Consider the following 115,343-nt stretch of genomic DNA (forward strand, 5'->3'; position numbering starts at 1 on the left):
GCACTGCTAGATAACTTTTTCCAATTCAAAAATTTGAAATTAGCTACGGTAGGAACAGCCTTGACGCTTTCGGATGCCTCGTAGACTGAGGCAAGCTTGGTTAAATAGCTATTTACCCCTGTTTTCACTTGCTTTTTTCAGTTATGAGTATACAAAATTATACCGTTTGCTCTGTGTTGTGTTGATTTTTTGTATGATTCTTTACAAGAAATTTTCCAAGCTGATATGAAACACAAGCTTCTGTAGGGGGAATAATAACCAATGTAAAGCGATAGGATTACTATTTGATTTTTGAACAAAATTAGGTATTGTAGGGTGTGTTAGAACGAAGTTCGTAACGCACCATTATCAAGGGTTTGGTGCCGTACTCTCCGTGCTAACACAACGCCAGTTGCTTCACTTGGGGAAACCCCTCTGAGCGGCTGGCTCCCCTACATATCTTTTCATAAATCAAACCGGATTCCTATATATAGTAATTGCAACAAATAGGACTCCTATAGTATGAGCTACTGTACCAATATTGATTGCCTGCGTCCGCAAAATTCTGACATCTCTCGTTTTTGTAATAGTTGTGGTCAGGAATTGTTACTCAAGCAGCGATATCGCCCACTCGCTCTCATTGGACGTGGTGGCTTTGGGAGAACATTTTTAGCTATTGATGAACATCTTCCATCTCAACCCAAATGTGCAATCAAACAGCTATGTTTTCAAGAGGAAAATACTGAGGTTTGGCACAAAGCAGTCAAACTATTTCACCAAGAAGCCCTCCGTCTCAATGAACTAGAATACTCTCAAATACCCAAATTACTAGCGCACTTTGAACAAAATAAAAAGTTTTATATCGTCGAGGAATTAGTAGATGGACAAACACTCGCCCAGGAATTAAAACAACAAGGCGTTTTGAAAGAACCGCAAATTTGGGAGATATTAAAAAGTTTATTGATCACACTGCAATTTATCCATTCCCGACAAGTAATTCACCGAGATATTAAACCGGAAAATATTATGCGCCGTTCGATTCGAGGTGATCTGGTTTTAATAGATTTTGGAGTTGCTAAATTAGCCACTAATACGAGGCAACTTCGTACAGGCACAATAATAGGTAGTCCAGAATATATTGCTCCCGAACAATTGCGAGGAAAGGCATTACCAGCCAGCGATCTTTACAGCTTGGGTGTAACATGTATTTACTTACTCACCGATGTTTCTCCATTTGATTTGTTCGATATTGCTAACGATCGCTGGGTATGGCAGGAATATTTACCAGCAGACAATACTGTTAGCATTCGCCTCTGTGAAATCTTAGATAAACTTTTAAAAAATGCCGTTTCGCAACGCTTCCAATCTGCAACAGAAGCGTTGCAGATACTGGAACAACAACCAAAGAAATTGCTAAATATTTCTAATTATCAGACGTTAACTACTATTGATTATACGCATTTGCATAATTTATTAGCAAAAGGAAAATGGCAATTAGCAGATCGAGAAACTTGGGAACTGATGTGTCAGGCACTAGCAAAGCCTAGAGGTAGCTATATACTTAGTAGTAATATTGATAAATTTACCTGTGAAGATTTACAGACCATTGACCATTTATGGGTGAATTACAGTCATGGACGCTTTGGTTTTAGCGTGCAAACACTTATTTACAAAAACGTGGATGGAGACTATGGAATTTTTTGTAATCAAGTTGGTTGGCATGTATACAATTATAATTATGCCAACTCGGAATTCAATTTTAGTCTCAAAGCACCAATCGGTCATTTACCCTCACGCATTTGGATTGGTGGTTCTCAACCGTGGCGATACCCCAATGCTTTAGCTATAAAACTAGCAGCCTGTGATATTAGTTAGTTTTGTTGAATAGACACATCTTATTTTTGGTCTTGCTTTCTTGTTTGCTATAAATGTTGTGGTTCTTCTATTTTCTCTGATTTTTTAAGCTATTGTTGATCAACTTTTTCAGTATTACCTGCTTTTACCCAACCTTCTTGTTCGCTACCTTCCAAACGGATCTTTTGCCAAGCTTTATCCTCGCTTTCTTCTAAAACAATAATTTTTTGATTAAAACCAACCCCACCAATACGTTCAGCTTCTTGATTTGGTTGCGATCGCAAACTTAACCCTTGAGCCCAACTAACACGCCCTCGATAAGCTCCCGATGGTAATGGTTTTGGTGATGGGGTAGCCTTTGGTGATTCTGTGGGAGTGGAGGTTGCAGAAGATTGAGCCTGAGTCCCAGTCTTAAGGCTGGGTTTACCTCTTCCAGGCTCAGTTCCTTTTGGAGCTTGGGCTTTCACCGAGGGACTATCGTTGGAAAAAACAGGTTTGGCAGGGGGTATGCCGGTGCGATTCATGAAATAGAGTGCAACTGCAACGCCGCCACCTACTAACACAGCGATCGCTAATAAAAACCCAAGTATAAATTTTGTGAAGCCAGACAACATAATTAAAACCTGATCGCCAGTGGTCAATAGTCAATAGTCAATAGTAATTCAAGATTAACTGTTGACTATTGACTAGCAATAATTAACTAACTCATTATTGTAGCTGCCGTTGAATGCGTTTACGGAGTGCGCCGGAGGCGATCGCTTAAAGGATTGTGTTTCGATGCTAAACGCGCTCTCCCCGCAGCAGCCCATTCTTGGAGTTGCTGAATTTGCTCTACAGCAGTTCGCGCCAAGGGGATGATCTGACTGGCTGCTTCTAAAATGTCGTCGGTAGCAAAGTCGCGGTTTTGGCTAAATCCAATATGCATCGCTTCAATTAAAGTTTGCTCAATCTCTGCCCCAGAAAAATCGGGCGTTTCGTATGCTAGCCTGTCTATGTCATAACTTTTCAAGTTATGGGGGCGCAATCGGGATAAATGAACATCATAAATTGCTTTTCTCTCTTCTTGGGTGGGCAAACCCACAAAGAAAATTTCATCAAATCGCCCCTTACGGAGCATTTCCGGCGGTAAGGCTTGGATGTCGTTGGCGGTGGCGACGACAAAAACGGGTGAGCTTTTTTCGGCTAGCCAGTTAATAAATGTGCCAAACACACGGCTGGCTGTTCCGGCATCACCTTTGCTACCAACTCCGGCAAAGGCTTTATCTATTTCATCAATCCACAAAATACAGGGAGCGAGGGCTTCAGCTACTTGGATCATTTGGCGAGTCCGAGATTCTGATTCACCCACCAAACCACCAAATAACCTGCCGACATCCAGACGTAGCAAAGGTAAATGCCAGTGATGAGCGATCGCTTTTGCCGTTAAGGATTTACCAGTTCCCTGAATACCCACCAACATTAAACCACGGGGGTGCGGTAATCCGTACTGTCGCGCCTTATCTGTAAAGGAGCCTCCCCGACGAATCAGCCAGTCTTTGAGGTTATCCAGTCCGCCAATATCAGAAATTTGCTCAGTGGCGGGGTAGAAGTCCAGGATTTGGGTTTGGCGGATAGTTTGACGCTTTTCTTCCAAAACAAGATCCACGTCTTCTGGTTGCAATTCACCGTGGGTAGCGATCGCTTTTGCCAAAACTCGGCGAATCCGTTCCATCGAAAGTCCTTGACAAGAGCGCACCAAGTCATCTAAAACTTTGCCAGAAAGGGAGTTACTAGTGCTTTGTAGTAAGCGTTCCACCTCAGTTTTAATTTCTGGGGCGGCGGGTAAAGGAAACTCGACAACAGTCAAAACTTCGGTTAAGTCGTCAGGGATGGCGATGCGTGGTGACAATAATACAATATTTTTTGGTTGCGACTTGAGGAGTCTCGACAGGTTGCGGAGTTTGCGAGCGATCGCTACATCATCTAAAAAGCGATGATAATCTCGTAGAATCAATACTGCTGGTGCCGAAGCGGGTAATTTTTCGATAAATTCTAAAGCTTGCAACGGGTTACGCCGCCCAAACCCAGCATCATTGGGGTTTCCCTGATAGCCATCGACAAAATCCCAAGTATACACTGGGCGATTACCCTGGTTGGTTGCTTCTTCCCGGATAGCTGCTTCTACCCGCTCCTCTTCGTATGTGGGAATATAAATTAAAGGGTAGCGGGCGCGTAGCAGCAGTTTAAACTCTTCACGGAAGTTCATATATAGCTGTGGTTATTAGTTATTCTCTCATTGTTCAGGTTTGTATCGCGTCTAACAAGTCTATTGCCATCTGAGAGGATGGTTGAAAAGTATTAGGGGAATAGAATAGAGCCTCCGGCACGCTGACGCGAACCCTACTACACAAACTCTCGTCTTCCTCCGTGGACTAACGAAAAATTAAGGTTTTTATAATACACTTAGAGCTAAACACTTTGATCAGGCTATCTAATGGACAGAACCACACTTATTACTAGCATTATTGAGAAGCGTAAACCCCTTGCTCAGAGGATTGAACTGGTAGAGGGTAAGTTGAAAACTCTTTCTACAGCCTTGCATCAAGTGGAGGACTACCGGAATCACCTTTTAAAGCAAGTTGATGAGCCGAATGTTATTGGGAGACTGGAAGAAATTAATTTTTCTAACATTCAGTTGACTATTGCCTCTGAGTTAGAAGCCTTAACTAAGCTGAAAAACCGTTTTTCTCGCAATACTCTTAATATAGGTGTCGTGGGACGTGCTAGACAAGGAAAAAGCCGTCTCTTGCAAAGTTTAACCAGATTAAGTGCAGCCGAAATTCCTGATGGCGATCGCCAACATTGTACAGGGGTTCGGAGTACAATTCACCATAACCCGAATGTGGATACTTATGGAGAGGTGTGGTTTCATACGGAGCGATCGTTTTTAGATGAAGTGATTACTCCTTACTATGAAAAACTTCGTTTAGGCGTAAAACCGATTACTTTAGAAGAATTTGCCAATAAACCTTTACCACCATTACCTCAAGATATCCCTGGTTATGCAGCACCTGGGGCAATGTATGAACATTTAAAGCGATATCATACTCACCTCAATCAATATCGTCATCTCTTCAAAGAAACTTCACCTCGAATTATTCAGAAAAATGAGATTCGAGAATATGTTTCTCAAGATACTCTTGATGGCCAACGAATTTTATTTAACTATTTAGCGGTTAAAGAAGTAAAAATTACCTGCAAATTCCCGAATGTTGATATTGGGAAAATTGCTTTAGTGGATATGCCAGGTTTAGGAGATACGGGACTTGGAGATGAAGAAAGGTTAATTCAAGCATTAGGAAAAGATATTGATTTTGTTTTATTTGTAAGAATGCCTAAATCAGTTGGAGATTATTGGGCAGATGTAGATGTTAAATTATATGATACGGCTCGTTCAGCCTTAGCAGATTTGCCAGTTAACTTATGGTCATTTGTGGTAATTAATAGAACTAATGCCGAGTCAAATAATGGTGATAATTTGAGAAACTGCCAAGATTTATTAGATACAGTAAAAGAAAAACATATTAGTGTAAATAAGTCTTTGATTGCTAACTGTAGTAATGACACAGAAGCAGATCAACTTTTAGATCAAGTTTTGGATTATTTAACTAATAATTTGACTGTTCTGGACAAACAATACACTTCTACTTGTCAAGAACGCTTATTAGAAATTCATCAAGCCGTAAATGCTGAATTAAACAAAGCCAAAATTGTCTTTAATCAAAATGCAGAAGACGATTCTCAAGAAACTGAAGAACTCTTTAGCGAGTTATTCGGAGATAGTGATAATGGTTGGTGGAAAGATGTTGCATTAGGACTTCAAGGACTTAGGACACAGCTTTGGTATCTGCGTCAGACTCCCAATGAAGAGTTACATAATGGTGTCATTGCTGCTATTGAAAATTGTGAACGAGATAAGGGTATTTTATCCTCCGAAAATGCCCTAGAAGAGATTAATAATCGAATTATGATTAGTAGTGCATTCAGAACTTATCCTGATTATCAAGATGATCTGAGAGTATTTATCTCTCATCGTTTCTTATCTTTAGATGAAAACCTCAAGCGGACAGTGGAGTTAGTTAAAAATCAGGTTGTTGATGTGTTAAAAGAAAAAGGTCGTTTAGGTATCATCAGCAATAGTGAAGGTTCTGAGTTTTTTACTGAAATCTCTGAACTCATACCGGAGCGTTTTGCAAAGCTAAAAACAGGATTTATAATCATAGCAGGTTTCCAATTATCATATCGTGGGTTAATTCTTCCTCGGATTCGCCAACACTTAGATGGACTTACTAATATTAGTGCTGTGACGGGTCAATCAGGAGGAATTTCGGAACAACAAGATAAAACACTTGCTGTTTCTAAAGATACAACTGCTGAAGATATTTTAACGGCTCTGGAAATTGACTATGATAAAGCAATTAATACTATTAAGCCAGCCATAGAGGAATTATTGTGTGAACCCAATGAAGCAGCTCATGCAATGGTAGAGGAATTTATTGATAACATCATTCGTCAAAAAGACATTCAAAAAGAATGGAAAAATTTTCTCAGGGGACTTCGCCCAAAGATATGGTCAGACATTTTTGGAAAAAAAGAAAGAGATAGAGAGATGAGAAAACAATGGCTGGAATCAGTTAATCAAGTTACTCTAGTTAATCAACTTGAATCTTTTAATTTAGCTCAATAGTAGTAAGGAGAAATTATGACAGATGGAAATGAAGAATTAAAAATCATTATGGTTGCTCTCAGAGGAATGGGTAAAACCAGTCTTTTAGCAGCCATGCACGAAGAATTTCACAAAACTTTCGACAGAGCTAATCTCCAAACTTGGGTAGATGATAACAATACATTACGCGCCATACAAGAATGTAAGTCTGTCTTGAAAAATATAGATGCAAAATTAGAAAATCAAGTTACTCCTACGCAGCCTAAAGACAACCCTTGGAATGACCAAGGTTTTAGCTTTGAGCTTGGTAGTAGTGGAAAAAAGTTTATGAAATTGAGGTTTACTGATCCCTCTGGCGAATACTTTAATCCAAATGCGACAGATGAACAAAGACAATATGTTAAACGGCAGTTAAATGAATGTGATGCTGTAGTAATTCCTATTGATGCTACCGCACTCATGCAGAAAAAGACGGGAAAGGTAAATAATGCGGAAATCGGGACATGGCATGAAGAAAAAAATAGTTCTCAGCGCATTACTCAACTATTAAAAGATGCTTATAGTAATGTAACATCGCCTAGACTAGTGATTTTAGCTCCTGTCAAGTGCGAAACCTATACTAAAACACCTAGAGATGCAGAGAGGTTACTATACCATATCAAAATCGGATATAGTGAATTGCTCGATTTTTTCAAATCAGATTCTTTAATTGATAAGGTAGCTGTAGTAATAACTCCAGTTCAAACTATTGGAAATGTAGTTTTTAGTTATGCCAAGACTGATAACGATGGGTATACTAAGTTTTACTACCATAAAACTCCTATTAATGCTCCCTACGAACCTAAAGATGGCGATCAACCTCTCCGATATATTTTATTGTTTCTGATTAATGTTTTCTTAGAAAAGAAAAAAGAAATTCTTAAAAAAGAAGAACAGAAGTTTGAAACACTTACAAGTGAGCTTAGTAGGGATAAAAGTAAGCTAGAGAATGCAAAAAGAGAATTTGATGAAAAAGAAAAGCTCTTAAATGAACGAAATAATACGTGGTGGCTAGCTAGAGCTATATTCAATATTTTTGATGATAGAGAATCACCGTACTATACAGCAAAAGGGCAAGTTGACCAAAAACAAGTTGATTTTCAAGAAACCCAATCAAATGTTGAATCAACTTCGCTCAAAGTTCAGGCAACTCAAGAAGAAATTAATGCATTCAACAATGCATTATATAAATTTGCGATCGGCTGTAAAAATAATGATGGTTTTGCGGTTGTTCAAGGACATAAATGGTTCAATTTTCCCCAGTCTATTTTCTAGTGAGTAACAAGGATGGTTGAGTTATGAATAACTTTGAAATTTATGTTAAAACTTCAGCACTAGGCCAGACAGGTATTCACTGGCGTAGTATCAAGAGTGAAGAACATCAGCCTGTAGAAGTTCCTGGTTTGATACTACGTCAAGTTATAGGAGAAGAAAATGGTCAAAGAGCTATTGTTAACGATTTAATTAATGAAGTTAAGCCTTCCCTACTTATATTAAGAGATAAGGAAAAACTTTTATTAGAAATTACAGGAATTGAATCAGCCCAACGCTCTATTAGGCTGGGGCGAAAAGTTTTTAATTCTATAGTTTGGATAGCTGATGATATAGAAGAGAATGAAGTAGTCTTACGAAAGATTGCTTATAGTACAATCCAGAATATTTTACAGAAAGATTTATCATTAAGTGAAATGATTGAGAAATCAGTAGAATTCTATGGGCTAGAAGAATTTCGAGTCAATCTAAAAGAAGTCAACGAATATATCGAGCATATTGAACCAGTTTATAGCAATAAATTTAGTGAAATAGAATCCTCTCAACAATATCAAATAGAAAGTAAATCCTCTGAAAACTTAGAGAAATTGGCAGAAGAACTCCGAAATTATCCTCTACCTAAAAAATGGGTGAATTGGGACGGAGAAACAAAAAACGATGGCGTTTTAATTGTTGTGACAGAAAATTTAGAAAAAAGAACTATTCTGCACGAAGCTAGTGTCTGGAGAGGTTTTGCAACTAATGTACAAAAACCTGCAAAAGAAGTAGTTGAATCACTGGAAAAAAAAACGGAAGTATTACCCTCACTGGCGACACTCCCGCCAGAACAAACTCAAACACCCCATCAGCCAATTCCAACTCTTTGGCGCCTAATCATAATGTTGCTAGTGGGAGTAATAGTGATATTGTTCATAATTCTTGGATTTCCATCCCCGGCGCAAGCTCCACATCAACCGGTGAAGAATCAGCAAATCCATTACAAATAGTTAAGTCTATAGGAAATTTTATTGAAAATGTGTTTTACTCATTGTTCACAGAAGAAAATATAACATCTTTAATGTCTCAATTAGATGATGAACAAAATAGGAATTTATTTTATATTATCAATTTCTTAAACTTATATTACTCATCTGATACTGCTTATTCTGAAAAAGATTGCCGAGACCTTATGAGTTTATATGGAGAGCTAATTCAAAAAATAAAACCTAAAGGCGAATACTACAAACGCGAGGTTAAGGAACAGTTTCAAAAGAGTCATCAAGGATTAGATTCTAAAGATAGCCACAAAATTCCTAATCATACTGAGATTATTAATAAATTTAAGGTTTTAAATAGTCATGAACAACAAAATTTGAAGTATCTTTCTTGGTATCTTTTACATTGCAAAATTATTAACTTAGATATAGACAATCCAAACCGGACTTATCCTATTTGGCAGCTTTACTCTCAGTTAATTAAGGATATTAAATCTTTGCCTATTAATGAATAGATTTAGTATTAGATTACTTCACTTTACGATCGCATCTTACAAGCCTCATATATTTGCCACCCATGCTGTCTCTGTCAAGTTAATATTCCCGAAAGCGATCGCACGGGCGGGAAATCACAGAATTTGAGCCATCAGCAATAAGCTATAAGCCCGGAAGTTGCTTTTTCAGTGCTTCCAGAGAAGCCCAACGGTTATCAACTGGAGTTTCAGGACTATCAGAACTATCATCAATAATTACAGGAATACCTGGACAATTGCGATCGCACAGTTGTCGTTGAGGTACTGCCAAGCACATCTGCTCATACAGCCATTCGTTGGGATAAAAATAACCATCGGGCGGTAGGGTTTCAAGCAATTCTTCCATAATGACTTCCCTTTCTAAAGGCAAGTCATTTAGCTGATTTACAGTTTCGTCTAACCAGATGATTTCTTTCGTATCCAGCCCTAAACGTCGATTGTATTGCTGCAAACATCGGTTGCAAGTACAAGTAATAATTGTTTCTGCCTGACTAGACACTTCCAAGTAATTGCCATGATGCTGCACGCGCACATGGCCACGAACTGGTGTTAACGTTTCCAGACCAGGCAGAAATTCGTTAACTTCAACTTCCTCTGTCCGCTCCGGGGCTTGAGTTAGCTGCGGAATATAAATTGCGTCCATAGGATTTGTGAGACATCCTCACTAAAATTTATCTTCTTTATCAGTGATTGTACTGATTTTGACTCTTTATTTTATCTCTTATGAATAAGAGAAATTTTGAAATTATATGGTTATGAGTTTTCAATTAACTCCTAACTACAGACGCGATTAATCGCGTCTCTACTCTTAACTCTCAACTCCTTCCAACGAAACTGGACGCACAACCAGATGACGATGCGGCTCTTTACCGCGACTAAAGGTTTCCAAATCTCCAAATTCCTTCAAGAAGGTATGGACTTGACGCCGTTCAGCAGAACTGAGGGATTTGATTTCCACTTCTCTATCAGAAAAGCGCACTTCATCAGCTGCTGCTTGTGCTAATGTGCGAATTTCGGCTTCTCTTTTGACCCGGTAGCCATTCAACTCAATGGTGTAAGAGGCTTGTTCCTCCGGCGGTTGGCTCAGGTTTAAAACCGAATTTGCTAGATACTGAATCGCATCTAACACAGAACCATCGGCACCAATTAATATCTGGATTTGTTCTGAGGTAAAGTTGGTTTGGTCAATGGTCAACCAGTAGTTATCTGGTTCGGTGGAATCGCCTTCTTGAGATTGGGCAGTTTCTAAATGACCCTGAATCTCAGTAGGTATCCCAGTGAGTTCGAGCAGTGTTTTTAACCACTCCTGACCTCGCTGCATCGGAATGTTGCTCATGATCCCCCTGCCGCCTTTTTCTTACCACTTTTTGGTTCAAATGGCAATGCCTTTTGTTCTGTGACTGCTGCTTCTTTCTCCTGAGTTTCTACGATTTTTTGCAGTTCTTCTGATAGAGGTTCGCGGGAGAGAAGATAAGTTTGTGCGGTTTGGAAAATATTACCAATCACCATATACATCAGCACCCCAGCTGGTAAGGGGAAGAACAAAAACATCCCAGAAAAGATGACTGGCGTGATTTTGTTAACTGTATCCTGCTGCGGATTGCCACCACTGGAATTTTGCCCAGAAAGCATTTGGCTAACATAAAGGCTGATCCCAAAAAAGACAATCATGGCGACAATATCCCAGTGGATTGTACCATCTGGATCATTTGCGCCAACCCTGCCTAAGGCATCAATGAATAAAAAGCCTTTGTCTGCTGCTAGTCCAGGAATTGTTCCTTGAATGGTAACTTCTCCGGGCTGCAAGGCTTGGACATTGCCCTGAGCATCAATTTTTATCCGATCTTCCCCTTTGGTGACTTTCCAATCAGGAACCAGCTTATTTTCTGGGTGTTCTGCTAAGAGTACCTGAAATGGTTTCCCCTCAACGGTCTGATATTGTATCTTGGTTTGTTCTCCCACCGCTAGTTTGTTACCACTGGGAAGGATTGCAGCTACTTTAACGTGTTCCCCATCCGCAACGTAAATATTTTGAGGAGCAGTCGCAAATGCTTGCGGTTGAATTTGTTCGATTTGTTCTGCGGGAAAGATTTGCAGGTTAACGCTGTAGTTCGCACTTGCAAAAGGCGAACCCCGCAAAGTGGCGAACAGCGCGAATAAGACTGGCATTTGCACTAGTAATGGAAAACAACCTGCTAAAGGGTTGCCAAATTCTTTTTGAACATTGACCATTTCCTCGTTCTGCTTTTGCTGATCATCCTTATAGCGCTCTTTGATTGCTGCCATCCGCTTTTGCATCAGAGGTTGTACAATTCGCATTTTCCGCATGTTGCGAATTGAGCCAGCACTCAGGGGATAGAGCGCAAAGCGGACTATCAGTGTCAAAGCAACGATCGCTAATCCGTAGCTAGGCACAATACCATAGAAAAAATCTATGATTGGCAGCATCACGTTGTTCGAGAGAAAGCTGATACCAAAATCCATTATTCTGAATTCAACCTGAGTTACTGTAAACTGAATCTAATTTATCTAAATCATAATTTGTCGGCGACTATCTTTCGCTACGGATAGCCGCACATTTAAATGGGGCATTGGGCATTGGGCATGGGGCATTGGTTCTTCTCCCCCTACTTCCCGTACTCCCATCACTTGTTGGCAGCAGCGCTATATTCGGGATTTTTCGCTGCAATTCTTTCGTTGATGTAGTCATAGACTTCCCGAAACTTGGGAATTGCACGCAATTCGAGACGACTGCCGTTTTTCAGGGTTAGCACCATATCTCCCCACAAGCCAATGCCACGGGGGACTGTGACAACTTTGACGATTTCTGAGTAAATTATGTCAGTGCGATCGCGCCCTTGCCAACCTCCGATCACAGTAATTCGGCGATCGGTGATGCGGAAACGCAGCCAGAATGCCCTGACAATTGCCCCGACTGTTAATGGTATCCCGACTATGGTTAGCCCAATCAGCAGGTTGATAATTAAATCCCCAAGATGGGGGCCACCTTCATAATAAACATCTTCACGAATTCCCATCGAACACCTCAGCTTGTGCCAATAACTGCTCTAATTCTTGCAGAAATTGTGGGCTTACGCACTTAGATTCTGCTGCTGTGGGTTTGACAATGACCACTAGCCGCCATCCTTGTGATAATTTGGGCAGTAAGTTATGTAAAGCAGCAGTAATTTGCCGTTTGATTCGGTTGCGAACCACTGCCCTTTTGCTGACTTTTGTGCTTATGGAAATGCCAATCCGCGTGCTGGCAAGATGTGCTGAGTCAGTTGCTTGTGTAGTCTGGGTGGCAGTGTTCAAAGAAGGTTTTGTTGAACATAAAGGTTTTAAGGCTCTCAATGTTAAATAAGAGCCATGACACCGAATTCCTTCCCGGAAAACTGCCTGGAAATCCTTGCGGGATTTTAGCCGATTTGCTTTGGGCAAAGCCACAGATGCTCTTTTAGCTTGATATGCCCTAAACGCTCAGGCGGTGACGTCCCTTTCTTCTCCTAGCGCTAATGACGTTTCTGCCGTCTGGTGTCCGCATTCTGGCGCGAAAACCAGAGGTTCTTTTTCTCTTACGGCTAGTGCCGCCCAGTGTTCTTTTCATACAGTTCTCCTCTTAGGTGATTTTTATAAAAACTCACAATCTGCAATTTTATCACTTTACTAGTGAATTGGGAATTGGGAATTGGGCATGGGGAATTAGGCATTGGGCATTGGGCATTGGGCACAAGAGGCAGGGCGCAAGGAGGAGAATTAAAAATTACCTCTTTCCCCTCTGCTCCCAGCTAAGAGCTCCCCTGCCTCATCTTTCCCACTCCCCACTCTTAATTGATGCTCAAAATCCATGTTCCCATGTAGCGTAGTAGTGGCACATCGCCAGGGGAGAGAACTTGACAGTTGAAATAATAAACTCCGCCAAAGGCTGGGTTTTGTACGTTAGATAAGACTAACTCAACTGGGCTACCTGCTGGCACCGGCTCTTGAGGAAAAATATTAATCAGCTTAGCTTCTTTGTCCCACTTCACCTCAGAAAGCGGAACTCCTTTCCCTTTGACTCGAACTTCAATTTTTTTCGGGTCAAAAGTTCCTTTGTAATAATCAGGGTAGGTAATGGCAAATTGACCAACTGCCAATTTCATTCTTTTGGCTGGAATCCTCAATATGTATCGATCCCAACCATTAGCTTGTCCACCAAAATCTAACCTAAAGGGCAACTGATTCTCGCCTTTGACGCCACTAAACAGTGTCAATCCAGGTAAGCTTTGTGCCCAAGTCAGGGCTGGTAATCCAGTAACCAAAAAGCCAGTCACGGCTAAAGCAGAAAGTAAACGTCGCATAATTGGGCTTCCTCTACCAAAATGTAAATCTGTGATCTAAAATAACTTGTGTGTTAGTATTCTTTAACTAAACTTTACTACTCACTTCCTAACAATGGACGTTAAATTGCAATAAAAAGTGCCATCTCAGTGAACTTTGGGCGACAGTGGAATTACTTAGTAGTTATTTTAACATACAGGAATCCGGTTTGATTTCTGAAAAGATGCGTAGGGGAGCCAGTCGTGTGGGCGGGTTTCCCGACTTGAGCGAACTGGCGTTGTGTTAACAAGGAGAGTACGGCACCAAACCCTTGATAATGGTGCGTTACGAACTTCGTTCTAATACTACATACCTAATTTTGTTCAAAAATCAAATAGGAGTCCTATATACTCAATTTACTTCATTACCCTTGTAGAGTCCTGATTTGATTACTAAGTTGGTCAAATTTGAACTAGATAGAAACACAGTTAGGATTGGATTGTGTTTCCAAATATGTATAAGTGTATCTAAATTTGATAATTTTGTGATAAAAATTGAGGCGTACGATCAGCGATCGCTAGTTAACTTGCGCTAAATTGATTAAAATAAATTTGAATCAAAGTCGTAATCCTTAAAATTTAATTTGGAAATTATAAAACTTTCAAAATTTGGTCAATATTACTCTATAAGAAAGGAATACGAAAATTTCTCAATCCCGAAAACAAGTTGAAGATAAAGATGCAAAATTTGGGAATCATCAATTTAGGATGTGCAATACGTAACTCTGTTTGCAAGTATCTGAAAATATGACCTCTGCGAGGGGCAAAGTCAGGCTTTGCCTGGACAACCAAGAGTGGGAGAGGAAAGATTCAAGATTCAATCTACTAGTAAAAGTCATGGCTGATGTTCCTGCCTAAGTACTATGAGTGCGGAATACTCCTCATTTGGGCAATCGCTTACTTGGCAGAGATTAGGTATTTATCTTCAGGAGATTTCATGAGAATAGCAGTTGCTAAAGAGATTGAAGTTTGTGAACGTCGTGTGGCATTAATTCCTGATGCCGTTGCCCGATTGGTAAAACAAGGTTTGGAAGTCTGGGTAGAAACAGGTGCAGGAGAGGGAGCTTTTTTCGGCGATTCTGACTATGAAGCAGCAGGAGCCACAATAATCAGCGATACTGCCAAACTATGGGGCGAAGCTGATATTCTGCTGAAAGTCAGCCCACCGCAAGAACGAGAAGATGGACGCTCAGAAATTGAATTACTCCGGGAAGGGGCTGTATTAGTCAGCTTCCTCAATCCTTTGGGAAATCCCGTCGTGGCGCAGCAACTGGCAAATCGGCAAGTTACAGCTTTGAGTATGGAGATGATTCCCCGTACCACCAGGGCGCAAAGTATGGATGCTTTGTCCTCGCAAGCTTCATTAGCAGGTTACAAGGCAGTATTAATTGCCGCAGCAGCATTACCGAAATATTTCCCGATGTTAACCACAGCCGCAGGTACGATCGCTCCAGCCAAAGTATTTATTATGGGTGCTGGTGTAGCTGGATTGCAAGCGATCGCCACCGCCAGACGTTTGGGTGCAGTGGTAGAAGCCTTTGATATCCGTCCCGCCGTTAAAGAAGAGGTGCAAAGCTTAGGGGCAAAATTCGTTGAAGTCAAATTAGAGGAAGAAACCGTTGCCGCAGGTGGTTACGCCAAGGAAATTTCTGAGGCTAGCAAACAACGTACTCAAGAAGTTGTCGCCGAACACGTCAAAAATTCTGATGTAGTGATTACTACCGCCCAAGTTCCTGGGAGACAAGCACCACGGCTTGTTACAGAAGAAATGGTAGCACAAATGAAACCAGGTTCAGTGATTGTAGATTTGGCTGCTGACCAGGGTGGTAACTGCGCCTGCACCGAACCCGGTAAAGATATTGTGTGGAACGGCGTGACAATTATCGGCCCCATCAATCTCCCATCATCGATGCCAATTCACGCTAGCCAATTGTATGCCAAGAACGTAACTTCGCTGATGCAACTGCTAATTAAAGACAAAGCTTTGCAGGTTGACTTTAGCGACGACATCGTTGATGCAGCTTGCGTTACCCACGCTGGTGAAATTCGCAATCAACGAGTGCGGGATGCACTACAAGCTTTGAATACTCAACAATCGGCGGTTAGTTAGGTACTGGGGGATGAGGGAGATGAGGGAGATGAACCATGCCCAATGCCCAATGCCCAATGCCCAATGCCCAATGCCCAATGCCCAATGCCCAATGCCCAATGCCCAATGCCGATTTACATTAAGGAGTTTTGATTTCATGACAGAGGCATTACTTGCTGCTTTGTTTGTATTTGTTTTGGCATCTTTTATCGGCTTTGAAGTCATCAACAAAATACCACCGACTCTACACACGCCCTTAATGTCAGGCTCAAACGCGATTTCTGGGATTGCGGTACTTGGAGCAATAGTTGCTGCTGGTGCGAGAGACACGAATGTGTCAGTAATTCTCGGTTTGATTGCTGTGGTATTGGCAACAATCAACGTTGTGGGTGGCTTTTTAGTGACAGACAGAATGTTGCAAATGTTCAAGAAGAAGGAGATTAAGGCGTGAGCGACTTTTTACCAACTGGCATTCAGCTGACGTACTTAGTCGCTGCATCGTTATTCATTCTGGGCTTGAAAAAGCTGGGATCACCTGCTACAGCGAGGAACGGTAATCTCGTAGCGGCTGTAGGGATGCTGCTGGCGATCGCAGCGACAATGCTGGATCAACATGTGTTGAACTACGAGATGATATTGTTGGGCTTGGCGATTGGATCGGCAATTGGTGCGATCGTTGCCTACAAAGTCCAAATGACGGAAATGCCCCAAATGGTGGGTTTACTCAACGGTTTGGGCGGTGCAGCTTCTGCACTAGTAGCCGTTGCCGAATTCTGGCGGTTATTAGATAGTTCTCAGCCGATACCCCTAGATGTGAACATTTCCATACTATTGGATGTGTTAATCGGTGGTATTACCTTCACAGGTAGTTTTTTAGCCTTTGCCAAATTGCAAGGTTTAATTAGCGGTTCCCCGATTACGTTTCCATTCCAGCAACCATTTAACCTCTTGCTTCTGGGTGCTTATATAGTAGGTAGTGTCTACTTAATCATCACACCAGATAGCTTACCTATATTCTTGGGAGTGGTTGGAGTTTCTTTAGTGTTGGGCGTGATGTTCGTCATCCCCATTGGTGGCGGCGATATGCCAGTGGTAATCTCGCTGTTGAACTCGTTGTCAGGTGTGGCGGCGGCGGCGGCGGGGTTCGTGGTGATGAACAATATGTTAATCATCGCTGGGGCTTTGGTAGGAGCATCTGGCTTAATCCTCACCGAGATTATGTGTAAGGCGATGAACCGCTCTTTATTTAGTGTGCTGTTCAGCGCTTTTGGGACAGGTTCTACTTCTGGTGGTGCTGCTGCTAGTGGTGGTGCAACTGATCAAACCGTCCGCAGCATCGATGCTGAAGAAGGGGCGATGATGTTGGGTTATGCCCGTTCTGTGGTAATTGTGCCTGGCTATGGTATGGCAGTTGCCCAAGCGCAACATAGCGTCCGGGAATTGTCAGATCAGTTAGAAAAAATGGGCGTTGATGTCAAATATGCGATTCACCCCGTTGCTGGGAGAATGCCGGGGCACATGAATGTGTTGCTGGCTGAGGCAAATGTGCCTTATACGCAGTTGTACGATATGGATGATATTAATCCCCAGTTTGAGCAAGCAGATGTGGCTTTAGTAATTGGGGCAAATGATGTGGTAAATCCGGCGGCGCGGAGTGATAAAAATAGCCCGATTTATGGTATGCCGATTTTGGAAGTAGATCGGGCGAAGCAGACAATTGTGATTAAGCGCGGGATGAGTACGGGTTTTGCCGGTGTAGATAATGAGTTGTTCTACAAGGATAAAACGACGATGCTTTTTGGTGGCGCTAAGGATATGGTAGCGAAGTTGGTTTCTGAAGTGAAGCAACTTTAACGAACCGCAGAGGGCGCAGAAAGTAGAGACGTGAAATTTCGCGTCTCTATTTTTTTAAGTATGTCAAGCTATCCCACTTTTCTACTGTTGGCTTATACAACCAATAATCCAGCTTGACATCATCAACAAGCCCTCTAAGTTCAGGATCAGGCCAAATGTGAAGCCGATCCTCACATCCAACTTCTCTTGCGGCTGTTTCAATGTCATTCCATTGCCTTTTAAAGTATTCCGCCCATGACTTTTTATGCCTTATGGAATCCGTAAAATCCAAGCCTGCCGCTATCATACGTTTTCCATTACTTCCGCGAGCATTTATAGGCTCCCAAAATATAACTTCTGGATTGATACACATTATTTTTTCCAAATGTCTTTTGAAATCATCTAAAGTCATATTCGGAGGAGTAGGAGCAACTGCAACATACATCCTACACCCAGCTTTATGACCTGCCAGCATTGCTTTATAACGTTCTGAAGGAGGAGGAGCTTGAGGTTCAATCTGGCGACTGAGTTCATCATTGAGGTATGGTAAACTCATGCCAACGATCACGTTGGTACGATTAAGAATATCAATATCATTTACCCATAAGAGACCACGAGTCAGAATTCGGACTTTTTTGTTATGTCTCGATAAAGCCTCAACAACACCCCGCGTAACATTTGCAGTCTGTTTAGTTTGATAAGGATCAGTACCAGAACAGACTAATACTACACCTTTTCCTGCTGGTGTTTCACGCCAAGACCTTTTACGACTAAGGATTTTTTCTAGTTGCTCAGGTATCTCTTCTCGAACAAATAAATACTGTCCCCAATCCATTTGAGGATCGCTTACTCCTTTTGAATGCAATTGTGCTTGCTTTGTCCTAATTGCAGGCGTAGAAGGTACATAACAGAATGTACATCCATGCAAACACCCTGATGCTACATTAACCACATAGTCACATAGCCCTTTTTTGTTAAGAGCGCTCTGTTGCAGAGGATTAACAATTTTTTCAACGCCTTTAATAATAGACATAGCACACACTTTTATTTATATAGTTTATTATTAGTATTAGAAATCCTCACATCCTTAGTTTAGTTATTTAAGAGATGATAAAAAATATCTTAAAAAATTGAAAGCTGTTTATATTTAGTTAATTTGATTATATCACTTTTTCGTAAATCAACTTTACGCTCTTTTACTATTTCACCTTTTCTCCAAATCTCTATTTCTTTTTCATTTCTAAGTAGATTTATATAAATTTTATAATGCTCTTTACTAGCTGGGTTACGTTCCATAGTTTGATGACAAAGCTCACGGAAAATAATTCCGTCTTGATTATTGCGTATAATATTACCCAGATGAGTATCCAATTTCTCTAAACAGAATTCCTCACTATTTTTGGTAATATCAAATTTCAATTCCAGTTGGTTTTCTTCATAAAAATCTGCTGTTCTGAATCCATGTCCATATAATTCAAAATAATATTGATAATCTAAGTTATTTTCTTGCCAAAAACTTTCTTTCATTACTTCTAAAGCCCTAATGTTTTGAGAAAGATGCATGAGATAATATAAAACGCTAACATTACCTCTAGGAATCATTGAAAAAGTAAATACATATTCAGCCTTACCTTTATCTCTAAATAACCTCATGGATTCATTTCTAAGAGAACACTTACCTCCTGTTGTCTCAAAACTATTGAAATTATCAAATTTATAGTATTCTTCTGCCTCTAGCATTCTGTTAAATGTATCTTTTTCTTTTCCAGACTTACCAATAACAAATCTTTTTATAAAATCAATCATATATGTGTATAGTATTTCCGATCCTCTTAAATCATTAATTTTCCTAATACTTTGCATAGAAACATCAGTCCATCCAAAGGGATCTAGAAAAAAGAACGAATGTCCTTTGCGAATATCGATTTTGAATATAATTTCATTTACCAAGTTCTCAAATTCGCCACATATAAATTCACATTCTTCTACTAACTTTCCAACTTCGCCTTTAAATTCATGCGGTTGCCCATTAACTAACTCGCCTAGACCAGCTTTTGGCATGGAATAATTTTTAAGACAAGCTAAATGTTCTCGATTATTATCTATAAAAATAAATTTAACATTTAAATCATACTGGCGTTTTGATTTTTTATAGCCTGCGCGAATAGCTTCTATAATTCTAATAGGTGAGCCTTGCCACTCTGTTTTATTATCCTGGTCATAATACATACCACCTCCACAAAATCCATCAACAAAAGTAAACGTTCTTTCTCCATATCTACCTTTGCCATAAAGTGTGTAAATAAGATTTTCAAGATATGTTTCAATAATTTGATGTTTGGCTTTGGTATGAGGATTTATATCAGGAATATGGCTTCCATCAGCACTCCAAGTTGCTTGTGATTCGCTCATGTTGATTGTCTCCACAGTAATATTCAATACTAATCTAAAATAAGTAGATTGAAAAGCGATCACACACGCCAAGTTCTCTAAAAAGAGCGATCGCCTGAAAAATCTCCACAGTGCGTAGGCAAAGCCCGCCGCAGGCATCGCTCCTCTTCTTCCTCTATGTCGCGCCTCTGCGGTTCGTTAAAAAAGCGATCGCCAAAACTCCACAGTGCGATCGCTCTATTCTTCCTCTGTGGTTTGTTAAAAAGGGCGATCGCATAACCTACTTCATTATAAATACGTTTTCCCTGGACTCATCTTGAAGTATTGCATTCCTAGATTTGCTGTAAGTGCGATATCTTGGGATTAATTAAGCGTCTAAACCTGACAATGCCAAAGAAAATCAGGGAACTTAAACAAATGCTGGCAAGAGCAAATTTTACAGAAATCCCAGGTAAAGGAAGTCATACAAACTGGATACATCCTTTATATGCGGGAAAACTCACGGTTTCTGGTAAAGACAGTTCAGACGCAAAACGTTATCAAGAGAAAGACGTTCAACAAGCAATTCAAGAAGTAGAAGAAAAACAGCGAGAGAATCAAGAAGATGAGCAAATTTAAATATCAAATGCTAATTCAATGGTCTGATGAAGACAACTGCTTTTTAGTCGGATTTCCCGATTTCCCTGGACAGCCTTTTCGGACGCATGGCGATACTTATGAGGAAGCTGTTGCAAATGGTACTGAAGCATTGGAGTCACTGATAATGGCTTATGAAGCCACTGGGGAAGCACTTCCAAAACCGACTGTTTGTAAGGTGGCTTAAATGGGTAGTGCGTTGATAAAGTGACTGGCTTGTTTTGTAGCGCCTAACCTAACTTTATCATCAAGGCGATCGCCAAATCTCCACAGTGCGTAGGCGTTGGCGTAGCCTCTCCAAGAGTTGCCCACACAATAGCCGCGCTCAGTGACCACCACAGGTATCGCTAAGATATTGGGTGATAAATATTTAAGTGGGTAACTGAACAAACTGACCTGAACAAAACAGCAGTAACTCAAGCCAAACAAAGCTTTAAGGATGCAGAATCTGATTAGATTCAAAGCTATGGAATGCAAAAGATATGAAGACCAGTTGTGCAAGGAATTAAAATTTCATGAAGATGACTCAGTAATTAAAGATGTGATGAAGGTTACTAAGTAATGCTTGAGTATTCAGGGTCTATGTGATTTCATGGAAATAAGAAATAAGAAATACGTCACACAAGTATCGCTGACTGAATGAACGTGCAATATGAATTAGCTAGCTGCAAAATTTAATACCACTTATTGGAGACTATTTAATGGTCTGCTTATTTATGCCGTGCTGTACCAGTTTTTAGGTAAATAATTTTAGCAGTTTTCCTGGTATGTAAGTACTTTCTAAGCTATAGCACATAGATAACAGGAAAAAGTGTGGGCAAGAGAGCCTTTATTCAGATCAACATTGCTTGCTATTCTCAATATCTTCAGCAAAAAGATAGATGTATATTTTACCAAAATAACACAATTAAACTGTGTGATTGAATATTAATAAAAACCCATACTTTCTTTCAATTACTTAGATATCTGCTCCCTTCTAGACTTGTAAATAGCAACTATATCTTGACAGGAAAGACTAAAGGTATTGTGTGGTTTTGCGAGATTCAAATTGGATGTTTATGAGTTTAATGTAATTAAGATTATGTCCACTGCAAACTTGTCTATTCTCTCGATTGATGGTCTGTTAGAACGTCTTCAAAGTCGCTCAAAGCTTCATGCTGGTTATCCTTATAATCTAGCATTTGATTCTCACCGTGTATTACCGCTTTTAAAATACACACTTAATAATTTAGGTGATGCATACGTAGAAGGTAATTATGGAATCAATACCAAAGATTTTGAGCGAGAAATAATTAGTTTTTTTGCAGATATTTATCATCTCGAAAAAGATGATGCTTGGGGATATGTAACATCCTGTGGTACTGAAGGAAACCTTTATGGTATTTTGATGGGGCGTGAGTTATATCCAGATGGAATTCTTTATGGTTCAGCTGATTGTCACTATTCAGTGGTAAAAGCTGCAAGGATGTTTCGCATACCATTTGTAGAAATAAAAAGTCAGATTCATGGGGAAATAGATTATTCATCGTTGCATGAAGCTCTCGATAAGAATAGGGATAAACCTGCAATTATTAATGTAAATGTGGGAACTACAATTACAGGGGCAGTGGACGATATTAGTAAAGTAGTAGCAATACTTTCTGAACTAAATATAAGTCAGTTTCATATTCATGTAGATGGAGCTTTAGGAGGAATGCTAATTCCTTATATGGAAGAAGCTACTCCTCTAGATTTCTCTCGATATCCAATTGGTTCTATAGCAGTTAGTGGTCATAAATTTATCGGTTCTCCAATCCCTTGTGGAGTAGTGCTAGCACGGAAAGAAAAAGTGCAATCCTTTGATATTGAATATCTTGGCTCAACGGATACAACAATTACAGGCAGTAGGAATGGATTAACACCAGTCATTCTCTGGGATGCTATTAAACAGCGAAAACATCTCTTTAAAGAGGAAGTATTAAACTGTCGGAGGTTAGCAGAATATTTCTGGAATAAAATTGCTGAATCAAGAAAGTTTGCACTGATTAATCCTTTCTCGACTACGGTTGTATTTGAGCGTCCAGAGAAGTTCATTGAGAAACGATGGCAACTAGCTTGTTATGGCAAAATTGCTCATATTGTAGTTATGCAGAATCATAATCAAGCAACATTAGAACAGCTTTTAGAAGAGATAGGTGTGATGAATACATAGAGGGTGTTTGAAAAGTCGATAGGGTTTGAGATGCGCTAACCCTGTGAGTTTTTATCCCCTCAACACTTACTAATCAATTCCATAATTTTCTCAAACTGAAAATCATGAGCGAAATTCTTGATAAAATTTCGCAGTGCAGCATTTTCAGAAGGGATTTGCTCAATCAATTCCAAAATCAGGTCATCACTGCATTGGGCTGCGGCAGTGTACACCTGTTTCATCCATTCAGGCGACATTTCAGATAATAGAGTCACTAAATCCGTAAGCGTCAACATTGATTCTATTTCCTGTTGCCTTGCATCTGCTATCTGATAGCTTTCTTCTTGATAAATATATTCAACTCCTAAATATTCGCTCAATTTCTCTAGTAATTGTTCCTCGCGGAAGGGCTTGTTAATATAATCATCACAACCCGCTTTGATCATTGCCTCTCGCTGTTCCTCAAAGGCATTAGCAGTTAAGGCGATGATAATGGTGTTGCGATTTGGAATTAAGGTTTCTTCTCTAGCTTTAATAACTTTTGTGGCTTCATAGCCGTCCATAATCGGCATCCGCATATCCATTAAAATTAGGTGTGGTTGCCATGTCTGCCAAAGTGCGATCGCTTCAGTGCCATTTGTTGCTTCCTGGACTGCAAAACCAATAGATGTCAGAATTTTGATTAGCACTAAACGGCTGTCTGTGGAGTCATCAACCACCAAAATGCGGTATTCGCTTTGCTCAGGCGCTAAACTCAGAACTTGCTGTCTAATTTGCTTGATCTGGATTTCGCTAGCTGCGGCTAGATCAATTTGAATATCAAAAGCAAATTTACTTCCCTCGCCAATAATGCTGGAGACGCTAATATTTCCCCCCATTAGTTGTACGTATTTGCGGCTAATTGCTAAACCTAGTCCTGTTCCCTGTTGCGATTTCCTTCCGGTTTCAGTTTGCCCAAAAGCTTCAAACAACAAGTCAATTTCTTCTGAGGCAATACCACAACCAGTGTCTTGTACCTCGAAGAAGAGATGAGGAGGATGAGGTAAAATTTTCTCCTCCATCTCCCCCATGCCTACTCGTAGCATCACTCTCCCAGTATCGGTAAATTTGATTGCATTTCCCAAGAGGTTAAGCAAGACTTGACGCAGTTTACTTTCGTCAGCTTGAACGTATTGGGGGAGGTAAGATTTATATTCAAAGACCAATTCTAATCCTTTGGAGGTGGCGCGGAAGCGCAACATCTCTTCGAGGTTTTCCAAGAGGCGAATTAAGTCAAAACTGTTGAGATTTAATGTTATTCTGCCAGCTTCGATTTTAGACATTTCCAAAATGTCATTAATTAAGTTAAGGAGATGTTCGCCAGCACGATTGATGATTGTTAGATTTTGCTGATGTTCTGTAGATAAAGCACGATCATGGCTCATCACTTGGGTAAAACCGAGGATAGCGTTGAGTGGGGTACGTAATTCGTGGCTCATGTTGGCCAGGAATTCGCTTTTGGCGCGGTTGGCAGCATCAGCAATGATCACAGCTTCTTGCAATGCTTGTGACTGCGTTTGGGTTTGCGCCAGCAATTGTGCCTGCCCAAAAGCAACACCCAACTGATTGCCAATTTGAACTACGATGTTGACTTCTTCTGCTTTCCATTGACGGGGAGTGGAATTTTGATAACTCGCTAGTAATCCCCAAAGCTGACTACCATATAAGATGGGGACAATAATGTAGGCTTTAGCCTGAAAGCGCTCTAAGAAATTGACATAAAAAGGATGAAACCCAGCCTTGTAAATGTCTGGGACACAGAGGAAACTTGCATCTGGGGTTGCTTGCACATCAGGATCTTGCACCTGGTTATCCGCGCTAGCCAAAATTTTTGCTAGGCAATGGCCGTCTTGGAAGACACCTTGTGTGAGATTGGGATCATTGTTGTGTTCTTCAATCAGAGAAATCCAACCATTACCTACCGACTCGGAGACAAATTCGCCACTCCACTGGGGATTGAAACGATAAACAACAACTCGATCGCAATTGAGTACTTGCCGTAATTCTTGGGTTGTAGCCGCAAATATCGTCTCTAAATCTAGTGTTTGGCGCATCCTTTGAATTACTTGGGCGATCGCTCTTTCCCGTTCTGCACTCTCACGCAAAGCTTCTTCTGCTAATTTTCTCTCGGTAATATCTGTAATTGTACCGATGTAACCTTTGATTTCTCCATCATCTCCAAATTCTGGCAAAGCTTGAGCAATTACCCAGACGACTGTACTATCAGTATGCAAGAAACGATGTTCGGACTTATACATTATTTTAGCCTCTCTTGCTTGATTCCATACCAAGAATAGCTGCTCGCGGTCGTCTGGATGTACGGCATTTACCCAAGCTGTTCCCAGAGACTCTTCTAAACTGCATCCAGTAATCTCACTCCAGCGTTGATTAAAATATAAAACATTACCATTTATATCTGCGTGAAATATACAAGCTGGTGAGGCTTCTGCTAGAAGTTGATATCGCTGTTGACCTGACTGCAAAGCTAATTCTGCTAATTTGCGATCGTTAATGTCTGCCCAATAACCAACGCATTCTATAGGGTAATCAGCTTCGTCACGGATTAACCTCATCTTTTCGTAAAACCAGTGATAAGTTCCGTCAGCGTGTAACCACCGATATTCGTAGGAGATGTACTCGTGTTCAACAAGCTCGTTAAATTTTTCTGAGATCAGTTCAATATCTTGGGGGTGGACGTGCTGGAGCCAGAAACTGGAATCTTCGATAAATTCCCGCGCTTCGTAGCCCACCATTGCTTTAATGTTCTCACTGATAAAGGTAGTGCTAAAATCTTCTGATGTTTTGCTGCTATAAATAACTACTGGGCTAGAGGTGAGCAGATATTGTAAGCGTTCGTTGGCTAAACGCAATTCTTGTTCAACACGTTTGCGTTCGCGTAGCGCGGCTTGCCGTTCGCGCAGCGCTGCTTGCAGTTCGCTAATTTCTACAAAAACAGTGCCTATACCAGAGGGGCGATCGTCTTCACCAGGGATCGGAAAATAAGAAGCGAGGAAGTGGCGGATAATATCTGGTTGTTTAATTGATGCGGCGCTTAATTCTTGATTGAGAATGGGTTGACCAGTCAACAGAACCTGTTGATAGATTGGTTCCATTAAAGGGGCGATGTGGGGTAAGACTTCATAGATCGTTTTACCAATATGATCTTTCTGAGGTAGTCCATTAATCTCGGCTAGCAGTTGGTTGATTTGCACAAACCGCAGCTGATTATCTACAATGTTCATGCCGACGGGAGCGCTGCTAAAAAAGGCATTCAGGCGAGCTTCTCTGAGTGCTAATTCTTGTTCTAGAGTTTTGCGCTCAATTAACCCACCTAACTGAGCAGCAACAGCACTTACTAGCAAAAGCAAACGTCTATCTACCAATACTGAGCTACGTTTAAAAAACACTAAAACAGCTAATACTTGGTTTCCAGCCAGTATGGGAACACCAAAACTAGCTTTTAATCCTACTTTGGCAGCTTGTGGCGAGCGCAAAAAAACTGGCTCTGTAACTTCGGAAACATCTTCTATCCATTCTGGTTCCTGGCTTTGCCAAACTCTTCCTGGTAGTCCCAATCCCAGAGCAAATTTCACAGTTTGGCTTTGGCGGCAGAATTCTGCTAAACTGCTCTCTTCACCGTACCAACTCAGACTGTGTTCTAAAACAGTACCCTCTTCATTAGGTATCCATGCTTCACCAAAATCCCAGCCAATGGTGTGACAAATTAAGCGCAAGACCACTGCTAAAGCGCTATTGACATCACTGGCGCGGGCGATCGCTTGGGTTGTCAACAGTAGCAAACGGCTTTCATTTTCTGCCTGCTTACGTTCAGTAATGTCTTTCGCTGTGCCCAGTACGTACCATTGTCCATCAATCTCGATCATTTCCGCACTAAATAGTGTCGTCCTAATTTCTCCGGTGGAAGTGCAGACATCAACCTCATAGTTGCGGATGGCTTTAATTTGTCGCAGCGTGTGGGCGAGGAAATTATATTCTTCTGGATTTGCCCAAATATTCAATTCTTCATCGGTGCGATCGATCACCTGAGAACGAGAATAACCAAAAAACCGACAAAAGCTGTCGTTAACTTCGATGTAGCGTTTGTTGCGAACAGTAATTAAGGCAATTGGATCAGGAGATGACCGAAAAGCTGATGCTAACTTTTCTTCAGAAGCCCGTCGCGCTGCTTCGGCGCGTTGGCGTTCTTTTGCCTCCAACACCAAGGATGTTAAATTGCCCAGAGAGCGAGCAAAATTTTGGTCTTCTAGCGTCCAATGATGAGTAACTCCCACTGCCTCCATACATAAAACTCCTACGGTCTTGCCCTCCAGCCTAATGGGTGTATCGAGTATAGAAGTAATGTTTAATCTTGAGTAAAATGCAGAAAATTCTCTAGTTCTGGGATCGCTATGGGCATCATCTGCGGCGATTAGTTGGTCTTGGTGCAAAGCTGTAAAATAAGCTGGATAGTCTGCCTCTGCTAAGAAAAGTCCTTCGCTATGTTGATTACGCCTGGCCTCAAATAGGTCAAAACACTCGATTTTCGTGCCTGTTTCGTCATACAGCCAGATACTGGTTCGTTCCACCCCAATATTTTTCACAGATGTTTCTGTGATTTTACTCAAAGCTGCTTTCACATCACCCTGATAAAGCGTCTGATTTTGTGCCAGTTGGGTTAGCACTAGGTTATGCTTGCGGAGCTTAATCGCGCTTTCTTGGAGTAATTTTTCTACTCCGCGACGCTGCGTAATATTACTAACAGTACCTGTCATACCTATAACCAGACCCTCTTCGTTGCGTAAGGCGATCGCATTAAACATTAGATAAAGTAAAGTACCATCTTTAGCGACACAGGTAGTTTCATGCTGAAAGATCGGCTTTCCCTGAAAAACACGCTCAAAGGCTACTTTATCTTGAGCAACTTGTATCGGCCAGATGAAATCAGTCAAGGTACGCCCGATCATTTCCTGGGGTTCGTAGCCATAAATCTGCTTGACTGCCGGGTTGACAAAGGTAATTAGTCCATCAATATCCACCGACCAGATCATATCCTGGGATGTCTCCACAAGGTGGCGATATTGACTTTCACTCTTCTTCAAGGCGGCTTCGACTAAAAGGCGTTCGCCCTTGCCGTTGGCTGTGCCATTGCTTTGGTAAACTTCTCTACAAGAGGCTGCCTCAAGACTAACAGGAATTTCTTTGAAAATCTCTTCTAATTGTTTGTTCCGAATATTTAACTCAATCGCAACCCGTTGACGCTCTTTAATCTCCTCTTGCAGTTGGGCATTTTGTTCTTTTAACTGTTTTTTCAGCCTTTGGAGAGTGAGTTGATTTTGGACGCGTAATAAAACTTCTTTAGTTTGGAATGGTTGAGTAATATAGTCAATATCGCCTAAATCAAAAACATTTACTTCTTCAGATAATTCATCTAAAACACCGAAAAAAATGATCGGAATCTCTTGAGTTTTCTGGTTAGCTTTCAAATGTTGACAAACTTCATAACCATCCATCTCTGACATGAGAACGTCTAGCAAAATCAGATCAGGGGGAAAAGCCAGTGCCGTATTGATTGCCAATTGTCCAGAAATGGCACTTTGCACCTGATAAGCTTGGTGTTGAAGGATGTCTGATAAAAAATGTAAATTCTCTAGATTATCATCAACTAATAAAATTTTTATTTTTTGAGCATTCATATCAGTTATTAAGTTACAGGAATAAATTATTAAATCAAACTGAACATGAAATGATAAAGCAAAACTCTGTTACAAGATTGTAAATAAAATTATCCTCTTTTACCACCAAACTTCAGCGCCAGCTGTAGGGGGAAGTTGCAGATGAAGCAAGACAACTAGGTAAATTAGTTATGATTTCTGTATGACATCTCAAGAGCAGCCGCTCCCCTATTAGGGCTACGGTGTACACACAAGTCTTTCTCAATGCAATTTACAGTTAAGTCTCATAGCCCCTGAGATACCTCACCCTGGTTTTACTACGTAAAACCTGTCCCTCTCCTTAGTAAGGAGAGGGATTAAAGATAGGACAGGGTGAGGTTTTAGTAGACTTTTGGATAATCGGATATAGCGTTTCCCGACCTAGTGAGCTACACCTGTAAGGGCACGGCACTGCCCATTGGTGTCAACTTAAGCGTAAACCCTTTTAAAACCTCGTTTCCAGCAAGAAGGCTGGAAATGCGCCTCCTGGCGGCTCTGCCGCTTTTCTAGAGGGTCCGCCTCTAGAACGGCATTCCCAGTCGGAGACTCTTAACGAGACAAAGTATAAAAGCTTGTTCTAGACTAGCTTTCACGTTAAGTTGACACCAATGGGCACTGCCGTGCCCTTACACTAGCCGATATAATGTTGTACCGCATCTGAATGGGAACCCCTATAACTTGTGTATACACCTAGCCTCGCTTGCGGGGTGGGGTTCTTCGCTAGACAACAAAGCGTTGTGAACCAAGAGACTTGTGTTGTGAACCAACAGACTTGTGTTGTGAACTAACAGACTTGTGTTGTGAACTAACAGACTTGTGTTGTGAACCAACAGACTTGTGTTGTGAACCAATAGACTTGTGTTGTGAACCAACAGACTTGTGTTGTGAACCAACAGACTTGTGTTGTGAACCAACAAACTTGTGTTGTGAACTAAAGCAGGTTGCAAGTAAATAAAGTACACAATGAACAAAACCAAAGCATTTTCAGGCTCCGCCTGGGAAGGAGGAAAGCCTCATCAAGCTAGGTTTTTAGGTTTGATCAAAACCCCAGCTAAACTCATCGGCTGGGGTTTTTATTACTTTTTTTTACTCACCATTGTTGAGCTAAATTCCGGCAGAGGGTGCTATTCCTCTTGCACATCAACCCAGATACTACCTTCTTCCACACGAATCGGAAATATTGGTAGTGCCTTTGGTTGTGAAACCAAGGAGAGTAATTTACCTACACCAGGTGGCCAGGAACACCAGTCTTGTACTTCACCAGTCCGCAGGTCAAAAGCACTGTGATGGAAGGAACAAACAATTGTTCCACTTTCAGTGATTTTCCCACTTTTCAGTGGTAATTTCATGTGAGGACAGGTGTTATCTACAGCATAAAGCTGATTTTCGTGATTCAAAACCAGAATTTTCCGATTACCAACTTTCACCACTTCTCGCGCACCTGGGGAAAGTGCTTCGACTGCAAGAACTTTAGTCCAACTCATTAGGTTCTCCTCTCCTAATATATCTGCTTTCAGTTTCCCGCAATTGTGACCCGTGCGATCGCCTTTCAGTTGTGGCGAGTCGGGAAGGATAAAGTCAGTAGATCGCAAACTTTTCCCGAAAGAGCGGCCGCTGGACAGAGGCGAAAACTATAAAATATTACATAAAAGCAACTTTATACACTGAAAAAACTGATTTCTGGGTAAACTAAAGAGAGCGCTTCCTGTCCTAGCATCATCAGGATTGTGGCTGATAACAAACAATTTTGAGCGATATAAAAAATGATTAAGACAAGTTACGAATTTGACCAGTCTATCCTCCCCGCAGGATCTTCATTAAAGACTAATATTCTGCTACGTTTTCGGGTTGACATAGCTGAATCTCCCCGACGTCACCTTAACCTTTCTCTTGTAATTGACCGTTCCGGCTCTATGGCAGGCGCTCCCTTGCATCATGCACTCAAAGCCGCTGAGTCTGTCGTAGATCAACTTGAGCCAGATGACATTCTCTCAGTAGTTGTTTACGACGATGAAGTGGACAGCGTTGTGCCACCCCAGGCTGTAACTAACAAGGCCGCACTAAAAAATTCTATCCGCAAGGTTAGAGCCGGTGGGATTACCAACTTATCGGGGGGATGGCTCAAAGGCTGTGAACATGTGAAGACGCGACTTGATCCGCAAAAAATAAATCGTGTTCTCCTGCTTACCGATGGTCACGCCAATATGGGCATTCAAGACCCCAAAATACTCACAGCGACATCGGGGCAAAAAGCTGAGGAAGGCATTATCACAACTACGTTAGGTTTTGCTCAGGGTTTCAATGAAGACCTGCTGATTGGTATGGCAAGAGCCGCCACGGGCAACTTCTACTTCATTCAAAGTATCGACGAAGCAACGGAAGTGTTTAGTATTGAGCTAGACAGTCTCAGAGCAGTAGTGGGACAGAACCTCAAGGTGACACTTGAGTTAGCTGACGGTATCAGCCTTGTTGATACCTTAAGTCTTGCTAAAGTTAGCCAGAATGACGCTTCTCAAGCTGTCCTCACCTTGGGAGAGCTTTACGAGGGCGAAGACAAACTTCTCGGTTTGAGTTTGGTGATATCAAGCGCTCAAATTGGGGAGTTACCTGTGATGAAACTGCATTACAGCGCCGATGTTGTGCAAGATGACGTTATTCAAAATGTGTCAGGCACAGTAGATATCGTCGCCAAAGTGGGCACCGTTGAGGAAGCAGCTTTTGCCTCTACCAGCCAGATCATTCTGGAACTGAGTCGCCTGACGATCGCTAAGGCCAAAGAAACTGGACTCAATCTAGCTGAACATGGCAAGCATCAGGAAGCTGAAGAAACCCTCCGGGCGCTTGTGAAAGATTTGCGGGATAAAGGGTTGAGCGAGAATTTTGAAATTGCTGAAGAGATTGATCAGCTTGAGTATTTTGCAGGTCGGATCGCCCAAAAAGCTCTAGGCAATGCCGGACGTAAAGAGATGCGGGATCAATCTTACCAGACAATGACGCGCAATCGCAGCGATCTGGTGGGTCGAGGTGTCACTGCTGGCGATGAAGTGTACGCGATACCGATTGTCAATGAAGTCGGTTCGGGTGTTGAATTGTATTGTGTTCGTGAAGGGGGTAAACTGCGGGTCAAAGTCATATCCGAAGGCTACGATTCAACCAAGAACATCCAGTTTCCTCGGGCGATTCGTGCCGAGGGGGCACGCTATGTTGTTGAAGGACTGGAACTCTCAAGCGATGGCTTCGCCAACGCCAAGGGCGAACGCACTTTCTACCGTGTAGGTGGTAAAATTACCCGTCTTACTCAACCTGGTGAAGCAGATATCTTCGTTGCCCCTAGACAATCGAATCTAACTAACACAGGCAAAGCTTCCAAAGGCCCTGCTAGTGCCGCCGATCTGACCACAACTGACAGTGTAGGGGACAGCATTTTAGTTCAGTGTGTCAAAGATGGCAGCAAGCTGCGTGCTAGGGTAGTTTCAGACGGATATGAACCGGATTGGAATATGCGCTTTCCGCGATCGGTGCGCGAGGAAGGAATGCTTTATCTCGTTGATGAAGTCAAAACAGCACCTGATGGCAAGTCCTATATTGCCTGTGGTGAAATTAAGCGATTTGTGCAACCCACTTCTAGCAATTGAGTAGCCCTTTCAATCCTAATTACGCCTCGATCGCAGGGTTATAATCATCTGGGTTATTAAAACCTGCAATCCAGGCGGCTGCCTGATGGCAATTTCGCATCTCAGGGGGAACGCGCAGGATGTGAATATGTCCTGTGGATGGACAGGTAACTTTCAAGACCATAAGCGGCTCGTCATCCTCAAAAGGAATGTAGACTAGTTGACGTTCTCCCCCAGAGTCTCGATCGCGATCGCGGATCAACCCTCCCGCTTGCTGCAAAAATGTCTCGTATCCCAGACGTTCAATCAGCACACGCCGTAACTCAACATTTTCTATATTCAGGATATCCGGCCCAGTTATGGACTGGGATTCAAAGGCAATCTTATCCGTCACCTGCACGCCTCGCCAGCGCAAGAGAAAACCATGCCCCGCAGATAAACTGGTAATCCCACTTCCGGCCAACTCGATCCAATAAGTAACGTAGAGTCCTTGCGGAAGAGTAGTCAGGTTTACACAGTCGCTAATATCAATACTTTCACAGGTGAGATTTTCAGGTAGATTGTAAAGATCCAACGCACCGCTTAAATCCAGATGACCCAAAACGCGCATACGATCCCAGGCGCGATGCTCAAGGATAAGTTTTCGAGCAAGTTCAGCCGATACAGGCTCGTGGCTTTCGTTTGGGCGCTGCAAAACTTGTTTATTCGGCACACGTCCTTTCGACATGATCTTCAGCATTAGTCCATCACCTCCACGTAAGTATCAGGGCGATATTCACGTTGTCTCCAGACGCGGTAAAGACCTTGGGGTAATTCAATCGCCCGATGTTCTTCATGAACTAAAGTCGCACTTGCTTCTTTAACTTCAACAAAAAGATCACTACCATGTACCCACAACTGAACAGCATTGGATTGCTGAATGCGATGGCTGTGTCCTGTGATTTCACCATGAGCCAGAGTAGCACCTACACGTTTTTGAGTACCGACAGGTAAGTTAGCAATACGTCTGATTAGAACGTCGCCATGTCTGTACAGAACACTAGCTTGGTTAGCTTGGGAGTTATTACTGTCGTTAAACATCTTGTGATCATCCAATACTTAGTAGTTAATATAACCTAAATTCCCCGGTTCATATAGTGTTCGTCTAATTTACCCATCTGGCGCGACCTTCCAGCAAGGTTGATCGCCTTGGGTGTTCTCCAGTTCATGTCAAGACTTAATTTTTGCCAAGAATTTTTTCTATTTCAGGAGTTGATGGTACAATTATACTACTCATGCAGAATTCAATGCTCATTTAGTCAAGCGAAGGTGGCGAGTAGCATATTTAATGCTGTTCAAAGCGATCGCTTGGCTTTTATGTTAAGAATAACTAAAAGTAAGAGTGGATGTAAGAAATTTATTCAGACATTATTAAAAAATGCAAACAATTAAACATATCTAGATATTAATTGGCACTACATAGAAAAACCCCCTGTTTTTCAATCAGCACTTTTTGCAGTCAGGAGTAATTATAATGAACAGCTGCGTTTTGATGGCGGAAATTATTAACGAGCCGCAACTCCGGTATACAGCCGATAATCTGGGAGTCACGGAAATGCTGGTGCAGTTTCCCAATTCCTTGAAACCAGAAGATCCGCCAGCCACCCTGAAAGTTGTCGGCTGGGGGAATTTAGCGACAGAAATTCAGCAAAACTACCACCAAGGCGATCGCGTCATGTTGGTAGGACGTTTAAGCATGAATACTGTTCCGATGGAAGGTTTTAAAGAAAAACGCGCTGAATTGACGGTGCAACAAATTCAACCTGTTGGAGGTAGTTTTAATACTGATCCATTGCCTTCAGCAACCGTAACTCCATCATTCACTGAAACTTCTCCACGACAACCATCTTCAGCATCTCGTCCTCCAGAGAAAGACGTTAACAGTTATGAGTCACCACGTCCAGCGCCTACCCCGGCGACAAATCCTGTTGGCGTTACTCCCCAAGCGACAAGTTACGAACCCGTACCCCAACCCACAAATTATGAGCGAACCACTTATCCAGCAGTGAAACAGGAAGAACCAGATCCAGATGATATTCCCTTCTAAAGTTGGTAGTTGAACGTGTATTCAATTTGCTCACCGTTGCCTGCCATATATTTTAAAATAGCTTAACCTGGTGGGGCTGCTTCTTCAAAGGGACGGATAATCGCAGGAGCTGGTGTAACTTCTGGTTTAAAGATTCCCTGCAATGCTTGTTTCAATGTTTGTGCCATAACAATCCGGTTTTCGTAAGCCACGACTACCCGCACCAAAGTTGGTAGGCTATTCTGTGTGGCTTCTAGATAGATTGGCTCGACATACAGCAGCGATTGCTCAATGGGAATTACTAGTAGATTGCCTTGAATGGCTCTCGATCCCTGGCGATTCCACAGAGAAATTTGCTGGGAAATTACTGGGTCTTGGTTAATCCGCGCCTCGATTTGCTCTGGCCCGTAAACCAGGCGTTCCTTAGGAAAGACATATAAAACCAGCCTACCGTAGTTGTTGCCATCCGATCGCGCCGCTAACCAAGCGATTAAATTAGTCCGTTGTTTGGGAGTATAGGGTAGAAGCAGAATAAATTCTTCTCGACGAGAGGCTGCGCCAACAAAGGTTACGGTGGGTAGACTAGTAATCAAATAATACGGCTCTACCGGACGGGGTTCACTGCCATAGATTTCGTTGGGGATTTGCCACTGGTCTTCCCGGTTGTAAAATACTTGAGGATCAGTCATGTGGTAGGTCATCAATCGCTCAGATTGAATTTTAAAAAAGTCCACCGGATAACGGGTATGACTGCGGAGATTTACTGGCATTGTACTGAGCGGTTTGAACATGTTGGGAAATATCGCTGACCAAGTGGCAATTATCGGATCGTTTGGATCGGCAATATAAAACTTAACAGTGCCGTGATAAGCATCAATCACCACTTTGATAGAATTGCGAATGTAGTTGATACCATCGCTACCAGTGTCTGAGTAAGGATAGCGATCGCTCGTCGTGTAGGCATCAACAATCCAGTAAAGATAACTGGGATTACTTGAGAAATTTTGATTAGCAGCAGCTACTAAATAGGGGTCGCTGTCAAATTTAAGGAAAGGTGCGATCGCTTGAATTCTTTGCTTGACATTTCGCCGAAGTAGGACTTTTGTCTCTGGCAAAAAGTCCCGCGTCAGTACCATCTGCCAATCTTTCAAATACATCGCAAATAACCAGCGTCGCCATGCTGAACCGATTTCAACGCCACCCAGACCATCGTAAGAGTTATAAACATTGTCACTACCACTAGGGTAATCTAACTCTCTAACTCTTGTGCCAGTCATCACATAAGTATTAGTAATTTCACCGTAATAAATTCGGGGTTGCCCAATGGGAATGCTTTCACGAATCGCTTTATTGGAAGTTGTGAGGGCGCTACTATCACCGCTAATATCTTTGACAAAATATTCTGGTAGCCCACCCGGCCCAACTGTATTAACTGGACTAACAGTAAACCCGAAACCGTGGGTATAAATAAGGCGGCGGTTAACCCATGTTTGAGCTTCCTGTGGTACGGCACTGTAATCTAATTCTCGTGCGGCAATCAGTACCTGTCGCCGTTCTGTTGATTCAACTGGTTCGTGGTTAGGTTCTGCTGGCTTTTGCGGCGCAGATAGTTGGCGTGAAGTTATATCTGTTTTGAGAGTGTAGCGGTCAATATCGGCATCGGGGAACCGATAGTAAGGCCGAATTTGTTGCAGTTGACGGTTAGTTTCTAATAGTGGTCGCTGATCCCACAGGCGAATATTCCGAATTGTCAAGTCATTATTTTGAATATTAGCTTCAGTCAATGTTCCTTGCGGGTTGAAGGTTCTAGCATCGATCGCCTCTAAATCGAATGCTTGGCGAGTCAAGGCGATAGTACGCTGAATGTAGGGTTGCTCTCGTTGTAACTCATTCGGTTGGACAATTAAATATTGCACCACAGTAGGTAGAACAACGTTAGCTGTTGCAACCAGTACTAGATAAATTCCTAACCCGTAAAAAAACAATCGGCGATGCTGAGATTTGGGTTTCCAGAAAAATGTTCGCCAAAGTAGGTAGAAGGCGATCGCTACTGCCAGGATGCACAAGACGGTATAAGCTGGCAACTGGGTTGTCACATCCGTATAGCTGGCACCATAACTTACTCCACGGGTAGAATACACGAGTTCATAGCGACTTTGCCAATAACTTAAAGCTACTACCAGCATCAACAAGCCACCCATACCGAATAAATGACGTTGCTGCTGGGGCGAAAAACCAGGGAAAATCCCCTGACTCAAACTGTCCCCTGACAGCATATAAGTGAGAGTAACGGCGACGAAGCCATACAAACATAATCCCATCAGCCAGAGTTCTAGCAGTTCCCAAAAGGGTAAGGAAAATACGTAAAAGCTGATATCTTGACCAAATAAAGGCTCAGTGCTGTTGAAAAGGGTGGGGTGGAAATATTGCAGCACCTTTGGCCAGTGGCAAAAGAGGATGAATGCAAAAATCGGACTTAACAAAACTGCGATCGCAGTTAGTAAAAATTGGGGATAGATTAAGATGGCGATCGCTACTCCCACAATTAAACCGAGATACCAGACTTGAGAGACAATTTGCCTTAAGAGTTGCCAGATTGTCTCTGGTCGGAATAAGGTGGGAATGGGTAGACTAGCGTTATTAACTGGAGAATGCCAGTATAAAAGAGCAATTTGACCATAGTGAGCCAGCATCAACCCAATCAACAAGCTCAGTACCAGGGTTAGGGGTAATAACCAGCGCAATCTCAATGGTTGAAAGCGTTGTGGCGCAAGTGTCCGGGTTTCGTTGCGTCTTAGATAATCAGGAGTGAGAAAATTTGTTAATTTACTGCTGAGTTCTGCTGACTCAATCTTTAGAGACTGGGGATATTTTAGCCGTTGTGCGAGAGCTAGGTTTAGGAGTAGATAGGCAGCAGTTATCCCAGCCACCACTACCCACAAAACACCACGAGTCACTAGCCTTAGCAGAAATACTTGGAGATAGCCGACTTCCTGAAACCAAAAAATCTCTGCTCCCAGGCGGGAACCCAGATCCAAGAGTAGCCACAGCCCCAAGAATACAATTAATAGTCTAAAGCCCCATTTCCAATACATTGATATCATTTCTCGACACAGGCAACAGTTGGATAACTTCTCCAGTATTTATCTTAGGATATTCACGCGAAAGTCGATTGTACACTTGTAGTAAAGACTTTTTTTCAGGATAATAATCAGGATAACTTAATGCTAATTCGTAGAAGTCAGTAAGAGCTTGTTGAATTTTACAACCTAAAAATTGTTTAACAAAACTATGTTTTCCAGTAATAACAAGGAAATCTAGCTTAGTACAAATAATGACCCAATCAGGCTCTCCAGAATACAGTGTAAACCAGAAAAGTCCACACTTCCAATTAAATTCTTCAATTGCTTCAGCCGTTGCTGGAAATACAAATGCGGGAGGGAATGGTTCTACAGGCTCAAATCCTATTGCGATAATTTCTTGATTTCTATTCTCCAATACTGCTTGCAATAGTTTGATTTCATCTTCTTCAGAAAAATGATCTCCACTTTCAGTTGCTATTGCAATCCAATCAGCCTGCTTAATAATGTTAAGTTTACTAGGGTCGACAGTACTTCCAGAACCCATTACAACTTTATTTAGTTTTTCCCTAAGTTTAGTTACTTCTTCAGGATTGAACACTGGCTGCAAAAATTTCCATTCTTCACTCATAATTTGCCTTGAGGTGATGATGGCTTATATCTGAAAGCTCTAAATATGTTTTTTATTCAGGCATAACATTCTCTCACAATCAAATGATTGTCAACGATTAAAAAGCTAGGAATCAATCAACACCAACTTACGAACCTCAGAATTTTGTCCCTGAGAGCGACGTGATGAGGCAGCTGTTAGCAAAAACTTCCAAGACTGAGGAGAAAGTATAGACAAATCTATCATTGAAAGAAAACTCTTGAGATTTTTTTGCTTCAGTGCTACTAAAATCCAATGCAGTTTTAGGTAATTTTTTATATCCTGAAAGATGGGAATCTTTGAGCGATGTTGGTCTTTTACCAAGGCGTAAATTTTCTCCTTCATCAAAATATTTGTAGCTAACCGGCGAGACAAAGAAAACTTTTGATTATAAGCACCAGGCCAGATAGTCCGGTAAGCAAGACACTGGTTGCAGAAAATAGCATCACCAAACTGAGCAATCCGAATCCAAGAATCGATGTCATCACAGTTAGCATCAAGTGTGGAGTCCCAACCACCAGTTTGGAGGAAAGTATCACGTCTGCAAGCTACTTGGACAGGCGTGCCAAAAGGTACAAGCTCTAACAGCATACCGTAGTGAATATCGGCTTGTGGGATATAAAAAGCTAAACCAGGGCCAACTTCGGGGGTGCGAGAGAGTTCAACTTCATTGCCATCTACCTGAGCCGCCACACAAGAGCAGATTACAGCATCGGGACGAAGTGCGATCGCCTTCGCCATCTCTTCTATGCAGTTGGGCGCTAAATAGTCGTCATCATCTAAAAACTTAATCCAGTCGCCGCTAGCTTTGGCAACTCCAGCATTTACCGTTGCTGCATGACCAAGGTTGACTTCGTTACGATGGTAAACAAGCTTGTCCCCTAAGCTTTTGAGATATGTTTGGGTGTCATCAGATGAACAGTCGTCGGCAACAACCACCTCGCACTCGATTGTTTGGTTACGAGCCGAGTCAATTGCTCTTTGCAGCAAGTTCAAGCGATTATAGGTACTGATGACGACGCTAAATTTCATAAATTTTACCCCTGTGGTACAGCATTCTGCAATATAGCTTTGATATCTAGGCTGTTGTATCAGTAAAATTATCAATCCTAACAAGTAGACTGAAATAGGATTATCGATTTATGATTGATGATTGTGAGTTTTTTTTAAGTAGACAGAAAGACTATGAATGCTCAAGAGATTATCCGCTCGATTGAAGCGGAACAGATAAAATCGAATCTGCCCGACATTTATGTGGGCGACACCGTAAAAGTGGGAGTGAAAATCAAGGAAGGCGAAAAATACCGCGTACAACCTTACGAGGGAGTAGTGATTGCCATGCGGAATGGTGGCATCAACGAAACTATTACAGTTCGTAAGGTTTTTCAAGGCGTGGGCGTCGAGCGGGTATTTCTGTTGCATTCTCCCCGGATTGACAGCATTAAAGTATTACGTCGCGGTAAAGTCCGCCGTGCTAAACTGTATTATCTCCGCGATCGCGTAGGTAAGGCAACCCGGATTAAGCAACGGTTTGACCGCCCTTTGTGATTCGTCCTTCAAAATTATGGGAGAAGCATCAAGCGGCATCTGCCGCTAACTTGTTTTCCTGACAAAATTGAGGTATGATAAAAAATGGATATTGCGTTAAACTGAAATTTAGTTCAGCGCAATCACTAAATCCAAAACAGCTTGTGCGCTCTTAGTTCAGTTGGTAGAACGCAGGTCTCCAAAACCTGATGTCGGGGGTTCAAGTCCTCCAGGGCGCGCTGAAAAGCAAAAAAAAGCCCGAAATAATTACGCAGCTGCTAATATAGCAGTTAGCGCTAATAATTTCGGGTAAACTTATTGTGTTTGCAGTTGTTTTGCTTTCAGGAAGTGAAATAGAGTCGAAACTGTAAACCTGGATGACCGGATTTTAGATTTTGGATTTTGGTGAAGCAGTGTAGTATTGGGCGTTTCCCCATGAGCAACTGCTGTTAGCGACATAGGAGCGTCACCCGTACCCGCAGCGTCTCCCCTTGGGAGACGGGATTGAGAAGAAATTTAAAATCGGCAAACTAAAATCTAAAATTAAGCGCCTTTGCCTTAAGGCATAGGATAAATCTAAAATCCAAAATCCAAAATTGAGTACAAACCGGGGGATAAACGGCCGTGGCCAAAAAAAGTGAAGCAGAATTGCCAGAAAACACAAATGGGTTTAGCTTGGGCAACTTCATACAGGGAACCAGAGAAGAACTTGAGAAAGTAGTCTGGCCCAGTCGGAAACAGATAGTGAGCGAATCCGCAGCTGTGTTGTTAATGGTGGCACTGTCCGCATCTTTGATATACTTGGTTGATGGATTGTTTGGTTGGGCAGCAAAACAGGTGTTCTGATGACTTTTGCAACAAACGAACCTCGCAACTCAACGTTGCAGTCCGAGGAAACAGCAGAAACAGCAGAAGCAGCGTCAAAAGAAACACGCTGGTATGCGGTGCAAGTAGCCTCAGGCTGTGAAAAGCGTGTAAAGACTAATTTAGAGCAACGCATTCAAACTTTTGATGTAGCTGACAAAATTGTTCAGGTAGAAATTCCGCAGACACCAGCGGTGAAAATCCGCAAAGATGGCAGTCGCCAGCATACAGAAGAAAAAGTTTTCCCTGGCTATGTGCTGGTGCGGATGATGATGGATGATGATACCTGGCAGGTTGTACGAAACACCTCCCATGTAATTAACTTTGTCGGTTCAGAACAAAAACGTGGTAGTAGTAAGGGTCGAGGTCATGTCCACCCCATACCACTGAGTTCTTCAGAAGTCGAACGCATATTCAAACAAACCAGTGAACAGGAGCCGGTTCTCAAAATTGACATGGCTACTGGTGATAAGATAATGGTGCTTTCTGGTCCATTTAAAGACTTTGAAGGCGAGGTGATTGAAGTTTCTCCAGAACGGAATAAGCTTAAAGCCTTGCTCTCAATTTTCGGTAGGGATACACCAGTAGAATTGGAATTTAATCAGGTAGAGAAACAGAGCTAAATACAAATGGCGAAGAAAATAGTAGCGGTCATTAAGCTAGCCCTGAATGCTGGAAAAGCCAACCCAGCACCGCCAGTGGGACCCGCATTGGGTCAACACGGTGTCAACATCATGATGTTCTGCAAAGAGTACAATGCCAAAACAGCAGATCAAGCTGGAATGGTGATACCTGTAGAAATTTCGGTTTTTGAAGACCGGAGTTTTACGTTTGTACTCAAGACGCCACCAGCATCAGTGCTGATTCGGAAGGCGGCGAAAATTGAAAAAGGCTCGAATGAACCCAACAAAAAGAAAGTTGGGTCAATTAGCAAAGCACAATTGCAAGAAATAGCCCAAACGAAACTCCCGGATCTCAATGCCAACGACATAGACGCGGCAATGAAGATTGTGGCAGGAACGGCTAAGAATATGGGTGTAACAGTCACGGATTAGTCATTGGTCATTAGCAAATGACAAAGGACTCATAACTAAAAATTATTGGGGGAGAAGCGAAACTTCGGAATTACCCCAGGAGAAAAAAAATGTCAAAAATATCGCGTCGTTTGCAGACACTGCAAGCAAAAGTAGAAGATAAGGACTATCACCCCCTAGAGGCTTTAGCTCTTCTCAAAGACACAGCGACAGCTAAATTTGCCGAAGCGGCTGAAGCACATATCCGGCTGGGAATTGACCCCAAGTATACAGACCAACAGTTGCGGACAACGGTAGCACTGCCCAAAGGTACAGGACAAATCGTTCGGGTGGCGGTGATAGCCAGAGGCGAAAAGGTAAACGAAGCAAGCAACGCTGGTGCTGATATAGTCGGATCAGAAGAACTGATTGACGAAATCCAGAAAGGTAGAATGGATTTTGACAAGCTGATAGCTACACCCGATGTGATGCCACAGGTGGCAAGGCTGGGTAAGTTGCTTGGTCCGCGTGGTTTGATGCCATCGCCCAAGGGTGGAACCGTGACATTTGATTTAGCAGGTGCGATCGCAGAATTCAAAGCTGGTAAATTAGAATTCCGAGCCGATCGAACTGGCATTGTTCATGTTATGTTTGGTAAGGCAACTTTCTCACCTGAAGATTTGTTAGTCAACCTGAAGGCATTGCAGGAAACGATTGACCGTAACCGTCCTTCAGGAGCTAAAGGTCGTTATTGGCGCACATTTTATGTAGCTGCCACAATGGGGCCATCGATTAAAGTTGATATCAGCGCCCTACGAGATTTAAAACTGAGCGAAGTAGGTTAATTTTTAGTCATTAGTGATTAGTCATTTGTAAAGGCAAAGGACAAAGGACATATGACTAATGACAAAATTAAATAGGCAAAGCCGGAGACAGCAGGTGCTAATAGCTTAATATCCTGCCGAGGTTAAAACTCTAATTGTCAAAATTATCACTCATAAAGGTGTGATAACTATGGTATCAGGAGTCTTAATACTCAACCCCGGCTAAGTTAGCTGGGGTTTGTTGTTTGGGTTTAGTTTAGAAAAAACGCACAAGTAGGGCAATCACCGATTGTTTTAAGGAGGTGAGATTGGAATGGGTAGAACACTAGAAAATAAAAAAGAGATAGTAGCTGACCTCAAAGTAACTTTGAGTGAGTCAACTCTGGCACTGGTAATTGACTATCAGGGGCTAACGGTTTCTGAAATCACAGACTTACGGCGGCGGCTGCGTCCCAGTGGCACTGTTTGTAAGGTGACGAAAAACACCCTAATGGGCATTGCCATTAAAGATGATGAAAAATGGCAGCCACTGTCGGAATTGCTCAATGGTGCTTCCGCCTTTTTGCTGGTAAAAGAAGATTTTTCATCGGCAATTAAGGCATACCAAGAATTCCAAAAAGTCACCAAGAAGACAGAACTTCGCGGTGGTGTCCTGGAAGGTCGCCTACTCAAAGAACCTGATGTCAAGATACTGGGAGACTTGCCATCTAAGGAACAACTCATAGCCCAAATTGCTGGAGCTATCAACGCCTTGGCTACCAAGATTGCTGTGGGTATCAACGAAGTTCCTGGTTCACTGGCTCGTGCTTTCCAGGCTGTGGCCGACCAAGAGCAAGCTGGTGCTAGCACTGAAAGCGCTGCTGTACAAGATACCAGTACCGAAAGCACTGCTGTACAAGATAGCAGCACCGAAAGCACTGCTGTACAAGATAGCAGCACCGAAAGCACTGCTGTACAAGATAGCAGCCCAGAAAATGCTGCTGAATAGACTTCGCGGTTCATCAGTCAAAAGTCAAAAGTCTATAGTTAAAGACCAATGACCAATGACAAATAAATAATCAAAATTACAGGAGTTATATCAATGTCTACTGCAACCGATCAAATTTTAGAACAACTAAAAACCCTCTCTTTGCTGGAAGCTTCTGAGTTAGTCAAGCAAATTGAAGAAGCTTTTGGCGTGAGTGCAGCTGCACCCGTTGGCGGTATGATGATGATGGGTGGTCCTGGTGTTGGTGCTCCTCCTGACGAAGTTGTTGAGCAAACCGAGTTTGAAGTGATTCTCGAATCAGTCCCAGCTGATAAGAAGATTGCTGTGCTGAAGATTGTCCGGGAATTGACCGGTTTGGGTCTGAAAGAAGCGAAAGACTTGGTGGAAGCTGCGCCCAAGGCAGTTAAAGAAGGTATTGCTAAGGATGCTGCTGAAGATGCTAAGAAGCGCATCGAAGAAGCTGGCGGTAAGGTGACTGTTAAGTAGTCACAATTCTATTACTAGTTTTTTATTAAGGAGTCTGAGTCAGGCTCCTTTTTTTATTACGATTTTTGTAAATGATTATCGGTTAAGGGTGTATCGCAGATTTCCCCAAAAGCGGATGCATCAAGTTGCTATTTACCTGTAACCCACCACATCCGATATTAGTCCAGCAAACAGCTTTTGTTTTAGAAAATACCCGTCATGAATTTGGAGTTATTCGTCTTTGGGAGCAACCCAGCGAGATATTTTTAAATAATACAATCAACTGAGTTAAGGCTGATGTCGAGGGAATTAAACCCCACCTAAAACCCAAGCAAAGCCTGTCTATGCAGGCTTTGCTTGGGTAGCCCCAGACTAAATATCTGTGGGCGCTTTCATATTTTTGCAAGACATTGAATCACTAATTTCAATCAACGTCTTTGACTGTCCTGTTTACTGCGTTGCCTGCATCCTCAGCTGTGCGCTGAACATTTTTACCAGCATCCTCAGCCCCACGCTGAACATTTTTTGTCACGTCTTCAGCAGCATTCTGGGTATTACCCTTGATATTTTCAATTCCTCGCTGAGTTCCCTTAACAAGACCTTCCCGAACTTCATCAGCTGAACTACCAATATCTTCACCCAGGTTCTTCACTCTTTCACCAAGGGATGTCCCTTGCTGAAAATTCCGGCCATATTGCTCTCGGCTGTCAATTCCCTTCTGCTCAATATTTTTTTGAGCATTTTTTACTAGCGCCTCAGCTTTGTCATTGGCTGCCTTCTCATCTTTTGCTCTAGGATCTACATCACTAAAGTTATTCATCCCACCAGCAGGAGAAGAGAGAGGATAATCTTTGGTGGGATCATATCGCTTGACATTAGGTGCTTGAGAACCTGGCTGTGGTGGTTGTGTTGCTACTCCTGGAGCACCACAAGCCTGGGTCATAAATAGAAACATTCCTGCTAAAAAAACAGTTAAAACTTTCAAGGGACGAATGTTTTTCAGCCAATTCATTGCTTTTTTCATACTTCTCACTCCTTCGATTTCTGTGACTAAGTTAAACTTCAACCAAGATGGCATTTGGAATTAATTTTGCATTCCAAGCATATCAGACAAAATAAGGGTTCTATCTGCCTACTGCTGGATTTTTTTGTAATTCAGGTCTGGCACCTGCTTCATCTGCCTTGTTTTTCAAAAAACCGGAAGCTTCTTCAACAGCCTCTTTTACAGTCTCAAGACGATCTTTAACCCGATCTCCCACATTTGGTTCATTCTGAATTAAACCACCTGGCTCAGGTTGTTGGAAGTCTTTATCTGTGCAAGTTATTGTGCTTATTTTGGTTCGCTCACTTTCCATAACCTCTATTAAGGATATGAATAATAAAATTAACTTTACCTCTAGCGCAGGCCACATTTTAATTAGTAATAATAGAATATTTTTATCTAACTATAGAGAGATATAAAATAAAGTAATATAGTGGTCGTAAAAAGAACTACATTAACCTGTTTAATACTTCAAAAGCTTTGAATATATAGCTGATATACCATAAGCTTTGAGGTATTCAGCCCTTGTTGCTCTAACCGTTAAATTACTAAATTCATGAAGCAATTTTTACGCTGGATAATTTTGGGGGGGACGCTGTTTTTTTTAGGGAAAGCTCTGAAGGATAATTGGATTGAAGTGACTGCTATCCACATTGATGGGGTAGGATGGGCAATTATAGCGATCGCTACAGGCGTCACTTTACTAGCACATACTTGGGCAGGCTGGATCTGGACTTGGATTCTGCAAGAGTTAAATCAACCTGTATCATCTACCCAGTTTATCCAAGTTTACCTAAAAACGAACATAGCCAAGTATTTACCAGGTAATATCTGGCATCACTACGGGCGAATTGTCGCCGCCAAAAATGCCAATGTCTCTGCTGGTGCAGCCACTTTAAGCGTTTTACTGGAACCGTTACTCATGCTAGCGGCGGCTTTAATCATCATTGTCCTATGCAGTAGCCAATTTGCAGCAGCTAATACTACTCTTGTTCTGCAAATACTACAATTGCTGAGTTTAGCTGTAGTCCTTTGTGCGATTCATCCCTGGTTTTTAAACCCAGTTATTCGTTTTTTGTACAGATTGAAAGCAAAAAAGTCTGCTGTCACCACTGAGTCAACTGTTCCCTTCAGTCTTAAAAGCTACCCTTTACGACCTTTGTTAGGAGAATTGGGCTTTATGGGACTACGCGCCACTGGGTTTATATTAACTATGTTTGCGCTGGGTTCGTTGAATCTGAATCAAATTCCTTTGTTGTTAGGGGCTTTTAGTTGCGCTTGGTTGTTAGGGTTTGTCATTCCGGGTGCGCCTGGTGGGTTAGGTGTGTTTGAAGCGACTGCGTATGAGCTTTTACGACACCACTTTCCATCTGCCTTAGTATTTAGTGCGATCGCTCTATATCGACTCATTAGTATTCTAGCTGAAACTGCGGGTGCTGCTCTGGCTTGCTTAGATGAACGCCTTGCTAAATCCTAAATCAGGCGACACTCATTTTTGTCTATCTACCTTCATCTGTGAAAACACACGATAACCATCCAGATTTAACTGCGGATTACTGCTTTGGGTTTCTTCCATCTTAATCAAGTTATATTCTACGTTTTCCGCATATATTGCAAACGTGATATTAAAAATCTCCATAAAATTGATTACCCACTTACACTCCTCTTGAGGATATTTTTCGTAATAACGAATCAGATGAGCAATTCTAGTTTCTAAATGCCTACGGGAATTTCTACAAATCAAAATAGTCTTTAGCAGTATAATCACCAATGTTAGAGAGTGACCTGGGGTAAGCAATAATATAAATAATGACGAAGGTTCTTTCCCATTCTCTGTTGTCAAACAATCAATCACTCGATTACAGGTTCTTAAGAACAATTCTTTAGTGATAATTTCTTGACTATAATCTTTCTTCCATAATGATAAATTCTCTGCAAACTGTCGCCGTAAACTCTCGACTAATTTTTGATTATCTACAGAAAAAAATAGATATTTTTCTATACTGATTTTAAATTGTTCAAGAGTTTGCTCTTGAGTTTGCTTTACAAATATATTGGCAATATTCTCATGGCTAAATATACCTTTTTTTAAAACAATTGCTTTTATTAAATGCAGAACATTATCTCCCAAAATACTGGGATTTGTGTAGCGTGTTGTGCTTGAGACGGCAGATTGAGAACGAGCAATATACATTGCTAATTCAAACTTAAATTTGTCTTTCATCTGTCTAGAAAGCTTTCTGGCAGCCTCTTGTTGGTCTCTGGAATTATTCTCATTAACAGATTGATCAACTAATAAATAAGAAGTGTAGCGATTAGCCCAATGACCTTTAGTTAATTCCTCATGTTTACCAGCAAATAATTTTAATTCTTGGTAGTCTTTGCTGTTTATGAAATTCCCTAGCCAGCTTTTACAGTTAATTATGGCTGGAAAATTATTGTTATTTACTTTTAGGTTCGCATTAGCAAATAAATTAACTAATTCTTGGATATATTTGTTTTTTCTATTGGTTGTCCAATTGTTTATTATTATATAAGTACAACGCTTAAGTGTATTACAGAACTCCTGTTCGTTATCATTTAAAAAAAGGCTGTATATTACAGGTATAGAATGGGAATCCTCTGAATCAAGACCGTCTATAAATAAAGCTTTGAACTCCCGTAAAACTTCATCTGGTGACAGTTTTTTGACAATTTCCACAAAGAAGCTATAAAACTCTTCTTGTGCAATTTGCACATTTTGCGGTCTAGATTGAGACGTAACCAAATGCGGATATTTCTGACTAATTGATAAACTATTAGCGGTCATTCCAGTTCTCAGGACAAAAAGACTTCCTGTTCATATTATTACTAGTTTAACCTTGGTGAACAGTAGCATCAATCTATTCTTCAGAGATTCAGTAATCTTTTTACACAAATTTGATAAACTCGGACTATAAATAAAGTCTTAAACATAAATTGTTTAAGACTTCATCAAATACTCCAGTAAAATTATTTACTTTTAAGGGAGTCAATATGCGACCAAATTAGGGTTATGTTCAGCGCTTGAAAGGGTCATTTTGCGTAATACATATTATGATTAATTTGTACAGTGCGTAAGTCATAATTATTAACCCTTTCAAGGTGGGTAAAAATTTTGGTTAAGAAATTTGACAAGCGCAATGTCAAAGCGATCGCACTTAGCATTGATAGCGTTGAATCCCACAACGTCTGGGTAGGAGACATCGAAGAAACTCAAAGCACCACCCTTAACTACCCAATTTTGGCGGATGCGGATCGCAAGGTTTCTGACCTTTACGACATGATCCACCCCAATGCTAATGCGGCTGTTTTAGCTGGGATGCGATCGCAAATCAAACAATCCAAGCCTACCAAAAAATTCTGGCAAATAAATGAATTTAATCCAACGCAGACAATAGCAGTTTTTGCCAAATAGGGGCTATAACTGCTTTGACAACGATATCCGCAATCACAAAAGCAATCCCAATTAACATATAAGTTTTAGGAAAGGGAGATTTAGGAACTTCGCCTCTGATGCGAGTTATTAGATTTAATCCTAATGCAGCTAAAGCTACCCCAGTGGGGATAAACCCGATTATCCGCAAAAGTGACCAAGGATACCACCCTAAAATGGCTGCTAAACCTTGGTTTAGCACTAACTTTCACCAATTCTGCAACATAAAAATTCATGTAGTTCAGCATCCAAGTGCCAAATATCAATGCCACACTACTTAAGGTGACAACGCAGAGAATACAAAAAATCCCGTACTGCAATAAATGCGCTGATAAAAATAAACTGAGTGAACCTTCTGAATCTTCTCCCGTGCGAATCCAGTGCAACATTCTAAAGAAAAATTTGTAGGGAAAACATAATAATTTAGGTCATATATGTGTATTTTAGTCAATAGATTTTACCTCTCTCACGTCCCTTATCTGAGAGTGTTGACAACCTAAAATTTTCTTTAAAACCGCTAAACTCCGATTGGGAAATGGGGTTTTATGCCATGATGGGATACTAGAATATATATGCCTTTCTAACTACAGGTAATCTCACATGGCTCTCCGTCTAGGTGACACAGTACCCAACTTTACGCAAGCCTCAACACACGGCGACATCGATTTTTACCAATGGGCAGGTGACAGCTGGGTTGTGCTGTTCTCTCACCCTGCTGATTTTACACCTGTTTGTACAACAGAACTCGGCACAGTTGCCAAGCTCAAACCAGAATTTGACAAGCGCAATGTCAAAGCGATCGCACTTAGTGTTGATAACGTTGAATCCCACAAAGGCTGGGTGGGAGACATTGAAGAAACTCAAAGCACCACCCTCAACTACCCAATTTTGGCAGATGCCGATCGCAAAGTTTCTGACCTTTACGACATGATCCACCCAAATGCTAATGCGGCTGTGACAGTGCGATCGGTTTTCGTGATTGACCCCAACAAGAAACTCCGTCTCACTTTCACATATCCCCCCAGCACGGGACGCAATTTTGATGAACTTTTGCGGGTGATTGATTCTCTGCAATTGACTGATAACTACAGCGTGGCGACACCAGCTGACTGGAAAGATGGAGAGGATGTTGTAATTGTCCCCTCACTGAAAGATCCAGAAGTACTCAAAGAGAAATTCCCCAAAGGCTACAAGGAAGTTAAACCCTATCTGCGGTTAACTCCTCAGCCTAACAAGTAAATCTGAAAATGATTTCGGATAAAAAAGCAAAGGCGCAAAGTTATAATTTTGCGTCTTTGTCTTTTGTTTGTCTTTTTGCCTGAGAATATAGTCAGTGAGCTAGGCATCTGAAGCTGGAGGAAATCCCGATGTTCTCATCTCCTTTGGTTTTGCAAATTCCGTCATCAATGCAAATGACAGACGAACAATTTTTTGAGTTTTGTCAGGTGAATCGTGACTTACGCATTGAGCGCAATAAATTTGGAGAATTGGTAATTATGCCTCCTACTGATTCAGAGACAGGAAACCGAGAAGGTAACATCTCAGGACAGTTATGGGTTTGGTCGGAACAAGATAGTACAGGTATAACTTTTAGTTCTAGTACCGGATTTAAGTTATCAACAGGTGCAGAACGCTCTCCAGATGCTTCCTGGATTAAACTAGAACGCTGGAATGCTCTGTCAGCAGAACAACAGAAAAGATTTGCACCCATTTGTCCAGATTTTGTAGTCGAACTCAAATCCCCTAGCGACAACCTCCAAACTTTGAAAGAAAAAATGGAGGAATATATGAATGAGCCGGGAATACAGTTAGGCTGGTTAATTGACCGTAAGCAGCGTAAAGTCTATATTTCTCGTCCTGGATTGTCAGAAGAGTGTTTAGATAATCCTGCTAGTATTAGCGGCGAGTTGGTATTGCCTGGGTTTATTTTGAATATGAGTAAAGTTTGGTAAGAAAATTTTATTTAAATTTAGGTTGGTGACGATACAGCAACTTAAATTGGGAAATTCGCGTGACATCAAAGGGTAATTGAATGGTAAAAGTGCTACCTTTACCTAACTGAATTTGCACGTTTAAACTACCTTGGTGTCCCTCTCAAGGAATTAACGAAGCCCAGGCTGAGATTTTGCGATCGCATCTAGCAACCTTTGCAGAGGATTGGGATAGCCCGGAAATGAGTATTTATGACAACTATGACGCAGCCAAAACAAACCTTTAAGCTATTATTGCTTATTGACAAATAAACCATAACTTTAAGTTGTCACGAATACCCAGAGACTTAGGTTTACTGGTTGTACCAGGCTTTTCGCCACTGCTGCATTTGTTTAATCTCAGTATTTTGTGCTTTGATAATTTCTTGGGCTAATTGCTTAATTTCAGGGTGCTTAGACTTACTTAAGGTATCTTGCGCCATTGTTACAGCCCCTTCATGGTGAGGAATCATCGCATTGATAAAGCGCAGATCAAATTCAGCATCAGCTGCACCTAAGTTCTGACTCATCATCATAGTTTTCATTTGGTCAGACGACATCTCCATGTTATGACCCATTTGACTGTTATAAGCCATTGGTTTATCTCCCGCCTTGGGATACCAAGCTTGTCGCCACTGCTTCATCTGAGTGATTTCTTGGTTTTGCGATTTGATGATATTGTCTGCTAGTTTTTTGATTTCAGGACGTTTTGATTTCTGCTGCGCTTCTTTAGCCATTTCCACAGCCCCTTGATGGTGCGGTATCATAGCATCGATAAACCGTAAATCAAAGTTAGCATCGGCTGGGCCTAAATCCATTCCCATGCCGTGATTCATGCTACTACCGTGGTTGATCTGTTGCTTGTCGTTAGCATTGGTAGCAGTTGCATTCGGCGCTTGGCTTTCGTTCTGGGAAGCAGTATTGGTACAGGCTGTAATTAATCCACCGCCAGAGGCGATCGCACTAAAGGTTAACGCCAAAAAGCCATTCCTCAAAGATAGCAGTTGCATAAGTCTCACCTAACAGTTTCCTAATTCTATATTTACTTCTTAGCTTTGCAACCAGAAATGAAATTAGGATGAAATTTAAAGATACCGGACTTTTTTGAGAAGTCAGGTATATTGTTTTTCATTTTTCGTTTTTCATTTCTCACTCAAAATTGCGTAAGCTTCATTAAGTAAGTGCATTTTCTCTTGTGCTTGTTTTTGCAGTTGCGGCTTACCAACAAACAAATCTGGATGCCATTGTTTTACTAAAGTTCGATAAGCCTGCTTTACCTCAGCCAAAGAAGCATTTGCTTGCAATCTTAAAATCCTGTAAGCGTGAGTAATCTTATCTTTTTCAGTCTGGGTTTTTGGTTGATTGGGCGCTTTGTTACTTTGAGTTGCATTTTGCTGTTTGCCAGTTTGAGAACCAGGCGATGTCTGACGACAAGCATTAGGGCTACGCATCTCTGCTTTCATTTGCGCTATTTCCTCATTGAGTTCCCAATCACGAAATTTAGCCTCCACCTCTTCTGGACGTGGAAAAACAGATTTTAGCCTGATCTCACTATTCTTAGCAGTATTTTCCTGTTGTTGCTTGACACCAGGATCTTTTTGCGAATAAGTTTGAACTCTCTTTGGTTGTGGCGAATATTTTCTATTAGTATTCGTGTATTTTGGTAATTCTTGATAAATTTGATGATTTGAGAGTATTTTGACTTTTTCTAATTCTCGTAGCAACTGATTAAAAGCGTTTTGTAATTGCTGCAAATTTTCCCGTCTATTAGTAATTTCTAGTGGTTCTTGACTAAATTCAAAGCAAATTACTTTTTCGGATTTCTGCTCATATTCAGCCAAAATTGCTAACCCTTGACTGCTGAAGCCAGATAAATAATCTTCAACTGCACTAATACAAAGTTTAGCAACTTCCTGATGATAAGATTCCTTTGCTAATTGTTCGTCTTGTGTCTGGATATTCTTGTTTAACAAATAAGAAATACTTCCGACGACAGCAGCACCCACCGGGCCGCCTAACAACCAACCAATACCACCACCAACAGCGATGGAACCAGGTTCACTCAAATCATCAGTATTACTTGGCTTTGAGGGTAGTATTACTTGTGGTTCGCTAGGAAAGGGAATTAATAAATCTTGCGATCGTTCTTCTTGGAAAAATTCGTAAGCTTGAGAAAGCCATTTCACCGCCGCAAATTGTAACTGAGTCAGGTCTTTTTTAAGAGTATTTGTTTGCCAAGCTTTAAAGTTATTTTCTGCCAATGCAACTGCCGCACCAGCTTGATATTTTGTGAGTAGCTTGGGTAATGCTAGCCAATCACGTAATTCTCCCACGCTAGTACCAAAACCTTTATAAATTAAGTTGGCTGCTTTTTGTTTAATTTCAATTTTAGTATTTTGTTTATCATCAAAGGATTTTATTTCAATAGCAATCGGGTCAATTTTAGCTTTTAATGAGTGTTGGATTTGAGAAGCGATCGCTTGCACTCTTGGCAAACGCACACTACTACGATTTGGTTGCAAAATCCCCACAATATTTTGCAAAGCTGTTTCAAAAGCCGCTAACCCGCTACTATTGGCAGCAGCAACATCGCCTTTTAATCTGGCTCTTAAGGCAGGTAAAGCATCAACGCGATATAAATTACTAAAACCTGGAGGCAATTCGGCTCGAAAGCTTTCTGCAACAAACACCAGACGATTTTGGACTTGTTTTTGCTCGTCGGGTTCAAGTAAATTAAGAAAATTGGCAACAAATATAACTGTTTTAATACCGCGATCTAATAGCCAATCTCGTAAGTTTTCCCGTTCACCTAAAGTCATTAACTTACGTGCATCTAATAATTGGATAACTAAATCTGCACTTAAGAGTTGTTCTCGGACTAAATTATCTTGTTCATCTCTATCATTTGTTCCCGGTAAATCGAGCAATTCTACACCTGTTTCTAAGAACGGATGCGGACAAAAAACTTCCACAGATGCTACATCTTTTCGCATCTGCCTATTGCCATCAAGAATTGCAAATTGCTGTAAAACTTCTGTGCCACTGCGGGAGATTTCTGTACCATCTACCAACATGATGCGAGTTCGCACATCAGAGCCATACTTGACAGTAATTGCCGCACCTGTGGTAGGAATTAAATCAATTGGTAAGGTGCGATTTCCTAGAATGGCATTTAATAGGGTAGATTTGCCATGATTAAAGGGGCCAAATACCGCAATGCGAAAGCTAGGATTAACCAGATGATTGCAAATGGTAATTATATCTTGATGCAGTTGCGATTTGCATTCTAAATTCAGTAACGCAGATGCAGATTTCAGACAATCTGCTAAATCCCTATAACTTTCATATTGTTGTTCCATATTTCCTCGTTCCCAGCTTCTAGCTGGGAATGCAGATCATTGAGGCTCCGCCTCACATTATTAAGTAGGTAGGCATAATTAACATACAATAAAATCCTAGTTTTTAGTGAGGTATTTATTGCTCATAGCAAAATTTATCAGGACTAAAGTCCTTACTACAAACTTTAATTTATTTGCGTTTAGCTACTTATGGTTATGGGAGGCAGCAGCCCTCGCAGTATGCATTCCCAGTTGGAGACTGGGAACGATATCAATGAGATTTATTAGCTATAATAAGCTAATAAATTGCTATATGCCGCCTCAATTTTTTGCACCTGAGCTATTACATCTTCCTGTAAGGTTTTTAAACGTTTGAACTCACTCTCACGATTAATTTCGCGGGTTTCTTTCTGTTTCAGCAGATTATCTAATTCAGATTTACGAGATACAATATCATCGTTAATCCGCTTACTTACTTCTCTTTCGTAAGAGTCAAAACACTCTTTCACGGCATTGTATACAACCTGAGATTGCTCATGTGCTACTTGGGGTAGATGTTTAACTAACTCTTTTTTAGCAGTTTTAACTAACTCTCTACGCGCTTGATCTGCTTGCAAAAATCCTACTCCCAAACCTAGTAGCGCAAACCCAATTGGCCCAAGAAAAATACCTGTAACTGCTGTAATTATCCCGCCAACACCAATTACAGTGAAGTAGTTTAACAAGATATTTTTCCAATCAAATCCAGCGCCTGCGAGTGCGAAACCAGCAAGATTTCCCTTAGATAGTGATAACAATCCCATTGCCCATTTTGCCCAGCCGGGAGAGTTATCTTCTTCAGTAGTGTTAGTGGTATTTACTTTAACGTTTTGTCCAGTCAGTTTTTCTGTTATTTGGTCTGTGACTTGACTGTAAGATGCGCCATATTGTGCAGCACTGCGAGAAAGTCCTTTAAAAGCTACATTGATATCTTTTTCAGCAGTTAATGTCCAAGCAGCAGATTTGTCGGTGATGTATTGCTCAAAGGCTTTTTGCAGTGCGGTATTAAATGCTTCTCGTTTACCACTACTGAGAAAATCAAACAAATTTAATTCCGGCTGATAGCGTAAGAAATCATTTTCAAAGGTATTACCTAAGTTTAAAACGTAGCTGCGAAAAGATTCGGAAATCGTTCTTGCTTGAGTGTCTCTTGTATTGATAATTTCTTTTTGAAATTCATCTCGAATACCTGTGAGTTTGTTAAACTCTGGTTCCACTGAATCAATTCGTTTTTTTAACTCATTTACATCTTGGTCAAGTAATGGTATACGTCTAGCAACTGCTTCGCAGATATGATTGCAGCCAAGTCTTGCTAAAGTTCTGACTTGACGGAGTTCTGCGATCGCACGTTCTCTGGTAAGAAAAGTATTAAGCGAATCCATAAACTTCGGAAAGCCAGTCCCCTCTAAATCAGCTTGAGGATTTTTCAACCGTCGTCTGAGTGCTTGAATTGACGAAAGCTCAAACACTCGTTCGTCATAAATATTCTGACCTTCTACAGAACAATATTCTGCTAAATTCGCGTTAAAGACTTGCCGTAATCTCTCCTCAGATCCTTTTAATTCCTCTACATCGTCAGGATCAATCAATGATTCCCGCACCTGATCCCAAGCATTAACTAAAAAGAAAACTGTCAATCCTCGACCTTTAATATAATTTTCTAGGTAGCGACGCTCACCCAAGGTACAAGGTTGAGAAGCTCTCATCACAAACAGAATTGCATGACAATTATTTACATAACCCAAAGATAATTCGTTTCGCGCTTCTGTATCATTTAAGCCTGGACTATCGACAATTTCAATTCCCTTTTCTAGTAGCGTTAAAGGATACTCAACTACTGCATAATCAACATCAGGAAAAGCTTGTTTTTTCTCCTGCTCTAGTTTTTTAGCTTCACCCGGATCAATCGTATATTTATGTTTAAAGCTCTGAAAATCTAGCTGTTGCGGACTTTTACCATCATTAAAATGAATCGTAACTTTCTTTTCTGGCCCATAGCGTAAAACTGTTAACACTGCGGTACAAGGGTTAACATCGCTCGGTAATAAGTTTTCACCAATTAAGGCGTTGAGAAACGTGCTTTTTCCCCGTTTCATATCGCCCAAGACCAAAAGGCGAAATACACCTTCACGGAGGTTTTTGCTAGCTAGAGTAATATCTTCAATATCTCGTTCTAAACTGAGTTTTCCTGATGAAGAGTCTCCAGCCAATTCAGCTTTATCAATTGTTTCAGCAATTTTGCTCAAACACACAGAAATCTCCGATCGCACTTGAGCAACACGCTCTAAATCTTGGATAAATCTGTCAGTTACTACCTGCTTACTCATCATAGTTACACTTTATTAAAGATTTTTTTTTGATTCAAAAAATAATTTGTAAGACATCCACCCCAGTGCAGCAACAATAATAAACCCAGCTACCACTGAGGCTATCTCATTGCAACCAGCGTTACCACACCAAGAGCAAATAGCTTTCCACTGAGGATAACTTTTTTCATCCAAGGTTTCTGGGAATCTTCTGGCTGATGCTTCACAGTTTGATGAAAAGCCGCATCGGTAGCATAAATGTTAATTTCCATTTCCCAAAGACGCAATTCAACTTCTCGCTCTGGTAGTAAACGTTCCCGGTGTTAGAGTTCTATTTGGCGATGCCTACGCTTTCAGATATCATTGGTGTCCATGCCGTCTAAGAGAATGAGATGATGTCAGCATTCACTCATCAATTATCGAGTATCATAACTTACAAAAATATTTTTTAACCCAGTAAAATTACTATTTTAATTGTCATTACCTGCTAAACTTAAACTGGAAGTTAAGTAGCATATAAATGCAGCCGCTTTCCAATAAATTGTCGTGAAAACGACTGTAGCCTCCCTCACCAGCCGTTAGATTAATTGCACAATTTGATTCACCAGCAATGAAAGTGGGTGGTGTTGGTGTAGGCTTATCTGTGAGAATACCACCCGCAATGGTATAATTTGCCAACTTAATTAAAGGCTTCAACTGTCCATAGCCCCTTGATTACATTAATGTACTCTTCTAATCGCGCGTAGCGATCGCTATGGGGTGGCAAGATATCTCCATAGCTAGCAAATATAAAATAATAATTAAATACTCAGCAAAATTGGGCTGTATTGTATTTTGAAATACAAAAATGCGATTTAAGTAAATCGAATCACGATATCAGAAAAATTATCGTAATAAAGTGTGATAAATTCAAAACTACGGTAGCACTGTCGAGTTATGGTATATTACCAACATCAGATCCTGAGATTGTCTACTTGTAAACTCAGAGTAATTTCCAGCAGCTCTCAAACTTTCAATTTTGACTAAGATTTTGCCCGCTCAAGTTTTAGCTGATTTGTTAGTGATGAAAAATTAGGCTTTATTGGATTACAAGCAAAGTTAGACAAATAACCAGACAGTTTCAATTACAAACGCACAATTATGGTAGATATCAAGTTCGCATACTGGATTCCCAACGTTAGCGGGGGGTTAGTAGTAAGTAAAATCCCCCAACGGACAGATTGGACTTACGAATACAATGCTCAACTGGCTCAAACAGCTGAAGAAGTCGGATTTGAATATGCTCTAGCACAAGCCAGATTTATCGCCAGCTATGGCGCTGAGTACCAGCTAGAGGCACTTACAACCGTGTCAGCCCTAGCTCCAGTCACCAAGAAGTTGAAGCTAATTGCAGCAGTTCACCCTGGATTGTGGCATCCGGGAGTAGTTGCCAAAATCGGTGCCAGCATTGATTTTCTGTCAAACGGTCGATTTGCACTAAATGTAGTTAGCGGCTGGTTCAAAGATGAATTCACCATCTATGGTGAACCCTGGTTAGACCATGACGAACGCTATCGTCGTTCCGAAGAATTTATCCGCGTTCTCAAAGGTTTGTGGACAGAGGAGGAGTTTCACTTTAAGGGCGACTTTTATCGCATCAATGGTGGTTGGGTGAAGCCCAAACCGATTACCCAACCTCATCCTGAAATCTTCCAAGGCGGTAACTCGAAAGCAGCCCGACGCATGGCTGGCCGCGTCTCTGATTGGTATTTTATGAACGGCAACACCATAGAAGGAGTGAAAGAGCAGATTGAAGAAGTGTCTGCATTAGCGAGTCTTGAAGGACGCAAAATTAAGTTTGGTCTGAATTCCTTTATCATCGTGCGAGATACGGAAGCAGAAGCCCATGAAGTATTGCGCGATATTATTGCCCAAGCGGATGTGGAAGCGGTGAAAGGATTTGGCGAAGCAGTGAAACAGGCGGGAGCTTCTACTCGTGAGCATCAGGGAATGTGGGCGAATTCCAATTTTGAAGACTTGGTGCAGTATAACGATGGCTTCCGTTCAGGCTTGATTGGTACTGCCGATCAAGTTGCTGACAAGATTCGCCAATTTTATGAAGTCGGAGTTGATCTAATTCTCGGTGGCTTCTTACACTACTCGGATGATTTGCCTGCATTTGGTCGGACAGTAATTCCGATTGTGCGCGAACTAGAAGCTAATCGTCGTCAGGCTAATGAGTTAGTTGTGGTGTAGCAGATTCTTGAGAGTTAAGGACTTCTGCAAGTAGTTGTGTAATTTATCCGGGCTTTATTTGGGAAGTCGTTCAATAGTTAAGCCCATTTCGACAAAAAAATTGCTCATTCAAAGAATCTTACTCAGATTCAATCTGTGTATTGGCATATGGCAATCAGCCCTACAAATTTCCACTAGCCAATGTATTTAGATCATTGTCTGGTTAAATACTTATCACAATCAAGGAGTTGTATTATGACATCAGTAATTAATACTGAACAGAAAGCGCATATCATTCAGGATGACCAAGAAGCGATCGCGATCGCTCACGAACTAGCAGCTGAGTTTGCCAAAGGTGACTCAGAACGCGACCAAAATCGGCGTCTACCTGCTGAGGAAGTAGAAAAGTTCTCCCAGAGCGGATTGTGGGGGATCACAGTCCCGAAAGAGTATGGTGGGGCTTTTGTATCGAGTGCCACCCTGGCAGAAGTCATAAAAATCATCTCCGAAGCCGATTCTAGCCTTGGACAAATTCCCCAAAACCACCTCTATATGGTGGAAGCAGTTCGCTTGGATGGTACAGATGAGCAGAAGAAGTTCTTCTTTGATTTGGCTCTACAAGGCAAGCGGTTCGGTAACGCCTTCTCTGAAATTGGCACTAAGTCTGTCACCGATGTCCAGACAAAGTTAGAACCAGATGGTTCTGACTACGTACTCAATGGACGTAAATATTACTCTGCTGGGGCACTACTAGCACATTGGGTTCCCGTCATTGCCAGCAATCAAGATGGTAAGACAGTAGTGGCATTTGTCGAAAGAGATGCCCCAGGATTGACGCTACTTGATGATTGGACGAGCTTCGGACAGCGTACCACCGCTAGCGGCACTACCATTATCGAAAATGTGAAAGTTAAGGCAGAACACGTCATTCCGCACTACTTAGCCTTTGAGAGGGCAACACCAATGGGTGCGATCGCGCAAATCATCCAAGCCGCCGTAGATGTGGGGATTGCTAAAGCCGCAGTTCGTGACACCATCTACTTTGTCCGCAACCATACCCGCCCTTGGGTTGACAGCAATTTAGAAAAAGGATACGAAGACCCTCTGACGCTCTATAACTTAGGCAATGTCCAAATTCAGGTTCACGCTGCTGAAGCATTGCTGCGACGTGCAGGTGAGTTTCTCGACATCGCCAACGAGTCAGGTTTAGAAGAACCCAAGGTAGTGGAAGCATCAATCGCAGTTGCGGAAGCCAAAGCCTTTGCTACCGAAGCAGCATTACTAGCTACCAACAAGTTGTTTGAACTAGCAGGTACTAAGTCCACATTGGAGCAATTCAACTACAATCGCCACTGGCGAAATGCTCGCGCTCACACACTCCACGATCCCGTCCGTTGGAAATACTACGCTGTTGGTAACTACTTCCTCAATGGTGTCTACCCCCCACGCCATCCTTGGCTGTAATTGTGGCATTCTCTATTGGGGTCAATCAATTTTGGATTTGGGATTTTAGATTTTAGATTGACCCCATGCATTAATGCAGTGGCTTGAATAAAGAATCGTAGATTTTGGATTGATTCCACAAATAAATTTGCTTGCTCTCAGACCTTTTTCAATTTTGAATCTTCAATCCAAAATTGAAAATCTAAAATTCGGTGAGGCATTCGGAGGGAATATTTACCCGAATGCTTTGCCCCTGATCAATTCAACATTATTTAAGTTGATACTATGAGCGTTGCAAACCCAACCCAGAGGCGGAGCATTTGGAAAAGCCAGCCATTTAAGGGACTGCTTTTTATTGCTGTAATTGCTGTCATTAGCTATATTTTTGAACTGATCTTTGGTCAAATTATTCAGCTAAATGTGGGAACAAAGTTGACTTATATCACGATATGCTTTGTTTGGTGGTGGCATCTAGGTTTTTCCCTCAACGGCTATCCAGGTTCTCGCTTTTCCTCCACTCGATTTGGACGAGGAACAATGAATTTAGTAGTGCTGTTGGCGCTAGTTTATATAACTGGAGAAGCTTGGAAGTTAATTTCTGCAAAAGCAATTCTCACTGATACACCCGTTGGCTTGTGGGGACAAACAGCAATCATTGCAGCCGCCGCCAGTTTGTTCTTCTTTGACAACACAATTGTCACCAGTGAGGAAGTACGCAGTTGGCATCCAGTAAGCGGTTTTATCAATATCTTTTTTGCCATCTTCTTTATTGCCCCTGCACTCACATTTTTGCCCCAAATGTGGGGACTTCAACCGTTTTACATTCCTTGGTATTGGTATCCTTGTTCGACAGTATTCGGCAGTTTTTTTGAACGTTGGCCTTTGAACAAATTGGAACTAGGAATGCCACGTTTGGGGTTACTCCATACAGGTATTGTTTTGTTACTGACTCTGATTACAGAATTGTTCCTCAAACAGCTAGGACTGGATTTGTTTACAACAACAACAGGGCCAACGTTTGCAGCTATTTGGACAACAGTTGGTTTAGGATTTGTTTGGCAATTCAATATGTGGCCTTTCACAGAGCTATCACAGCCCACAAAAGGTATCGTTGCATCTGTTGCTAGTTTAATAATTTCGGTGTTGTTTTACTTAGTGACAGTATCTCTGGTAGGTCAGGAAAATATTATCCAAGGGCTTTACTGGTGGTTCAATATCCTTTGGGTTCAAGTATTCTTAATGGCTCCAGGATTATACGACGGAATTAGCCTTTGGCAGGATGTGCCGCCACTAGTTGAAGAACAGCAACCCCTGAGCCTCAATCGTGATGGGCGTTAATAGTTGTGATGTTGCTGTCTCTGCTCTCTCTTAGAGGATGTTTGAAAAGTATTTTTGGTAACATCAAAGCATTAAGAACCTAACCCCCCTAGCCCCCTTCCCTACCAGGGAATGGGGGTTTCAAAGCCTCTCTCCCTGTGGGGGAGAGGTTTGGAGAGGGCTTTCTAGTATACTTTACGACTTTTCAAACATCCTCTTAGTAAATAAATAGAGCAGTCTGTTCGACTCACTTTTTCCTGGATCTGAAAATAAAGGAAGCGATCGCTATTTTCTAGACTGCTCAAAAGCTGAATAATTCGGACAGTTCGCCGCCTAAGCTGTTGCACTAATCTAGTTTCTTGAATTAATGCAAAACTTTGCACTATCTAAAAATAGCAACCGACAACAATCATTATCACTACTTCATACAGACGACTCTGGGGAGATTATCCAAGGGACAGTGCTAAAGGTAATCACTCTTTGAAAGGGAACATAATTTCTTACTGTCCTCATGCCGAACAGTTGCCCCGGTGCTTCCAAAGTAATTCTGACTTTTCACATCCCGTGAAAAGTCAGAATTATACCTGGGTTGATTGCCCTTTGCAGTTGTGAGTTCAATTTTGATTGAGAATACAGCTAAAAAGCTTTAATTCACTGCTGCTTTGGCTTTGGCTTTTGCCTTTACCTTTAGCTTTCGCTTCATCATCAGGCCGACTATACCAGCTGCTATTGAGCCACCAGTAGTCATGGGTTCGGGGATAGCCGAGAATCCAGATGCCTGAAACACAGGTAACGCTTGAGAGGTGCGTAGAAAGGAGTTGAAGTCCTTAGCTGCGTCTAGGTTTTGAGTTTGTTGGAGTACAGCAGAGCCATAAACAATCGGAGAGTAAGCGTTGATAGGCGGAGTGTATGCAATTTTGACTTTATCAAGTGCTGTTAGAGCATCTGTGGTGTAAACAACGCCCGCATCTATAGTATCAGTGGTGTCGGTTGACACTTTATTTAGTACATCACGCACATTGATGCCCAAGACAAGTTTGGGTTGGATTTGCTGCGATATCCCGGAATTGGTAAATAATTCCTGGGCGAATACTCCTGCTGGAACAAACGCAGGATTACCAATAGCCACTTGACGCACATTTAATAGGTCTTGAACGCTTGATATAGATATGGTTGAATTTATCGGCGTGATTATAGCCAAGGTGTTGTTTAGTATGTCTTCCCTGGTTCCTTCTATTAGTTTGTTGGCAGATTGCAGACTATCTAACGGTGCTTGGGATACTGAGAAGAAGATATCTACTGGTAAATTTGGATTTGTTCCCATTAGGATTTGATTAGCGAGAGTGCCAGAAGCCCCAAAGTTATTGATAAAGGTGACGTTGGGGTTGCTTTTCTGGTAAAGTGCCTCAACCAGGGGTAGGGTGTCGGTTAAGCTGGCAGCAGCATCGATGTAAATCGGACCACTAAGTGTGGCAGCTTGTGCTGGTTTAGCTGGGATTACACCAAAAGCCAAAGCAATGCTAGCAGTTGCTAGTGCTAATTTGTACCTTCTATTCACGAAATACTTCCTGTAGAGTTAATGTGCGAGTTACTACAATTTTTGAAATTCCAAATCTTGCACCCAGCATTGAAAGTTTGCTTTTCACTCCAGCCAGAAAATAGGGTAACAAGAAGTCGTAGCTGGGAAGCAATCTTTGGTATTTCAGTATTTATAAAGTACTTTGATGTCCAAGAAATTACAACTATTTACCAAGCATCTTTATAGAAGAAATACAATAATCTATGTACTTATACTGTTGTAATAAAGCTTGAAAGGTTTTACTAGTCAACGCCAGAATGCGGGTTGTAGCTTTTCGGATTGATCAGCAGAGATTAACTGGGTCGAGTGGTTTCAAGTTGCTCACGGAATATATAACGCGATGTGCGACTTATTGTTAAAACCCCACTTCCATTCCTCTCCCCGAAAGGTCGAGAGGCTTTGATTCTAGCTCCCCAACGCTACCTCTTAAGGGGCTGGGGGTTAGCTTTGAGAGAAAGTTGCACACCGCGTTATATAGGCATCAATACATATATTCTCATTTATCGGAGCTTATTGATATAAACTTAAATGGACTTGTATTGCTATAAGCTCTACTCTGTCTAGTTATCAGACTTTTTCTTACGTCGAACTCAGGTTTTATGAGCGACTGGTGTCGTCCCGTCAGGTTTTCAACACTCAATTTTAGAATTTCATAGATAAATTCAGCTAAATTTATCTATGAATTGTTCTTTGCACCTTTGCTGATTATCTAAAAGGTGAAAGTTGTCCTCACAGTGCCAATTACTGCATCTTGATTGTCATCGTTTTGACCAGGAGCCGTTATCCAAATTACGCCAGGGGTGATGGCAATGTTATCTGTAAACTGATACTTGTAAAAGCCTTCAATATGTAAGGATAAATCGTTTGCAGGTGCTGGATTACCACCCCGATATGGTTCTGCACCCACAACAATACCACCAAGGTTGCCTTCTTTACCTAAATCTGGAAATGCCAATCCCAGAGCATAGTACCAAATATCTGCACTACCACTACCTGTCAGATTTTTGGCGTTAGTGTAGCCAAAGAAGCTATTGACTGTAATTTTAGGACTGAATTTGTAAAAAGCTTCTACTCCGTAGGAGTTAGTAATCGTCCGCTCAAATGGAGTATTGGCTTGTTTTGTTCCGACAAGTGTAAAACCACTACCCAGGTCAAATATTCCTCCTCGATTTTGGTAGGCATTTACATAGGTCAAACCAATGCCAGAGTTCTTGTTAGGGTTCCATGCTATTTGTCCAAATGCGCTATATTGACCATTAAAAAAACCACTGTCTGGCTGAGGACTGGCATGATCTCCTGCTAAGTAACCCAAGCTCAATACCAATTGGTCACTGAATCGATAATTGAATCCCCCACCTGCACCACCACCAATACGGTAGATAGGACTAGAGGAAGCAAATTCTGTCAAAGCACGACCACCTCCTGAGCCACTATCGAGATAGGGACTCAGAGTCGGAACAAAATCATAAAGTACTCCGTTCACGGCTCCTATATAAGCATCGATTTTGTTGCCAACGGGGAAATAGTAAGAGAGCCAATCTACGGACAGGTTGTTGTTACTAGGAGCAAGATTGAAGGTTTGCAAAGCTTCGGCTGAACCACCAGGAAGCTGCAAAATAGTAGTGTTTCCAGTAGTTAGACGAGTATTTAGAGTGTCTTTACCTGTAAAGCTAGTTTTGAAAACGAGGCGAACTCTATCTTGAAAAACTGTGTTATCACCATTAACTGAGCCTTGGAAGGCATTCGTAATTACAAAGATAGCTTCCGCAGAAAGCTTTGTTGTTGTAGAAAACTGATTGGCTTCTAGTTCCGCAGTCCGACCTTCTAAATTATCAACTCGACCCCTTAGAGTTGCTAGTTCAGTGGCAAATTCTGCTTGCAGTCTTTGTAGGGTAGTTAAGTCTTCTTTAGTAACTAAGTCAGATGTAGCTGTTCCAATCAGCTCGTTTATCCGAGATAAACAAGCATTTAAGCCGGCTGCAAATTCATAGCGAGTGATGGCACGGTTTCCCCGATAAGTGCTATTTGGATAGCCCGCAATACATCCATAACGCTCAACTAAAGACTGGAGTGCAAGAAGCGCCCAATCAGTTGGCTGCACATCTGAAAACTGAGATACAGATGTTACCTGAGACATACTGTTTGTCTGTGGAACACTTGCACCACTATTGATTGCAGGAATTTTAGGTGTTTGTACGATGGTTGTTTGCAAGGAATTATCCCCGAAATTAGCGTTAGCGAAGTGGGGCGGAACGCCCGTCGCAGTTGGTATATTTGTTGGAGTCACAGCTACTAAATTCCCGTCTTCAGCATAAGCTGATGTGCCAGCTAGCAAAGTAGCCCCCACAATCATCGATTCCATGAATAAATTATGAAATGAACGATTGAACATTTCTATCACTCCCCTCACATTTTTGGTTTGAAAAATTTAGTGAAAGCCATCAGACATTTCAATGACTTGTCAAGCTAAAAATTCATGACTAGCCCTGAAAAATGTTGAATTATTTTAACGCTCGAAAGTTTTCACTAATATCACTACACTTCCAGAGATAACCAGATGTATCAGCGAATCTCTGGCGTTTTCATCTGCATATTTAAGTATAGAAAAGACTTTTTTTCACACAAATAGAATCCCCGCACAAGTTGGTCTATTTGCTAAGAGAATGTCTATCTATCTGTAAAAAATACATTGCAGTTTTACAGAATAATCTGAGTTTATCGCCAATTAATTTTAAACTACTATAGAACTATCAAGTTAAAGTAGATTATTAGATTTAAGTTAATAATATTGCATATATAGTCCTGAAAAACAAGTAGGTGAGAAAATTTATTCTCAAAAGTTGTTTTTTGCTTGACTCTCAATTAACTATTTTTTGAGATTATACTAATAACCCATAGCTTTAGCAAAATTATTTTGATTTCAACTTGCCTTATTCGTTAGATTGTGCAATCATAAATATATGATACGGTAATTTTATCAAAATACTGTAGATTTAAAGTTTTGCCAGCAAAATTTATAGTTGCTCCTCACAATAGGGTTAACAGGAGAAGTTGCAAGGGATGCAATTAATCGAAACTAAAGAGTCTCAAAATTATCTTGATCTAGCTAAGTATTTAGCAAAGGAATTTGCCCAGACTGCTGTGGCACGGGATGCAAAAGGGGGAACACCAAAGCATGAACGCGATCGCTTACGCCAAAGCAACTTGCTTAAATTGATCGTACCCACAGAATACGGTGGTTTAGGACAAAACTGGATTACCGTCTTGCAAATTACCCGCGAGTTTGCCAAAGTTGATAGCTCCATTGCTCACGTCTTTTCTTATCACCATCTAGGTGTAGTAATTCCTCATATCTTTGGTTCCACACAGCAAAAACAGCGATATTACTCAGAAACTATTCACAACAATTGGTTTTGGTGCAATGCCCTCAACCCTTTAGATAAAAGAACTACTCTGACACCGGAAAATGATTATTTCCGGCTCAACGGGATTAAAAGCTTTTGCTCTGGCTCTCAAGATTCGGATATATTGCCGATCGCTGCCACTCATCAAGAAACTGGTGAATTGAGTATTTTGGCAATTCCCACCCAACGGCAAGGCGTTACTGTTCATGATGATTGGGATAATATGGGGCAACGTCAAACAGACAGTGGTAGTGTTACTTTTGACAATGTGTTGGTATATCCTGACGAAATTCTTAGTAGTAGAGACAAAGAAAGTCAACCCTTCGCCACTATTCGCGCCTGCTTAACTCAATTGAATCTTGCTAATATCTACCTGGGAATTGCACAGGGAGCATTTGAAGCTGCTAAAAGATATACTTGCACGAATACAAAACTTTGGCTGACATCAGGTGTAGAAAGTGCAACCAAAGATCCTTACATCCTCCAGCACTATGGCAAAATATGGGTTGATCTCCAAGCAGCCGTGTATCTAACTCAGCAAGCAGGAGAATTACTACAAGCAGCTTGGAACCGGGAATGGTCACTTACCGCAGAACAACGGGGAGAATGTGCGCTCAGTGTCGCTACTGCTAAAGTCGTGGCCACTAGAGTTGGTTTAGACATTACCAACCGGATCTTTGAAGTTATGGGCGCACGCGCTACTAATGCAAAATATGGCTTTGACCGTTATTGGCGTAATCTCCGCACGTTCACTCTCCACGATCCAGTAGATTACAAAATCCAAGACATAGGAAACTGGGCGTTAAATGATGAACTGCCAAAACCCAACTTTTATTCATAGTTTTTCCCTTGCCGTTTTAGAAACTCAGAAGCCGTTTACGTGGAACCACGTAGCCGTCGCACTGAGCCATATTGAAGACACCTGGATCTGGACCACCATTAAAATTTTACTGGGCAAAGATGGTCTGTTAAGCAATCACATTCCAGCGCGATCGCTCATTTGTTAAGAAGAGAAAAACGACAGAGAGGTTTAAGTGTTTGGTTGTCAACGCAACTGAAACAGAACTGCCGCTAGAGAAACTTTTGTCAAACCCTCTTTGAATTACGAATTACGAATTATTTAAAACCTGCCATTTCCCTGAACAATGTGCTTGACAGTGGTCAAGGTTTCCAGGCTGATAAATCCCCGACGATGACCTTTTTGGTTAGACATACCGAGAAATACTGAATCTCCCCGCGAGGGGTTGCGGGAAAAACGCGGGGAAGTGTTGATGTAGGTAGAAGCACTGTTAACTCCTAAAGCAAACTGCCGACTTTCCTGGTAGGATTCAGTAACGATGGAGTCGGCATGACTACTGCTGTATTCATTAATCCAGGCGATCGCAATCTCTAAGCTATCCACCAGTTTAAAAGCTACTGTCCTAGTTAAATAAGGGTTTCCCCATTCGCCTTCCTTCACCAGCTGCAATTGGGGAAAGGCTTTTACTAGTTCTGCATCCCCTTTAATTTCAAAGCCTTTTTCCATCAAGCTGTTCCACAGAACGGCTATTGATGATGGCAAGGCTTGGCGATGAATGAGTACCTTTTCAATGGCATTAACTTGATCTGGTTCGCTCTGATGGCTATCAAGAATCATCCAACGCACCATTTCTAAGCTGCTATTCGGCGACCAGTAGAGATAACAGTTACCCATCGCTGACTTTAAAACTGGGCAAGTTGACTGTCGTACTACTTGCTGCACTAAGCTAGAACGTCCGTAGGGAATCACTAGATTCACGTACTGGTCTTGGGTAACTAAATCACGAATCGAAGCACCGTGTTCTGCTGTGATCAGTTCTACACAACCTGGTGGTAGTCCAACTTGGGCGATCGCATTTTGCAGTACCTCAGCGATCGCCGCGTTAGAATGGCTAGTTTCAGTACTGCCTTTGAGAATTAGACAATTGCCAGTTTTGATACAAAAACCCGCTGCGATCGCTCCTAAATCGGGAAACGCTTCATAAATAAATCCAATCACTCCCAAGGGCATTAATTGGGTGTAACTTTGGGAATCTTCCAGTTGATAATCAGCCGTTCTGACGCGCCGCAGCGGATCTGATAATTCTCCCAACCGTTGTAAGATGTCTACTGTCATCTCTAGCCTTGTGGGAGTCAGCTTCAGCCAGTCCAATATCAACTCTGGCACTGCCATTTCCCGACTGGCTTCTAAATCCAAGGTGTTGGCTTCTAGAATGTCGTCAAATGACCGCTCAAGGGCTTGTGCCATCGCCAGTACTGCACGACTCCGGTCTGCTCCCTTTGTGCTACCCAACTTTAGGGAAGCTTGATAGGCTCGTTGGGCACTAGTAATCGGTTCGGGGTAGTCATCCAAAACTTCAACAGTCATTGAGTTAACGTCTGTAGGTAAGCCAGACCATTAGTGCTGGTAGGATAGCCAACAGCACCGCCACCATTGCCCAAGCAATAATGCTGGAACCATTTGCCAATCGTAGTGCTAATGGTAGCCATATAATCACTAGCACGAAAATAATGCCCAGCGCTATAGGTAGATAGCTTTCTCCCAAGCGGGGATGGACAACATGCCAACTATTTCCGATCCAACGCCAAGCCCGTTTGTAGGGATAGGTGGTAGAAAGCTGTTCTAGGACATGACCATTATCTTCTACGACAAAGATTTGCTGACAGCGATCGCAACCAAATGCTTCTGTCAGCGTAATCGGAATTAACTGACCCCGGCGACGACAGGGACAGGGGTATTCAGCATTGAAGTCGATTTTTTCGGGTTTTTGAGATTGCACAAGCGTTCTAATAACTTGAGCGTGTTTTACATGAACTGCGAGAATATAATCCTTTGGTAAATGCCTGATAAGGCTTCTCTCTTTATTTTGATCGATCTGTCCACATTGGGAGCGGCTCACAGGAGTGTAGCGCAAATCGACGAAGACTTCAACGCACCTTAAAAATACTAAACCCCTTGGAATTTTCAAGTCCAAGAGGTTTTAGTTGGAAGCGGGTAACGCGATTCGAACGCGCGACATTCACCTTGGCAAGGTGACGCTCTACCACTGAGCTATACCCGCAATTGATAACCATATCTTAATATCTCAGATTTATTTATAATTGTCAACCCTTTAATTTGGTCATTAGTCATTAGTGAATAACAAAGGAGAAAGCACAAATGACTAATGACAAACCTAGCCCAGTTCTTCTGACTCCGCAGTTAAATTGCCGACGCTGGCACTTTGAAAAGAGGCCGGCAAAGACTGGCTATTACGAGAATATGGCTCTGCCAGGTTAGAACGCAGTTGCCGCATCAGGCTGGCCATTTCTAGGGCATTCATGGCATAATCCCAGCCATGATTACCTTTGATGCCTGCCCGTTCTAAGGCTTGCTGCATAGTATCTACTGTCAAAATGCCAAAAATTACTGGCACCCCAGTTTGAAAGCTAGCGGCGGCAATGCCTTTAGAAACTTCTGAAGATACGTAATCAAAATGGGGTGTTTGCCCTCGAATGACTGCACCTAGACAAATTACAGCATCATAACGATGGGAAAGTGCTAGTTGGCGAGCTACTAAAGGTACCTCAAAACTTCCTGGAACCCAAACATAGTCCACCTGATTACCGTGGGGGTTAGGGTCTACACCGTGGCGTTTCAAGCAATCTTGACATCCCTCTAGCAGCTTTCCGGTAACAAGGTCATTGAATCGACCAATCACCACTGCAAACCGCAAAGGCTCCGTTTGGGTAAAAGTTCCCTCGAAAACTGCCATGACTGCCTCTTAATTAACTATATTTCTGGCCAATATACATTTCTGATTAAAATGTAGAGGAGCAGGAAAGCACGGTCAGAAAAAAGGAAATCGGAAAAATTTATCCTTTTTTCCTTTGGTCTTTGACCTTGGCTTTTCTGCCCCTCTAGTTCTTATATTATGTGCCTGCGCCAGAGCGAAGCCGTCGCCTACACGACAAAAAAGTTTAACAAACCAACTAAAAATACCAAACCAATCCAGACACCGGAACCAACCCAGAGTAGTTTTTTAGATTCACCCCAATTTTGGGGAGTGGCGTAAGCAACGGGAACGCCAACAACCAGGACAAAAGACAACAGGACTAGACCTATCAGAGCAAATTGGAATATTATAGTCATTTTTGCTTCTCCCAATACAGCGAAATAGTGATATATCCTACATTAACAGTAAGGTGTACAGTGTAGGCAATGAGCGTAACTCCTGCTATTGCGCGTAGGACATTTCCAGAAACTCTGGTTTTATGTCCCCGTGATGCCCAGTCAGAGACTCTTGACGAGGGAATTAATTAAAGTTTTGTCTAGACTGGTTTTTACGTTAATTTGACACCAATGAACGCAGTGGCTCCCCTACTTCAAATTTATATTTCTTCATATACATTGAATTTTTCTCGCCGACTTACTTAAGTACCAATGACTAATGACTAATGACTCTTGACTATGGATTTAATTCTTTGCCACACGACAGCAGATTTTGACGCGCTAGGAGCAGCAGTCGGATTAACGCGCCTACTACCGGGAAGTAAGATTGTGCTGACTGGCGGTTCTCACCCTCCTGTACGGGATTTTTTGGCATTGCATCGGGATGAATATCCTCTAATTGAACGCCGTTCGGTGAATCCGGAAAAAATTCGTTCTGTGACTGTGGTGGATACGCAACACCGCGATCGCTTGGGTAAAGCTGCCCAGTGGTTAGATTTGCCCAATCTAAGAGAGATTATAGTTTATGACCATCACTTAGGACAAGAGTCAGATATTCTCGCCACGCGATCGCATATTTCCTCAGTAGGAGCCACTACAACTTTAATCGTCGAGCAATTGCAACAACAGCAAATTTCCCTGAGTCCTGCTGAAGCAACTGTGATGGCTTTAGGTATCCACGTTGATACTGGCTCCTTGACCTTTGACTTGTCCACACCACGGGATGCTTTAGCTTTAGCTTGGTTGATGGAACAAGGTGCCAGTTTGTCGGTAATTTCTACCTACCGTGACCCTGGCTTGTCTTTGCAATTGCAGCAGCTATTAACTGAGGCGCTGGAAAATTTAGAATATCTCTGTCTACATGGATATACGGTTGCTTGGGTAACTCTAAAAACAGATAGTTTTGTGCCAGGGTTATCGAGTTTAGCTTCGGAACTCGTGGAATTAACCGAAATTGATGCCATACTGTTGGCTAATGAGTATCCTTTAGGTGAAAGTGATTCACGCTTAACAGTAATTGGGCGATCGCAAATTCCCAAAACAAATCTTAACCTATTATTCCAACTCTTGGGCGGCGGCGGTCATTCGCAAGCTGCATCGGTGAACCTACGCAAAGTAGATTCGCAGGCCATATTAAAACAACTCCTTGATGGGATAAAAGCACAAATTCCCCATCCCCCCACTGCTAGGGATTTGATGTCTTCCCCTGTCCGCACTATTTTGCCTGAAACCACAATTACCGAAGCCCAGCGCATTTTGTTGCGCTATGGACACTCTGGTTTATCTGTAGTTGATGCTCAAAAGCAACTGGTAGGTATTATTTCGCGGCGGGATATCGATATCGCCTTGCATCACGGATTTAGTCATGCGCCAGCCAAGGGTTACATGACTAGGAATCTGAAAACGATTACACCAGATACAACACTACCAGAAATTGAAGCGCTAATGGTGACTTATGATATTGGACGTTTGCCAGTATTGGAGAACGGTCAGTTAGTTGGTATTGTCACCCGTACCGATGTCTTGAGGGAATTGCATCAAAACAGTACTGAGTTCCGAGTGCTGAGTCTTGAGTCTCAATCATCACTAAAAAATCAGCACGGGCTAAACCATAGCTATCCGCGAACAGGACTCAATATTGAGTTACAGAATAAATTTGCTCCTCGATTGTGGCAATTACTCACCACAGCATCGCAAGAGGCAGAAAAACGAGGTTGGCATCTTTATCTAGTGGGAGGTGCGGTGCGGGATTTGCTATTAGCCCAAGCATCGGGCACTTTGATGATTAAAGATATTGATCTTGTGGTTGATGGCTTTCATAACGCAGCAGATGTCGGTGCTGGTGTGGAATTAGCAAAGGCATTACAACAACTTTACCCTTCGGCCCGCTTAGAAATTCACGGGGCTTTTCAAACTGCTGCTTTGCTGTGGCACAAAGACCCAGAATTAGATTCTTTATGGGTAGATATTGCCACTGCTAGAACAGAATTCTATCCTTATCCAGCAGCAAATCCAGAAGTTGAGGCGAGTTCCATTCGTCAAGATTTGTATCGCCGAGATTTTACCATCAACGCCCTCGCCTTGCGCCTCACTACTCCCCGTGCTGGTGTAGGGACGCAGCAGGCTGCGCCCCTACTTGACTTCTTTGGCGGGTTAATCGATTTACAAGCTAAACAAATTCGGGTTTTACACGCCAATAGCTTTATCGAAGACCCCACCCGCATTTATCGTGGTGTGCGCTTTGCCGTGCGCTTCGGATTTGAGATTGAACCGCAAACTGAAGAGTTTATCCGCTATGCCATCAACAGTGGTGTTTACGATCGCACTGCTCAAGAGAATAGCAGAACTCCAGCCCTGCAAACTCGACTGAAAACAGAATTAAAACACATCCTAGAAGCCCCTTACTGGAAATCGGCTTTGCAGTTACTCGATAACTTAGGGGCATTGCAATGTATCCATCCTACCCTGAAGCTAGACGCAGAACTCCTGCGGCAATTACGTTTACTAGAACGCTGCTTGCGGCGATTTGACCCGCAACCAACCCTTATTCATTGGGAAATGCGCTTAGAAACGTTAATTGCCCACCTAGCACCAGAATATCGGGCGAAAGTAGCAAAAAATCTCCAATTGCCAGAGGATAGCATTGCTAGGTTGAAGAACTTAACTCAAGTGCAAACTGAGGTGATGACATTATTACCCACTTTGCAACGCCCCAGTCAAGTTGTGCAGTTGTTGCGACAGTGCGATTTACCAATGCTGATTTTAATCGCTGTGCAAAGTCCGCGAGAGATTAGACATCAGATTTGGAAATATTTCACTGTTTGGGCGAATGTGCAGCCATTATTGAATGGCAATGATTTAAAGAAACTTGGTTACAAACCAGGACCGCAGTATCGGCAAATATTAGATGATGTAGTTGCTGCTACCTTGGATGGAGTGATTAAAGATCGCAGAGAAGCTGAAGAGTTTTTAGCCAAGCATTATCCTGATTAATTTATATTTCACAGATATGGTTTTTATGCAAACACAAACACCCAAAAAATCCTACAGTCCAGAGGAATATTTACAACTAGAGGAGACATCAGAATCCAAAAATGAATATAGAGATGGAGAAATAATTCCTATAGCTGGTGGTACGACTAATCACAATTCTTGCGAAATGTCTTCACTAGATTCTGATTCTTGTGCTATGGTCATAGAATCAATCCGGCATCAGTTAGTTATACGTTGATTTTAACAGACTTGTAGTTAGCGATCGCATAGTATACCGTAGATAATCGCATAGTATACCGTAGGTAATTGCCTATTTTTAGGGTAAGGGTAAATAAACTATTCGGTCTTGATATTCATCTTCTTCTGAAGCCAAAGCACCTATTATTAATTCTTCTATATTTTCACCAATACTCAAATTTGGATTGAGGATGAAAATTCCTGGGATATGACGATTAACAGCGATATAATCAGCTAAATGTCCTGGCATAGAAGTTCGATTGTTTGTCACAAGTACAAAATTATTCTCCTCACACCAACACAGAATTACTGGATCGAGTGTACTTTTCGGTGGAGTTTCTGATTCTCCTACTACCTTGATAATAATTTCAGGTTCTCTTAGCCTAATTTGATTTGGATAAATAGGATTAACATTTTCATCAATCAGATATTTCAGTGCCATTTGTTTGCTTTTTGGCTTGTCTTTCAATTCGGAGTTGACGCAGTTTTTCTGACACTGACGGGGGATTAAGCCTCTGTTGTTCTCGCATTCTATGACCGTGTTCTATCCAGTTTTTGATGTAAGCACTGACAGTTTCTTTGTTTTGCAGATAATAAAGAATTGTTGCATATACTTGCTCTAAAGATATTGTTTGATAAATTTGGGCAATTTCTTCTGGAGAACGTCCACAATCAATATATTCATAAAGTATTGTTTCAATCCCAATTCTTGAGTCTTTGAGTCTAATGTCTTCAGAAGACAGGAAGTTAAAATACTCTGTGATTTGTTTGGTAGGCATAGATTGACCTATATTCATAGTTAGTTATTATATATAGTAATCTTTTTGTTCAAGCGATAAGCTTAACTGCATAGCTATCGCTTACCGCACTACATTAACGTTTTGCAAAAAAAGGCTTCGCATTCTTAATTTAGGCAGAAAAAAAGAGAGTGCGATGTTAGCTTCCTCACAAACAAGACAAGATGCCCGACTTGTTTAAGAAGTCGGGCATCTGTTTGATTACGGCTTGATTAAAGATTCCTCAGACTGGCGATATTTAGTAATTAACCTACGTGTTTTTAGGGGTGAATAAAGCAACATGGAAAGTGCGGGTAAACTGGTTCCTGTTAGTGGTAACAAAATAAATGGATTTAAAAAACCCGCTATTATTCCAGTTCCTACACTAGCTCCAAATCCTAATGTTAGTAGTATTAGTACAGTTGTAAATGAGTCTTCAGCCAAATCTATAACCCATTCCACAGCCCTATCCACAGCCCAACCCACAGCCCAACCCACAGCCCCACCCACAGCCCCCGACACCGCCATACCCACAGCCCAACCCACAGCCCCAACCACAGCCATACCCACAGCCCAACCCACAGCCCAAACAGGCACACCCACAGCCACCCACACCGCCACACCCACAGCTACAGCCACAGAGTATCCCCGCTCTACTAGTCGGGAATAACCGATCCAAGACCCAAACATAAGTGAGAAAATACCCAAAAACAGAATCGCCCCATATCCAAAAGTTTGTAACAGGAAACTCGCAACCGCACTTGCAGCATAAGTAATAAACCAAGTCGTAGCCATAGCTACCACCACAGTCATTAAAAACAGCCCAATTAAATCACCAGAGGCTATCTTTCGCTTTTCAATCGGTAAAGCAGCCGTCTGCACCTTCACCGTTAAAGTGTGAGTCTGTGGATATGCATTACTGTGCAGTATCAGTTGACGTTTATACTGCTTATCCGCCATCAATTTACTCGTATCTACCTGAATCTGACACCAACTATGATTCCCGCTAAACTGGGCAGGTGTCACCGAAATCCAAGCATGATCATCTGGGGTATGCGGTGGGTCTTGAGGATGAGGTGCAACTTCCCATCTACCTTCCAGTAAAGTATCTGATATGGGGTTTTCAACTGTAATACTTTGCGTTAGTTTTTCCCCTAATCGGTTCGCTTTGAACTCCAGCACTGTTTCACTGAAATCAACTCCCGCTACACGGATAACATCAAGTGGCTTGAGTGCTTCTAAAGCTGATTGTGCATTAGCAAAACGGTTTTTCTGTAGCGGTTGTACCATCTTTTCCAACCAACCCAGAAACCGTAGACTCAACCGAGGTAAAAGATGGTGAAACTTAATTAAATATGGATCATCTTGATCTTGCAATTGATCTATTTTTGTTGATTTGATTCCTGTCAGTAAGCAAATCAAGGTTACGCCCAAAGCATACAAGTCTGTAGCGTCTGTTGGTTTAAACATTTGCTCTGGTGGAATAAAACCCGGAGTACCTTTGAATACGCTACTCGCTGCGACTTCCTGGCTGCCAATACGAGCAAAACCAAAGTCAATTATATAGACATTGAGTTCTTCATCTACTAAAATATTTTCTGGTTTGATATCCCGATGAATTATCGGAGGATTGAGAATTTGCAGGTACCCAAGAATTTCTAAGGCTTTGACACCAATTTGCTTAATTTCCTCTATTTCAAAGTGAGCGACGAGTTCTGCCAAAGATTGCGCGTTGATATATTCTTGCACTAAACAAAAGCCATCAGACGTAGCAAAAGAATTTATGTAGCGGGGAATACCGGGATGAGTTAGTTCTTGTAGTACTTTAATTTCTCGTTGATGAGCCTCAGTGCGATTCGTTGTTTAGTGAATCACGGTAATTAGTCCGTACATAACTAAACCAGCCCGACAGCAGATTACTGTAACTAAAAGGCTGAACTCTCGGTCAGATGCAAGTGTAAGCCTTGCCATTCAGACTCAGAATTGACTCCTTACCTGCCCACACTGACCAGACTCGGTTTCTGGAGGGTGAAGCTGGGAACAGGGCGCAACCAGACGACCGTTGCGGGTTGACACTGGCGCTAACAGGGAGTTCCTATGATGAAACAGAACCTAGAAAAGCGACTCACTCAAGGGCAAGGGCGCAACGTAAAACCCCTGACCCCACTGGAGATTATTCCCGCCGAAACCTTGAGGCAATTAACGGCAAGAGTCCAGGGAATCCAGTAGTCGAATTGGTTACATCTAACGGAACAATCAATCTCTCCGAGGGAACGAATAAAAACGAGTTGTGGGTCTAGGGGCAGTCGAACCCCAAGTAGCCCAGACGAGCGGAGGAATCCCCACAATTCGGGTAGGACAGACCGTAATTGGTCTGAGGTGTTCAGAATACACAAACTCTAGAAGAGAAAATGATTAGACACAGTTTAAAAACTAGTGAATCTTGGAGAGCCTTACCGTGGAAGAAATTCCGCCGTACCCTTTTCCGCCTTCAAAAGCGAGTGTACAAAGCTGTTCAAGTTGGAGACAAACGGAAAGCTAGGTTACTCCAAAAGCTTATTCTAAAATCAACCTCGGCTCGATTTCTTGCAATAAGACAAGTATCTAAGCTTTATGCTGGTAAAAAGACGGCTGGTATTGATGGTAAAAAATCCCTCTCATTTGAAGAACGCTTCAACCTTGAAGAACTGCTGAAAATGAATAGTGGAAATTGGAAGCATCAAGGATTACGGGAAATCCCCATCCCTAAGAAGGACGGGACTACCAGAATGCTTAAGATACCAACCATCGCCGATAGAGCTTGGCAATGCCTAGCAAAATACGCACTTGAACCAGCACACGAAGCCACTTTCCACGCTCGGAGTTACGGGTTCAGAACTGGGCGCTCTGCCCACGATGCACAAAAGTATATCTTCGATAACCTTCGTTCCGCTAGTAATGGAATAGAGAAACGAGTTATAGAACTCGACATCGAAAAATGCTTCGATAGGATTAATCACTCAGCAATAATGGATGAACTCATTGCCCCCAAAGGCTTAAAACTCGGAATTTTCCGATGCCTCAAGGCAGGAGTTAACCCAGAATTCCCCGAACAGGGAACACCTCAAGGGGGAGTGGTCAGCCCAATATTAGCAAATATCGCACTAAACGGGATTGAGAGTGTCCACAGATATAAGGATAAATGGACAAACTGTAGAGAGACATCAATCCGATACGCGGACGACATGGTTATTATACTCCGACCTGAAGACGATGCGACTGAGATACTTGAAAGAATCAGCGAGTTTCTCCGCCAACGCGGAATGAATGTAAGCCAAAAGAAAACCAAAGTTACCGCCGCGACAGATGGGTTTGATTTCCTCGGTTGGCACTTTAAAGTCCAGAAAAACGGAAAGCTTAAAAGCACTCCCTCAGTGGATAACTTCAAAGCTTTCCGTAAGAAAGTAAAACACATCGTCAACAACTCAAATTATGGTGCTACCACAAAGGCTATGAAATTAGCCCCAGTGGTTAGAGGTTGGAGAAACTACCATAAGTTCTGCAAGATGGACGGGTCGAAAAACTCGTTATACCACATCCAAAAAAGAGCTTACACGGTATTTAACAGGGAAACCAAGCAAAACCGCTACTCTAGCAAGAAATTACTAGACAAGGCATTCCCAGCAGTTCCCTACTCCGAAAATAAACACGTCATGGTCACAGGAATAAAATCCCCCTATGACGGAAATACAGCCTACTGGAGCGAACGTAACAGCAAGCTCTACGACGGTGAAACCTCTAAGGCTCTTAAGAAGCAAAACCATAAATGTGCTTCCTGCGGTCTGAAATTCATTGATGAAGAAAAGGTACATTTGCACCACATCGACGGAAATCACGCCAACTGGAAGAAAATTAATCTTGAAGCAATTCATGAGAGTTGCCACGATTACAAACACATGAGCAAAAGCGCAAGCTGAGAACATCGGAAGCTGGATGCGATGAAAGTCGCACGTCCAGATTTAACTGAGAGGTGCGCGGAATAATATCCGCTATCGACTCAACCAACCCAGACCAATTGGAACCAGCTTGAGCAAAGCAAAACTGCTTTATTACTATCTGTTCCCCTGTATCAACTTTTGATGCTAGCCAAGTAATCCTTCCTCCTTCCCGATTACGTCCCAATTCTCGCAAAACTTGATAACCATATTCGCTGAAATCTGGATAGCTATTCATAATTTAAGGGCAACAAATATGGTGTTTTCACATCTTGCAGCAGACAAGTAAAATCGCGGCTAGCAGTAGCTTGCTTCCCGGAGGGTACAAAGCGTGCCTCCGCAGGCTAGAAGATGTAGTCAGCCTGCGCGGACTTATTTTGTGTAGCCGCGACTTCCAGTGGTTCGATCTTGTTTTTGTAATACGCAAATATACTTAAATTACCAGGGATACATCAATTAATCAATATTTTTGGCATGAAGTGTTTCTGAGGAAAAATAGAGATGGGGAAATAGAAAAAGCGCCAAGCATGAAGTAGCACATCGCGTCACATAAATCTCTAACTCCCCAGCAGAAGCCGGAAAGCATACTGACAAGTTATAATTCTCTTGCGGATCAACGTCACAAAAATTTATGAGTAACCCCCTTGTGCAAGCTTTTTTCGTCGGCAGAGCGGTAGCTGAAGTAGTTAATGAGCGTTTAGAGGTCGCCTTGACCGATGCTTTGAGTGATTTAGGCAAATTTGATGCCGAAGCTAGAGAGCAGTTGCGCCAGTTTACAGATGAAGTCCTAGAGCGGGCAAATCGGGCAGCAGAAGCAGCTAATGGTGGTCAATCTACCACAGGTAGTCGGCAAGCCAATTCTGAATCAGTTGACTTGCAAGCAGATATTGATGAATTACGAGCAGAAATTGCCCTGTTGCGAACAGAATTGCAACATTATCGCCGAACTTCTGCATAAATTTAGTCATTGGTCATTTGGTCAAAGGACAAAAGACAAATGACACTCCATCAAAAACAGTTTAGGAATCAGAGTGTCTTTTCTTCTACGTGATTCGGTTTCAAACCAACGGTACACAAAGCATATGGAACAAGGTTATTCAGATCAGGCATACCGTTGGAATCGGGAAAATTACTCTAGCAGACGGCGTTTTGTGGACATTTGGTCTTTTGTCTTGACCTTAATGTTCAAGCTTTGGCTATACAACAAATCTTGGAGTTACGCAGGTGGAGTAACTGAGGTAAAGCAAGCTGCAAGACGCAAAACCCAAGCGATCTGGATTCGTAATACCCTGCTGGATTTAGGACCAACTTTCATCAAAGTCGGGCAATTGTTTTCTACCCGTGCTGATATATTCCCTGGTGAATATGTAGAAGAACTAGCCAAGTTACAAGACAAAGTACCGGCATTTAGCTATGAGCAAGTAGAAGCGACCATTGAGAAAGAACTAGGCAAGAAAATTCCTGAACTATTCCATAATTTTGAACCGATTCCATTAGCTGCTGCTAGCTTGGGGCAAGTACACAAAGCTGTGCTTTATACTGGGGAATCGGTTGTTGTCAAGGTGCAACGTCCTGGACTAAAAAAGTTATTTGAAATAGATTTACAGATTCTCAAGGGAATTACCCGCTACTTTCAAAACCATCCCAAATGGGGGCGGGGGCGAGATTGGTTGGGTATTTACGAAGAGTGTTGCCGTATTCTTTGGGAAGAAATTGATTATCTTAACGAAGGTCGTAACGCCGATACTTTTCGCCGTAACTTTCGCGGCTACGATTGGGTGAACGTTCCAAGAATATACTGGCGTTACGCCACGTCCAGAGTACTGACTTTGGAATATCTCCCTGGAATTAAAATTAGCCAATACGAAGCTTTAGAAGCAGCAGGTTTGGATCGAAAGGCGATCGCTCGTCAAGGCGCTCAAGCCTACTTAATACAGTTACTTAATAGTGGCTTTTTTCACGCCGATCCCCACCCAGGCAATATTGCAGTTAGTGCAAGTGGGGCTTTAATATTCTACGACTTTGGCATGATGGGGCGGATTAAAGCCAACGTCCGCGAAGGATTGATGCAAACACTGTTTGGTATTGCCCAAAAAGACGGCGATCGCGTTGTTCAGTCTCTGATCGATTTAGGGGCGATCGCCCCAACAGATGACATCAGCCCAGTGCGGCGTTCCGTCCAGTATATGCTCGATCATTTCATGGATAAGCCCTTTGAAAATCAATCGGTCGCAGCAATTAGTGACGATCTTTACGAAATAGCTTATAATCAGCCATTTAGATTTCCAGCAACTTTTACTTTTGTGATGCGAGCCTTTTCTACTCTCGAAGGGGTAGGCAAAGGTTTAGATCCAGAGTTTAACTTTATGGAAGTTGCCAAACCATATGCAATGCAGCTTATGACCGATATGAATGGTTCTGAGGGGAATAGCTTTCTTAACGAATTAAGTCGTCAAGCAGCTCAAGTAAGTAGTACTGCGTTTGGTCTACCACGTAGGTTAGAGGATACGCTAGAAAAGCTAGAGCGGGGAGATATGCGCCTGCGTGTTCGGTCTATAGAAACTGAACGGCTGTTGCGGCGACAGAGCAGTATTCAACTTTCAATAAGTTATGCTCTGTTAATCAGTGGTTTCACACTTTCAGCTACGATCTTAGTGGTTAGCAATCATGAATGGTGGGCACTAATCCCTGGTTTAATTGCAGTAGGACTTTCAGTGATCCTAATCCGACTACTTTTACGCCTCGACCGTTACGATCGTATGTATTAATTGTTGCAAAAAAATTATGAAACTTAATTTCACGGGTTTTACCGATCCGGGACTTATTCGTTCTAATAATCAGGATACTTACTATATCGACCCAGAGGGGCGGTTTTTCGTTGTTGCCGATGGCATGGGTGGTCATGCGGGAGGTGAGGAAGCAAGTCGGATTGCCACTAAGGAAATTCAAGCGTATTTGGTGGAAAATTGGCAATCTCCTAAATCTTCTCAAGAATTGATCGAGCAAGCTTTGTGGGGTGCCAATGAAGCAATATTGCACGATCAGCAAAATCATCCCGAACGCGCCGACATGGGTACAACGGTTGTAGCGGTAATTTTTCGCGCCCCAGAGTCGCCCTGGTGCGCTCATGTTGGCGATTCGCGGCTGTATCGCTTCCGAGAGTCGCAATTAGAACAGGTAACGGAAGACCACACTTGGGTAGCACGGGCAATTAAAATCGGTGACATCACCTTAGATGAAGCACGATTACATCCTTTTCGTCATGTATTATCGCGCTGTTTGGGGCGTCAAGACTTGCATCACATTGATCTGCAACCACTGGATGTAAAAGTTGGCGATCGCTTGCTGTTATGTAGTGATGGTCTCACAGAAGAACTTGTCGAACAGAAAATTGCTAGCTGCCTCCAAAACACTCCTTGGCTTGATAAAGCCGCCATCTCTCTAATTGAGGCTGCCAAAGACCACGGAGGGCACGATAATATCACAGTTGTCATCGTCTCACTCGAAGAAAATAGTCATTAGTCCATTGCTTATTATCCAAAGACAAAGGACAAATGAGTAATCGGGTAAATATACTCAGCAATTTGTTCAGCGTGAGCATTTTTCCTTTTTACAATTTGATACAAATACTTTTAGCCTCCAAAGTAATGAGGCTAAATTTGCATAAATTGGTAAATTTACATCTTGCACGTAATAAGGTAAGGCGACTATAATTCATGCTTATCACCATTCATTCCCCAACCTCCTGAAAATTCCTATACTCCGAAGTTTTCTCCATATTGGGGCAGACAGCATCTTAGTTTTTCTGTTTAAGAAAAACTATCGAGGGTTAAGGATAGCACCTGATCTTCTCCTCAAAGAAGAGTTGTGCAAAGCAGAAAGGAGTGAAAGAGGTAGTTATACCTATCTCAAACCAAACAGAGTCTATTTTCCGGAATATAGTCCGGCTGAGTTGGGTGGTATATCAGTAGGATTAGGTGCAAGATATCATAGCAGAAAAATTCCCCACTTTAGGATGTGGGCAAATCTGTCAAACAATTGTTATCTTTCGTAATACGGAGGAACAAATGTTGGACAATTACAAGTCCAAGTCTTATCCCATTTGGACTTCTGTGAGCGATATCACCTTTACGCGTTGTTTTTTCGGAGTTAACTTATGAACCAACCAATGAAACTATCCTTGGAACAGCAATTCAGCATCTGCTCATTTTCTACTCAGGTGCAAAATATGAGCCACGAGCAAGCCAAAGACTTTTTGGTAAAGCTCTATGAGCAAATGGTAGTGCGCGAGGCAACTTATCAAGAGCTTCTTAAGCACCAGTGGGGCTTAGATTCCGGTTCCACTATGGCATAGAGTTGTTCTGATGTCGCAGTGGACGACCTCCTTCTCTTGCTTGGTTCCAAAGAGGAAAAGAGCTGGGGCTGTCGGGGCGTCAACTTCGATAAGTAATTCCACAAGAGCGGTGCAAAAGTTCAATTCACGAAATTAACTAATAACGAGTAAACATTGTCTACGGAACTTCTACTGGAATTTAGACCTAGCTTTAGCTTTGTCGGCTAAACTCATCCTTTGCTTTAGCTAGACTTGTTTTGTTTCCTCTAGTCTGAGAATCACACCTGCGTAAATTTATAATCATCTGGAATATCTACACAGGAAGATCAAGAGAGAATTTAGACACTACTGCTTTGGTAGCTATTTATTTCACTCTTTATACATATAACTAGAACTTACATCTTTATACATATTTTGTTTATAAAAGTTTACATTATTGGAGTGGGCACACCTTAGTTCCATCTAAAATATGTAACATTCGGAAATTATGCCTAGCTGGAAAGATCGTATGGAGAATCTGTATCAATACTTTCCAGTCTTGTCCGAATTTGAGGCTTAATCTTTTCGTACTCGCTTTTGAGTAAGCTTTTACTAAATTGGGGGTCGGCAGAGGACATTGATGTATTACTGATTGCGACCCACTCTTGTAGCCGTTGGCGCTGGGCAGAAGCGACGCTGGAAAGTAAGATATGGGTACAGCGATTTGGTGTTTCTCGTGCAAAGAACAACAGGCGGTAGTAACCTGAATCCTGTAGTAACCGGGCAATTTCTTGACCAAGACTGGTTTTGAGATCAAGGTAGTAAGGCAACCATTTAGCGCCATGTTTGCGGTTGTAGATCACAGTAATCCATAGCAGCATCGGATGAGGAACAGAGATGAAAAGAAACTGATTATAGCGGGTACAGAGTAAGCGCTTTTGAATTTCCTCTTGCGGTAGCATCACCCACAGAGCTGGTAAAACCTGCCCATTGGTATGAATGGGCTGGGGAAACACAATATCGGCAATTGGTTTATTTTGCGGCCAGGAAATAGTACGAGCGATTTCATCGTTTGACCAGGATGCCCGCAAATCGGCTTTTGCCTTTTGTTCAACAAGCTTAGGGCTAACTGTAATAGCAGGAACTAGGGCCAGGCTGTCTTGGTTAATTTTGCGTGTATGCTCAGGCTTTTCTTGAGATGCTAAAACTCTGAGGATTTCAGCGATATTTTGGGGGCGATCGCGTGGTACTTTAGCTAGACAACTCATCACCAAATTTTCGATTTCTTTTGGTAGTTCTAATCCAGGCACAACCTCAGTAAAAGAACGTGGTTTTTGATAGTGATGTAATTTATACCACGCTCCAAAAGAGTGAGTTGATGCCACCAGTGGCATTTTGCCTGTGAGCATCTCAAACATCATCACGCCCAAACTATAAATATCAGCACGGTTGTCTAATTCTTTACCCTCCATCTGTTCTGGAGAAGAATAAGCCAATGTCCCCAAATAAAATTTTGTATGGTCGCCATCTGACTGTAATAACTTAGCAATGCCAAAATCTAAAACCTTGACCAATTCTCCGAAACTGGGATCTTGAATCACCAGTATATTGCTTGGCTTGACATCACGATGGATAATTGGGCAAATAGTGCCTTCAACTGAGATGCCATCATGAGCGCACTGTAACCCCAGGCTGAGTTGACGCGCCATACTCAAGAATCTTGGTAAAGGCAGTCGTTGCTTGCGAATAATATTGTTCAGGCTTTGTCCTTGTAGGTATTCCATAACGTAGAACGGAATATTATTCTCATCTACGCCATAGTCCATAACTCGGACAATGTGGATGCTTTTTTGCCCTAGTAAAGCACAGGTTTTTGCTTCTCGCTCAAAGCGGTCTTGCAATCGCAGCTTTTCATTTTGGATTGATAGAGCCAGAAACTTAACGGCAACAGGTACACCTCCCAACAAAGTATCTTTAGCACGATAAACCCGGCCCATAGATCCAGTACCGATTAACTCCTGGAGTTGGTAGCGTTTGCTGAGTAAGCGACCAATGTTGGGGTCTGACATAGAGAATTTGAATCCAAAAGCAGATTGTAAGTGTTTGGGAGGAAAAGTGCATTCAAACTGATATCTGAATTATTGCGCCCAGAAATGACTTTCTAGGCTTGTACTGCAAGGCAGAAGTCGGAAGTCAAAAAGCTTATAGGATACGCTTTTGTGCTATTTCCAATCGTTGCTCTATTTAGGCGGTGCTGTACTAGCTTTTTTCAGTCTTTTTTAGAGGATTGAAACCATTCTCTGGTAGTTTGCAACCGAGACGGTTATTACAACTGGTGCAACATACCAGATCAAACAAGCAGAAAGGGTAGATTTATAATGACGTTTTGTACCATTTTGCATTTTAATTGTCGTGTAGTTTTAGTTTGCCCAATTTTGACTAAATAGATAACTCTAGGATCTGCAAAAAAGCTTAATTAGGTAGCAGCACACTCATCATACAGTTCTGAGAACTGTATGATGAGTGCGGAATTTTGAATATTAATAAAGTCTGAGAGGGCGACATGAAGCTGTGCTGGGCAGATTTTATAAGTTCTAAGCCCTCATACCTCGTAAATAATGTTCTAGCTTGTTCGGATTTATAACTGTTATTTTAGTGGGCAATAACCCACAACTAAAGTTTTGTTTGATTAGCACTTTCCTCCTACCTCCAGCAAGCCTGTCCTCTACCTTTGTTTTATAAGTAGGGGTAATTACAGATACTTATTGCCTGATCAGGTTTTTAACATTCAGGCTCATTCTGACTATGTAAGAGGATGTTTTAAAAGTCCCAAAAGGTATAATTTGGCAGTTATGTACTGATTTAAGTGCAACGCTAAATCAGGGTTTCGCCATTTACTGAGATGCTTTGCTGTGCTAACTATGAGAGCAAAAGACCCTTTTAAAACATCCTCTAAGGATATATTATTTTCTGGTAAAACTGTGATAGTACTAATTGGTAATTTTTCGTTTTTTGTGTAGGTTATAAGATATGTCAAAAACTAATTTATTACCCATTACATAGTATTGAATTCGACGTTCGATAATATTCTTAAATCTAGAAATAAAATCATAAAAAAAGTACGGGTTTTTCCTAATTTCTGTTAATGCTGTTAACCATTTCTTTTCCTTGATCGGCACTACAACTTTAAAGTAAGCTAGATTTCTCTTAAAGACTGCAAGATTATAAGATAGAGCACGCATTAAAGCTGGATTTTTTTTCACAACTTCTTGTTGAATGAAAGAATTAGTAGCTATGCAGCATTGATTTAGACGTGACAATGAGCTTTGACGTACCATAGAATTGGGGCGTGAACGGTAGAAATAATAGGGTTTCGGCACAACAAAAAAGCGAGCGCCATTGATTAAGCATTTCATATCAAGCCAAAAGTCCTCAGCTATGCTTAAGGTCTCATCGTACTCAATGCCGTGCTTAACCAGAAATTCTCGTTTGAATATAGGCTTGCTTAAACCAAGATGCAACCCTGCTTGTCCATAGACATCAGTTTCTACAAAATAAATGATATCAATTTGGAGAATTTTATCTATATCTATATCTTCTCCACTTTCTTGAATCAATGTACTCCAAGGAGATGTTGCACCATCTTTGATTAAATAAAGATCGTCAGCAATCATATCTGCATTTGTTTCCTCTGCCAGCAATACAAGCTTTTCTAATCTTTCAGGAGCATACCAGTCATCTGAATCCAGAACAGCAACCCATTTTCCTTGAGCTGCTCTGAGGGCACGATTACGCGCAGCAGAAACCCCAAGATTTTGTTGATTAACTATTACTTTCAGACGTTGATCAGTAAAACTTTTAGCGACTTCTACAGTTTTATCACTTGAACCATCATCGACCATGATAACTTCAATATCAGTGAGCGTTTGCTCTAAGGCTGACTCTATTGCCTTCGCAATATAAGCCTCAGTATTGAAAGTAGGGATAATCACAGAAACTTTAGGATTCACGAAACTGAACTCCTGAGTACACGATTAGATCAAGATGCTAGAATCCTGATGATAATTTTAAAATTTCTTTTTTACTATAAGTACGTAGACATAAATAATTCCAGGTTTTTAGTGAGGGCTGAAACCCTATTTTGAAGACTGAAACCCTTACTACGAGCCTATTTAAGGGATTTTATATAGATTTTATATTGCGTAACATAGTTTGGTCTATTCTTGCCTACTTAGTTACAACTTAGGAAGTATATGAGCATAAACGATTACTCATTAAGTTTAGGCATGAGATATTCCATAGATGACAAACTTTTCTCCAAAGGGCGATGCCTGCGGTGGGCTGCGCCTATGCTGTCAAATATTATAGTCTGTAATACCTTTTGTCAAGCAGCACTTAACCTCTTAAAACGCCTATATCTAGATCAACCTTTTTTCCCGGAATTTTTAGGTTGACTGACGCTCTAGACTAGCTTCCATTGTGGTAGTTAAAAAATGACCAGCCAAGATGCCACTGCTGAGGTAGTATGTATCTTCCGAAATCCGGTGTAGGGTTTCAAACCCACTACGACGCTGACGATCGTCTAGTACTCGGTAATGCTGCACAATAGTATCTAGACCAATCCAGCCTTCCCCTTCAACCTGCCCTAAAAGATTGTGTTGCAGTAAAAAAGTATACTGGCGCTCTCCCTCATGCAGCCGCCCCTTGTATTGTAGAGAGATTTCCGAGCGATCGCTACCAGGAAATATCAGTTTTGTGGCCATAGTGAACCAGTTATCTCGATTCCAAGCTACCAAGGTCATACCCTTGACGCTGATTGGCATACCATTACGTTCCAGCCAATTTCCTTGCATTACCCAGCGTCCTGGTTCTAATAAAAAAGTATGAGCCACCTTCTATTCCTGCCTTGATCGAGTACCGCCAAGACTACAGTTATAGCAGTGCTGAGTAATGAAGTGAAAAATGAACCGCGATCGCGTTGAAGAAATTTTTTTATTTGTTTTTCCTATCTCCTAGCTCCTTAATCAGGACTCACTACTCAATACTCACCTTGTTGGTAAATTTCTCCTAAAAGCACTTCTTGAGGTGCCCCAGTGGCAGTAGGTAGGTTCCCAGGAATACCCAAATGTCGCCAGTAGGCTAAAACCGCGAAGGCGATCGCTTCTTTAAAATCTGCGCTCAAGCCGACTTCATCTGTAGTCCAGACTGGTATTGATGTCAACAATAACTGTAATCTTTGTTTCAAATAGAGATTGCGACTACCACCGCCACATAATAGTACCCGTTGTGGCATTTCCGGCAAAAAAGTGCGGTAACTATGGACAATTGAAGCAGCTGTAAGTTCCGTAAGAGTTGCCAGTACGTCGGCAGCATTAAGTTGGTATGCTTGGGCATCTTGTAAACACTGATGCAGGTAAGTCACACCAAATAACTCTCGACCAGTGGATTTAGGGGGTGGTAGATGAAAGTAGTCTTGGTTGAGCCATTGTTCTACCAATGGATGGCAAGGAGTACCATTCGCTGCCCAATTGCCATCTTCATCGTAAGTTTTAGCACCAGCGCTTAAATGCTCCACAGCCAGATCCAACAGGCTATTTCCTGGGCCAGTATCCCAAGCGCGAATTTTTGAGAGCCAGTCGCCATGCCGAGGCGGAATATAAGCAACATTACCAATACCACCAATGTTTTGAATACAACGCCCCTGCTGGGGATGACTGAGTAAATAGGCATCTACTCTAGGAACCAGAGGCGCACCATGACCACCAATAGCGATATCAGCAACGCGGAAGTTGCTCACAGTTGTAATGCCTGTAAGATGGGCAATTAATGCACCGCGCCCTAGTTGCAGACTGTAGCCGAGTGGGGAAGGTGGGGCCCCCTCTGGGGATAAGAGGTAATGCGGAGTGGTTTTCTTCCCCATTCCCCTATCCGCAGGTGGTCGATGATAAACTGTCTGACCGTGGGAGCCAATGAGAGTGGCTGGGTGATGGCCAATTTGAATATTTTGGGCGGCTTGGGCAAAGACAATGGCGATCGCATCATCTATTTCTGCCAATTCTGCCATTGAGATGGCAACGCCTGCACCAACCGCTAATATTCTTTCTCTGAGTTCGGCTGGATAGGGATATGTTACCCCAGCTAGCAACTCAACTTTGAGATCCAATTCTGTACCGGAAATCTCTACTAACGCAGCATCTATACCATCTACGGATGTGCCACTAATTAAACCGATAACGCGAGTAGGAACAGCAGCTTCTTCAGTCGGATGCATTGATAAAGATTCTTTTGTTGATTGCAAGAGGCAGTTTAATTTATGTTACTACCCATGTCAAAAAAACTCAGGTGGCATAGTTGACTAGAGAAAGTTGACACCAAGGACTCATGCCTTCTTTATCTAGAATCCTAAAAATATAAACTGCCTGCAAATCACCAAGTAGCACCTTTTATAAAAAAAGTTTGTTTACAATTCAGCACTGATAACTTTGCGCTTTCTACATAAAGCGATAGATGTTACAGAACTTAACACCAGTGATTTTACTCTAAATGAAGTCCAATAAATTACATTTTTCTCTGGGCGCGATTAAATCTAAAAAGTAGTAATCCTTCTGATGTTGAAATCTAGAAGCACATCGCACAATGGGCTTTGAACGAGAAAAATTTTAAACCTGAGAAGAATTGTAAAATGAAAAGTTTTTTAATTAAGTCCGCGATCGCTTCTGGTGTAGTTTTGTCCTTAGCGACTCTTACCCGTCCTGCAATGGCTTCCTCTTTTACGGTATCAATAGAAAACGCAGGCGTACAAAATGCCCAATTATCAAATCTTGTGAATGCTCATGTACAAACGTTTGATGCACAAACAGCAGGTTACAGTACAGCAGGCTTTCAATCGAGTGATGGAACAACAAATGTTGGTAGCTATAAGAATACCCTGATCCAGAATGCAGACCAATATGGTGGTGCTGGTGGAAAAGGCGAATATTTTGATGTAAACGCCAACATATCTGGTCAAACGGTTTCTACCCTCAATTTGGCAAACCCAGAAAGTTACTTTGGACTTTGGTGGTCTGCGGGAGACGCTAATAATGTACTTACATTTCTTTCACAAGGTAAGGTTGTACAAACTATAACTACTGCTGATGTGGTTAGTTATATTGCAGGGTTAGCAAATAAAGCCAGCTACTACGGTAATCCTAATTCAACATTCAACGGTCAGGATTCTGGAGAACCCTTTGCGTTCATCAACTTCTACGATGTTGCCGGAACTTTTGATCAGGTTCAATTCAGCAATATTGGCGGAACTGGTTTTGAATCAGATAATCACACAGTCGCCACTGGCTACAACAGTATCACCGGTAATGTAGTTACCAAAGCAGTTCCTGAGTCTTCTTCTCTATTAGGAGTTTTTGTGATTGGTTTTGTGGGCGCTACTTCAGTTCTGACTCGTCGAGTCAACAAAAAGTCAGTTTTGCAATTGTCATAAGTGGATGTCTAAGCCAGGAAGTCACCCTCCTGACTCGGCGTTGACAAACCGTGTATGAGACGTTAAGCTCACACGGCTCCTCAATAATTTGGTAAGATTTTCCTGATTTTCTCTCCTAACCCCAAGCTCTACGTTCGCGTAGCGTGCCGTAGGTAGGATTTCCCAACTTCCGACGACAATTTTAAATACAAGTTAGGGCGAGCTTACTTACGGTAGGTTCGCCCTAATCCTTTTACCATTTACAATACCTTCGCCAAAAAAATAGTATGAAGAGAGAGGGCTGACCTAGTAGAGTTATTGTCTCTCACAACGATAACTCAAAAGCTACAAGCAGCCCATGCTCGATATCCTATCACTACTACAATGCCTGTTACCGCAGATAAATGCTACAACAATGCGGCAATTTAACCAAATAATCTTGGCCATGTTATCGATGAGCAGTCGAGTCAACCCCTTCTCTGCGAGACGCTACGCGAACGGGGAATTCACGCATTCACGCATTCACGCATTCAAAATTACAATCCCCATAAATAAATTTAGGGGCTTGAAACAAGGACTTTTTGTGCCTTGTCAACTTGCACATAATTTCTAAGTTGCGCCATGATTCAATCCCGGTTCCGGCATTATTGAGCTTAAGGCTTACCATCGTGGTTTTCGATCTGTTCGTGATTCGATAATCCTAAATTCTCCCCCCTACCCTCTTGCGAATTTTTAATTAGTTGATACACTTGTTCTTCATTAGCCCAGTGAACCAGCGCCTATGGTGCATATCAAGCGCGTGGAACTTACGAACTTCAAATCCTTCGGTGGCACTACTTCAGTCCCTTTGCTACCGGGGTGTACTGTCATATCTGGGCCAAATGGTTCGGGTAAATCTAATATTCTCGATGCACTGCTATTTTGCTTGGGACTTTCCAGTTCTAAGGGAATGCGAGCCGAACGCTTGCCAGACTTGGTAAATAACACTCAAAAGGCTAAAGGACGGGCTTCTATTGAGGCTAGTGTCACGGTGACGTTTGATTTGTCAGATGAAATTTCACACAAAGACACAGAGACACAAAGGGAGGAAGCAGAAGAAGCAGGGGAAGAAAATCCAAAATCCAAAATCCAAAATCCAAAATTGGGAGAGTGGAGTGTTACTAGGAGGCTGCGAGTCACTCATCAAGGGACTTACACATCGAATTACTATATCAATGGTGAAACCTGTACGCTGACGGAATTGCATGAGCAACTAAGTAACCTGCGGGTTTATCCCGAAGGCTATAACGTGGTGCTGCAAGGGGATGTCACCAGCATCATTTCGATGAATACGCGGGAACGGCGGGAAATTATTGATGAATTGGCTGGGGTGGCGGCGTTCGATCGCAAAATTGTCCAAGCCAAATCAACTTTAGATGAGGTGAAGGAAAAGGAAGATAGCTGTCGGATTATTGAAACGGAATTAACTGCACAGCGTGATCGCCTTTCCCAAGATCGGGCGAAAGCTGATAAATATCAAAAGCTTCGCACGGAATTTCTCGCCAAGCAATCTTGGGAAGCTGTTTTATCATGGCGATCGCTACAAGCACAACTTGAAAAGTTAGTTAACGAAATTCAAAGTGGCGATCGTAATTCTAGTGAATTCTCAACCCAACTGACAAACCTAAATTCCGAAATCGTCCAAAAAACTGCTGAACTGGAAAAACTTAATGCCCATGTCAAAGCCTTGGGAGAAGACGAACTTTTGGCAGTACAATCTACCTTCGCCACCCAAGAAGCAGAACGAAAACAACTCCAGCGTCAGCTAACGGAATTAGAAACAGCAACGCAGGAAACTGCCAAACGTCTGGCTCAAACTCAGCAAGAGATTCAAAAATACCGTCTTTCCTTAGAAGAAATTGCCAAAACACAAATTGTAGAGACGCGATTCATCGCGTCTTCACAACAACAAAGAAACGAAGCACAGCAAGCTTTAGAAAGTTCCCGCGAAGCAGCAGCAGAAATCGCCTCGGCTTCGGAAGCGTGGGTGCAGCAGCAAACAGCATTCAACCGTCAAATTGAAACTCTGCTGCAAACTCTGGAACCGCAACGCACCGAACAAGCACAACTCAGAGAACGCAATAATCAGTTACAGCAGCTTATCCAAGAGCAAACTCAGTTAATTGAACGTGACGAACCACTATTAGCAGAAAAACAAGCTGAGTGTAATCAAGTTGAAACCGAATTTAACGCCTCTAGCGAACCCATCCAAAATTTAGCCCAAAATCTTTCAGCCACAGAACAAGAATTGCAAATCCAACAGGAAACCCAAAAGCGCCTTTTGTTAGAACAACGGGAAAAACAACGCCAGTTGGATAAAATAGAGGCGCAGGCGCAGGCACAGCAAGAAGTCCAGGGAACCCAAGCTAGTAAAGTCATTTTACAATCCGCAATGCCTGGACTTTGTGGCTTAGTTGTGCAGTTAGGAAAGGTGGAACCCCGCCATCAGCTAGCTTTAGAAATGGCTGCCGGTGGACGGTTGGGACATATTGTGGTAGAAGACGACAGCATCGCCGCAGCCGGAATTGAACTGCTCAAACAGAAACGTGCTGGGAGGGCGACTTTTTTACCACTGAATAAAATTCACGCTCCCAAATTTACTCAAGATGCAACGCTGCGTTTCGCCAACGGCTTCGTTAACTATGCTGTTAACTTAGTCGATTGCGATCGCCGTTACAAAGATGTATTTAGCTATGTTTTCGGTAACACGGTAGTATTTGCCAACCTTGAAGCGGCGCGGAAAAACTTAGGATTGTATCGCATCGTCACCTTAGACGGGGAACTGTTGGAAACTAGCGGTGCAATGACTGGTGGTAGTAATACTCAGCGTTCGGCATTGCGGTTTGGGAATGCGGAAGCGGCGGAATCTGATGAAGCGATCGCTTTAAGAAGTCGCTTGGTGGATATTGAGCGGGTTTTAGAGCGTTGTACTGAGGCGATCGCAACTTTATCAACCAGAATCAAAAAACTGACGCAAGAACTCACAGAAGCACGTCAGGTGCGGCGCGAACAGCAGTTGCAATTAGAACAGTTGCAGAAAGATATTAAGAGTTTAACAGCGCAATTAGAGGGGACGCGATCGCAACTCGCCCAAAACAGTGAAAAGTTAGCCACTGCTCAAGCTCGATTGGAAATTTTAGAGCGGGAATTACCGGGACAAGAAACTCAGTTGCAACAATTGCGACACGCTTTAGCCGAGTTGGAAGCATCGCAAACGCCTAGCGAATGGCAGCAAATCCAAGCGACAATTAAAATTCAAGAGCAACAATTGCAACAACGGGAGACAGCATTACGCGAAGCTGAACAAAGATTAAAAAATTTGGAAAATCAGCAACAACGTTTGCAAGAAAAAATCCAAGAAGGTGAAACGCGAATTACAGAATACGAAACCCAACAAATCTCTTGTAGAGACGCGATGAATCGCGTCTCCACCCAAATCACAACGATAGACGACCAAATCACCCAAACCCGCGCCAATCTCAGCCAAATGGAACAGAATTTGGGAGAAGAGAAACAAAAACGCGACGCCACAGAACAGGAAGTGCGATCGCATCTTTTGCGTCAACAACAATTGCAATGGGAAATCCAAAAACTCCAAGAAACCCAAGAGAAGCGGCGGGAGGAATTAGTTGCTTTGCAAAGTCAGTTGCAGGATGTGGGAGCAGAATTACCAAATCCGTTGCCGGAAGTTCCAGATCAGGTAGACTTGGAAGAATTGCAGAAAGAATTGCGATCGCTTACCAAACGCTTACAGGCAATGGAACCTGTGAATATGCTGGCGTTAGAAGAATATGAACGCACCCAAAACCGCCTTCAGGAACTCACGCAAAAATTGCAAACTTTAGAAGGGGAACGCACCGAATTACTTTTGCGGATCGAAAATTTTACCACATTGCGGCAACTTGCCTTTAGAGAAGCTTTCGATGCTGTCAACGAAAACTTTCAATCGATTTTTGCCATTCTGTCCGACGGCGACGGCTATTTACAACTCGAAAATCCCGAAGATCCCTTTAGCAGTGGACTGAATTTAGTCGCGCACCCCAAAGGCAAACCAGTACAGCGCCTAGCTTCCATGTCTGGGGGAGAAAAATCGCTTACAGCCTTGAGCTTTATCTTTGCCCTGCAACGTTATCGCCCATCGCCATTTTACGCCTTTGACGAAGTGGATATGTTCTTAGATGGGGCAAACGTAGAACGATTAGCTAGAATGATTAAACAACAGTCACAACAAGCGCAATTTATAGTTGTGAGTTTGCGTCGTCCGATGATAGAATCAGCCGAACGCACAATTGGCGTTACTCAAGCACGAGGAGCTTACACTCAAGTTTTGGGGATTAAGTTACAATCATCCAATACATCTGTTTGAGTTTTTGTTAAAAATAGTGTATAGATAAACCACGTCATGTGCGACTTTCTCTCAAACCTAACCCCCAACCCCTTATCTAAAAGGGTTGAGGAGCAAAAATCAAAGCCTCTCTTCCACAGGGGGAGAGGTTTAGAGAGGGGTTGCAAGAATAAGTCGCACAACGCGTTAAACCGGATTCGAGATCAGGACTCGGTATAGAATGACCTCTGAACAGATAATTAGGCGTTCCGACATATTAAATACCCAGGTGATTACCCGCGACAACGGCAAGCGGTTAGGCATCATCAGTCAAGTCTGGGTTGATATTGATCAACGAGAGGTTGTGGCACTTGGTTTGCGAGACAGCCTGATCTCTATTTCGGGCATACCGCGCTATATGTACCTCAACAACATCAACCAGATTGGTGATGTCATCCTGGTTGATAACGAAGATGTAATTGAAGATATCGAAGTTGAATCTCTCAGTAATCTGATTAGCTGGGAAGTAATTACAGAAACAGGTGAAGTATTAGGCAAAGTTCGGGGCTTTAAGTTCAACGCCGAAACCGGGAAGCTTAACTCCATAGTCATTGCTTCTTTAGGATTGCCCCAAATTCCCGATCAATTTCTAAGTACTTACGAATTCTCAGTGGATGAAATTGTCAGCACAGGCCCCAATCGGTTGATTGTCTTTGAGGGAGCCGAAGAACGAGTAAACCAGTTAACAGTTGGTTTACTAGAGCGCCTGGGTATCGGCAAAGCGCCGTGGGAGCGCGATGTAGAAGAAGAATACGGCTACACTCCACCGCGCCAAGTTGCACCCGGCAATCAACTACCTAGCGGAGTGCCATTGCAGCCACCCAAGCAAAAAGTTCGCGCCCCCGAACCCGTAGCGCGGGAAGAAGAATGGAATGAAGATTATGTGGAAGATGAAAGGCCACAGCGTCAGGTAATGAGGGCGCAGCAGTATGAATCGATTCAATACGAAGAAGATGAGGAAGAAGATAACTGGAGCGAGGCAACGGGCAGCGACAGGTATCAACAACCGCAGCAACCGCTAAAATATGAAGCCCAGCCCATCAGGAAGCCATACGTTGATGAATACGATGATTATGACGACGTAGAGGGCGATGCTTGGGAAGATGCGCCGAAGCCCGTGAATATTCCCAAGAAAGTCAAGGAAAGGCAGCCAGAATACGAAGAAGAAGGCGGATATTAACTAATTCGTAATTCGTAATTCGTAATTTAAGCCAAAAATTACGAATTCTTTCTCAGATAAGTTCAGCTCTCTCTTTGCAAGCAAGGAGGGGGCTAATTTTTTAGGATAATAGTGTTAGACCTGATGATCGCTTCGCTCCTAGAGAGGTCTATAAGTATTACGGTATAGTAATTTTAGGCTCAATAAAGCGATCGCTCCTAGAGAGGTTTTATGTCCCTAACGCTTGAAGACTTGGAAAAAATGCAGCAACAGCACCCTGACTTTCGTATGGAACTAGTCAAGGGTAATATTATTGTCATGAGTCCATCAGGATACGAATCAGATGAAGTCGCCGCCGCGATGATTGCCCAGTTATCTAACTGGGTTAGACCGCGCAAACTTGGACGAACAGCAGCTTCTAGTGCTGGTTTCAGATTGCCAAATTTAGATTTGCGCGCACCGGATGCCTCATTTGTTTTAGCCGAACGCTTGCGTCGCAGTCCGAAGTCTTTTGCTCAATTGGCTCCCGATTTGACTGTAGAGGTGAAGTCCCCTAGTGATAACTTAGAGGATTTGAGAGCCAAGATTCAAGAATTTCTGAGTTTGGGAACTAAGGTAGGAATTTTGCTCAATCCAGATGAGCGGATTGTTGAAGTTTACAACCTTGGACAAGAGGCAATAATACTTCGTGATGGCGATATTTTAACAGTTCCCGATTTGCTCCCAGGATGGGAAGTACCAATTGCAGATTTGTGGCCTCTAGAGTTTGACTAGGATAGTGATGAAAAAGAGGGGAAAAGGGAACTCTATATTTAAAAATAGAGGTCTAAATCTCCGTCACAAAACCTAATTACTTTAGCGTAGCGGTAGCGAGTCTGCGAATTACGAATTACGAATTGATTTTAACTTTCAGTAGTTTAAAAACTACCGAATAGGGACGTGTTTTGGAATTGAACAGCTTCTGGTCGTTTTTTGCAAGATGATATCGCTCTGGGGTAATTCTTGGCTCTTCAAATTCGTCCACAGAAAAACCTGCTGCCTTGAAGACTTTCCAGTAATCGGAAAGGGGTCAGCGTTATTTTTAACACTTTCTGTATTTGGTAGTCTATCAAACCAGTCTTCTACTATCTACGTAACTAGCCTAATCCGGTATCCATCGAGCAAAGTAGCCATGAGTAACTTAAGTGAAGATGCGTCTGAACCATCGTGAACTGAAACCAGCGAAATAAGGCTATCAGGAAAAAATACCAAAGGAAAGGGTAGGACAGACCGTAATTGGTTTGAGGTGTTCAGAATACACAAATTGGAGCAGAGCATGATTAGGCACAGTGACAACACTAGTGAATCTTGGAAGACAATACCGTGGAAGAAACTCCGCCGTAATATATTCCGCATCTAGCTGAACAACACCATAAATTTGCTCGTGCATTAATAGATGGGTATTCTTCCAAAGCCCATAAATCAGGATGATTGACCGCCCAAGTTCAACAGAAATTCTTTCGTGCCCAGTTTTTGTAATACATCGCTGTTGCGAATTCGCTATAACCGAGATAGAAATACAGCGATAAATATTAGAGCATAAGGTATCAGATGGCTATTGGGGGAAGGTGACGCTCGTTGCGCGAAAGCGTCTCCCCTTGGGAGAAGACTCGCTCTAAGCGAAGCTATGCCGTTGGCGCAGCCTCTCGTAGAGAAGGCTTTACGCTCCGCTATTAGCCGTCTCTGCTGTAAGAGGGGAGGTAAGATTTCATGCTGGGCGAAAGTCTAAGTGGAGGCACTGCTCAATTAGTAAATAAATCTACCACTAACCCGCTACTCCGGGTTAGTGGTAGGTAGTTTAGGCTCAATCTTCATGCCGTAACTGCCATACTGCACCGAAAGCAGCCCCAGCCCCAGCTAACAATCCGGTACTCATCCCTTCGATAGTTTTTTGGATTGGATTTTGAGTTAGACACTCACTTGTAACCTTACTGTCTTCCAAGCAGAGACTACTTTCTGCCCAACCGGCAGTACCTCCTAAAATTACACCAGTTATACTACAGCAAACAACTAGCAGTAAAAGACGTTTATTTTTTCTAACCATAGATAGATGTTTCCAAGATTGAATATAGTAAATCCCACTCACTTACTTTACATATTCTTGCCAGCAAATGTCAGCTGGTTTCAAGAGAACTGGCTCCCCTGAAAAGCCTCCGATTTTTACAGACAAAAGTTTTATAGAGAGGTCAAAGTTTATTTTGCGTATAATTAAGGATATAAATTTGACTGATATTACCTCTTTTGAGGTACTAATACAGGCAGTTGACGGGCGCCGGCTACGAATTTGGCGTGTTGTCCAACAGTCAAAACATTGAAGTGACTGGATATAAGTTCTAAACTTTTATTCACTATTGCTAGCTTTTTGTAGGTGGGAATGCTCATACCAGGAAAGAATGATAGTTCTGGCACATCCTCTTGACTTAAAAAGTCTGTAGGATGGAGTAGCAAAGAAGGTTGGACGCGTGTAAGTTTACACAGCCATAGGGCAATTCGCAGGTAGAGTAACGCTACTTCCGAAGAAAATGTACTCAGATACATTATGTAACTGAAGTGAATTGGCACCTTAAAAATTGGCATAGTGGTAACGGGAATCTCAGTGAGTTTATCCTTACCCATCTGCCACTGGTAAGCTTTCAGAGGCTGCAAACCGTCTTTGAAACCGCCAAACAGAGCTTCCCGTTTTTTGCGTTCTTCCTTGCTCAGTTTACAAGTCATCAAATAATACGCTCGTGCTATCGGCCCCAAAAATGTGGGAAAAGTCGAAGCATCATATTCGTATCCCCGTCGTGCTAAGACTTTCAATACCGCAGGAGAAAAACTGTATCCAGGCCCCCGAAAGCCGATAGGATGTTGATGAGTGACCCGCTTGATATGTTCTTCAGCGATCGCCACTTCTTCTTCAATCTCATCCTCTGAATAAAGATGTAGCCAAGGATCATGGTAAAATGAATGATTGCCAATTTCGTGACCAGCATCAGCGATCGCTTGTAATACCTTGGTGTTCTTTTCCAGCGCTGCATCCTGACCCACAATGAATACTGTGATTGTCAAATCCCATTGCTGGAGAATATCTAAAAAACGAGGTACTGCTATATCCAGGTAAGAGGGGAAAGTCTCCCAACCCGGAACGCCCTGATTTTTTAGATAAGACCAAATATTATCCAAATCTAAAGAAAGACTGGCTATTGGTTTGTTTACTGGTCGCTTGGTTTGCATTATTAGTTCAAGTATTTGGACAATTTTTTTGCGTAAATTATAGTCTTAGGTTTGGGCTTTATCGGTCAAGTTTCGCACTTCAACTCAGGGCTTCTAAGCACTTTAGTGTTTACTACAAACCCTTGATTACTAGCTTGACAAAGTACTCGTATACTGTAGCGGAAGTTTGCCTACCTTTAACAACGAGTTTGAGTAGGGGCAATTCAGGAATTGCCCCTACTTGTCTGGTTAATTGAGATAATAGCTGGATTTTTGCCAAGCTGTACTAGATATTGATTTGCTGCCTCTGAGTCAAACACATTGCAATTCCCTTTTCGTAGTAAGCTGCCTCATTAATAAAAATAGGCCAAACGGTAGATGTTCCCTCATAAATAATTGTTTTATCATCAAAAGTTATAAAAATTGGATCTCCTGGATTTAAGGGTTGATAATCCTTGTCCTGAAGCTCTGAATGAATCATTCCAAAGATTGTCCCATCCTGTTTTTTTGGATAGTCCACAACTAATAAGTGGTCATAGAGAATCAAAGTTTCGTAAGTTGATAGAATTTTACCCTGGTTAAATTGTTCCAGATAGTCCAGAACCGCATAAACAAGTTCCTCTGTTTGTTGGAACAGCTCCGCTTTTAAGATCCCTTGGGCAATGGGGCCAACCTCGATCGCAAAGCCTAATTCGCACAGAGAATTTACAAATGGGTTTTCTTCAATTGATTTAAAAGAGCAGCGATAAATCCTAATCAAAGGACTTATATGGCTCAGATAAGCAGCCAATTTTAAGTTTAAGGGATGACTGTTTACCAAAATAATTGTCAGACCCATATTAGCTGTACTGCTGTGCAAATCTAAAATGAAATCTGCTTGTTTATCCCCATTTGATGCTAGGGTGTCCTGGATTGATTTAGCTTGCAATTCTTCGTAACTGTTCCGAGTCGGATCTTGTAAATCTTGTTTGAGAAAACAGCGATTTAAATCCTTCTCTAGATATCGCCTCCCCGCCGCAAAAGCGTAAGGATTTGCTAACAGAGTGACTGTCTCAAAACTTGCTCTAGTAATTAAATCGGGAAACTGGGCAAATTTTTCGATCAGGTAAGCCCCTGTAAACTCATTGCCATGAGTTCCACCAACAATTGCAACTCGATTAATCTGGTTCACGATTACACCAACTCCCGAATGCAGCCATCGAGGTATCAGTTTTCAATGTACCTTATGAAGGATTCAGTTTGCCGATGCGATCGCGCCCATGTGGTTGATTAAGATCAGACATATCAGGCCCATCGGGAATTATCCCACCGGGATTGAGTGGGAATAGGTTCCCGTAGTAATCTCGCTTCACACTCTCTACATCGCAGGTGTCAGCAACACCTGGAAGCTGATATAGATCACGCAGATAAGCTCCCAGGTTCTGATAGTCTCGAATTCGCCGCCTATTACACTTAAACAATCCGTAGTAGGCACTATCAAACCGAAATAACGTTGTAAATAAACGAACATCTGCGAGCGTGAGATTGTCCCCACACAGATATCGACTATTTTGCAATGCAATCTCAATCTCATCAAGAGTTGCGAACAGTTCATTACAAGCTTGATTGTATGCTTCTTGAGTTTGGGCAAAACCGCAGCGATATACACCGTTATTTACGGCGTGATAAATCTTCTCATTCCACCAGTCAATTTTTTCTTTAAGTTCTTCTGGGTAGAGATTTAGCGTCGGATTATTGGCGAACTCGTTAAACTGAGAGTTCAGCATCACGATAATCTCTGAACTCTCATTATTAACAATAGTTTTTGTTTGGTTATCCCATAAAATTGGAACTGTGACGCGTCCACTGTAGCCAGGTTCTGCCATCTGATAAAATTCAGCTAGTGTACGGCAACCCTGTTCTTCTTGGTTGAATATCCAACCGCCTTCAATGGGAGAAGGAGAGACGATACACACTGATATTACCGCTTCAAGTTTTTTGAGCGATCGCACAACCAGGGTTCGGTGCGCCCAAGGACAGCCCAGCCCAACATAAAGTTTGTAGCGCCCCGTTGCTGGTAGGTAAGGATTCCCTGACTCTGTGCCAATGAACTTCCGAAACTGGCTATTAGGACGAATATACGCTCCCGACTGATTGCTAGGAGCAAGCTTTGACATCATAATCTGCCACATAGTTGTCCAGACATACTTTCCCAGCCAGATGATCAGCTTGGGAGGGAGTGTCCTGCCCTTTTTCTTTGGGAGATTTTTCTCGTCATCCATTGGAGTTGACTTGCTCATGGCGACAATCTTGCTTTGGGAGGGATTGACGTTACCACTGATTCTACTCAGTAGGTTTCCATACTTACAACCCACTCTGAGTTTTACTACTTTACTTTACTACGCTTTGCCTGTATTGTGTATCACGTTCCTTACAAAAAGTCTTTAAGCTAATCGTCATTTGAATTGCATCTTTTTGTCTAGATTTAAAAGCATCGTTCACCCTGATCTCAAAAACCCAGTGCAAGGCTTAATTGGATACTGGACAATATAGACATTTACCAGTGTGATTACATATTTATAAAGTTTATTTTACATGAAGTTGATATAAACAACATCGCATCTTCACATTAAGTAATCCGAAAAAAGTATAAATAAGTATGGATATAAACTTAGAAGAAATTACTGAAAGAAAGAACAAGAACATCAAAATTATGTAGGAGTAATTGTAAATAAAATGACTCAACCAAATCACGAGACTAACTTTCGAGAGGAAACGGATTTAGGGACTTTTATAGCTCAGGGTGTTGCTACAGACAAATGGCAGGTATTGTCATATAGTCTTCCAATCCTACCTATGCATGCCGCTCTACTTCGTACTGGTAAGATATTATTTTTCTGTGGCTCAGGTAATGATCCCAATAACTTAAATACTCCCTATGACAGTGTGGTCTGGGATGTAAACAAGGGAACCTTGTCCCATCAAGCGCCTTTATTGGATAGTAATAATCAACCTATTGACCTTTTTTGCTCCGGTCACGCCTTCACCCCTGATGGTCTGTTAATGGTTGCGGGTGGAACTCTGCGCTACGATCCATTTTATGGTTCATTCTCTGTTCTAGTGTTTGATCCCATTACCGAGAAATGGGTCAAGAAGCCATCAATGAATAATGGGCGCTGGTATCCTACTTTGTTAACACTAGGCAGTGGTCGGATATTTGCAGTGTCTGGATTGGATAAAGATGGCAACCTCAACAGACAACCAGAAATTTATTCTTCTACATTTGCAAATGGTTGGAACGCTTTTCCAACAACTAGTTCCATACCGCAATACGCACAGCTATTTCTACTAAGTAGTGGAAAGATATTTTATTCAGGTGCTTACATGGGCGGCAGTCGAGTGACAGCAAGGATACTAACCCTGCCAGGGACATTTACAGAATCCATTACAGAAAAACCGGTGCCAGGGCTGCAAGCCCCAGATTTCGGTAATCAAGCTGCCAGTGTGCTTTTACCACCTGCACAAGACCAAAAGGTGATGATTATGGGTGGGGGTAATAGTACTACGACAACAGACCCTACGGCAACAAACAGGGTGAATATTGTAAATCTAAAAGCTACTAACCCAACTTACATACCAGCAAGGTCTCTAAAAAATGCTCGGATGCATCTGAGCGCCGTTTTGTTGCCCGATCGCACAGTGTTTGTTTGCAATGGTAGCAAAATGAATGAGGACATAACACAATCAATGCTGCCAGCAGAAATCTACAATCCAGTTACAAATACCTGGACACCAGTAGCTAAACAAAATGTCCCCCGCGTATATCACTCGGTGGCCTTGCTCCTGCCAGATGGTAGGGTAGCCACAGCTGGGGGTAATCCCAGACGCAGGGTCAATGAACTGCGATTAGAAATCTACAGTCCTGCGTATATGTCGCAGTCACGACCAATCATTCAGAAGGCTCGTCAAAGTTTGAGCTACGGGCAGCAATTTACGATTCAGACACCCCAGGCTGGGAATATTAAATGGGTTAGTCTGATTAGACCAACGGCAACCACCCATTCCTGCGATGGAGAACAAAGGTTAGTGGATGTACCGATTAATTTTAGGAACTCTACTTCTTTGAATGTCACGGTGACAGACAATCGAAACATAGCACCACCAGGCTGGTACATGCTTTTTATTAGTGACAACAACGGCATACCCTCAGTAGCAACCTGGACGCAATTATCTTAGCCTTAGGGATTTCCAACAAATAAATTCAGTAGTTGAGTATTTTTTTATTTGTCAGTCCCTTGCGCGTTTATGTTCAATACACTGCACTTTAGCTAAATTCTAGGAGTGGAAATATGAGTTACAAGCTATCACGTCGAAAATTTGGCCAGTTGGCACTTACTGGAACTGTAGTATCTGGACTTAGCTATCTAAGCAACAAAGCCTTGGCGCAAACACCAAGTTTAAAAATTATTGGTATAAGTTCTGGCAAGATCATCAGCACTGACCAAAGGGCTATTCCAGAGGTAAACACCACTGAATTAGACAGCACTGACTTAAACAGTCTACTCACAGATATTAAGCCTGTAGGACTAGGACTTGTTATGCAATCCTTAGTTTCAGGAAAGACTCAAGTTCTAACTCCATTAGCCTCTCAGATACTTGCCAAGCGCGATACAGCTTTAGTAGAGTCTAATGATGCATTGAGTGTGTTCAGTTCTTTAAGTGATGGCACACTTGCCGATCGCATTAGAGCTTTAGTAGACCCTGATCAGATATTGAGTAACTTGACTTCTTTAAGGGATGGCAAACCTAGCGATCGCGTTACACCTTTAGTAGAGTCTAATGAGATATTGAGTGGTTTCACTTCTTTAAGCGATGGCACACTTGTCGTAGCCGTTACTCCTGTTAGCACTACTAGCATCCAGGCACCAGCTACTCGCATTACATTTTTGAGTACACCTGTAAAAACTTTGATAGTCTCAGGACTTAACCAGGATCAAGAACTTGGGAGCTTGCTAGGCACTAATGATGGGCGACTCATCGGTTTAGTAGGTAAGAAGAACGGTACACCGCCGATCAGATTGGTAGATATTAACATTCAAACAGGAGAGATCAGTTCCATCAGTAAGGTTCAATTCCCAAGCGATGAGCGAGTCAGCAATCTAGCTCAGTCCCCAGACGGAATACTCTATACTTCTCTAGTTGGATTCGATGGTAGTACAACTCTGATGCAGCTAGATTCAAATCAAAAAGAACCGATCAAACTGGCACAATTACAACTTAATGGTCAAGCATGGAATAATGGCTTACAAAGCTTGGTTTGCTCTGCAACAGGTCAACTCCTCGCCTTTGGAGTCATGAGGTATCAAACACCTAATGTTGTGTATAGCATAGATAAGAACAGTGGAAACATGACTCGGCTACAAGACTTTGATGCTACTCAAATTACGCTTGCTCGTAAGTAGAAAGAATTGAGCCGATATCTAGCAAAAAAAAAGTGCCAAGCCCTCGTATGCACTTGAGGGCTTTTTATCAACAATACCTTCGCCAATTTACGAGTATTGATATAGAGCAAACCTAGATACAGCAGATTGCAACAAGCGTGAGGTAGAAATTATCGTAAGGGCACAACATTGTTGTGCCCTTACCTGTTGTCTTGGGCTATTTAGGCAAAAGCTAGACTAACTCTATTTTTGGCGAAGGTATTCTGACTTTGAGAGCATTTTAGGTATATAATCTGTTCGAGATCAACAATATGCCTCAAGTGAAAGTCTTTATCAGTCGTCGCCTGCCCATCGAATTGGAGCAACTGCGATCGCTTGCTACTGTAGAAGTGTGGGCAGAACGCCAACCTCCTCCCTACGAAATTTTACTAGAAAAAGTCAAAGAGATAGATGGATTGCTCTGTCTACTGACTGACCAAATTGATCGGCAACTGATCGAGTCTGGGAAACTCAAAGTTATCAGTCAAATGGCGGTGGGTTACGATAATATTGATATTTGTGCCGCTACTGCACAGCAGATTCCCGTGGGTCATACTCCCGGTGTGTTAACTGATGCTACCGCAGACTTTACCTGGGCATTATTGATGGCAGCTGCGCGGCGAGTCGTGGAGGCAGATCGGTTTACTCGTGCAGGGTTGTGGCAAACTTGGGAACCAGACTTGTTATTGGGGCCGAATGTTACAGGTGCTACTTTAGGGATTGTTGGTTTTGGGCGCATTGGTCAGGCAATCGCTCGTCGTGCCAAAGGCTTTGAAATGCGAATTTTGTATACGAGTCGGCAACGATGCAAGGCACAATTAGAACAATCTCTAGGTGTGGAGTTTGCGACCTTGCAACACGTACTTCAAGAGTCGGACTTTGTGACACTGCATACACCATCTGCTGATGATACTTATCATCTGATTAGCGATCGCCAATTTGAGTTGATGAAGCGATCGGCTATTTTGATTAATACAGCGCGGGGAACTATTGTAGATCCCGATTCTCTGTATCGTGCCCTTGCAAGTGGTCAAATTGCCGGTGCGGCTGTGGATGTCACTGAACCAGAACCGATTCCCACCGATAGTCTGTTGTTGACCTTAGATAATCTCATTATTGCACCTCATATTGGTAGTGCCAGCCACCAGACGCGCTCAAAAATGGCTTCAATGGCGATCGCTAACTTAATCGCTGGACTCACAGGCGATCGTCTAGTTTATTGTGTTAACCCTGAAATTTATACCTACCCTTGAAAGCCTCATTTCCCCCACTCCCTACTGCCCACAACTCTATCCCTAAGAAACGCATCAAATATAAACCTATCGGCTAGCGAAGTTTGTGCGCCTGGTTTTGTTGTCGCCAAAGCACCTGCTGCGGCACCCCAAACAACTGCCTGATGTAAAGAAAGTCCTTCAAAAAGTGCTGCCGTTAAGCCGCCATTAAAAGCATCGCCAGCAGCTACTGTGTCAACCGCATGAACTGGAAACGCCGGTACAAAAAACTTTTCCTCAGCAGTGGCACAAAAAACGCCTTTAGCACCTAGTTTAACGATCGCACATTTCACACCCCGTTGTAATAAAACTTCAGTTGCTTTTGCTGCTTGTTCCTCTCCATCCACAGGAAAACCGACTAACTGCGCGGCTTCAACTTCATTCGGTGTGATAATGTCCACTAACGGGTAAAGTTCATCTGGGAAATCAGATTGTGCGGGTGCAGGGTCGAGAATAACGGTTATTTTGGTTTTTCTTGCGGCTTTAGCTGCTGCAATCACCGCAGTAATCGGAATTTCTAATTGTAAAAGCAGTGCTGTAGCTTCTGGTAATAAATGGGACAATCGTTCTACATCTTCTTGATTGACACACCCATTTGCACCAGGAATTACAATAATTTGATTTTCACCAGCATGATTTACAGCAATGATGGCGACTCCAGAACTAACAGTCTCATCCACGAAAATATTATCAATCTGCACACCAGATGCTTGCAAATTGTTGACAAGTTCCACACCAAAACCGTCTGCACCTACACGCCCCACCATTTGGATAGGAATTCCCAATCTTGCTAATGCTACGGCTTGATTAGCTCCTTTACCTCCCGAAACTTGAAAAAAGTCTTCTCCTAGCAACGTTTCTCCTGGGACTGGCAACCGGGGTGTTGTTGCTACCAAGTCTATATTTATGCTGCCAAAGACGATAATGCTCATTTTTGTTGATCTTTAAAGTCCTTTAGCCTAATACTACAGCAAGCGATCGCAACTGTTGTTTTGCCAATGGTAGAGGTCGAATATTTGCAATCACATTTTTTGACAAAACGATTCAATTTAACGCGAATATTATTTGCTTTGACACTCTCCTGCCTAAAGGCGAGGAGATTCTTAAGACTTCGCAATCTTAATATCCTGTTTACACAGGTTCCCAAACTCACCACGTTTGCTCTTAGAGCGTGGTGATACCGCCAGTTGTTCTACTTGGGGTCTCCCCAAGTAGAACAACTGGCTTACCTTTTGGGCGTTTTGGTGATTAACACCTAGTTTCGCGGAGTCCCCACGTACTATTTTAAAACCTCTATCTCTGATAGTTTTTGCAGCAGCGATGTCAGCGTGTTCGTAATGTCCGCATTCTGTACAAATGAACTTCTCACCATCACGATTTGATTTATCGATATGCCCACAATTTCTGCATTCTTGGGATGAGTGTTTAGGATTAATTTTAATTACGACTTTTCCTTGCTTTGCAGCGAGATACTCAATCTTTAAAATTAATTCACCCCAGCTTGCATCAGAGATAGCGCGGTTCAATCCTTTTTTCCTCGATTGTCCGTTCTTTAAAAATCTCCCGGTTATTTCATCAGTTTTTACTCTTAGGCATAATTTGTTAGCAAATACCATCACCTCCCTTTCTGTTGATTAGTTTATTTGATTATCCAATATAAATATACAAAGTCCAATCAGCGATTATAGAAGAATGGCAAGTTTTTCTCCAGACGAATACAGGCATGAAGGTAACGCAATATCACTTCTTAACTACCACTTCGTTTTTATCCCTAAGCGTAGAAAGAAGGTGCTAGTAAACGCAATAGCGGAACGATTACAAGTAATTATCTGTGAGGTTTGTAATGAGAATAGATGGAAAATTATTGCAATGGAGATTATGCCCGACCATGTTCACTTATTTTTAAATGTGAAACCAACAGATAACCCGTCCCAAATCATGAACAGGATTAAAGGACGGGCTTCTCATCATTTAAGGAAAGAATTTCCAGAATTACTTAAACTTCCAACTCTCTGGACACCTAGCTATTTTGTTTCCACTGCTGGAAATATTTCTACAAAAAATGTAATAGAGTATATTGCACACCAAAAAGATTAAGTCGGAACACCCCCATTCGGTGCTACCAGCTTTCATCCCCTGCCTGAAGTAAGAAAAACGCAACTGCGTTGCTGTTTCTCAGGGGTTTTCAGCATTTCCCTTATAAAACTAAAGAAATAATCTTCTTACTCAGTAAAATCTAAATCATTCTGAGCATTTAAATTTCTCTGAACCCGATTACTTGCTCAAAAACTTGTGCAAATAATTCAATTGGCAATGTTCGCAATCGTTTTGACACTGCTTGCACACTCACTTCCATTCGTTCCACCCATAACAATCCCTCTTGTGACAATACCCTTTGTACTTCTCTTAAGCCTGGAATTTGGCGATACACTAAACTCACAACGATCGCCATCATCACCGGTAAGGTCAATATTCTGTCTCTGAATTGTTTGTTTTGTTCGTTTTCATACAATTTCAGGGGTTTAAAGTTGCAGGGCGATAGCAATGAAAATATCTCTTGCTCGATTTGTTCGATGGGCGGCGCTGGCACATGTTTTTGCTGCCGCAGGTCTGGGTTTCCTTTTGGCGCTGAACGTTTTGTACTCATGATGTATCACTAAGAACATCAACTAAGATGTGATTAGTGATACATTTTATGGTTTCATTTTGCTTAAGTTGACACTAATGAGCATTGCTGTGCCCCGACGACAGATGTGGTTCAAGTACTTGAATTCTGCTGTAATTACCACCGTAGAGATCGCTTTGAGAGTAGCGCCTGAAATCGACTCTGCAAGAATTGCTATTTGCTGGGTAAATTGGGATATAGATGCGGAAAAATTTTCTCTGTAAACTTGACCAGCAAATGGTAATGAAAAACTATTATCAAGATTTTATAATTCGTGATTGGGTGGAAAGCGATCGCACTAGAGCCGCCGAAGTCATCAGTTATGTATTATCAGAATACGGTCTGGGTTGGGAACCAAAGGGCGCTGACCGAGATGTGCTGCAAGTAGAGGAATATTATTTAGCTACTGGGGGAGAGTTTTGGGTAATTGAACACCAAAGTCAGTTAGTAGGTACTGGAGCTTACTACCCGATACACCGTGGCGAAAAAGCTGTAGAAATCCGCAAAATGTATCTTTTGCCCAGCATCAGGGGTTTGGGACTGGGGAAATATTTGTTACAACAGCTAGAAGCAGCGATCGCACAGCGTGGATTTAAACAAATTTGGATTGAAACGGCCAGCGTTTTGGTGGAAGCAGTCAAGCTGTATGAAAGCAACGGCTACACTCTAGCAACGGTGGATGTAGAAACAACAAGGTGCGATCGCGTGTATGTTAAGTCACTGCACAACAGTTAAAGGAGTTAACTCCTAACTCCTAACAGACGCAATGAATCGCGTCTCTACTCCTAACTCCTAACAGACGCGATGAATCGCGTCTCTACTCCTAACTCTTGTACAGACGCGATGAATCGCGTCTGTACTTCTAACTCCTGTACAGACGCGATTAATCGCGTCTCCTAACTCTTAAAATGCACATTTGGACTAAAAATCTCACAGGCTTACTCAATCTTTTTCTCCAATCCCATTGTCCCCTATGTCAACGTGCAACTTCCCAAGAATTCTGTCAGAACTGCACCAGACAACTACAAAAATGTCAACGTCAAGACCCGATTTCTTTATGGCAAGAGCCAATACCAGTGTTTGGCTGGGGGGAGTATGGTGGCCCGGTGAAACGGGCGATCGCGGCGATGAAATACGAAAATCAACCCCAAATCGCTCGTCCTTTGGGTCAATGGTTAGGAGAAGCATGGTTGTTAAATTCACCAAAGCGAGATAGCCAGCCTGTGGTAGTTCCCATCCCACTCCACGCTAGCAAGCAAAAGCAACGTAAATACAATCAAGCCGCACTCATAGCACAAAGCTTCTGCGAAATAACCGGATTAAAATTGAAACTAAACGGTTTAGCAAGAGTGCGAGAAACTGAAGCGCAGTTCGGTTTGTCGGGATCTAAACGAGAAAAAAACTTGGAGAAAGCTTTTGCTGTTGGGCAAGAATTTTGCGATCGCCCCCCGAATGTCCCAGTGCTGTTAGTGGACGACATATATACTACAGGTGCTACTGCCAGGTCTGCTGTGCAAACACTTCGTCAGCATGGAATTGTGGTCTTAGGATTAGTAGCAGTAGCCACTACGGCCAAAGACGGATAAATTAAGAATTAATGGGCAAGCTTTGACAGATTAGTGCATAAATTGACCAAATTACCCTATTTTTGTGGAAAAATTGTTTTAAATGTATGAATAAAGTTTTTGCGGTGGGTTTAAAACAACTCATCATCATTCCTGCCACGTTGCTGGCAATAGGTATTAGTACAAGTGCAGCTTTTGCTCAAAATAAGTTGTATAGTCCAATCCCTTTATCTAACAGTACTGAAATTACTGATACCCTCTCAGACAAAGATATTCCCACAGGTCAAGGTGGGTTTGCCCGTGATTACGCAGTGAAGTTACAGAAGGGGGATAATTTAGCAGTTGACCTGTCATCGGAAAACTTTGACACCATGATCACACTGCTGGCACCTGATGGTTCGACTGTGGCAGAAAATGATGATGGGCCTGATGGTACTAGCAATTCTCTACTATTTACTCGCATTGTAGAGACAGGGAATTATGTTATTCGTGTCCGGTCTTTTGGGGAAACTGGGGTTGGGGCTTTTAAACTCAAAGTGACAAAGCTGCAACCGATTAAATGAAGGGCATGGGGCATGGGGCATAGGTTATTTTCCTTGTCTCCCTCATCCCCCTCATCTCCACATCTTAAAAGGTGGTCATTACACAGAGAAATAAGGCTTCAGTCCACTCAACGACTGCGCCGTAGGTATCTCCAGTGTGTCCGCCTAATTTGTGGTTGAACCACGCACCAGTTAAAGTGGCGATCGCACTTCCAGCAACGATCATTCCCAGTGCGAGAAATAACTGCTGTTGATCTATCAGCCAAAGTAAACCACTCAAACCAAACAACAATAACAATCCTGGTAACAAATCTTTGTAAGAACGAATGGCTTGTTTGTGAAATGCACCTTTACCAGTTGGTTTCAAGTAAGGGTATCGCGCGATCGCTAGCTGTTGTCCCCAACGTCCCCAGCCACAAGCAGCCATCAGCAATAACCAACGGTTTTCTGGGATATCCGTCAAAGCTGTTATTTTCAGTATCACCAAGGCGATCGCTGCCATTGCCCCAAATGCACCTGTGGCACTATCTGTCATCACTTCCAATCGCCGATCTGGGTCGCCCACTGCCAAACCATCGGCAGTATCCATTGCCCCATCTAAGTGCAGTCCTCCAGTTATGGCAATCCAAACACTTACTACCAAAGCACTTCGAGTTAGCACGGGCATACCAATATAATTCATCCCCGTATCCAGGAACCCTAAAATTCCCCCAATCATCAACCCCACAAGCGAAGCAAGACGTGCTACTCCTCGAAAATCCAATCCGTTAAAATACGGTAGTGGAATAACAGTGTAAAATATAATACTAGCTGCCAGATTTAACAACAGCTTTTTCCACCACTGTTGCTGTTTCGTCATCTGAATTACATTAATATTTGGTTAATTGCTGGATAATAGGCATAATTTCGGTACAACCGACATGAGCAAACTTTAAAGCTTTAAATAAGATTTACTTCTATGAGAAATTCTCCCTGAAAATTTTGTTATGCTGTTCTAAGTAATAGATAAATAGAATTGTGTTAACTTATACAAAAAACAAAGGATTCAGGAAATTAAAATTCCATCAGGGATCAAAATTTGTGTTTTGTATACGTTAACTAAAAACTTACTCCAAATTGTTAGACGATTGCCGCACAAAATTGATATTTTTTTAAATGTGGGAGTAAACAAGCTATTCAATTATGACAGTTTAGCTATGTTGTCACTCTCCGTAGCTCTAAATCGCTATTTTGCTATGAGTCACCATCTACCCGACACCAGGATACCAGCTCCGTGCATTATTAACACGGGCGTCATTGTGAATAAGCTCGACATCCGGCGATTACTGGCAGATTTAGGTCGAGTCCACTACATCTACACCCAAGAAAATAAAGTACTGAGCGAGGGTGAAGGGGATGTGATGGAAGTTTTTGCTAATCCGCAAAGGTCTACTTTAGTGGCTAACCACGCGCTATATCTGAATGTTTATAGTTTTGATTACTTGGAACTAAAACAGTCGCCGCAACAAGAAACCTACTTCGATTTGATGCAAGACGGGGTTTGTCTGCGGTTGATTCCCCGCTCAACCCCTTTACAAGAGCGACGAGAGCGAAACTTCAATGTCAGCGCCATAGAAGCAATGATGGAGCAAGTACTCTCAGCCCGGTGGGATGCAGAAATTGACGATGACTGTTCTGATTCTTTCTAGTATTGCAGTATATACTCGTAAAGTTGGTAACTAAGTTAGTAGTGAGTGCTTAAGTGTTCACTAAAACTCAATTATCAGTTTTGATGTTTGTCCATAATTTAGCCAAATAATATTAATTTTGCCCTAATACCATTTGGTTTTATGGCTGCTAGTTATGGATTTTTCAAACTCTTTACCGATTAGGTTTCACAATCCAAAATCTAAAATCCTTCGGCTGAGGCTCACTACGAAGTCTAAAATCCAAAATGGCATGAGTGCGAATTTTTCCTTTGAATGTCTTGCCTGCTGTAGCCAAACCAAAGCTAGAGCCGGAGTGTTTTTCACGCCTCACGGTGTTGTAGAAACCCCCAGATTTATGCCAGTGGGAACGCTGGCAAATGTCAAAACTATCACACCAGTCCAGCTACGAGATACTGGGGCGCAAATGATCTTATCCAATACTTATCATCTTCACCTACAACCAGGAGAAGCGATCGTGGCTGGAGGTGGTGGGTTGCACAAATTTATGGGGTGGAACGGGCCGATGCTCACAGATTCGGGTGGGTTTCAGGTGTTCAGCTTAAGCGAGATGCGAAAAATTACTGAAGAAGGCGTAACTTTTCGATCGCCCCATGATGGACGAATTATTAATTTGACACCAGAGCTATCCATTCAGATTCAAAATACTTTGGGGGCAGATGTGATTATGGCCTTTGATGAGTGTCCGCCCTACCCAGCGACTCGTCAAGAGGTAGAAACTGCAACTGAGCGCACTTATCGCTGGTTAGAACGCTGCATAACGGCTCATCAACGCAGTGAGCAGGCGTTATTTGGAATAGTGCAAGGGGGCGTGTATTTGGATTTGCGTTGCCGTGCGGCTGAAGCTTTGGCTAAGTTGGATTTGCCCGGATATGCCATTGGTGGGGTGAGTGTCGGAGAACCGCCAGAATTGATGGCTGAGATTGTAAAAGTCACAGCACCGCTTCTACCCCCCGAAAAACCGCGTTACTTAATGGGTGTGGGAACTTTTCGGGAAATGGCGATCGCGATCGCATCCGGTGTAGATTTATTTGATTGCGTAATTCCCACACGCTGGGCCAGACATGGGACGGCAATAGTCGAGGGCGGACGCTGGAATTTAAAAAATGCTAAGTTTCGTGAAGATTTTACGCCGTTAGATGAAACTTGCCCCTGCTACACGTGTCAAAATTTTAGCCGTGCTTATATATCTCATTTAGTGCGATCGCAGGAAATTTTGGCTTATACCTTGTTGAGCATTCACAACATTACCGAACTAATTCGCTTTACGCAGCATATCAGAGAAGCAATATTGAGCGATCGCTTCACCACAGAATTTGGTCACTGGCTCAACGAAGAAAGTGCTGAGTTATGAATAGCGAGTGCTAAGTATAAGAATGCTTGTCTTGTAGTAGGGTCGTAAACAAGCAAAATCTTTATTACTCAGCACTCAGCACTGACCAAACCATGTTAAGATACTTCTCAATTATGAAAGCTGTGTTGGATAGGTGGATTTAAACAAACATGGAAGCAGCACTTTTATTAGCAAAACTGCCTGAAGCTTACCAAATCTTTGATCCCTTGGTGGACGTTCTCCCTGTTATTCCCGTATTCTTCTTGTTGCTTGCTTTCGTTTGGCAAGCAGCCGTGGGATTTAGGTAAGTTAATCTATTTTTCAATTTATAGGACAGGTAGAATACCCGTCCTATTTTTTTTGTGTCGTCAGATTTTATAAAATTAATATTTATTAATATTTTGTGATGAATTAAGATAACAAATAAGATGTGAATTAAGCCATGTCAATATGAAGCCTTGAAAGCCAAGCTTAGAGTCAACGAGGAATCGGTTATGGGTAATATCAAATTCGTTAAAGAGAATAAAGAAGTAGTAGTGGCCGATGGTGCAAATCTCCGGCTCAAGGCAATGCAAAATAACATTGATATATATACATTGATTGGCAAGATGACTAATTGCGGTGGTAATGGTCAATGTGGCACTTGCGTTGTCCAGATAGTCGAAGGACTAGAAAATCTTTCCCCCCGCACAGACGTAGAAAACCGGAAATTTAAGAAAAAGCCGGAAAATTACCGCCTTGCCTGTCAAACCTTAGTGAATGGCTCAGTCAGTGTAGTCACAAAGCCTTAAATTCTCAAATCTGGCATTGCTCCAATTTGTATCCAGTCAGTAGTCAAAATACTTACCAAAATTGAGTTTTTTGATTTTGAATGTTGAATTTTGAATTTTGAATTGGTATAACTTTGTCATCAATAATGCTATCCTAATGTTGTTGACTGGAAATTTAAGAGAGGCTTTCTTGCCATGCAAGTTAATGACCTGGGGTTCATAGCGAGCATTTTGTTCGTACTAGTCCCTGCTGTGTTTTTACTAATTCTGTACATCCAAACTGCTAGCCGCGAAGGTGGAAAAGATAGTTAAGAGTTTGTGTATAAAATAAATAACCCCTGCACCAGTAGTGTAGGGGTTTTTATTTATTAACTGCTAACTCTATTTTGACTTTAAGCGATTGTCCGCGCCAACAATACTGGACAAGTGGCATTGACTCGAACATAGTCAGACAAAGAAGTGCCGATGAGTCGGTCTATATCAACAAAACTCTTAGCAATAGATGGACGACGATCTGGAGAACCAAGCAATAATAAATCTATATTCAATTCCTCTGCCAACCGACAAATTTCTTCACCAGGTTTACCACTGCTGATATAAGAACGAGATTGGATGCCCTGTTTTTCAGCTTCTGCAACTGCGGCTGCTAGAACTGGATTTTTATCTGAGTTAACCTCGGTTATTTCCGATTTTTTACCCCCTAAATCTGTACTAATATTTGCCAAAATTAACTGTCCGCCCTGAATATCTCGCAACAAGAATAGAGCTAATTTTAAGCAATTTTTTGCTGAATCAGAGTTGTCTATTGCCACCATAATACGCTTAATTCTTTTTACATAAATGTCATCCTTTACTAGCAACATGGGGCGAGAAGATAGTTGGAAAACATACTGACTGACTGAGTTCGATAAAATCGATTGCAGCCGCTTCAGTCCGCGTGAACCCATAATAATTAAGTCAGCGTCGATTTCATCAGCTACTTGGCAAACCACATCTTTGGGTTCGCCTTCACGCAAAATTGAAGAAACCTGGCTAGGATCTAAGTTCAAAGTTTGAATGGCATTCGCCAGAATTTTACCACCATTTTCCCATTTAGCTGTCATGGTAGCAGCAGCATTTTGTGCAGGAACAACATGCAAAATTGTAACTTTTGCAGATTGAATTGAAGGGATTTCTTTCAGGGTTTTGAGCATTTCTTCTGCGTGTCCCAATCCCGATACAGCCAGCAAAATTCTTCTGATCATCTTACGTAATATTTGTGAAGTTTACTTTTGTTTTCGCTGTTAGCACTTGGCTTAGGTCGGATTTTTACCGCCTTGCTTGACAACCTAGTTAGTAAGTTGGTACAAATAAACTTTATTTTTTAGTATTTAACACTTAAACAAATGCCAAAATATAAAAAAGTCAACAAATGTTTAAGTTTATTTGCATTTAGTTACTTAAATTCTCAACTAGACT

The 115,343-nt window shown here is 42.1% G+C and carries 100 protein-coding genes, 2 tRNA genes, 6 pseudogenes and 1 other annotated feature (1 of these 109 cut by a window edge); of the genes and pseudogenes, 55 read left to right on the forward strand and 53 right to left on the reverse strand.

The window, feature by feature from the left end:
• Window positions 1-128 carry the 5' end (the start) of a peptidoglycan-binding domain-containing protein gene (locus V7K31_RS05835; protein ID WP_335093137.1) on the reverse strand. Its footprint begins 1,321 nt before the window's first position, so 128 of the gene's 1,449 nt are visible here — the first part of the coding sequence; it begins with the start codon at window positions 126-128; the stop codon falls past the left edge of the window.
• Window positions 129-501: 373 nt separating this feature from the next.
• On the opposite strand from V7K31_RS05835, the gene V7K31_RS05840 reads away from it, so the two are divergent.
• Window positions 502-1,854 (forward strand): serine/threonine-protein kinase, encoded by a 1,353-nt coding sequence (locus V7K31_RS05840; protein WP_335093138.1) that lies wholly within the window; start codon window positions 502-504, stop codon window positions 1,852-1,854.
• A gap of 89 nt (window positions 1,855-1,943) precedes the next feature.
• On the opposite strand, the gene V7K31_RS05845 is transcribed toward V7K31_RS05840, so the two are convergent.
• Complete coding sequence (locus V7K31_RS05845) at window positions 1,944-2,447, reverse strand: SH3 domain-containing protein (protein WP_335093449.1); 504 nt, start codon at window positions 2,445-2,447, stop codon at window positions 1,944-1,946.
• Between the two features lie 119 nt (window positions 2,448-2,566).
• Entirely contained in the window at window positions 2,567-4,078 is a 1,512-nt protein-coding gene (locus V7K31_RS05850; RefSeq protein WP_335093139.1) for an AAA family ATPase, read from the reverse strand.
• A gap of 309 nt (window positions 4,079-4,387) precedes the next feature.
• Between V7K31_RS05850 and V7K31_RS05855 the strand changes: the two genes are divergently transcribed.
• From V7K31_RS05855 to V7K31_RS05875, 5 genes are all read left to right on the forward strand, one after another.
• On the forward strand, window positions 4,388-6,559 hold the full coding sequence (locus tag V7K31_RS05855; protein ID WP_335093140.1) for a hypothetical protein: 2,172 nt from the start codon (window positions 4,388-4,390) through the stop codon (window positions 6,557-6,559).
• Window positions 6,560-6,574: 15 nt separating this feature from the next.
• Window positions 6,575-7,852 carry a TRAFAC clade GTPase domain-containing protein gene (locus V7K31_RS05860; protein WP_335093141.1) on the forward strand — a complete coding sequence of 426 codons (1,278 nt, stop codon included), beginning with the start codon at window positions 6,575-6,577 and terminating at the stop codon, window positions 7,850-7,852.
• A 23-nt stretch (window positions 7,853-7,875) separates the two neighbouring features.
• On the forward strand, window positions 7,876-8,835 hold the full coding sequence (locus V7K31_RS05865; protein ID WP_335093142.1) for a hypothetical protein: 960 nt from the start codon (window positions 7,876-7,878) through the stop codon (window positions 8,833-8,835).
• Between the two features lie 71 nt (window positions 8,836-8,906).
• Complete coding sequence (locus V7K31_RS05870; protein WP_335093143.1) at window positions 8,907-9,338, forward strand: hypothetical protein; 432 nt, start codon at window positions 8,907-8,909, stop codon at window positions 9,336-9,338.
• Window positions 9,331-9,465 (forward strand): hypothetical protein, encoded by a 135-nt coding sequence (locus tag V7K31_RS05875; protein ID WP_335093144.1) that lies wholly within the window; start codon window positions 9,331-9,333, stop codon window positions 9,463-9,465. The genes V7K31_RS05870 and V7K31_RS05875 overlap by 8 nt, the downstream gene beginning before the upstream one ends.
• A gap of 15 nt (window positions 9,466-9,480) precedes the next feature.
• On the opposite strand, the gene V7K31_RS05880 is transcribed toward V7K31_RS05875, so the two are convergent.
• The 7 genes from V7K31_RS05880 to V7K31_RS05910 all read right to left on the reverse strand — a co-directional run bounded on the left by V7K31_RS05880 (window position 9,481) and on the right by V7K31_RS05910 (window position 13,696).
• Window positions 9,481-9,999, reverse strand: a complete 519-nt coding sequence (locus V7K31_RS05880) for a YceD family protein (RefSeq protein ID WP_335093145.1) — start codon at window positions 9,997-9,999, stop codon at window positions 9,481-9,483.
• Between the two features lie 165 nt (window positions 10,000-10,164).
• A complete protein-coding gene (locus V7K31_RS05885; protein WP_335093147.1) occupies window positions 10,165-10,692 on the reverse strand; it encodes a Jag family protein in 528 nt (175 codons plus the stop codon).
• On the reverse strand, window positions 10,689-11,840 hold the full coding sequence (yidC, locus tag V7K31_RS05890) for a membrane protein insertase YidC (RefSeq protein ID WP_335093148.1): 1,152 nt from the start codon (window positions 11,838-11,840) through the stop codon (window positions 10,689-10,691). Before yidC ends, V7K31_RS05885 begins: the two co-directional genes overlap by 4 nt.
• A gap of 161 nt (window positions 11,841-12,001) precedes the next feature.
• Window positions 12,002-12,394 carry a PH domain-containing protein gene (locus V7K31_RS05895; RefSeq protein WP_335093150.1) on the reverse strand — a complete coding sequence of 131 codons (393 nt, stop codon included), beginning with the start codon at window positions 12,392-12,394 and terminating at the stop codon, window positions 12,002-12,004.
• Window positions 12,381-12,803 carry a ribonuclease P protein component gene (rnpA, locus tag V7K31_RS05900; RefSeq protein ID WP_335093151.1) on the reverse strand — a complete coding sequence of 141 codons (423 nt, stop codon included), beginning with the start codon at window positions 12,801-12,803 and terminating at the stop codon, window positions 12,381-12,383. The genes V7K31_RS05895 and rnpA overlap by 14 nt, the downstream gene beginning before the upstream one ends.
• A gap of 25 nt (window positions 12,804-12,828) precedes the next feature.
• Window positions 12,829-12,963 carry a 50S ribosomal protein L34 gene (gene rpmH / locus V7K31_RS05905; RefSeq protein ID WP_094327629.1) on the reverse strand — a complete coding sequence of 45 codons (135 nt, stop codon included), beginning with the start codon at window positions 12,961-12,963 and terminating at the stop codon, window positions 12,829-12,831.
• Between the two features lie 220 nt (window positions 12,964-13,183).
• The gene (locus tag V7K31_RS05910) at window positions 13,184-13,696 is read right to left on the reverse strand and encodes a DUF2808 domain-containing protein (RefSeq protein ID WP_335093152.1); all 513 of its coding nucleotides are present in this window, start codon (window positions 13,694-13,696) and stop codon (window positions 13,184-13,186) included.
• 955 nt (window positions 13,697-14,651) lie between these two features.
• On the opposite strand from V7K31_RS05910, the gene V7K31_RS05915 reads away from it, so the two are divergent.
• The 3 genes from V7K31_RS05915 to V7K31_RS05925 all read left to right on the forward strand — a co-directional run bounded on the left by V7K31_RS05915 (window position 14,652) and on the right by V7K31_RS05925 (window position 17,657).
• The gene (locus V7K31_RS05915; protein WP_335093154.1) at window positions 14,652-15,824 is read left to right on the forward strand and encodes a Re/Si-specific NAD(P)(+) transhydrogenase subunit alpha; all 1,173 of its coding nucleotides are present in this window, start codon (window positions 14,652-14,654) and stop codon (window positions 15,822-15,824) included.
• Between the two features lie 136 nt (window positions 15,825-15,960).
• Window positions 15,961-16,254 (forward strand): NAD(P) transhydrogenase subunit alpha, encoded by a 294-nt coding sequence (locus V7K31_RS05920; protein ID WP_191757267.1) that lies wholly within the window; start codon window positions 15,961-15,963, stop codon window positions 16,252-16,254.
• Window positions 16,251-17,657 (forward strand): NAD(P)(+) transhydrogenase (Re/Si-specific) subunit beta, encoded by a 1,407-nt coding sequence (locus tag V7K31_RS05925; RefSeq protein WP_335093156.1) that lies wholly within the window; start codon window positions 16,251-16,253, stop codon window positions 17,655-17,657. Before V7K31_RS05920 ends, V7K31_RS05925 begins: the two co-directional genes overlap by 4 nt.
• A 46-nt stretch (window positions 17,658-17,703) precedes the next feature.
• Here V7K31_RS05925 and V7K31_RS05930 read toward each other — a convergent pair whose 3' ends face one another.
• Window positions 17,704-18,669 carry an SPL family radical SAM protein gene (locus V7K31_RS05930; protein WP_335093157.1) on the reverse strand — a complete coding sequence of 322 codons (966 nt, stop codon included), beginning with the start codon at window positions 18,667-18,669 and terminating at the stop codon, window positions 17,704-17,706.
• A gap of 89 nt (window positions 18,670-18,758) precedes the next feature.
• Window positions 18,759-20,048, reverse strand: coding sequence for a three-Cys-motif partner protein TcmP (gene tcmP / locus V7K31_RS05935; protein WP_335093158.1), 1,290 nt, complete (start codon window positions 20,046-20,048; stop codon window positions 18,759-18,761).
• 366 nt (window positions 20,049-20,414) lie between these two features.
• Between tcmP and V7K31_RS05940 the strand changes: the two genes are divergently transcribed.
• Window positions 20,415-20,645 carry a type II toxin-antitoxin system HicA family toxin gene (locus V7K31_RS05940; protein WP_335093159.1) on the forward strand — a complete coding sequence of 77 codons (231 nt, stop codon included), beginning with the start codon at window positions 20,415-20,417 and terminating at the stop codon, window positions 20,643-20,645.
• Entirely contained in the window at window positions 20,632-20,850 is a 219-nt protein-coding gene (locus V7K31_RS05945; RefSeq protein ID WP_335093161.1) for a type II toxin-antitoxin system HicB family antitoxin, read from the forward strand. The genes V7K31_RS05940 and V7K31_RS05945 overlap by 14 nt, the downstream gene beginning before the upstream one ends.
• Here the strand turns inward: V7K31_RS05945 and V7K31_RS05950 are convergent.
• Window positions 20,847-21,002: a hypothetical protein gene (locus V7K31_RS05950; RefSeq protein WP_335093163.1), complete on the reverse strand. Its 156-nt coding sequence runs from the start codon at window positions 21,000-21,002 to the stop codon at window positions 20,847-20,849. The genes V7K31_RS05945 and V7K31_RS05950 overlap by 4 nt on opposite strands.
• A gap of 742 nt (window positions 21,003-21,744) precedes the next feature.
• On the opposite strand from V7K31_RS05950, the gene V7K31_RS05955 reads away from it, so the two are divergent.
• Window positions 21,745-22,854 (forward strand): histidine decarboxylase, encoded by a 1,110-nt coding sequence (locus V7K31_RS05955; RefSeq protein ID WP_335093165.1) that lies wholly within the window; start codon window positions 21,745-21,747, stop codon window positions 22,852-22,854.
• 59 nt (window positions 22,855-22,913) lie between these two features.
• Here the strand turns inward: V7K31_RS05955 and V7K31_RS05960 are convergent, their stop codons facing one another.
• Window positions 22,914-28,565 carry a PAS domain S-box protein gene (locus V7K31_RS05960; protein ID WP_335093166.1) on the reverse strand — a complete coding sequence of 1,884 codons (5,652 nt, stop codon included), beginning with the start codon at window positions 28,563-28,565 and terminating at the stop codon, window positions 22,914-22,916.
• A 1,142-nt stretch (window positions 28,566-29,707) separates the two neighbouring features.
• Window positions 29,708-30,067: a Rieske (2Fe-2S) protein gene (locus V7K31_RS05965; RefSeq protein WP_335093450.1), complete on the reverse strand. Its 360-nt coding sequence runs from the start codon at window positions 30,065-30,067 to the stop codon at window positions 29,708-29,710.
• A 279-nt stretch (window positions 30,068-30,346) separates the two neighbouring features.
• On the opposite strand from V7K31_RS05965, the gene V7K31_RS05970 reads away from it, so the two are divergent.
• A complete protein-coding gene (locus V7K31_RS05970; RefSeq protein WP_335093167.1) occupies window positions 30,347-32,218 on the forward strand; it encodes a vWA domain-containing protein in 1,872 nt (623 codons plus the stop codon).
• A 19-nt stretch (window positions 32,219-32,237) separates the two neighbouring features.
• Here V7K31_RS05970 and V7K31_RS05975 read toward each other — a convergent pair whose 3' ends face one another.
• A complete protein-coding gene (locus V7K31_RS05975) occupies window positions 32,238-32,936 on the reverse strand; it encodes a DUF6745 domain-containing protein (RefSeq protein WP_335093169.1) in 699 nt (232 codons plus the stop codon).
• The gene (locus V7K31_RS05980; protein ID WP_335093171.1) at window positions 32,936-33,277 is read right to left on the reverse strand and encodes a hypothetical protein; all 342 of its coding nucleotides are present in this window, start codon (window positions 33,275-33,277) and stop codon (window positions 32,936-32,938) included. The genes V7K31_RS05975 and V7K31_RS05980 overlap by 1 nt, the downstream gene beginning before the upstream one ends.
• Before the next feature lie 433 nt (window positions 33,278-33,710).
• Between V7K31_RS05980 and V7K31_RS05985 the strand changes: the two genes are divergently transcribed.
• The gene (locus tag V7K31_RS05985) at window positions 33,711-34,283 is read left to right on the forward strand and encodes a single-stranded DNA-binding protein (protein ID WP_335093173.1); all 573 of its coding nucleotides are present in this window, start codon (window positions 33,711-33,713) and stop codon (window positions 34,281-34,283) included.
• Window positions 34,284-34,345: 62 nt separating this feature from the next.
• Here V7K31_RS05985 and V7K31_RS05990 read toward each other — a convergent pair whose 3' ends face one another.
• From V7K31_RS05990 to V7K31_RS06000, 3 genes are all read right to left on the reverse strand, one after another.
• The gene (locus tag V7K31_RS05990) at window positions 34,346-37,357 is read right to left on the reverse strand and encodes a UPF0182 family protein (RefSeq protein WP_335093175.1); all 3,012 of its coding nucleotides are present in this window, start codon (window positions 37,355-37,357) and stop codon (window positions 34,346-34,348) included.
• Window positions 37,335-37,973 (reverse strand): hypothetical protein, encoded by a 639-nt coding sequence (locus V7K31_RS05995; protein ID WP_335093176.1) that lies wholly within the window; start codon window positions 37,971-37,973, stop codon window positions 37,335-37,337. The genes V7K31_RS05990 and V7K31_RS05995 overlap by 23 nt, the downstream gene beginning before the upstream one ends.
• A gap of 105 nt (window positions 37,974-38,078) precedes the next feature.
• The gene (locus V7K31_RS06000) at window positions 38,079-39,023 is read right to left on the reverse strand and encodes a glycosyltransferase family 2 protein (RefSeq protein ID WP_335093177.1); all 945 of its coding nucleotides are present in this window, start codon (window positions 39,021-39,023) and stop codon (window positions 38,079-38,081) included.
• A gap of 153 nt (window positions 39,024-39,176) precedes the next feature.
• On the opposite strand from V7K31_RS06000, the gene rplS reads away from it, so the two are divergent.
• The 8 genes and pseudogenes from rplS (at window position 39,177) to rplL (ending at window position 43,693) form a co-directional block, all read left to right on the forward strand.
• Window positions 39,177-39,539: a 50S ribosomal protein L19 gene (rplS, locus tag V7K31_RS06005; RefSeq protein ID WP_273766612.1), complete on the forward strand. Its 363-nt coding sequence runs from the start codon at window positions 39,177-39,179 to the stop codon at window positions 39,537-39,539.
• 145 nt (window positions 39,540-39,684) lie between these two features.
• A tRNA-Trp gene (locus tag V7K31_RS06010) sits at window positions 39,685-39,757 on the forward strand.
• A 385-nt stretch (window positions 39,758-40,142) separates the two neighbouring features.
• Window positions 40,143-40,364 (forward strand): preprotein translocase subunit SecE, encoded by a 222-nt coding sequence (gene secE / locus V7K31_RS06015; protein ID WP_335093178.1) that lies wholly within the window; start codon window positions 40,143-40,145, stop codon window positions 40,362-40,364.
• A complete protein-coding gene (nusG, locus tag V7K31_RS06020; protein ID WP_334833056.1) occupies window positions 40,364-41,005 on the forward strand; it encodes a transcription termination/antitermination protein NusG in 642 nt (213 codons plus the stop codon). Before secE ends, nusG begins: the two co-directional genes overlap by 1 nt.
• Before the next feature lie 6 nt (window positions 41,006-41,011).
• Window positions 41,012-41,437 carry a 50S ribosomal protein L11 gene (gene rplK / locus V7K31_RS06025; RefSeq protein WP_335093179.1) on the forward strand — a complete coding sequence of 142 codons (426 nt, stop codon included), beginning with the start codon at window positions 41,012-41,014 and terminating at the stop codon, window positions 41,435-41,437.
• A gap of 89 nt (window positions 41,438-41,526) precedes the next feature.
• Complete coding sequence (rplA, locus tag V7K31_RS06030) at window positions 41,527-42,240, forward strand: 50S ribosomal protein L1 (RefSeq protein ID WP_335093181.1); 714 nt, start codon at window positions 41,527-41,529, stop codon at window positions 42,238-42,240.
• 63 nt (window positions 42,241-42,303) lie between these two features.
• Window positions 42,304-42,471: a sequence feature (ribosomal protein L10 leader region), on the forward strand.
• A gap of 61 nt (window positions 42,472-42,532) precedes the next feature.
• A pseudogene (gene rplJ / locus V7K31_RS06035) lies at window positions 42,533-43,060 on the forward strand (50S ribosomal protein L10); the annotation flags it as partial.
• A 240-nt stretch (window positions 43,061-43,300) separates the two neighbouring features.
• Entirely contained in the window at window positions 43,301-43,693 is a 393-nt protein-coding gene (gene rplL, locus V7K31_RS06040) for a 50S ribosomal protein L7/L12 (protein ID WP_335093182.1), read from the forward strand.
• Between the two features lie 403 nt (window positions 43,694-44,096).
• Here rplL and V7K31_RS06050 read toward each other — a convergent pair whose 3' ends face one another.
• Window positions 44,097-44,696, reverse strand: a complete 600-nt coding sequence (locus V7K31_RS06050; RefSeq protein WP_335093183.1) for a hypothetical protein — start codon at window positions 44,694-44,696, stop codon at window positions 44,097-44,099.
• Between the two features lie 100 nt (window positions 44,697-44,796).
• A pseudogene (locus V7K31_RS06055) lies at window positions 44,797-44,988 on the reverse strand (DUF6658 family protein); the annotation flags it as partial.
• Window positions 44,989-45,270: 282 nt separating this feature from the next.
• On the opposite strand from V7K31_RS06055, the gene V7K31_RS06060 reads away from it, so the two are divergent.
• Window positions 45,271-46,191, forward strand: coding sequence for a lysylphosphatidylglycerol synthase domain-containing protein (locus V7K31_RS06060; protein ID WP_335093184.1), 921 nt, complete (start codon window positions 45,271-45,273; stop codon window positions 46,189-46,191).
• Between the two features lie 12 nt (window positions 46,192-46,203).
• Here V7K31_RS06060 and V7K31_RS06065 read toward each other — a convergent pair whose 3' ends face one another.
• A complete protein-coding gene (locus tag V7K31_RS06065) occupies window positions 46,204-47,523 on the reverse strand; it encodes a hypothetical protein (RefSeq protein ID WP_335093185.1) in 1,320 nt (439 codons plus the stop codon).
• A gap of 327 nt (window positions 47,524-47,850) precedes the next feature.
• Between V7K31_RS06065 and V7K31_RS06070 the strand changes: the two are divergent.
• A pseudogene (locus tag V7K31_RS06070) lies at window positions 47,851-48,045 on the forward strand (redoxin domain-containing protein); the annotation flags it as partial.
• A 67-nt stretch (window positions 48,046-48,112) separates the two neighbouring features.
• On the opposite strand, the gene V7K31_RS06075 reads toward V7K31_RS06070, so the two are convergent.
• Window positions 48,113-48,370, reverse strand: a complete 258-nt coding sequence (locus V7K31_RS06075; RefSeq protein ID WP_335093186.1) for a hypothetical protein — start codon at window positions 48,368-48,370, stop codon at window positions 48,113-48,115.
• A 398-nt stretch (window positions 48,371-48,768) separates the two neighbouring features.
• Between V7K31_RS06075 and V7K31_RS06080 the strand changes: the two genes are divergently transcribed.
• The gene (locus V7K31_RS06080; RefSeq protein ID WP_334950910.1) at window positions 48,769-49,407 is read left to right on the forward strand and encodes a peroxiredoxin; all 639 of its coding nucleotides are present in this window, start codon (window positions 48,769-48,771) and stop codon (window positions 49,405-49,407) included.
• A gap of 128 nt (window positions 49,408-49,535) precedes the next feature.
• Window positions 49,536-50,120, forward strand: a complete 585-nt coding sequence (locus tag V7K31_RS06085; RefSeq protein WP_335093187.1) for a Uma2 family endonuclease — start codon at window positions 49,536-49,538, stop codon at window positions 50,118-50,120.
• Window positions 50,121-50,452: 332 nt separating this feature from the next.
• On the opposite strand, the gene V7K31_RS06090 is transcribed toward V7K31_RS06085, so the two are convergent.
• The 5 genes from V7K31_RS06090 to V7K31_RS06110 all read right to left on the reverse strand — a co-directional run bounded on the left by V7K31_RS06090 (window position 50,453) and on the right by V7K31_RS06110 (window position 56,517).
• Complete coding sequence (locus V7K31_RS06090) at window positions 50,453-51,148, reverse strand: DUF305 domain-containing protein (RefSeq protein WP_335093189.1); 696 nt, start codon at window positions 51,146-51,148, stop codon at window positions 50,453-50,455.
• Between the two features lie 132 nt (window positions 51,149-51,280).
• Window positions 51,281-53,497, reverse strand: a complete 2,217-nt coding sequence (locus V7K31_RS06095; protein WP_335093190.1) for a dynamin family protein — start codon at window positions 53,495-53,497, stop codon at window positions 51,281-51,283.
• 263 nt (window positions 53,498-53,760) lie between these two features.
• Window positions 53,761-55,842, reverse strand: a complete 2,082-nt coding sequence (locus tag V7K31_RS06100) for a dynamin family protein (RefSeq protein ID WP_335093452.1) — start codon at window positions 55,840-55,842, stop codon at window positions 53,761-53,763.
• 101 nt (window positions 55,843-55,943) lie between these two features.
• Complete coding sequence (locus V7K31_RS06105; protein ID WP_335093191.1) at window positions 55,944-56,093, reverse strand: hypothetical protein; 150 nt, start codon at window positions 56,091-56,093, stop codon at window positions 55,944-55,946.
• A 208-nt stretch (window positions 56,094-56,301) separates the two neighbouring features.
• Complete coding sequence (locus tag V7K31_RS06110) at window positions 56,302-56,517, reverse strand: hypothetical protein (RefSeq protein WP_335093192.1); 216 nt, start codon at window positions 56,515-56,517, stop codon at window positions 56,302-56,304.
• Window positions 56,518-56,961: 444 nt separating this feature from the next.
• On the opposite strand from V7K31_RS06110, the gene sfnG reads away from it, so the two are divergent.
• The 3 genes from sfnG (at window position 56,962) to V7K31_RS06125 (ending at window position 60,816) form a co-directional block, all read left to right on the forward strand.
• On the forward strand, window positions 56,962-58,056 hold the full coding sequence (gene sfnG / locus V7K31_RS06115) for a dimethylsulfone monooxygenase SfnG (protein WP_335093193.1): 1,095 nt from the start codon (window positions 56,962-56,964) through the stop codon (window positions 58,054-58,056).
• Between the two features lie 234 nt (window positions 58,057-58,290).
• Complete coding sequence (locus tag V7K31_RS06120) at window positions 58,291-59,499, forward strand: SfnB family sulfur acquisition oxidoreductase (RefSeq protein WP_335093194.1); 1,209 nt, start codon at window positions 58,291-58,293, stop codon at window positions 59,497-59,499.
• Window positions 59,500-59,763: 264 nt separating this feature from the next.
• On the forward strand, window positions 59,764-60,816 hold the full coding sequence (locus tag V7K31_RS06125) for a hypothetical protein (RefSeq protein ID WP_335093195.1): 1,053 nt from the start codon (window positions 59,764-59,766) through the stop codon (window positions 60,814-60,816).
• A gap of 625 nt (window positions 60,817-61,441) precedes the next feature.
• Here V7K31_RS06125 and modA read toward each other — a convergent pair.
• Together modA and V7K31_RS06135 are read right to left on the reverse strand one after the other, a co-directional pair.
• Window positions 61,442-62,353: a molybdate ABC transporter substrate-binding protein gene (gene modA, locus V7K31_RS06130; RefSeq protein WP_335093196.1), complete on the reverse strand. Its 912-nt coding sequence runs from the start codon at window positions 62,351-62,353 to the stop codon at window positions 61,442-61,444.
• Window positions 62,354-63,083: 730 nt separating this feature from the next.
• A complete protein-coding gene (locus V7K31_RS06135) occupies window positions 63,084-64,766 on the reverse strand; it encodes an iron uptake porin (RefSeq protein WP_335093197.1) in 1,683 nt (560 codons plus the stop codon).
• 668 nt (window positions 64,767-65,434) lie between these two features.
• Here V7K31_RS06135 and V7K31_RS06140 point away from each other — a divergent pair.
• Complete coding sequence (locus V7K31_RS06140; protein WP_335093200.1) at window positions 65,435-66,619, forward strand: acyl-CoA dehydrogenase family protein; 1,185 nt, start codon at window positions 65,435-65,437, stop codon at window positions 66,617-66,619.
• 279 nt (window positions 66,620-66,898) lie between these two features.
• On the opposite strand, the gene V7K31_RS06145 is transcribed toward V7K31_RS06140, so the two are convergent.
• From V7K31_RS06145 to psbZ, 5 genes are all read right to left on the reverse strand, one after another.
• Window positions 66,899-68,164: a glutamate-5-semialdehyde dehydrogenase gene (locus V7K31_RS06145; RefSeq protein WP_335093202.1), complete on the reverse strand. Its 1,266-nt coding sequence runs from the start codon at window positions 68,162-68,164 to the stop codon at window positions 66,899-66,901.
• Window positions 68,165-68,168: 4 nt separating this feature from the next.
• Window positions 68,169-68,576 (reverse strand): hypothetical protein, encoded by a 408-nt coding sequence (locus V7K31_RS06150; RefSeq protein ID WP_334827425.1) that lies wholly within the window; start codon window positions 68,574-68,576, stop codon window positions 68,169-68,171.
• A gap of 210 nt (window positions 68,577-68,786) precedes the next feature.
• Window positions 68,787-68,858: transfer RNA gene (locus V7K31_RS06155), tRNA-Gly, on the reverse strand.
• A gap of 114 nt (window positions 68,859-68,972) precedes the next feature.
• The gene (gene ribH, locus V7K31_RS06160) at window positions 68,973-69,551 is read right to left on the reverse strand and encodes a 6,7-dimethyl-8-ribityllumazine synthase (RefSeq protein WP_334827423.1); all 579 of its coding nucleotides are present in this window, start codon (window positions 69,549-69,551) and stop codon (window positions 68,973-68,975) included.
• 188 nt (window positions 69,552-69,739) lie between these two features.
• Complete coding sequence (gene psbZ / locus V7K31_RS06165; protein ID WP_179068007.1) at window positions 69,740-69,928, reverse strand: photosystem II reaction center protein PsbZ; 189 nt, start codon at window positions 69,926-69,928, stop codon at window positions 69,740-69,742.
• Between the two features lie 318 nt (window positions 69,929-70,246).
• Here psbZ and V7K31_RS06170 point away from each other — a divergent pair, with 318 nt between their 5' ends.
• Together V7K31_RS06170 and V7K31_RS06175 are read left to right on the forward strand one after the other, a co-directional pair.
• Window positions 70,247-73,000, forward strand: coding sequence for a CBS domain-containing protein (locus tag V7K31_RS06170; protein ID WP_335093454.1), 2,754 nt, complete (start codon window positions 70,247-70,249; stop codon window positions 72,998-73,000).
• 25 nt (window positions 73,001-73,025) lie between these two features.
• A pseudogene (locus V7K31_RS06175) lies at window positions 73,026-73,157 on the forward strand (Uma2 family endonuclease); the annotation flags it as partial.
• 159 nt (window positions 73,158-73,316) lie between these two features.
• Here V7K31_RS06175 and V7K31_RS06180 read toward each other — a convergent pair.
• The 3 genes and pseudogenes from V7K31_RS06180 to V7K31_RS06190 all read right to left on the reverse strand — a co-directional run.
• Window positions 73,317-73,679, reverse strand: a complete 363-nt coding sequence (locus V7K31_RS06180; RefSeq protein ID WP_335093203.1) for a DUF5615 family PIN-like protein — start codon at window positions 73,677-73,679, stop codon at window positions 73,317-73,319.
• A complete protein-coding gene (locus tag V7K31_RS06185) occupies window positions 73,657-74,016 on the reverse strand; it encodes a DUF433 domain-containing protein (protein ID WP_335093205.1) in 360 nt (119 codons plus the stop codon). The genes V7K31_RS06180 and V7K31_RS06185 overlap by 23 nt, the downstream gene beginning before the upstream one ends.
• 219 nt (window positions 74,017-74,235) lie before the next feature.
• Window positions 74,236-75,849: pseudogene (locus tag V7K31_RS06190) on the reverse strand (protein kinase domain-containing protein); the annotation flags it as partial.
• A gap of 128 nt (window positions 75,850-75,977) precedes the next feature.
• Here V7K31_RS06190 and V7K31_RS06195 point away from each other — a divergent pair.
• Window positions 75,978-76,313: a hypothetical protein gene (locus V7K31_RS06195; protein WP_335093206.1), complete on the forward strand. Its 336-nt coding sequence runs from the start codon at window positions 75,978-75,980 to the stop codon at window positions 76,311-76,313.
• Between the two features lie 111 nt (window positions 76,314-76,424).
• The gene (locus V7K31_RS06200; RefSeq protein WP_335093207.1) at window positions 76,425-77,969 is read left to right on the forward strand and encodes a group II intron reverse transcriptase/maturase; all 1,545 of its coding nucleotides are present in this window, start codon (window positions 76,425-76,427) and stop codon (window positions 77,967-77,969) included.
• Here the strand turns inward: V7K31_RS06200 and V7K31_RS06205 are convergent.
• Window positions 77,905-78,225, reverse strand: coding sequence for a hypothetical protein (locus V7K31_RS06205; RefSeq protein WP_335093208.1), 321 nt, complete (start codon window positions 78,223-78,225; stop codon window positions 77,905-77,907). The two genes, V7K31_RS06200 and V7K31_RS06205, sit on opposite strands and share 65 nt — an antisense overlap.
• A 393-nt stretch (window positions 78,226-78,618) precedes the next feature.
• On the opposite strand from V7K31_RS06205, the gene V7K31_RS06210 reads away from it, so the two are divergent.
• The 4 genes from V7K31_RS06210 to V7K31_RS06225 all read left to right on the forward strand — a co-directional run bounded on the left by V7K31_RS06210 (window position 78,619) and on the right by V7K31_RS06225 (window position 82,341).
• Window positions 78,619-78,945: a DUF6825 family protein gene (locus tag V7K31_RS06210; RefSeq protein ID WP_335093209.1), complete on the forward strand. Its 327-nt coding sequence runs from the start codon at window positions 78,619-78,621 to the stop codon at window positions 78,943-78,945.
• Between the two features lie 124 nt (window positions 78,946-79,069).
• Window positions 79,070-80,755, forward strand: coding sequence for an ABC1 kinase family protein (locus V7K31_RS06215; protein ID WP_335093457.1), 1,686 nt, complete (start codon window positions 79,070-79,072; stop codon window positions 80,753-80,755).
• A gap of 16 nt (window positions 80,756-80,771) precedes the next feature.
• Window positions 80,772-81,509, forward strand: a complete 738-nt coding sequence (locus tag V7K31_RS06220; protein WP_335093210.1) for a Stp1/IreP family PP2C-type Ser/Thr phosphatase — start codon at window positions 80,772-80,774, stop codon at window positions 81,507-81,509.
• A 634-nt stretch (window positions 81,510-82,143) separates the two neighbouring features.
• Window positions 82,144-82,341: an NblA/ycf18 family protein gene (locus V7K31_RS06225; protein ID WP_094348015.1), complete on the forward strand. Its 198-nt coding sequence runs from the start codon at window positions 82,144-82,146 to the stop codon at window positions 82,339-82,341.
• Between the two features lie 470 nt (window positions 82,342-82,811).
• Here V7K31_RS06225 and V7K31_RS06230 read toward each other — a convergent pair whose 3' ends face one another.
• The 4 genes from V7K31_RS06230 to V7K31_RS06245 all read right to left on the reverse strand — a co-directional run bounded on the left by V7K31_RS06230 (window position 82,812) and on the right by V7K31_RS06245 (window position 88,570).
• A complete protein-coding gene (locus tag V7K31_RS06230) occupies window positions 82,812-84,368 on the reverse strand; it encodes a serine/threonine-protein kinase (protein WP_335093211.1) in 1,557 nt (518 codons plus the stop codon).
• A gap of 921 nt (window positions 84,369-85,289) precedes the next feature.
• Window positions 85,290-86,309, reverse strand: coding sequence for a glycosyltransferase family 2 protein (locus tag V7K31_RS06235; protein ID WP_335093212.1), 1,020 nt, complete (start codon window positions 86,307-86,309; stop codon window positions 85,290-85,292).
• 435 nt (window positions 86,310-86,744) lie between these two features.
• Window positions 86,745-87,191: a hypothetical protein gene (locus V7K31_RS06240; protein WP_334944052.1), complete on the reverse strand. Its 447-nt coding sequence runs from the start codon at window positions 87,189-87,191 to the stop codon at window positions 86,745-86,747.
• Window positions 87,192-87,337: 146 nt separating this feature from the next.
• Window positions 87,338-88,570 carry an anhydro-N-acetylmuramic acid kinase gene (locus V7K31_RS06245; RefSeq protein WP_335093214.1) on the reverse strand — a complete coding sequence of 411 codons (1,233 nt, stop codon included), beginning with the start codon at window positions 88,568-88,570 and terminating at the stop codon, window positions 87,338-87,340.
• 411 nt (window positions 88,571-88,981) lie between these two features.
• Between V7K31_RS06245 and V7K31_RS06250 the strand changes: the two genes are divergently transcribed.
• From V7K31_RS06250 to V7K31_RS06265, 4 genes are all read left to right on the forward strand, one after another.
• Window positions 88,982-89,779 (forward strand): Npun_F0296 family exosortase-dependent surface protein, encoded by a 798-nt coding sequence (locus V7K31_RS06250; RefSeq protein ID WP_335093215.1) that lies wholly within the window; start codon window positions 88,982-88,984, stop codon window positions 89,777-89,779.
• Between the two features lie 760 nt (window positions 89,780-90,539).
• Entirely contained in the window at window positions 90,540-94,163 is a 3,624-nt protein-coding gene (gene smc / locus V7K31_RS06255) for a chromosome segregation protein SMC (RefSeq protein ID WP_335093217.1), read from the forward strand.
• Window positions 94,164-94,362: 199 nt separating this feature from the next.
• Window positions 94,363-95,361, forward strand: a complete 999-nt coding sequence (locus V7K31_RS06260) for a PRC-barrel domain-containing protein (RefSeq protein ID WP_335093219.1) — start codon at window positions 94,363-94,365, stop codon at window positions 95,359-95,361.
• A gap of 210 nt (window positions 95,362-95,571) precedes the next feature.
• Complete coding sequence (locus tag V7K31_RS06265; RefSeq protein ID WP_335093221.1) at window positions 95,572-96,114, forward strand: Uma2 family endonuclease; 543 nt, start codon at window positions 95,572-95,574, stop codon at window positions 96,112-96,114.
• A gap of 1,069 nt (window positions 96,115-97,183) precedes the next feature.
• Here the strand turns inward: V7K31_RS06265 and V7K31_RS06270 are convergent.
• From V7K31_RS06270 to V7K31_RS06285, 4 genes are all read right to left on the reverse strand, one after another.
• Window positions 97,184-97,423: a hypothetical protein gene (locus V7K31_RS06270; protein ID WP_334908605.1), complete on the reverse strand. Its 240-nt coding sequence runs from the start codon at window positions 97,421-97,423 to the stop codon at window positions 97,184-97,186.
• A gap of 188 nt (window positions 97,424-97,611) precedes the next feature.
• Window positions 97,612-98,595 carry a polysaccharide deacetylase family protein gene (locus V7K31_RS06275; protein ID WP_335093223.1) on the reverse strand — a complete coding sequence of 328 codons (984 nt, stop codon included), beginning with the start codon at window positions 98,593-98,595 and terminating at the stop codon, window positions 97,612-97,614.
• Between the two features lie 265 nt (window positions 98,596-98,860).
• Window positions 98,861-99,745: an aspartoacylase gene (locus V7K31_RS06280; RefSeq protein WP_335093224.1), complete on the reverse strand. Its 885-nt coding sequence runs from the start codon at window positions 99,743-99,745 to the stop codon at window positions 98,861-98,863.
• A 52-nt stretch (window positions 99,746-99,797) separates the two neighbouring features.
• Window positions 99,798-100,853, reverse strand: coding sequence for a glutathione S-transferase family protein (locus tag V7K31_RS06285; RefSeq protein WP_335093226.1), 1,056 nt, complete (start codon window positions 100,851-100,853; stop codon window positions 99,798-99,800).
• 436 nt (window positions 100,854-101,289) lie between these two features.
• On the opposite strand from V7K31_RS06285, the gene V7K31_RS06290 reads away from it, so the two are divergent.
• The 3 genes from V7K31_RS06290 to V7K31_RS06300 all read left to right on the forward strand — a co-directional run bounded on the left by V7K31_RS06290 (window position 101,290) and on the right by V7K31_RS06300 (window position 105,286).
• On the forward strand, window positions 101,290-102,789 hold the full coding sequence (locus V7K31_RS06290; RefSeq protein WP_335093228.1) for a galactose oxidase-like domain-containing protein: 1,500 nt from the start codon (window positions 101,290-101,292) through the stop codon (window positions 102,787-102,789).
• A 113-nt stretch (window positions 102,790-102,902) separates the two neighbouring features.
• Window positions 102,903-104,015 (forward strand): hypothetical protein, encoded by a 1,113-nt coding sequence (locus V7K31_RS06295; RefSeq protein ID WP_335093230.1) that lies wholly within the window; start codon window positions 102,903-102,905, stop codon window positions 104,013-104,015.
• Between the two features lie 290 nt (window positions 104,016-104,305).
• On the forward strand, window positions 104,306-105,286 hold the full coding sequence (locus V7K31_RS06300) for a 2-hydroxyacid dehydrogenase (RefSeq protein WP_335093232.1): 981 nt from the start codon (window positions 104,306-104,308) through the stop codon (window positions 105,284-105,286).
• 5 nt (window positions 105,287-105,291) lie between these two features.
• Here V7K31_RS06300 and rbsK read toward each other — a convergent pair whose 3' ends face one another.
• Together rbsK and V7K31_RS06310 are read right to left on the reverse strand one after the other, a co-directional pair.
• Complete coding sequence (gene rbsK / locus V7K31_RS06305) at window positions 105,292-106,236, reverse strand: ribokinase (protein ID WP_335093233.1); 945 nt, start codon at window positions 106,234-106,236, stop codon at window positions 105,292-105,294.
• A 171-nt stretch (window positions 106,237-106,407) separates the two neighbouring features.
• A complete protein-coding gene (locus V7K31_RS06310; protein ID WP_335093235.1) occupies window positions 106,408-106,920 on the reverse strand; it encodes a transposase in 513 nt (170 codons plus the stop codon).
• A gap of 76 nt (window positions 106,921-106,996) precedes the next feature.
• Between V7K31_RS06310 and tnpA the strand changes: the two genes are divergently transcribed.
• Entirely contained in the window at window positions 106,997-107,401 is a 405-nt protein-coding gene (gene tnpA, locus V7K31_RS06315) for an IS200/IS605 family transposase (RefSeq protein WP_335093236.1), read from the forward strand.
• 175 nt (window positions 107,402-107,576) lie between these two features.
• On the opposite strand, the pseudogene V7K31_RS06320 reads toward tnpA, so the two are convergent.
• Window positions 107,577-107,951, reverse strand: a pseudogene (locus tag V7K31_RS06320) (IS4 family transposase); the annotation flags it as partial.
• Between the two features lie 77 nt (window positions 107,952-108,028).
• On the opposite strand from V7K31_RS06320, the gene V7K31_RS06325 reads away from it, so the two are divergent.
• The 4 genes from V7K31_RS06325 to V7K31_RS06340 all read left to right on the forward strand — a co-directional run bounded on the left by V7K31_RS06325 (window position 108,029) and on the right by V7K31_RS06340 (window position 110,097).
• A complete protein-coding gene (locus V7K31_RS06325; protein WP_335093237.1) occupies window positions 108,029-108,193 on the forward strand; it encodes a hypothetical protein in 165 nt (54 codons plus the stop codon).
• Between the two features lie 19 nt (window positions 108,194-108,212).
• Entirely contained in the window at window positions 108,213-108,704 is a 492-nt protein-coding gene (locus V7K31_RS06330; protein WP_335093238.1) for a GNAT family N-acetyltransferase, read from the forward strand.
• A gap of 173 nt (window positions 108,705-108,877) precedes the next feature.
• Window positions 108,878-109,555 carry a ComF family protein gene (locus tag V7K31_RS06335; protein WP_335093239.1) on the forward strand — a complete coding sequence of 226 codons (678 nt, stop codon included), beginning with the start codon at window positions 108,878-108,880 and terminating at the stop codon, window positions 109,553-109,555.
• Between the two features lie 86 nt (window positions 109,556-109,641).
• On the forward strand, window positions 109,642-110,097 hold the full coding sequence (locus V7K31_RS06340) for a PPC domain-containing protein (RefSeq protein WP_335093240.1): 456 nt from the start codon (window positions 109,642-109,644) through the stop codon (window positions 110,095-110,097).
• A 64-nt stretch (window positions 110,098-110,161) separates the two neighbouring features.
• Here V7K31_RS06340 and cobS read toward each other — a convergent pair whose 3' ends face one another.
• Window positions 110,162-110,935 carry an adenosylcobinamide-GDP ribazoletransferase gene (gene cobS / locus V7K31_RS06345; RefSeq protein WP_335093242.1) on the reverse strand — a complete coding sequence of 258 codons (774 nt, stop codon included), beginning with the start codon at window positions 110,933-110,935 and terminating at the stop codon, window positions 110,162-110,164.
• A gap of 376 nt (window positions 110,936-111,311) precedes the next feature.
• On the opposite strand from cobS, the gene V7K31_RS06350 reads away from it, so the two are divergent.
• The 5 genes from V7K31_RS06350 (at window position 111,312) to psbM (ending at window position 114,197) form a co-directional block, all read left to right on the forward strand.
• Window positions 111,312-111,764 (forward strand): hypothetical protein, encoded by a 453-nt coding sequence (locus V7K31_RS06350; protein ID WP_335093243.1) that lies wholly within the window; start codon window positions 111,312-111,314, stop codon window positions 111,762-111,764.
• A gap of 250 nt (window positions 111,765-112,014) precedes the next feature.
• Complete coding sequence (tgt, locus tag V7K31_RS06355; protein ID WP_335093244.1) at window positions 112,015-113,136, forward strand: tRNA guanosine(34) transglycosylase Tgt; 1,122 nt, start codon at window positions 112,015-112,017, stop codon at window positions 113,134-113,136.
• A 149-nt stretch (window positions 113,137-113,285) separates the two neighbouring features.
• Window positions 113,286-113,423: a photosystem II reaction center protein K gene (locus V7K31_RS06360; protein ID WP_006195022.1), complete on the forward strand. Its 138-nt coding sequence runs from the start codon at window positions 113,286-113,288 to the stop codon at window positions 113,421-113,423.
• 186 nt (window positions 113,424-113,609) lie between these two features.
• Window positions 113,610-113,906: a 2Fe-2S iron-sulfur cluster-binding protein gene (locus V7K31_RS06365; RefSeq protein ID WP_335093245.1), complete on the forward strand. Its 297-nt coding sequence runs from the start codon at window positions 113,610-113,612 to the stop codon at window positions 113,904-113,906.
• Between the two features lie 174 nt (window positions 113,907-114,080).
• Window positions 114,081-114,197: a photosystem II reaction center protein PsbM gene (gene psbM, locus V7K31_RS06370; RefSeq protein WP_084227279.1), complete on the forward strand. Its 117-nt coding sequence runs from the start codon at window positions 114,081-114,083 to the stop codon at window positions 114,195-114,197.
• 80 nt (window positions 114,198-114,277) lie between these two features.
• Here psbM and V7K31_RS06375 read toward each other — a convergent pair whose 3' ends face one another.
• Window positions 114,278-115,129 (reverse strand): universal stress protein, encoded by an 852-nt coding sequence (locus tag V7K31_RS06375; RefSeq protein ID WP_335093247.1) that lies wholly within the window; start codon window positions 115,127-115,129, stop codon window positions 114,278-114,280.
• Between the last annotated feature and the right edge of the window lie 214 nt (window positions 115,130-115,343).

It is taken from the genome of Nostoc sp. (assembly GCF_036917675.1).
Lineage (GTDB): Bacteria > Cyanobacteriota > Cyanobacteriia > Cyanobacteriales > Nostocaceae > Nostoc.

Bases quoted from the DNA above. Each gene is read 5' to 3' on its own strand.
- V7K31_RS05840 (WP_335093138.1), top strand. From the start codon at position 502: ATGAGCTACTGTACCAATATTGATTGCCTGCGTCCGCAAAATTCTGAC.
- V7K31_RS05845 (WP_335093449.1), bottom strand. From the start codon at position 2,447: ATGTTGTCTGGCTTCACAAAATTTATACTTGGGTTTTTATTAGCGATC.
- V7K31_RS05850 (WP_335093139.1), bottom strand. From the start codon at position 4,078: ATGAACTTCCGTGAAGAGTTTAAACTGCTGCTACGCGCCCGCTACCCT.
- V7K31_RS05860 (WP_335093141.1), top strand. From the start codon at position 6,575: ATGACAGATGGAAATGAAGAATTAAAAATCATTATGGTTGCTCTCAGA.
- V7K31_RS05865 (WP_335093142.1), top strand. From the start codon at position 7,876: ATGAATAACTTTGAAATTTATGTTAAAACTTCAGCACTAGGCCAGACA.
- V7K31_RS05870 (WP_335093143.1), top strand. From the start codon at position 8,907: ATGTCTCAATTAGATGATGAACAAAATAGGAATTTATTTTATATTATC.
- V7K31_RS05875 (WP_335093144.1), top strand. From the start codon at position 9,331: ATGAATAGATTTAGTATTAGATTACTTCACTTTACGATCGCATCTTAC.
- V7K31_RS05880 (WP_335093145.1), bottom strand. From the start codon at position 9,999: ATGGACGCAATTTATATTCCGCAGCTAACTCAAGCCCCGGAGCGGACA.
- V7K31_RS05885 (WP_335093147.1), bottom strand. From the start codon at position 10,692: ATGAGCAACATTCCGATGCAGCGAGGTCAGGAGTGGTTAAAAACACTG.
- yidC (WP_335093148.1), bottom strand. From the start codon at position 11,840: ATGGATTTTGGTATCAGCTTTCTCTCGAACAACGTGATGCTGCCAATC.
- V7K31_RS05895 (WP_335093150.1), bottom strand. From the start codon at position 12,394: ATGGGAATTCGTGAAGATGTTTATTATGAAGGTGGCCCCCATCTTGGG.
- rpmH (WP_094327629.1), bottom strand. From the start codon at position 12,963: ATGAAAAGAACACTGGGCGGCACTAGCCGTAAGAGAAAAAGAACCTCT.
- V7K31_RS05910 (WP_335093152.1), bottom strand. From the start codon at position 13,696: ATGCGACGTTTACTTTCTGCTTTAGCCGTGACTGGCTTTTTGGTTACT.
- V7K31_RS05915 (WP_335093154.1), top strand. From the start codon at position 14,652: ATGAGAATAGCAGTTGCTAAAGAGATTGAAGTTTGTGAACGTCGTGTG.
- V7K31_RS05920 (WP_191757267.1), top strand. From the start codon at position 15,961: ATGACAGAGGCATTACTTGCTGCTTTGTTTGTATTTGTTTTGGCATCT.
- V7K31_RS05930 (WP_335093157.1), bottom strand. From the start codon at position 18,669: ATGTCTATTATTAAAGGCGTTGAAAAAATTGTTAATCCTCTGCAACAG.
- tcmP (WP_335093158.1), bottom strand. From the start codon at position 20,048: ATGAGCGAATCACAAGCAACTTGGAGTGCTGATGGAAGCCATATTCCT.
- V7K31_RS05940 (WP_335093159.1), top strand. From the start codon at position 20,415: ATGCCAAAGAAAATCAGGGAACTTAAACAAATGCTGGCAAGAGCAAAT.
- V7K31_RS05945 (WP_335093161.1), top strand. From the start codon at position 20,632: ATGAGCAAATTTAAATATCAAATGCTAATTCAATGGTCTGATGAAGAC.
- V7K31_RS05955 (WP_335093165.1), top strand. From the start codon at position 21,745: ATGTCCACTGCAAACTTGTCTATTCTCTCGATTGATGGTCTGTTAGAA.
- V7K31_RS05960 (WP_335093166.1), bottom strand. From the start codon at position 28,565: ATGAATGCTCAAAAAATAAAAATTTTATTAGTTGATGATAATCTAGAG.
- V7K31_RS05965 (WP_335093450.1), bottom strand. From the start codon at position 30,067: ATGAGTTGGACTAAAGTTCTTGCAGTCGAAGCACTTTCCCCAGGTGCG.
- V7K31_RS05970 (WP_335093167.1), top strand. From the start codon at position 30,347: ATGATTAAGACAAGTTACGAATTTGACCAGTCTATCCTCCCCGCAGGA.
- V7K31_RS05975 (WP_335093169.1), bottom strand. From the start codon at position 32,936: ATGCTGAAGATCATGTCGAAAGGACGTGTGCCGAATAAACAAGTTTTG.
- V7K31_RS05980 (WP_335093171.1), bottom strand. From the start codon at position 33,277: ATGTTTAACGACAGTAATAACTCCCAAGCTAACCAAGCTAGTGTTCTG.
- V7K31_RS05985 (WP_335093173.1), top strand. From the start codon at position 33,711: ATGAACAGCTGCGTTTTGATGGCGGAAATTATTAACGAGCCGCAACTC.
- V7K31_RS05990 (WP_335093175.1), bottom strand. From the start codon at position 37,357: ATGTATTGGAAATGGGGCTTTAGACTATTAATTGTATTCTTGGGGCTG.
- V7K31_RS05995 (WP_335093176.1), bottom strand. From the start codon at position 37,973: ATGAGTGAAGAATGGAAATTTTTGCAGCCAGTGTTCAATCCTGAAGAA.
- V7K31_RS06000 (WP_335093177.1), bottom strand. From the start codon at position 39,023: ATGAAATTTAGCGTCGTCATCAGTACCTATAATCGCTTGAACTTGCTG.
- rplS (WP_273766612.1), top strand. From the start codon at position 39,177: ATGAATGCTCAAGAGATTATCCGCTCGATTGAAGCGGAACAGATAAAA.
- nusG (WP_334833056.1), top strand. From the start codon at position 40,364: ATGACTTTTGCAACAAACGAACCTCGCAACTCAACGTTGCAGTCCGAG.
- rplK (WP_335093179.1), top strand. From the start codon at position 41,012: ATGGCGAAGAAAATAGTAGCGGTCATTAAGCTAGCCCTGAATGCTGGA.
- rplA (WP_335093181.1), top strand. From the start codon at position 41,527: ATGTCAAAAATATCGCGTCGTTTGCAGACACTGCAAGCAAAAGTAGAA.
- rplL (WP_335093182.1), top strand. From the start codon at position 43,301: ATGTCTACTGCAACCGATCAAATTTTAGAACAACTAAAAACCCTCTCT.
- V7K31_RS06050 (WP_335093183.1), bottom strand. From the start codon at position 44,696: ATGAAAAAAGCAATGAATTGGCTGAAAAACATTCGTCCCTTGAAAGTT.
- V7K31_RS06060 (WP_335093184.1), top strand. From the start codon at position 45,271: ATGAAGCAATTTTTACGCTGGATAATTTTGGGGGGGACGCTGTTTTTT.
- V7K31_RS06065 (WP_335093185.1), bottom strand. From the start codon at position 47,523: ATGACCGCTAATAGTTTATCAATTAGTCAGAAATATCCGCATTTGGTT.
- V7K31_RS06080 (WP_334950910.1), top strand. From the start codon at position 48,769: ATGGCTCTCCGTCTAGGTGACACAGTACCCAACTTTACGCAAGCCTCA.
- V7K31_RS06085 (WP_335093187.1), top strand. From the start codon at position 49,536: ATGTTCTCATCTCCTTTGGTTTTGCAAATTCCGTCATCAATGCAAATG.
- V7K31_RS06090 (WP_335093189.1), bottom strand. From the start codon at position 51,148: ATGCAACTGCTATCTTTGAGGAATGGCTTTTTGGCGTTAACCTTTAGT.
- V7K31_RS06095 (WP_335093190.1), bottom strand. From the start codon at position 53,497: ATGGAACAACAATATGAAAGTTATAGGGATTTAGCAGATTGTCTGAAA.
- V7K31_RS06100 (WP_335093452.1), bottom strand. From the start codon at position 55,842: ATGAGTAAGCAGGTAGTAACTGACAGATTTATCCAAGATTTAGAGCGT.
- V7K31_RS06105 (WP_335093191.1), bottom strand. From the start codon at position 56,093: ATGGAAATTAACATTTATGCTACCGATGCGGCTTTTCATCAAACTGTG.
- sfnG (WP_335093193.1), top strand. From the start codon at position 56,962: ATGGTAGATATCAAGTTCGCATACTGGATTCCCAACGTTAGCGGGGGG.
- V7K31_RS06120 (WP_335093194.1), top strand. From the start codon at position 58,291: ATGACATCAGTAATTAATACTGAACAGAAAGCGCATATCATTCAGGAT.
- V7K31_RS06125 (WP_335093195.1), top strand. From the start codon at position 59,764: ATGAGCGTTGCAAACCCAACCCAGAGGCGGAGCATTTGGAAAAGCCAG.
- V7K31_RS06135 (WP_335093197.1), bottom strand. From the start codon at position 64,766: ATGTTCAATCGTTCATTTCATAATTTATTCATGGAATCGATGATTGTG.
- V7K31_RS06140 (WP_335093200.1), top strand. From the start codon at position 65,435: ATGCAATTAATCGAAACTAAAGAGTCTCAAAATTATCTTGATCTAGCT.
- V7K31_RS06145 (WP_335093202.1), bottom strand. From the start codon at position 68,164: ATGACTGTTGAAGTTTTGGATGACTACCCCGAACCGATTACTAGTGCC.
- ribH (WP_334827423.1), bottom strand. From the start codon at position 69,551: ATGGCAGTTTTCGAGGGAACTTTTACCCAAACGGAGCCTTTGCGGTTT.
- psbZ (WP_179068007.1), bottom strand. From the start codon at position 69,928: ATGACTATAATATTCCAATTTGCTCTGATAGGTCTAGTCCTGTTGTCT.
- V7K31_RS06170 (WP_335093454.1), top strand. From the start codon at position 70,247: ATGGATTTAATTCTTTGCCACACGACAGCAGATTTTGACGCGCTAGGA.
- V7K31_RS06180 (WP_335093203.1), bottom strand. From the start codon at position 73,679: ATGGCACTGAAATATCTGATTGATGAAAATGTTAATCCTATTTATCCA.
- V7K31_RS06185 (WP_335093205.1), bottom strand. From the start codon at position 74,016: ATGCCTACCAAACAAATCACAGAGTATTTTAACTTCCTGTCTTCTGAA.
- V7K31_RS06200 (WP_335093207.1), top strand. From the start codon at position 76,425: ATGATTAGACACAGTTTAAAAACTAGTGAATCTTGGAGAGCCTTACCG.
- V7K31_RS06205 (WP_335093208.1), bottom strand. From the start codon at position 78,225: ATGAATAGCTATCCAGATTTCAGCGAATATGGTTATCAAGTTTTGCGA.
- V7K31_RS06210 (WP_335093209.1), top strand. From the start codon at position 78,619: ATGAGTAACCCCCTTGTGCAAGCTTTTTTCGTCGGCAGAGCGGTAGCT.
- V7K31_RS06215 (WP_335093457.1), top strand. From the start codon at position 79,070: ATGGAACAAGGTTATTCAGATCAGGCATACCGTTGGAATCGGGAAAAT.
- V7K31_RS06220 (WP_335093210.1), top strand. From the start codon at position 80,772: ATGAAACTTAATTTCACGGGTTTTACCGATCCGGGACTTATTCGTTCT.
- V7K31_RS06225 (WP_094348015.1), top strand. From the start codon at position 82,144: ATGAACCAACCAATGAAACTATCCTTGGAACAGCAATTCAGCATCTGC.
- V7K31_RS06230 (WP_335093211.1), bottom strand. From the start codon at position 84,368: ATGTCAGACCCCAACATTGGTCGCTTACTCAGCAAACGCTACCAACTC.
- V7K31_RS06245 (WP_335093214.1), bottom strand. From the start codon at position 88,570: ATGCATCCGACTGAAGAAGCTGCTGTTCCTACTCGCGTTATCGGTTTA.
- V7K31_RS06250 (WP_335093215.1), top strand. From the start codon at position 88,982: ATGAAAAGTTTTTTAATTAAGTCCGCGATCGCTTCTGGTGTAGTTTTG.
- smc (WP_335093217.1), top strand. From the start codon at position 90,540: ATGGTGCATATCAAGCGCGTGGAACTTACGAACTTCAAATCCTTCGGT.
- V7K31_RS06260 (WP_335093219.1), top strand. From the start codon at position 94,363: ATGACCTCTGAACAGATAATTAGGCGTTCCGACATATTAAATACCCAG.
- V7K31_RS06265 (WP_335093221.1), top strand. From the start codon at position 95,572: ATGTCCCTAACGCTTGAAGACTTGGAAAAAATGCAGCAACAGCACCCT.
- V7K31_RS06270 (WP_334908605.1), bottom strand. From the start codon at position 97,423: ATGGTTAGAAAAAATAAACGTCTTTTACTGCTAGTTGTTTGCTGTAGT.
- V7K31_RS06275 (WP_335093223.1), bottom strand. From the start codon at position 98,595: ATGCAAACCAAGCGACCAGTAAACAAACCAATAGCCAGTCTTTCTTTA.
- V7K31_RS06285 (WP_335093226.1), bottom strand. From the start codon at position 100,853: ATGAGCAAGTCAACTCCAATGGATGACGAGAAAAATCTCCCAAAGAAA.
- V7K31_RS06290 (WP_335093228.1), top strand. From the start codon at position 101,290: ATGACTCAACCAAATCACGAGACTAACTTTCGAGAGGAAACGGATTTA.
- V7K31_RS06295 (WP_335093230.1), top strand. From the start codon at position 102,903: ATGAGTTACAAGCTATCACGTCGAAAATTTGGCCAGTTGGCACTTACT.
- V7K31_RS06300 (WP_335093232.1), top strand. From the start codon at position 104,306: ATGCCTCAAGTGAAAGTCTTTATCAGTCGTCGCCTGCCCATCGAATTG.
- rbsK (WP_335093233.1), bottom strand. From the start codon at position 106,236: ATGAGCATTATCGTCTTTGGCAGCATAAATATAGACTTGGTAGCAACA.
- V7K31_RS06310 (WP_335093235.1), bottom strand. From the start codon at position 106,920: ATGGTATTTGCTAACAAATTATGCCTAAGAGTAAAAACTGATGAAATA.
- tnpA (WP_335093236.1), top strand. From the start codon at position 106,997: ATGGCAAGTTTTTCTCCAGACGAATACAGGCATGAAGGTAACGCAATA.
- V7K31_RS06325 (WP_335093237.1), top strand. From the start codon at position 108,029: ATGAGCATTGCTGTGCCCCGACGACAGATGTGGTTCAAGTACTTGAAT.
- V7K31_RS06330 (WP_335093238.1), top strand. From the start codon at position 108,213: ATGAAAAACTATTATCAAGATTTTATAATTCGTGATTGGGTGGAAAGC.
- V7K31_RS06335 (WP_335093239.1), top strand. From the start codon at position 108,878: ATGCACATTTGGACTAAAAATCTCACAGGCTTACTCAATCTTTTTCTC.
- V7K31_RS06340 (WP_335093240.1), top strand. From the start codon at position 109,642: ATGAATAAAGTTTTTGCGGTGGGTTTAAAACAACTCATCATCATTCCT.
- cobS (WP_335093242.1), bottom strand. From the start codon at position 110,935: ATGACGAAACAGCAACAGTGGTGGAAAAAGCTGTTGTTAAATCTGGCA.
- V7K31_RS06350 (WP_335093243.1), top strand. From the start codon at position 111,312: ATGAGTCACCATCTACCCGACACCAGGATACCAGCTCCGTGCATTATT.
- tgt (WP_335093244.1), top strand. From the start codon at position 112,015: ATGAGTGCGAATTTTTCCTTTGAATGTCTTGCCTGCTGTAGCCAAACC.
- V7K31_RS06360 (WP_006195022.1), top strand. From the start codon at position 113,286: ATGGAAGCAGCACTTTTATTAGCAAAACTGCCTGAAGCTTACCAAATC.
- V7K31_RS06365 (WP_335093245.1), top strand. From the start codon at position 113,610: ATGGGTAATATCAAATTCGTTAAAGAGAATAAAGAAGTAGTAGTGGCC.
- psbM (WP_084227279.1), top strand. From the start codon at position 114,081: ATGCAAGTTAATGACCTGGGGTTCATAGCGAGCATTTTGTTCGTACTA.
- V7K31_RS06375 (WP_335093247.1), bottom strand. From the start codon at position 115,129: ATGATCAGAAGAATTTTGCTGGCTGTATCGGGATTGGGACACGCAGAA.